This is a genomic window from Enterococcus termitis (genome assembly GCF_001730305.1).
Taxonomy (GTDB): Bacteria; Bacillota; Bacilli; order Lactobacillales; family Enterococcaceae; genus Enterococcus_L; species Enterococcus_L termitis.
In genome coordinates this window covers 173015-288357 of record NZ_MIJY01000001.1, presented here as the reverse complement: position 1 = coordinate 288357, position 115343 = coordinate 173015, and the positions used below count along the sequence as shown (strand labels likewise).

The following is a 115343-nucleotide window of genomic DNA, read 5'->3' as shown; positions in this document are numbered from 1 at the left end:
TCCAATACTGTGCTGGATCGTTTGATTTGCCAAAACAGCCATTGAGATCGCTTCTTTTGCTTCAGATGAAAATCCAATCTCTTCTTGAATCAATACAGAAACTTCCGGCAGCTCTCTTTTTATCATTGAAAGTAAGGTTGGATTGTAGCTCCCTCCCCCACCAATAATCAATTCAGTCTGACCGTGAATAAACGGTCGAATAGCAAAGGCAATAGATTTTGCGGTAAACATCGTCGCCGTTGCTAGAAAATCCTGAGGGGTTAATGTCCATTTTTCCAGCAACGAAGCCGTAAATTGCTTTCCAAAGTCTTCACGTCCTGTTGTTTTAGGATATGGCTTTTTAATATAGGGATGTGCCATCAATTCATCCAACAACGCTTGATCCACTGTCCCCTGCGCTGCGTAAAAACCATTTTCATCATATTCCTGATTAAAAAAATGAACGCACAATTCATTCATGATAACATTTCCTGGTCCAGTGTCAAAAGCAATCATATCTGCTAATTTGCCAGATTTAGGAAGTACAGTGACATTCCCGATACCGCCGATATTTTGCAGTAGTCTTGTGACGCCCTTTTTCTGATACAACACGTATTCTGAATAAGGAACAATCGGCGCTCCCTGACCACCAACTGCCATATCTCGTTCTCTAAAATTCGAAACAACTGTGGTTTTTATCCGTTCACAGATGACTGCTGGATCGCCAATTTGCAAGGTCGAAGCCACAAAGGGCTTTCTCTCAACTGGAATATGAAACAACGTTTGACCATGACTGCCAACAAACGCTACATCTTCACTATTGATTCCTGCTTTTTTACAAACGTTTAAAACGGCTTGGGCAAATAGCTCGCCTAATTCAACGTTCAATGAACAGATTTTTTCAACATCTGACTTTTCTAGTGATAAGGCTTCTCGAATTTTTTGCAAAGTTGTCTCTTTGAATGGGAGAGTCGAAAACTCCAGCAAATTGACTTTTGTCATTTCGTCCTTGCCGCTGATATCTACCAAAGCGACATCGATACCATCTAAAGATGTTCCGGACATTACGCCCACTGCATAAACCATTTTAGTCTCCTCTATTATACTGTTTTTATTTTTGACTGTCTGCATTCTCTTTTAGATGTACTTCATGAAAGCCAAACTTCTGCCACGGTCTTAAATAAGGCAACAACACTTGATCCGCTGTCGTAATTTTCCCAACAACATTTGACTTTCCAGAGTTTTCCATCGGCAATAACGCCACTTGCAGTTCCCCTGCATAATGTGCATATAAAGACGTTTCAATAATAATGTCTCCTATTTCCATGTCAACAGTGTTGAACGGAGTAAACGCATGCCCTTTATATTTTACCCGACTTTGTGTAGAGCGAACAACATAATCAGAAACATCCCCGCGATTAAAATGAAACTCTTCCAATATAATTTTTCGTTCTGTCTCAGGTGTCGCTTCTTCAATTACGCAGTCAAATGTCAAACGGTAAGGATCTAATTCACTTAGTGCCTTTAGTTCCTCCTCAGAAGCAAAAGCATTCGCTATGATCACATCATCGATCAAATTGGTCGCCCATGAATGTTTTGCTTGTGTGGTGATCGGCCAGTTTCGATGCAGTTCTAACGTACACAAGCCTTCTTCTACAGGCCACGGCCCAATTTTAGCTGTAGGAGAATTGATAAACGCTGCCGTCCTGATGCCTTGCTCTTTGTAATCCGCTGTCGTTTTTATAAAATGTTCATAGCTTAAACCGGTGTATCGATGAGGATAGAAATTATGACAGCCTAAAAGTTTATCCGCATTCGCTTGGTAACTTAAAATATTTTCTAAGTAACGTGTTCCTGAACTAATGTTTAACTCGATCGCTAAGTCCTGGGGATTGAAACTCATAATAGATTCTTCATTCCCTGTGAATCCCATGTCTAAACGAATTCCATCCGCACCTAATTCTTTAAAAAAAGATAAATCGTCATAACTGATTCCAAGTTCATTAAACACTTTCGGACTCACATCAGCAATAACTTCCATTCCTAACGATTTGCCAAAATAAATCGTTTCTCTGAATGCTGCGACAATCTCATCTTTACCTTCATCAACAGACAAGAGACAAATAAAAACTCGTTTAAAATTATATGTTGCAGCCAACGCCATATAGGCTTTGATTTCTTTGACACTACTATGATTGGGGTAAACTGAAATTCCTAGTTTTCTCATGTATTTTGCTCCATTTCATGTTTCAATTTTGTTGGCTTCTTTGTTCAGCTGCCAAACGACTGCTTTCGAAAAAGACCACAGCCAGAACACCGCTTATCCCATAGATGACTTGTCTGATCCCTTGAGGCATATTTGGAAACATTAAGCTTGGGATCAACGCAATCAAAAAGACTAGGCAACCGATCAGCCAACGATTAGGCAACCATTTTTTCTTCTTTAAATAATGTGTAAGCACGATACCAATAACAATAAAAACAAGACTAGTCACTAGAAACAAAATTTTTGTCATCTGTCTTTTCCTCCTCCAATCACCATCAAAACGAGTAACTGGAAATCTAATGAATGATAGTTTCATTTTGATCGCCAGTTACATTTCGTTCATTTATTCTCCTAAAGCATGTTCTTTCTCTAATTCGTTATTGTCATAAATTTTCACGAATGGATAATAAATCACCACTGAGATAGCGATTAGTATAATATTTAAAACAGCTGCCCGCCAGTCTCCACCCGTTGCTAAATAGGCGCCGATTGGACCAGGGCGTGTCCATGGTGCTGTAAAGATCACCCGATTAACTAAGCCTAATTGTGTGGCAAACCAAGCAATCGTTGCTGTGACCATTGGTGTTAAAATAAATGGAATGATCAAAATCGGATTTAATACGATCGGCGTTCCGAAAATCAATGGTTCATTGATATTAAAAATCGCTGGTGCTAATGTTGCTTTTCCTAATTTTGATGCAAATTGTGATTTCGTTTTAAATGCAAGTAACAGTGCCAAACCGATCGTACAACCAGAACCACCGATCCAGATAAACCATTGGTAAAATGGTTCTGCTGCAATACTTGGCAATTCTTTACCAGCGGCCATCGCAGCTGTATTTCCATCTAACAGTTGCAGCCATAGTGGACGAGCTAATGAGCCAACGATCGATACTCCATGGATCCCAAACGACCAAAAGAACGTAATCAAGAAAATCAATAACAACACGCTTGGTAAACTATCCGCAGCACTAACTAAAGGGCTTACAATTTTTGAAATCGTTGAATGCCAGTCAAAGCCTACAAAGTACGTCAATGTGGAAATTCCTAAAATAACGATCAAGGTGGGCGTCAATGTTTCAAAAGAGCGAGCCACTGCTGGTGGTACTTGCTCTGGCATCGTGATTTTAAATTTTGATTTGTCTGTCAGACGATAAATTTCTACAGCCAAAATCGATGTAATGATCCCTACAAACATTCCACCGCCGCCTAAATTGGCCATCGGTAAAACAAAGCCGGCAGTTCCTGCAGCATCTAATGCTTCAGCTGGAATGTTTACTGGAACAAATGTTAGTAAAAATGCGATTGTGGATAAAATACCACCAGAAATCACATCTAAGTTATAGGTTTTAGATAGACTTGCACCAATCCCAAATGTTGCATAAAGTGTCATGATATACATCGTCATTCGATAGGGCAACAAAATCGTTGCTGCATTTGACGTTAAAAATTGCGTCACTCCCCAACTTGCAGGTAATGGTGGAAATGCGATAATCAAGAAAAATGACCCAATGATGATCAATGGCAAGGTTGCAATGATTCCGTCTCTTATTGCCCGTAAATGCCGCTGATTTGCCAATTTAGCCATTGGTCCAGCTAAATGAACTTCAATAAACTCAGTAAATTTTTTCACTATTTTCATCTCCTATATTGCATTATAATAATTTATAAACCCCTTACATAAAGCCCTTACAAAAAAATCCAACTACATAATTGCATCAAACTTCTACATTTTCAGCATCTAATGAAGCCAAGGCTTTTCCCAAGCAGGTACAAGCCTACAAGCTTTTTTGCTCATTTCCCTCCCCATTCATTTTTCAAATTCTTGCGATTCATTTCGCCTTCAGCTGTATCGATAAAGTGCTCGTTCTTATCGACAAACCCATCATACAGCTAAAGAACTTTTTTTCAACATTTTTACATAAAAAACGAAATAAAATTTCATTTAATAAAAAATAAACGTGTGAAACAAAAACGAAAAACTGTTTTGCTCCACACGCTAAATTCCAATAAATAGTGTCTATTTTCTATACTATACATAAAAAAACTCAATGCCGTCTTCGGGTTCTCCAACTTCAAAACCAAGTACAGTTGTCGCCTTTTCTTTAAATAGATTGAACCAAGCAGCCCACTCTTCATCCGGCAATAATGCATAGAATTGAAGACCACTAGGTTCCACAGAAACCTCAATAATCTGCTCGTTTCGTTCATTAGCAAACCATGTAGGAACACCATTAAGATAACCGCTCCATTGAGGCATTTCCTCATAAAGTTTTGCCAAACGCTCCCAATACTCATCAGGCAAACTGTAGTGAATATTTAAATTGTGATTGTGATGGTTCATTTAATCAACTCCATTTACATAAATCAAGTATTGGTCTTCATTTAAAAAGTTATCATAAATAAAATCAACTGGATAAAGCGTGTCATCAGCCAAACATAGCTCGCCTATTTTGGGACCTATTTCAGGAACAATCGCCTTTGCATTATCACTATCTATAAAAACAACATAGCTGAATTCTTGCTTGTTCCGCATCAAACCTAAATAGATTCGGCGAATAGATGGTTCGTTTTGCGCATATTCTAATAGAAAATCAATGATAGCAACTGGTCGCTCTGCCGGCAATCCAATTTGGATTTCACTATTTTTCTCGACTCTATAATGCGCTGTAAAAACCGAGCGATTTAACTGAACACTGTCAGAGTTTGGGTTTAACCAAAGAAAATCTAGCCCCATGTTCTCCTCAAAAATAGACACTATGCCAGCAAAATCAAGTGTAATAAAACGATCATTTTTTTTATACGCTGGAACACGCTGGTAAACATCTGTATAAACAGACAAGAACGTTTTTCCCTCTGAGGTAGTGCTTACGTAGATATGATTCGTTTGGTCTATATCAACAATAAGTTCTGAAGCAGTTTTAAGCCAGTCAATGACCTTATTTATCCCCTCTTCATTTCTGGGAAAATCAAAAAATTGAGTAGGTTCTATCTTTTTTTCTTTTTTAAATAAACGAAACATTGTTTCTCAGCTCCTCTTTTTAGATGAACTAAATCAGTCCACTTATTATTTTTTTCTTATGACGTCCAATATCCTATTCATAAACTCAGCAGAATAGTGCTCATGATTTTTATTGACCAAATAGGCTATTTCTATCTTATCTTTCAAGCTAAACCTTAAGAAGAAACGCTGATTCCAAGCCAAACACCAACTTCTAAGCCTTTTTTCAATTTCATCTTTTACTCGGGTATCCGCAGCATCTTTGTACAACGTAAGGAAATCAAAGAAATAATCTCTCCTATTTTGTGCTTCTAAAATGTTAAGTATGAGTAATTGAAAATAAGGTTCTTTTTTTGTTTTAAATAATGGTAATAGCAGCTCTTTAATAGCTAATGAATAGTGCTGGATCAAAGGTTCTACTGCTTTATTTCTTACGTCTCTCGATGAATCAGATAAGTATTCAATATATATAGGCAACTGTTCCTCCAATGGTAAACAAGCCGCCCAATTCAGCACAGACAATCTGATTTTCTTTTGTTTCGCGTGACGGAATTCAAGCATTTGATCCTTGTCCCTAATATCTTGTAACAATGCTAATCCATGAATAGCATTAGTTGGTTGAGTACTGATATATTTTAAATAATAGGCTCGACAATCGAACTTTGGGAAATCCCTTTGGACATATTTTAGCACTAGCTGCTTGATAGCTGTTGCATTGTCTAACAATTTTTCAAGCATCCGCGGATCTTCTGAATGGTAATTATAACACCATTCACATGCTAGTTTACGAATCACCAAATGCGGATGAACTAAAAGTTCATCTAGATAACTTTCTTCCCATCTTGCCTCTGTTTGAAGCTCCCGAAATGTCCAGATTAAAATCATTCGATCGCTATTTTTAAGTCCATTTTTCAATGTTTGTTTTCTATAGGAGTCAGCCAATAAAAAGCTCCACTGAAAAGCAGATCTTGCGATAAAACGATCCAAATCTGCTTGTGCGTTTAGTAGTAATTGAGGTTGACTTAGCAACTCTTGCTGAAATAATGCATAAATTATTTGATTTTCCTTATAAAGCAACGTTTTCAAACGATCGATCAACGGAAGACAAAAAAACAATTCATCTGTCGATAGTTGTTGATGATCTTTGGTAATTCTCTCCACCGCTAGCTCTCTCAAATAATCAATATGGTCGTTCAACGTAACTAGAAAAAAACGCAAACATTGTGGTGTATCTGAGTTACGCAGTTTCTTTATAGCAAGTTCTCTAACAAATCCATTAGGGTGACAAATCAGCCAACACCAAAAGACAGCAGGTGGTTCAATTGGCAAATCATGGAGGATATCTTCATTGATGTCCAACCAGCGCCACGCACTTCGTCCATAGGAAAAAGAACGCAGCTGTTTAAATGTGTTAATAAAATGTTTAGGTGTTTCTTCTTTTAACAACTTAGAAAGACAATCCATGTATGCTTCTATAGCCTCTTGATTAAAGATGATTTTTTGATAACAATACTTAATTGCCTCTGCGTGGTTCTTTATTTCAGACTGCTCTACTTTTAATACCAACCATTGGTTCATTCCATTCCCTCTTAATTCATTTTCATAGTAGTGTCCCTTTTATTTTAACATACTTAAATAGTTAAGATTTTATTACCCATAAGCATTATATATGACTTAGATAATTCTCTTCATCTATACTAAACATAACAGTCGTCATCATTCTATGCTTTACCAGGGAGGAAAATCATGAATATTTTAGTCGTTGGAGGAGCCGGCTACATCGGTTTCCATATTGTTAAACAGCTAGCAAGTACTGAACATCAAATAGTCGTCCTCGACAACCTGCAAACAGGACACGAAATGGCTGTCACTGAGTCAGCAATCTTTATCAATGGTGATGTTCGAGATAAACCCTTACTTAAATCATTATTTTCTGATTATTCGTTTGATGTTGTATTCCATTTTGCTGCTAATTCGTCTGTAGAAGAATCAATGAAAGATCCATTACTTTATTTTAACAATAATGTTTCTGGGTTGATTACGCTTTTAGAAGTAATGAATGAATTTGCTGTCAAAACAATTATTTTTTCTTCGACCGCTGCGGTTTACGGCGATACAACCGAAAAAATCATTACAGAAGATTCTCCAAGTGTTCCTAAAAATCCTTACGGTGAGAGCAAATATATGATGGAAAAAATCATTCAATGGTGTCATACAGCCTATGGCATCAATTATGTCGTTTTGCGGTATTTCAATGTTGCTGGTGCGGATCTAACTGGAATCATTGGCGAAGATCATCGTCCTGAAACACACTTGATTCCTATTGTTTTGGAAGTTCCGATGGGAAAAAGAGAATCCATTACTATATTTGGGAATGATTACGATACATTAGACGGGACTACTGTTAGAGATTACGTCCATGTAGTCGATTTAGCTGACGCCCACATATTAGCAATGACTTATTTATTGGCAGGAAATGACAGTACTATCTTCAATGTCGGCAGCTCTTTAGGTTTTTCAACTCTAGAAATCATTCAAAAAATTGAAGAACATACGAAAATGAAAATACCCGTTACTTACGGTCAACGTAGAGACGGAGACCCGCATTCTTTGATTGCTTCAAGTGAAAAAATCAAGAATATCTTAGGCTGGACACCGCACCATACTGATTTGGATTCGATTATTGAAAGTGCTTGGTCTTGGCATACAACACATTTGAATGGCTATGAAAAATAGTATTTAGCTTATAAGTAAAGAGCTTGAAGCATAACCCTTATGTTATCCTTCAAGCTCTTTTATTCTGTAGCAATTTCTTTTACGGTTTCATTTTCTTAATATTTTTTCCATCGCTTTTCCTTTTGCCAGTTCATCAACCAGCTTATCTAAGTAGCGAATTTTTTGCATCAACGGATCGTCTATTTCTTCCACTCGATAGCCGCAAATAACCCCTTTGATCAATGAAACATTAGGATTTAATTGTGGTGCCTCATCAAAGAATTGTTCAAAGTTCACCTTTGTTTCTATTTGATGCTCTAAGGACTTCTCATCATATCCGGTCAGCCAAAAAATAATTTCATCCACTTCCGCTTTTGTTCGGTCTTTTTTTTCTACCTTTTGTATATATAACGGATATACCGAGGCAAAGGACATTCCAAAAATCTTTGGTCTTTTTTCAGTCATGCTGTTTCATCCTTTCTTTCTATTCCTTTATCTTTATCATATCCTAAGTCTATATAAATAACTTTATTGTTGCTTTTCACGCAATTCTTTCAAGCTCACCAGTATTTGATTGATCATTTTTTGTTCCAGTTGCTTTAAAGATAAAGCTACTTGCTGGAGCTTCTCTTTTTTCTCTAATTCAAGTTTTTCATCTAAAGTCATCTTTCGAACGCTCTTCTGTTCGACTTTAGTATACGGCTGTTTTTCTTTTTTACTTATGATTAAAGTTAAAGTAAATAATGTTACTAGCAGCAACACAATCAATAAACCCAACATTTTCCACTACCCATCTTTTTTTTCGCCATTTTCTATCTTCTATTGTGCCAAATTTTTTAACAAAATACTAGTTAAAAAAATGTAGAGCAGAACTAAAGATTAGTTTTGCTCTACATTTACTTAGACGCATTATTGTCCTAAAATATCTAAAATAATTTGAGTATGCATTGCTGCACCTGTTTTAAAACAGTCTTCCATTACTTTAAATTTAGGATGATGATTCATGTAGCCGCAGCCTTCAGCTGCAGTTCCTCCTCCTAAAATAAAGAATGAGCCTGGCTTTACATCTGTATAAGCAGAAAAATCCTCACCGCCCATCATTTTAGGCGCTTCAAATATTTTCTCTTTTCCAACGACTTTTTCAGCTGCCGCCAAAACTAAATCAGTGGCATGGCTATCGTTGTTTACTTCGCTATAACCTAGTAAATAATCTAAATCATACGCCGCACCATACATATCACAGACGTTATCGATGATTGCTTCGATGCGCTGTTTGACAAACTGGCGAAGCTCTTTATCGTTCGTTCGGATGGTCCCTTGAATTTGTGCAGTATCCGGAATAACATTAGCCGTTTTCCCAGCATTAAACTCTCCGATAGAAATAACTACATTTGAAAAAGGACTGATATTACGTGAAACGATATTGTTTAAATTGTTGATGATTTCTACACCGATCATAATAGGGTCAATCGAAAGTTCTGGTGTCGATCCATGCGATCCCTTCCCTTGGATTTTAAGTGTAAAGACATCAGAAGAAGCACTTGCTGCGCCCTTTCTCGTACCAATCATGCCAACTGGAATATTTGGTGCAATATGCAAACCAAACACCATATCTACATCATCCATTACACCTGCTTCAACCAACAATTTTGCTCCGCCTGGCGGCTCTTCTTCTGCCGGTTGAAAGATAAATTTCACTGTTCCTGCAATTTTATCCTGCATGCTTGACAATGTTTTAACTGCCCCTAAAAGCATGGCAGTATGTGTATCATGTCCACAAGCATGCATCACGCCAGGATTCTCCGATGGAAAATCAACATCGGCTTCTTCTGTGATCGGTAATGCATCGATATCTGCTCTCAATGCAATCGTTTTTCCAGGTTTGCTACCTTTCAAAATAGCGATAACACTATTTTCAGTCAAAGAGCTGACTTCTAAATTAGGAAAATCAGCTAAAACTTTTTGAATATATTTTGCTGTTTCTACTTCATGAAATGATAATTCTGGATGACGGTGTAAATGTCTTCTCCATTTTACCATCTCAGTTTGAGGCATTTGTTCTTGGATGTTCGTCATGATTTTTCCTCCTTTGAAAATCTGGCTCTATAGTTATTTTGCCTGAACCAGACGATAAAAGCTATTATTTTATTTTTGTTTAATAAATAAAATGGTACCAGCGGTCAACAACCCAACTACTAGGAAGAAATAGAAGGTAGAAATGTACTGTCCTCCTGAAGCTTCAACTAGTTCACCAATCAACGTGGGTGCAACAAATCCGCCAAGGATACCACCTGTTGCAAGTGTACTGTAACTAGGTGCAAATGTAGCTCCCTCAAATATTTTTAACGGGATACTCATCATAGATACAAATGAAATGATCAAAAAGAAGTTTGCCAATCCCATAACCAGCGCCAGCAACACAAGATTTCCAATAAAATAAGAAGCAAAGGTTGCTAACGTTCCTAAAATCGCCGTAATAGCTACAACACTTTTTTCTCTATTTTGGAAGAACCTGCCAACCACGTAACTACCGCCAATTGAACCAATCAGCATGAAAAAACCACCAACACTGCTGATCAAGGCAGCTCCATTTAGATCTAAGCCGCGTGCTTCAGTTAAAAAGCTTGGCAGCCAATTTGAAAGACCATACAATATACAATTAATGAAAAATGAGCTGAAGAATAAAATCCACACTCGAATATCTGACCAAATTTTCCAAATAGATAACTTATTCGTCTGTTTCTCAGCAGCTGCAGTCAATTCTTGCTGCTTCTCATTTTTGGGAATAACGACTATAAGAAAAATAGCGATCAAAACAGCGACCACTGTCAAAATCAAGTAAGCATTTTTCCAACCAGCTTTTGTAATGATCGGTGATAAAACTAATGGACCGATAAATCCTGCTACACCAGCTGATGATAACAACAGACCTTGTGCAAAGGTACGTTTTTCAGGAGCAAAATTCATGGTGATCTCTTTACTTGCTGAAGATGCATAACCTGAATGAGCTAATAATCCTGTTAAAAAACGTAAAGACATGAACATGATCAATGATGTTCCAAACCCAAATAATAAAGAAAACAATCCCATTCCCAAAATCGATAGAATCAAAACGATCCGAGAACCGACTTTGTTGATCACTAAGCCCATAGGAATCTGCATAAGTGCATAACCTAAGAAAAAGGCGCTCATAATCATCCCTTTTGCTGCCGGATCTAATCCAAATTCTTCTGAAATCGGGATCAGTGAATACCCCACTGATATTTTGTCGATGTAGACCATCGTATACCCTAGAAATAGAGCAGCTAATAACAGCCCTGTCCTTTTTGATTTTTTGTTCTCCATAGATGCCTCCTTAAACAATAAAACTCCAAGCATATTCTATATGAGTAAAAAACGTGCCTGTCTTTTTTACTAAATCACTCATCTTTTGAATCATTCAAAGTAACGTAGAACATACGAACACTTTTTTCTCTCTTAAAATAATTGCTCATTCCTATAGTATAATCTATTACTTAACGAAAAAAAAGAGTTGCATGAAGATATTATTAAAAAAAAATGAATGAAATAGTTTTCTTAGCAGACACATTAATCGATTTCAAGCTTCTATTCTACGTAAAAAAAGATGGTACAAAGCTGATCGTTTTCTTGGAAATAAGTGTGATCTGCGACTCATTTCAAGATCTAGCATTTGTCCATCATTTGTTTTTATTTGAGCATGAAGCCAAACGATTAGTTTATCTCCTTCACACTGAGTTTATTTCTTTAATAGTTCTTTTTTACGCAGGTATTCTTCTTCTGTGATCGTTCCTTTGGCAAATTCCTCATCTAACAGATCGAACGCATTCTTGTGAGAATCAGGGATTTCAGTATATTGATTTGGTACAGCTCCTTGTTCCTCTTGTTGAGACGTTCTATTTTTAAGTAGATAAATCACTGCAATAATTGCAACTACGATCAATATCCACCAAAAAAAGCCCATTCCAAACATATTTCCACGCATCATCCCATGTCCTCCACTAAAATAACTTGAACAATCGCCCATTATAAATCGCTCCTAACTTGTTTTTACTTATTATAAAAGTAAAATATGTCAAAAGTGTGTCGAAAAATAAGTGTCGAAGACCTCTCTTTATAAGTGATGTCCTCAACACTCAAAATCTCAATAATCACAGAATCAGAAGTCTTCCCTCTACTTATTTTCGTGTTACTAAATCAGTATCAATATGCTCGATCAGCTTTTCATATAAAGCAAAAGATGGATGTTGGCTTAGTTCATTATCTTTGATCATTAATGATTGTTGATCAATGATGGTTTGGGTCAATGCATCCGCAAACGTGATAAAGTCATTGCCCGTTTCTTGGTTGTAGATCAATGAAAAATACTTTGATTGACGATAATATTTTTTTAACTGCTCTGATTTGATTTGCTCCGGCTGGTCTGCAAAATATTCATCATAACGAGCCGTATCTATTTTGCCATCTGTTACCGTTAATTGAATCCTGCCGATCAATCCATCACCGAAATCTTGCGCATAGCCAATATATTTTGTAGCTGAAGGTTTACGAATTTGATCTGCCAATTCAGCTGCGATAGCCATCAGTCCTTCACGTGCACTCGTCGAAGAGCCTTTTACTGTATTAAAATTGCCGTCGATTCGATTTTCTTCTCGCATTTGCTGCTCCACAAAAGTAATTCCATTGACCACCGTTACTAATGTTGCATCAGTTCTTGGATTTTGAGCTTGAAAAAAAGCATAGTCCGACAAACGTTTATTCGCTCCTGCATATGTTGATTCATAATAATTTTCAGCACCATATTCATTGAATTCAACATTGATGATCTTACTGTTTTCATCCGTCACAATTTCCACGATGCCTTTATTCCCTACATCAAAATAGCCTTCATTTGTAAAATAATTTCCTTCTAATAAGCCAAGCGGCGGCTGATTTGACCAAAACATTTTTTTCAATTTTTCTTCGTACGTATACATCGGCTTAGGATTTGAGCCAAAGGTCGTTTGAGTCGCACCAGTTACCACATCATAGTTATAGGAAGTATCTTCGAATACGAGATCATTTGTCTGTCCAGTTATTTCCTTTTTACTTGATGAAGTTGTTTCTTTTGTCGTAGAGTTAAAAATTGCTGTCTTAGCCGTTTCAGTTGATGAATGTGTACTTTCTCTTTGATCTGGTTTACATCCGGAAAGCACAATCAGTACACCTACGATGGAACTGATAAGTAAATAAGATTGCTTCATCTTTCTTCTCCTTAAATTCTTTACGCATTAAAACGATAGCCGCTACCCCAGATTGTTTCAATAGGTATTTCTGATAAGTTACCCTTTTTTAGCTTTTCTCTGATTCGTCCTACATGTACAACCACCGTGTAAATATCTCCGTCTAAATCATCCATATCCCAAACCTGTCGAAATAACTGCTCTTTCATCCAAACACGGTTCGGGTGTTCCATAAAAAAGAGCAAGAGATCCAGTTCTTTAGTGGTAAAGAAGAGTTCTTTTCCTAAAACATACACGCGGCGAGCGCCTTTATCAATGACGATTTGGCCTCGTTCAATTGTGTCATTAGGCTGATCGGAGCCTGTCAATAATTGATAACGCTTGATATGAGCCTGAACTCTAGCAACTAATTCACTTGGGCTAAACGGTTTGGTCAGATAATCATCTGCTCCTAAGCCTAGTCCTCTGATCTTATCGATATCTTCTTTTTTTGCAGAAACAATCATTAAAGGAATATTCTTTTTTTCTCTGATCCTGCGACAAATTTCGAATCCATCCATCGATGGCAACATGATATCAACGACAATTAAATCAAACGTTTCATTCAATGCTCGATTTAGGCCAGCCAATCCATCACTTGAGATCTCGGCTTCCATTTGATTGATTTCAAGATAATCCTTTTGTAATTCTGCAATACTTGCATCATCTTCAATTAATAGTATTCGTGATTTTTCATTTGACATCTGGCTGTCCTCCTCAAGCTTTTTTCAATAAAATACGAACTGTGGTTCCTTGACTCAATTCACTTTCTATCTGAACTTCCCCTTCATGCATATCGATAATTTGTTTAACGATTGCAAGACCTAAGCCACTGCCGCCAGTCTGAGATGAACGTTCTTTTTCACCACGGTAAAAATGATCAAAAACATACGGCAGCTGTTCTTTAGCAATGCCTTGTCCATTGTCCGTCACGCGAATTTCCACAAACGGGTCTTGCTCTAATACATTGATCGTCACTGCCAGTGGTTGATCGTTTTGCTGGAATTTCAAACTATTTTCGATCAAGTTGACAAAGACACGATTTAATTGCATTCGATCTCCTTCAACGTAACTCGGCTTCGTAGATTGAGTTTCCAGCCGGAGTAAAACTTGTCGATCCTGTAATTGAAATTCTTCAATAAGATGTTTTAGAAACTCATTTATATTGATACGTTCGAAATGAAAAGGAACAGCTTCTGCATCTAATTTAGAATAGAGAAACAACTCTTCGATCAACTCGTTTAAAGCAATCGCTTTTGTGTGGATCGTTTGCAAATAACGCGCTTGTTTTTCTGGAGAGTCCGCTACCCCATCAAGCAAGCCTTCCACATAACCAATAATCGAGGTGATCGGTGTTTTTAAATCATGGGAAATACTAGCAACAAGTTCTTTTCGATTGTTTTCTAATTTTTCCTGTTCATTGGTCGAATCGATCAATGCTGCTCGCATTTTTTCAAAATCATTAGTCAGTCGTTTGACTTCCAATGCTGTTTTTTCCGGTTGACTAGTCATCGGTGCCTGCAAATGTCCGGTACTGATTTCTGACATACCAGCACCTAAATTTTCCAACGGCTGAATGACTGTTTTTTTCAATAAATGATTTAAAAAGAGAACTCCGCCAATCGATATGACCAAAATTGACACAATAATCACTATCCCCCATTTTGTCATGAACTCGAGAACCGTATTTTCTTTTTTTAAAATCATTAATGTTCCTGCACTTTGGTCTTTAAAGTGAAAATCAAATTTCATATAACGATATAAACGACCAGCATTATCGATCGTGCCTCTTGTTTCAATATTATTGGCATCAAATTGGGGAAAGTGCACGATCAGCGATTTTTCTACCAAATCTTGTGAATAATAGATAATTTCCTCATTTTGACGAACGACAACACCTAAAGATTCTCCTTCAAATTGCTTGATCATTTGCTTGACTTCAGCTTGTGGGCGTTTTAATTGCTCCGGATCTGCTTTTGCGATCCCTCTTAGTTTCACATAAGCTAACTCTTCTTCCGGGCTTAATGAGCGCTGTTGCGTAAAGGTCCGATAGAGCGTTCCAGGACTAGGAATCGTTCCAGTCGTTACATAAAGAACGATACAAATGATCGCAACTAGAGAAAGACAGGCAATAGCGATCCCGCCAATATACGAAATCAGAAATCGTTTTTTGATCGTCATATTTTGCTCCTTTTACTCTACAAATCGGACCTAGCTCACAACATTCATCCATATGATTAAAAGCTAAACTCTGGGGTGTAGTCGCCCTCATAAGGTTCATGCTCTACAAAAACGGTAATATCTTTGCCGTTTCCATCTTTTCCTGTCCGTTTATAGGTGAATTTTTTGTCGTTTAATTCTGTTAGCTCTAATGCTGCACCATATTTATTTTGGCCAATTGATACGTGGGCACGAATTTTATTATGATTTATGACATCAAAGTAACCAAAATCGCCACGACTTACGCCTGTTTCTAAATTGAAAAATTCATATTTATTCGTATCTGCTGCAAATTTTGCTAAACTAATAAAATTACTATTGTATTGAGTGACATCATTGCCAGCCTCATCAACTACTTTTGTACCATTCCATAGTGTTTGTCCTAAGAGTTCAGCACCACTCCGTTTTTTATTGATCGTACCTGTAGTCGTAGTCAGTGTTTTTTCTGGTTCTGTAAACGAGAGCTTTTCTTTATTATAAGGGATATGCTCTACAAATACATCTACTTCATTTCCAGCTTGATCTTTCCCTTTACGAGTGTACGTAAATTTTTTATTCGTTAACTCTGTAATGTCTACAACGGCTTGATAATTCATAGATTCTGAGATAAGAATTCTTTTAGTTCCATCATTCGTAATGAAAAAAGTACCTCGGTCTCCACGACTTTCTCCCGTCTTAGCATCAAAGAATTCATAGCGTCCTGTTTCTTTATCGTATTTTGCTAAACCGATAAAATTGGCATTTTCTTTCGTTAAATCATTGTGTTCCTTATCATAAACTTTCGTGCCTTGCCAATTGGTTTGGCCTAAAATCTTCGTTAGCTTATCCCCTTTGGTTTTATTATTGTTTTGATTCTTTTTCTCTACTGCAAGTTGAGTAGTTTCTTTTGCCCCTAATGATTCTTGTGCTCCTACACCACATCCTGCTAATAATACAACTAAACTTGAAACACCTACGATTAATTTTTTATTTTTCTTGTTCATGTTTTTTTGCTCCTTCCAAAATAGAATTATTTATTTATTGCTTATTCTTATTGTATCGAGTGATTCTAAACGGAAAGTAACGAAAAAATAAACAAATTATAAACAATGATAAAAATGAAAAAAAGTCCAGCACTATTCAAATGAATATGCCAGACTAACCAAAAAAAGATGAAACAAAACTTCAAAAATGTTTTGTTTCATCTCTTAAATTATTTAGCTCTTGAGCTTTACGGATTCGTAAACAGATACTTTTACCTCTGTCTCTCTCAAGTATTTTTTAAACAACTGTTTCCTTTGGTAAATTTTCATAAAAAGCAGCTTTAGTTGCAGTTATATACGGCGTTAACCATAGATAACCAATTCCAGCAGTTAAAATTGCTAAAATATGCCAACCAATAAAACTCAAGTCTAATAAGAACAACTGCCCTTTATACCCATTCATTAGCTTACGGCTGCGAGTGATACAATTTAGAAAACCAGGTCGTTCACCTGTTTCTTCATACGCATCATAATAAACAAAATACGCTTGTGAATAAGCATAGCCTTTAATAATACCAGGAATGATCAAAAGTAATGACCACAGAAAAACAAAGATAGTCATTAATAGATAAACACAAATCACGCCTAAAATCACAGGACCTGCAAAGCCACGAAATGCATCAGAAAAAGGACGAATTTCTTGTCTTCTTCCACGTAAAAGGTCAAGGTATGTCCAAGAAATTCCGGCGCTGAACAATGCACCAAGAAGTCCCCCGATCAAACCTCCGCCTCCTCCACTAGAATTCCCGTCATAATTTGCTGTCCCATTTAATGCATCCGGATTATTTTGGAAAAATAGGAACATTGGTATTACTAGTAAAAAAAATAGAATAAGTCCGATAGCGATTGAAACCAGTGTAGGTACTAATGACATCAGCACACTATCTTTCCAACGTCCACGTAGAACCGTTTTGGCTTCTGTTTTTAACTCCGCTCTTGTTTTCATAAAACCTCTCCTTTCTTAATTAGTACAATAAGTATAACAAACGAATAACATTTACAAAAAATATAAGCACTCACTATGAGATATTTCAAAGATATACATTAAAAAAACACCTTCTTTTCTCTTAAACCAGAGAAAAGAAGGTGTTTAATTTTTGCTCTCTTAAAAACAAGCTACTTCTTAATAACAGTCAAAATCTTTTTTGATCAGATTTCTTATTTATTTTTTAAGTTGTAGAAAGATTTCAAGCCTTTGTATTCAGCAACTTCGCCTAATTGGTCTTCGATACGTAATAATTGGTTGTATTTAGCAATACGGTCAGTACGTGATAGAGAACCAGTTTTGATTTGACCAGCGTTTGTTGCAACAGCGATATCAGAGATTGTAGAATCTTCTGTTTCACCTGAACGGTGAGATACAACTGCAGTGTAGCCAGCTTCTTTAGCCATTTCGATTGCTTCAAATGTTTCTGTTAAAGTACCGATTTGGTTAACTTTGATTAGGATTGAGTTAGCGATACCTTTTTCGATACCTTCAGCTAATTTAGTTGTGTTTGTTACGAATAAATCGTCACCAACTAATTGAACTTTGTCGCCTAAAGCAACAGTTAATTTTTTGAAACCATCCCAGTCATTTTCATCTAATCCATCTTCGATTGAGATGATTGGGTATTTCGCGCATAATTCTTCGTAGAATGCGATCATTTCTTCAGTTGTTTTTTCGCCTTCGCCTGAATCAGCTAAAACGTAAACACCTTTTTCTTTATCGTAGAATTCAGAAGAAGCAGCATCCATAGCAAGAACGATATCTTTACCAGGTACATAGCCAGCTTTTTCGATTGCTTCGATGATTACTTCGAAACCTTCTTCGTTAGAACCTAAGTTAGGAGCGAAACCACCTTCGTCACCTACAGAAGTTGCTAGACCACGAGCTTTTAAGATTCCAGCTAATGCGTGGAATACTTCTGCACCGTAACGTAAAGCTTCTTTGAATGTAGGAGCGCCTACAGGCATGATCATAAATTCTTGGAAGTCGATACTGTTGTCAGCATGAGATCCGCCATTGATGATGTTCATCATAGGAGTTGGCAATACTTTCGTATTGAATCCGCCTAAGTAGTGGTATAAAGGTACTTCTAGGTAGTCAGCAGCAGCACGAGCTACAGCGATAGAAACACCAAGAATAGCGTTTGCGCCTAATTTACCTTTGTTAGGAGTTCCATCTAATTCGATCATTGCTTTGTCGATAGCCATTTGGTCACGTACATCGTAGCCAATGATAGCTTCAGCAATAATGTTATTAACGTTGTCAACTGCTTTAACTACCCCTTTACCTAAGTAACGAGATTTGTCGCCATCACGTAATTCAACTGCTTCGTATTCACCAGTTGAAGCTCCAGATGGAACCATTCCACGACCAAAAGCACCGCTTTCAGTGTATACTTCTACTTCGATTGTTGGGTTACCACGTGAGTCTAAGACTTCGCGTGCATATACATCAGTAATAATTGACATGTTTTGTCTCTCCTTTGAGTTTGTTTTATACTAAGGGGATTCAAGTTCCCTTAATTATGATTGTAGTGAATAAACGCGCGCTATGCAAACATTTTTTGCATAATTCATAGATTATTCAATGAATCTTTGATTAATTGCGTATATTGTTATATGCCGTGACTATTTAACGGCGTCTAACAAAGCTAAGAATGAATCTGCTTCAAGGCTTGCTCCGCCGACTAAAGCACCGTCAACGTTTTCTTTCGCCATATATTCAGCAATGTTTTCAGGTTTTACAGAACCGCCGTATTGGATACGTACAGCTTCTGATACTTCTTTACCGTATAATTTTTCAACTGTTGAACGTACAACGCCACAGATTTCATCCGCAATGTTTGCATCCGCAGATTTACCAGTTCCGATTGCCCAGATTGGTTCATAAGCAATAACCATTGAAGATACTTGCTCATTTGTTAAACCAACTAAACCGTTTGTGATTTGTCCTTCGATCCACTCAGCAGTTTTGCCTGCTTCATATGTTTCTAAAGATTCGCCACAACAGAAGATTGGTGTCATGTTGTTTGCAAAAATTGCTTTCGCTTTTTTGTTGATGTCTTCGTCTGTTTCATGGAAGTACTCACGACGTTCAGAGTGACCGATGATCACATATTGAACACCTAAGTCCGCAATCGCAGCTGGTGAGTTTTCACCAGTGAATGCGCCTGAGTTTTCCCAATAGCAGTTTTGTGCTGATAATTGTACTTGTGAATCTTTAAGATTCCAAGCCAATGGTGCCAAGAATAATGCAGGAGATCCGATTACTGAATCAACAACATCATTTGATGGGACAGCATTTTTTACAGCTTCAGCAAAGCTTTGTGCTTCTGCTAAAGTTTTGTTCATTTTCCAGTTACCAGCGATAATTGGTTTACGCATGGAAAAGCACATCCTTTTCTTATTATGGTATGGCATAGTGTGAGTTGAGAAAATGGTGTTTAAAAGGCAAACTTTCGATAATTCTCCTCACCTACTGACCCTCAATACTTGAAGTCCAACAGGTTCAGTCCAATGACTCAAGTTTAAATGCCTTTTTCACAACCTCTTCATTTATCGTTAATTGCTTCTGCGATTACTCCTCGCAGTTTTATTACTTATCATTAATTGCCGCTAAACCAGGTAATTCTTTACCTTCTAATAATTCTAAGCTTGCGCCCCCACCAGTTGAGATGTGAGTGAATTTGTCAGCAAAGCCTAATTGGATTGCAGCTGCAGCAGAGTCTCCTCCACCGATAATTGTTGTAGCATCTGCTAAGTTAGCGATTGCTTCACAAACACCTACAGTTCCTTTAGCAAAGTTGCTCATTTCGAATACGCCCATTGGACCGTTCCATACAACCGTTTTAGCACCTGCTAATTCTTTTGTGAACAATTCAATCGATTTAGGTCCAATATCTAAGCCCATGTAACCTTCTGGAACAGCTTCGCCATCAGTTACAACAGTTTCAACATCATTGCTGAATTCTTTTGCGCATACTGAGTCAATTGGTAAAATCAATTTGTCGCCAGCTTTTTCGATCAATTCTTTTGCTAAAGCAACTTTATCTTCTTCAACAAGTGAATTACCGATTTCAATTCCTTTTGCTTTGTAGAATGTATAAGTCATCCCACCACCGATAAGGATTTTATCCGCTTTAGCGATCAAGTTTTCAATAACACCAATCTTATCAGAAACTTTTGCTCCACCTAAGATAGCAACGAATGGACGTTTTGGTGCAGTCACAGCTTCACCAACGAACTTGATTTCTTTTTCCATTAGGAAGCCAGCAACTGTTGGAATACCAGTTGAAGCAATCCCTACGTTAGAAGCATGTGCACGGTGAGCCGTACCAAACGCATCATTGACAAATACATCGCCTAAAGAAGCCCAGTATTTACCTAATTCAGCGTCATTTCCGCTTTCTTTTTTACCATCGATATCTTCAAAACGAGTGTTTTCAAATACTAAAACATCGCCATCTTTCATATTGTTGACAGCAGTTTCTAATTCAGTACCACGTGTTTCAGGAACGAAAGTTACTGGTTTGCCCAATAATTCGCCTAAACGTTCTGCGACTGGTTTTAATGATTTGCCCGCTTTATCTTCTTCTGTTTTTACACGACCTAAGTGAGAGAAAAGAATCGCTTTTCCGCCATTGTCGATGACATATTGAATTGTTGGCAATGCAGCTACAATACGGTTGTCATTAGTAATCACGCCATCTTTCAACGGTACATTGAAATCAACACGGACAAGGACTTTTTTGTCTTTTAAATCAACATCTTTGATTGTTTTTTTAGCCATTATGAAGTACTCCTGTCTATAAAGTTTTTAAACGAAATAATATAAGCGGAGAAGCGCGTTGCTTCCCCGCTTATTATTTCACAGTTCTTTAAATTTCACTAATAATAAGTATGAATCTTATAAGTTAGCGAAGTACTCTAAAGTACGAACTAATTGTGCAGTGTAAGACATTTCGTTGTCATACCAAGCAACAGTTTTCACTAATTGTTGGTCGCCAACTGTCATTACTTTTGTTTGAGTTGCATCGAATAATGAACCGAAAGTCATACCTACGATATCAGAAGATACGATTTGATCTTCGTTGTATCCGTAAGATTCGTTAGCTGCTTTAGCCATAACTTCGTTTACTTCTTCAACTGTTACGTTTTTATCAAGAACAGTAACTAATTCAGTTAATGAACCAGTTGCTACAGGAACACGTTGAGCAGCTCCGTCTAATTTACCGTTTAATTCTGGAATAACTAGACCGATTGCTTTAGCAGCACCAGTTGTGTTAGGAACGATGTTTTCTGCTGCAGCACGTGCACGACGGAAGTCTCCACCTGGGTGAGGTCCATCAAGAGTCATTTGGTCACCTGTGTAAGCGTGGATTGTAGTCATAAGACCTTCAACAACACCAAAGTTGTCTTGTAAAGCTTTAGCCATAGGAGCTAAACAGTTAGTAGTACAAGAAGCACCAGAGATAACTGTTTCTTTACCTGTTAAGATATCATGGTTAGTGTTGTAAACGATTGTTGGTACGTCATTTCCACCAGGAGCAGAGATAACAACACGTTTAGCACCAGCTTTTAAGTGTAATTCAGCTTTTTCTTTTGAAGTGAAGAATCCTGTACATTCAAGAACGATGTCTACGCCTAAATCGCCCCATGGTAATTCTTCTGGGTTACGGTTAGCAAGAACTTTAACTTCTTTTCCGTTAACGTTGAAAGATCCATCATGAACTTCAACAGTTCCGTTGAAACGTCCTTGAGTTGTGTCATATTTTAACAAGTGAGCCAACATTTTAGCATCTGTTAAGTCGTTGATTGCTACTACTTCGATTCCTGCTACATCTTGGATACGACGGAATGCTAAGCGTCCGATACGTCCAAATCCATTAATACCTACTTTAACTGTCATTAAAGATTTCCTCCTTATGAAAATCAAAAATTTTTTTATTTTAAAGGGTTGCCCCTTTTAAAATCTCATTTGCAGCAGCTTCATCTGTGATGAGCCACGTTTGTTTTGGTGCATTTTTCATATAAGCGCGAATTGCTTTGGCTTTTGTTTTACCACCAGCGATTGCTACGACATTCGGAATTTTTTGTACGTCTTTTAATTGAAGTCCGATACGTGGTATTTTATATACAACTTCTCCTTCTTCATCAAAGAAATAACCAAAAGATTCTGCCACAGCGTTATTCTGCTTCAACATGACCATTTCATCATCTGACATTTTACGTCGAGCAGCCATATGCAACGCTCGTCCAATACTGTGAACAACGCAATTGCTCTGTTCGATCAGTGTCAGTACTTCTTGAATCGATGGTTCTTGTAATAAAGACTTATATGTCTCAGGACTTAATTGTTCTGGCACATACAGCGCACGATGATGTCCGCCAGTTTTGTTCGCCATCACAGCACTTACTGAGTTGGCTTGTACGGTCATTGCTTCACCAATACCGCCTCTAGCTGGAACAAATAGATTGTGTCGCTTATCCGTCTCTAATGAGCCCATATGTTCAGCAGTCAATGCCATTGTCGTACCACCCATTACAGCGATCGTATTTTTTCCATCAGGTAAAAGTAAATCCAATGCATCGGTCAAAATATCTCCAAATTCATAGAGTACTTTTTCTTGATTATCGCTATTACCGGCAACAACGATACAACGTTGTATCCCAAAGTATTGACTGATTTCTTTTTCGACTTGATGCATGCCCAACAGCTGATTCATCACTGTCTCTAATCCTTGATACACATCCAAGCCTTTTTCAGTCAATGTCATTCCGCTTTTTGACGTTTCAATCAGCTGTAGGTTCTTCAAGAAATCTGTCTCAGTTCTTAAGACTCGTTCTGTGATTCCCATACTATCTGACAAACTTCGACGTCCAATAGGCTGCATCCAGTATATATTACGAAGAATATGAAACCTTTCCTGCATTACATCGAGCAAATCTGGAGCAACAGCTTCAATCATTTTCAATTCATCCAGCATGATGCGCTCCTTCGTTGGTCTAAAAACGTCCAAGTAAGACTTAAAACGACCTATGAACTTTAAAAAAATAGGATTGATGTTCTTCTTTCGCATTGTTAAATTCTATCTAACAGTCTTAAAAGCGCCCCTCAATCTTACATACATAGTTTAACAGTTTTCATTTATCTTTTCAAGAAAAAGCGATTATTTTTTTGAAATATTCGTTTGCTTCCATAAAACCAATTTTGAGAAACAAAATGGCTTAGACTGAAAAAGGCTCGAAAAAAGCCTAGCCTCCCAAAATGAAAGACTAGGCTCAAAATCTAAATTATATTTCTCTTTCTACAGATCCTCTTCATAAAACCGGCCAAGAATTTTCACGTTATCCGAAATACTAACAAACGCAGATGGATCCGAATCTTTCATAGCGGCTTCCAATGCCGGCAGCTCAAAGCGTGTCACAACAGTTAAAAGCAACGTTTGCTTATCATGACGATAGGCCCCTTCAGCTTCATGGATGATCGTGATTCCTCTTCTCATTTTCTGTTGGATGCCCTCGATCACTGCATCTGGATTTTTCGTAATGATCATAACCTGCATTTTCTTTTGTTTCGTGTAGACTGCATCTGTCACTTTACCACTGACAAAAATCGACAGAGCACTGTAAAACATATACTGCCAGCCAAATAAGTAACCAGCAACGAAAATGATCAATCCATTAAAATACATTGAAATCGATCCTACAGACCGACCTGTTTTTTTCCGGATCGTAATACTAAAGATATCCAGTCCACCGGAGGATAAGCCATTTTTCAAGGCAAAGCCAATTCCAGAACCCATTACAGCACCACCAAAAATCGCACAAATAATCGGATCATTCGATAAAACAGTCTGCGGGACAATCTGCATAAAAAGCGATGTCAGTGTCACCGTCAAAATAGTAAAAATCGTAAACTTTTTCCCAATTTTACGCCACGCAATAAAGAATAGCGGTATATTCAATGCATATAATGTAATCGAAACAGGAACTTTATATCCGAGAACCCGAACAGACAAGGTCGTCAATATTTGTGCTAGCCCGGTAATCCCGCTGGAATAAATATTTCCCGGCTGATAAAAGAAGTTCATCGCAACAGATGCCAGAATGGCGTAAACGATCGATACTGAAAGTTTTGTCGTATAGTCATGGACAGGTAGACTTTCAAAGAATTTTTTCATGTAGAAATAGCCTCACTTTGCTTATTCGTTAAATCTCATTATACGTGCTTTAGGGTAAGAAAAAAAGCACAATCGTTCAAATAAAAGAAAAGTATTTGAGGATCCAAAGAAAAACATTTGAGGATTGTCATCTGTTTTCTATGCTACTAGGTGCTCAGTAAGTATTCAGCACATTTAAAATATTCGTGTAGCCCAAGCTTTTTGCATAGTCTTCCGCCGTTCGACCAGTGTGATCTTTCAACGTCTTATCTGCTCCTGCTTCTAGTAACACTCGAACAATTTGTTGATAAATATCGCTTCCGTCTCTTAACGCGACAGCCTCGATCAACGCAGTGTAACCATAATTGTTTTGATGATCGATATCAGCTCTTCCGTCTTTTAATAGTAGTTTAACATTTTCAAGATGTCCTTTCTCAGCTGCTGGGATCAGAGCATTTCCGCCAAAGCGATTGACCTTTTGCTGATCGGGAATGGCTTTTTCCAGCATATATGCTAAAATTTCAGTTTTTCCTTGAGCTCCGGCATACAGGTAAGGACTGTCAGAAATTTGGTCTTGTTTATTGATATCAGCTCTTGCATCGATCAATTGTTTCGCAATTGTAATAAAATTTTGATGCGTTGCAATTAACAATGCAGTTTCTCCTTGATCATTCACTTCATCGATTGGATAACCATCTGTTTTTAAGATTTCCTGAACCAAGTTACTGTCATTATTACTTACTGCCTGAAGCAAGCTTCCTTCGGAAAAATTTTGCTCGCTTGACTCTGTTAGCTCAGTCGTGCTTGGTTCAGTCGTTTCTTGTTTAGCTGTCTCTTTGTTTGGCATCACGGTCGACTCCTTTTCTATTTTTTTTGAATAGTTAGTCTTAGTTTGACATCCAGAAATAATCAGCAATCCCAGACTAGTCATTGCGATTAAAATTATTCTTGTTTTTCTATTCATACGCTTCTCCTCCTACCAAATCGCTCTACATTCAGTATAAAGGATAAATATAAATAAATTATAAACGCCTTTTCCATATTACAAAAGAAAAAGAGTTAAATGCACTGACAACTGAATCCGTCCAGCGCGCATTTAACTCTTTTATTTTATTCGTCGATTGCTGTTACATCGATGTTTAATTCAAATAATTGTAATGGTGATACCACACTTGGTGCACTTGTCATCGGATCAGCGGCTTTTCCGTTTTTAGGGAAAGCAATCACTTCACGAATATTGTTTTCGCCAGCTAGCAACATTACTAAACGATCTAACCCTAAAGCAATTCCACCATGTGGAGGGAAGCCATAGTCTAATGCATCTAATAAGAAGCCAAATTGTTCTTGTGCTGATTCTTTTGTGAAACCTAGTGTTTCAAACATTTTTTCTTGCAGCTCACGCTTGTGGATACGTAAAGATCCACCGCCTAATTCATAACCATTTAACACAATATCGTAGGCTTCTGCGTAAACTTTTGCAGGATCCGTTGAAAGTAACTCCACGTCTGATTCTTTTGGTTGAGTAAATGGGTGGTGAGCAGACACATAGCGTCCAGCTTCTTCATCATATTCAAACAACGGCCAGTCAACGACCCACAGGAAGTTGAATTTAGACTCGTCAATCAAGCCTAATTCTTTTCCTAAACGAGAACGGATTGCCCCTAGTGCTGCCGCAACTACTTCTGGTTTATCCGCACCAAACATTAAAATGTCGCCAACTTCAGCATTTGTAGCTTTAATCAAATCATCTGATACATCCGTCAAGAATTTAGCGATTGGTCCTTTTAGCCCATCTTCTTCGACTTTCAACCAAGCTAAGCCTTTTGCACCAAATTGACTAACATATGTCCCTAAATTATCCATGTCTTTTCTTGAATATTTATCAGCTGCACCTTTGGCATTCAATGCTTTGACCTGTCCGCCGTTTTCTAATGCCATTTGGAAGACTTTAAAGTCAACATCTTTTACAACATCAGCAATATCGATCAATTCCATATCAAAACGTGTATCTGGTTTATCACTACCATAACGTGCCATTGCTTCATCGTAGCTGATACGTGGGAATGGTAAGGTCACTTCGATTCCTTTTGTTTCACGCATCACTTTAGCCAGCATTTCTTCTGTCATTGTTTGAATTTCTTCTGGTGTCAGGAATGTTGTTTCAATATCCACTTGGGTAAACTCGGGCTGGCGGTCTCCACGTAAATCTTCATCACGGAAGCAACGAACGATTTGATAATAACGATCGAAACCAGCATTCATCAATAATTGTTTAAAGATTTGTGGTGATTGCGGCAACGCATAAAAATGCCCTGCGTGGACACGAGAAGGAACAAGATAATCGCGCGCGCCTTCTGGTGTTGATTTCCCTAAATAAGGTGTTTCGATATCCATAAAGTCCGTGTCATCTAGATAATGACGGATCGCTTTAGTCACTTGATGACGTAGTTTTAAATTCGCAGTCATTTGCGGACGACGTAAGTCTAAATAACGATATTTTAAACGAAGCTCGTCTCCAACATTATTTTCATCTTCAATCAAGAACGGTGGTGTTTTCGCTGTATTCAAAATCGTGATATCTGTCGCCATGATTTCAAATTCACCAGTTTTCATTTTCGGATTGATCGCTTCTTGATCACGATAAGTCAATTCTCCAGTAATTTCAATAACATATTCACTACGGCATTTATCAGCTGTTTTCCATGCTTCTTCAGAGTGCGCAGGATTAAATACAACCTGTGCGATCCCTTCACGGTCACGTAAATCGATGAAAATAACTCCACCTAGATCGCGGCGCTTTTGTACCCAGCCTTTTAATGTAATAATTTGTCCGACTAAATCTGCAGAAACTTCTCCGCAGTATACTGTTCTTTTTGTCATTCGTTTTTGCTCCTCTTCATTTTTTACTATTTATCCTCAAACATCACTGTCATCATTTCATCATAGACTTCATCAAATCGTTCATAGATGTCTGAAAGCGGAAATGCTTTTTCATTACGGCTGGCCATTGATTTCACGTTTACAACGCCTTCTGCCAGTTCGGTCTCTCCTAAAGTCAATGCTAGTTTCGCATTTGATTTCGCTGCCGTTTTAAATTGTGCTTTTGCTTTACGATCCATAAAATCTCGATCAGCTGAAAACCCAAAGTTTCGGATAGCTTGAACTAATTTCAAGGTTTCGATGTTCGTCTGCTCGCCAATTCCGACCACGTAAGCATCGATTTCATTGATTACAGGAACGACAACCTGTTCAGCTTCCATCGTTATCAAGACACGTTCGATTCCTAAGGCAAAACCAAAGCCTGGTGTCGCTGGTCCACCCAGCTCTTCGACTAATCCATCATAACGTCCGCCAGCACAAATAGTTGATTGCGCACCCATTCCGGGAGCTTCGCTCATGATTTCAAAAATCGTATTTGTATAATAATCAAGACCACGCACCATATTACTATCGATTTCAAATGGTATGTTTAATTCTGTCAGCATTGTTTTAACTGTTTCGAAATGTTCTTTAGAACTCTCGCTTAGATACTCTAAAATCGATGGAGCCTCAGCCACGATTGCTTTATCTTTTTTGTCTTTGCTGTCCAAGACACGCAATGGATTCTCGTGTAGACGGCGTTTTGAATCTTCACTAAGGTCAGCAGATCTTGGTTCTAAATAATCGATCAGCGCTTGTCGATAAGCCGCTCTGGTTTCTTTATCGCCTAAAGAGTTGATGACTAATTTGATTTGTTGAATCCCTAATTGTTTAAAGAAATCTAGTGCCATTGCCATGCTTTCAACATCTACTGCTGGATTTTCGCTGCCGAATGCTTCTGCACCGATTTGATGGAATTGTCTTAAGCGTCCTGCCTGCGGGCGTTCATAACGAAACATCGGTCCCATATAATAGGTTTTATAAGGTTTAGAAAACTCAGGTCCGAAAAGTTTATTTTCTACAAATGAACGAACAATTGGCGCTGTACCTTCTGGGCGCAAAGTAACGTGACGATCTCCTTTATCGTAGAAGTCATACATTTCTTTTGACACGATATCTGTTGTATCGCCTACACTTCGAGAAATCACTTCATAATGTTCAAAGATAGGGGTACGAATTTCTTCATATTGATAGTCACGAAAAATCAGGCGGGCCGTTTCTTCAACGAACTGCCACTTTTCTGAAGTTCCTGGTAATAAGTCATTGGTTCCTTTTGGTTTTTGATAACTCATTGTTTCATCTCCTAATTATTGTTCATTGTTTGTATTCTATTTCGGTAATTATTGGTTAAGAGTTTGATCGCTTTTACATTGTTTGAACGAGTATTTGAGCGTTTTAATCAGTTGCTTCCGCTTTTTGCGTTGGATGATTCACTGATGTATTACGTTTGTCCAGTTTCTCTACCAAGTGTTTTTTATCATTTACTCTGGCTAAGACAACCGCAGTGATTCGGGCAAGCGGATACTTCGCTCGTTTCTCTCGCTAAGTATTGTTCAGCATCTGCTCTGGCTAAGACAGTCGCTGTGATTCGGGCAAGCGGGCACTTCGCTCGTTTCTCTCGCCAAGTATTGTTCATCATCTGCTCTGGCAGAGCCAGTCGCAGTGATTCACAACAAAAACTCGCCCTTGTATATATACAAGGGCGAGTGAATAGACACACGCGGTACCACCTAAGTTTGAAAGATTGCTCTTTCCTCTAACGATTAACGCTCGCAACGGAACGGCTTTTCTTCCGTTCATCTCTAGAATGTCTTTCAATTTCTCTGATGAAGTAGCTTTCAGCCAAGGCCACTTTCTCTTATACAGTCAGGATAAAATTTACTCGTTCTTTCACTGATTTTTTTGATATTATATATAAACTACTAAAATTTCATAGTAAAGTCAAGAGGATTCGGTTAAAAATAGCCGGTCATCTTCAAAGAATTATTTATCTTTTGTGTCAATAATAATCGTCACAGGTCCATCATTTGTGAGGGTGACTTTCATGTCTGCACCGAACTCACCTGTTTCAACTGGAATTTCAAGTTCTTTTAGTTGTGCGTTGAATAATTCATATAATGGAACAGCGGTTTCAGGGCGAGCTGCTTCTATGAAGCTTGGGCGATTGCCTTTTTTTGTGTCAGCATATAACGTGAACTGTGACACACTTAAAATACTGCCATTGATATCTTGAAGACTTAAATTCATTTTGCCTCCATCATCTTCAAATACACGTAACTTGCTGATTTTACGTACTAAATACGCAACATCTTCCGCTGTATCTGTTTCATGTATGCCTAATAAGATCATAAATCCCTGATCGATTTTACCGAAAATTTTTTCTTCGATCATTACTTCAGCGCCAGTCACTCGCTGGATAACTGCCTTCATACTTTACTCCTCCTAGCCGTTGGTTCGACGGACATTATAGACATCCGGTATATTCTTGATTTTATCTACAATGGTCTTCAAATGAGATAGGTTTTGAATCTTGATTGTGACATGAATCATCGCCATTTTATTTTTAGTTGGTTTTGCTTCTACACTGACAAGATTTTTAGTCATCGAACTAATCACTTGAAGAACATCGTTCAATAGACCACTGCGATTATAGCCGTAAATTTCTAAATCAGCATCATATTCTTTATTTAAATTATCTGTATCTTCCCACTCGACTTCAATCAAGCGTTGGGCTAATTCTTCTTGATGCTGCACATTCGGACAATCCGCACGGTGAATAGAGACACCACGGCCTTTTGTAATGTAGCCGACGATTTCATCTCCTGGAACAGGATTACAGCATCGGCTGATTCTGATCAAGAGATTTTCCACACCTTGAATCACGATGCCGCCTTCATGACGAACTTTCATTTTGTCTGATTCTTTTTTGACAGGTTGGGTCATCAGTTCTTCTGCTTCTTGTTTCTGACGCTCCATTTCCTGTTCTTTACGCTCTTTTTCTGTTAAACGATTGAAAACGACTTGCGCACTGATTTCTCCATAGCCAACAGCTGCATATAAATCATCTTCTGTTTGAAAATTAAATCGATCCAGTGCTTCTGCCAGTTTTGTTTTGCTTAATAACTCTTTAGGGGCAAAACCATGCTCTGTTAAATATTTACTGATTGCATCGTGTCCTTTGATGATGTTAACTTCACGATCTTGCACTTTGAAAAAGCGTTTAATCTTATTTCTCGCTTTGCTTGTAGCAACCATTTTTAACCAGTCACGACTTGGGCCAAATGAGTTTGGCGAGGTCAGGACTTCAATGATATCGCCATTTTTTAATGTGTAGTCAAGTTGCACCATTTTGCCGTTAACCTTGGCACCGGTGGTTTTATTTCCGATCTCCGTATGCACACTATAGGCAAAATCCAGCGGTCCCGAACCTTTAGGCAGTTCCGTCACATCTCCAGTTGGGGTAAAAACGTAAACTTTATCGCTAAAGATATCTCCTTTAACACTTTCCATAAACTCAGAAGCATCATAGCTTTCATCTTGTAGTTCAAGAATTTCGCGGAACCAGCTCAATTGTTTGGTATCTGTATCTTCTTCGACTTTTTCAGTTTTACCTTCTTTATATGCCCAGTGAGCCGCAACCCCGAATTCAGCGATTTGATGCATTTCATGGGTTCTGATTTGTACTTCCACAGGATTTCCCTTAGGTCCGATAACAGTGGTATGAATAGATTGATACATATTCGCTTTTGGCATCGCAATATAATCTTTGAAACGACCTGGCATCGGCGTCCATTTTGTATGAATTGCTCCCAAAACAGCATAACAATCCTTAATAGAATCCACGATTACACGAATCGCCAGCAAGTCATAAATTTCATTGAACTGCTTCTTTTGATCTTTCATTTTGCGATAGATCGAATAAATATGTTTTGGTCGTCCATAAATTTCAGCGTAGATATCTAAATCTTCTGTTGCTAGTCGAATATCTTCTACCGCTTCTTCTACATATGCTTCTCGTTCTTCTCGTTTACTTTGCATCAAATTAACAATTCGATAATATTGATTAGGATTGATATAACGTAGTGCTGTATCTTCTAATTCCCATTTGATTCGGCTGATCCCCAAGCGATGTGCTAACGGCGCATAGATTTCAATCGTTTCTTGTGCGATACGTCGTTGCTTGTCTTCTCTTAAATGTTTCAGCGTCCGCATATTGTGTAAACGGTCAGCCAATTTCACCATGATCACGCGTAAATCCTGAGCCATGGCTAACAGCATCTTACGATGGTTTTCAGCCAATTGTTCTTCATGAGATTTGTACTTTATTTTTCCAAGTTTTGTAACACCGTCAACCAACATTGCCACATCTGCACCAAATTCGTTCTGCAAATCTTCCAGTGTTACATCTGTATCTTCAACTACATCATGTAAAAAGCCTGTTGCTACGGTATGAGGATCCATCCTAAGCTCAGCTAAAATACCAGCAACTTGAATTGGGTGGATGAAATAAGGTTCACCAGATTGTCTAACTTGACCTTCGTGTGCCTTTTCAGCATAGTCGAGAGCCTTTTGGACAAATGCTACGTGAGTCGGCGCCATATATTTGGATACAAGTTTGATGACTCCGGGGCCTGTCATAATTTCTTCTTTGGGCATGATTATCACTCCTTTAGCTCCTACAATCATCTATTGCGAAGGAGCGCTACTGTAAAATACGTTATATCGCTGCATTTTATCTATGTAAATAGTTATTTTTAAAAAAAGAAAAGTACCACTTGAAACAGTAGCACTTCCAACACTTATTATTATACTAAAATTCTCTAGATTTTCAATTCCTCACGTTCTAATCCCACTTAGAAATCAGCGGCAAGATCTCTCGGCCATTACTTAGTCCGATCTGAGACGCACCTGCTTGAAAGAGCAATTCGATTTCTAATAACGTTGGTGCCTTTACATTCACCTGAAACGTTCGCTGATTTTTACGTCCCATTCTAAAAATGCTCATGTCATAAATAGCTTCTTCCATTGTCAGATCTAATCCCAAAGAAACATGATTCACATCCATTGCACTAAGATCCATGGTCAGCTGTTGTTTTTGCTGCTCATTCAATTGGCTGCTATCGATAAAAAAGCCCAGCCTGTTATGACCAAATGACAATGGCGCCAAATTTTGATAACTTTGTTGTCCGCAATACGTCAACTGATCCGGTGTCATTGCAACACAAACCTCAGAAGCACCTTCACGATATAGTTTTCCCGTTTCAAAAGCTTTTTTAGCTAACGTTCCTCCACCCAAAGGAAAATCAGCATAGCTTCCAATTTGAATCTTGGTACCCGCTAACAATTGTTTCGCACGTCCAACATTATATGGTAAAACAAACACTGAACGTACAGCAAAATCTTTTAGGAAAAGCAGCTCATCTGTAAGTTGTTGATCCGTAATGGTCGGATCAAGCAGCATGATCGATAATTTTTGCAGCTCTAATTCCATAAATACCCCCTCAAAATCTACACTAGTTCAAACTGATAACTGATGGCACTCAATACATATAACGGCGCAGTCTCCGCACGTAAAATCCGCGGACCTAAACCACATAAAATTCCACCATGCTTTTCAAACTCTTCAATTTCTTCTGATGCAAAACCACCTTCGGGTCCAAACACAACCAGAATCGATTCTCCTACACTAGTTTCAGCCAAAGTTTGAGCAAAACGACTTTGTTCTCCTTCTTTCGCCGATTCCTCGTAAGCAATCAAGACTTTATCATAGTTAGAAAAAGACTCTACCAGTTCAAGCTTCTTCTCTAATAATACAATATCTGGTGCAAACTGGCGATGAGATTGCTCCGCAGCCTCTGTGGCAATTTTTTTAAACCGTTCAGCTTTTTTGACTAATTTTTTATGGTCCCATTTTACGACGGATGTTTTTGCTGGATAACCAATAAACTTGTGACAGCCTAATTCTGTCGTTTTTTGAACGACCAAATCCAATTTATCTCCTTTAGGAAAACCACAGGCAATCGTTACATTCACTGGCAATTCCTTCTCACTAAGTTCTTTAGCGACTTCCTTCAAAACAACTGCCTCATCATTTACTTCTACAATTTCAGCAATAATTGCAATTCGATCACTAAAAACAAGATATACTTGCTGTTTTGGTTCCATGCGCATCACTCGAACGATATGATGATAATTTTCACCTGTGATGTCGTATTGTTTTTTTGCCTCATAAGGTTCTGTCATAAAATAGCGTTGCATGTTAATCTTCCTCTGTTTTCTTTAAAATTATCGCATACCAGTCTCCCTGTTGGAAAATCTGATCCACAAGAAAACCGACTTCTGTCATTTTCTCAATCACCATTGCTTTTTTCTCTTGAATGATCCCAGAAATGATCAATGTTCCATCATTTTTTAGTAGACGAAACGCATCTTCGACCATCAACACAATAATATCTGCTAATATATTCGCAACAATGACATCCGCTTCGATCGTCACTTCTTTTAACAAGTCATTTGCTGAAACGTGGACATCATCAGCAACAGGATTTAATGCCATATTTTCTTTGGCAGCCGTTACTGCGACATCATCTAAATCATAGGCGTATACCTCTTTAGCACCGAGATATTTACTGGCAATACTTAATACACCAGAACCTGTCCCCACATCCAATAATGTTTCACCGCCGCGTAAAACAGTTTCCAATGCTTGCAGCGTCAAACGAGTGGTTGGATGGGTTCCCGTTCCAAAAGCCATTCCCGGATCTAACGTAATAATCTTTTCCGTTTCGTCTTTCGGCTCATATTTTTCCCAGCTTGGCACTATCGTTAAAAAGCGAGTCACACGCACTGGATGGTAATATTTTTTCCATGCTGTTGCCCAGTCGCTTTCCGCAACCTCACTGATTATCATTTCATTTTTACCAATGCTCAATCCAAATTCAGGAAGACGTGCAATGCTTTCTTTGATGAAGGGTAAAATTTCAGGTAAGAAGGTGGTTTCTGGAAAATAGGCCATCACTAAAGCCCCTTCTTTGATATGAGTAAATTGTTCTTTATCCAGTAGTTCGCCGTATAAATCACTTTGAAAATTTTCGACATCTAAGGCATCCTCGATTGCTACGCCGCTTGCACCTGCTTCCATCATAATATTGGAAATCGCTTCAACGGCTTCACTCGCTGTTTCAACTTTTACTTCTGTCCATTTCATATTTGACACCTCTTTAATAGCTAGGATAAGCGATATACGCATCGCCATCCGCTTTTTGATATTTTTGTACTGCGTTTCTGAAATCTTCTTCGGACCATTTTAATTCAAATACTTCCTGTCCCTCATCTGATAGAAAATCCAGCAAATCACTTTGTCCTTCCACCAAAACGTCATTCAAATAATCAACCAACCCATCTAATAACGACTGTTTGATGCCTTTTTTTCCTTCATAAGGAATCACTGCCAAATAGTCTTCCTCATCTACGATGGTTTTTTCGGGATTATACAATAAAATTCCATCTTCAAATTCAATGATTTCCTCTTCTGATAGTGTTCCAGCAACATCATCAATTTGTTCGTGTCCACTGTTTTCAGCAAACAAGCGAAAAACTACCTCGATAGAATGATTTTTTGTATTCCAATCAAGGGCAACATCGTATTCTGTAATATTTTTTGTAAGCTGTTGATCTAGATACGTTAACATTGTGTATTTTTTCATTTTATTTCTTCCTTCCAGCCAAAATTCGTTTGATCGATATCACTTCTCTTTTGTTTAGAAATATAGGGATTTCCTGATACGACATATCTTAACGGTAAATCTGTCCAAATGCCTTTGTTAGGAATACCTATACGCGGAAGTGCAATGATTTTTTTTGGTATTTTCCTTTTTTCTGGGATGATCCTAAGGGTACTATCAAAAATTGATTGCCCATATAATTCTTTCGAAATTCCAAGAGCACTGACGAGTTTTCCAGGACCATTTGACACGTCCGCACCGATTCTTCCTTTACGGTTGGTTTCCATTTGGCTGATTCCAGCAACAGGCTCGATTGCCCGAATCATTACACCTTGGGGAGTACCTTTGTCTTGTGTCACCATGTTTAATATTAAATGCGTATGCATCGTGTATAAATAAATCGTGCCCGGCTTTTCATACATCGCCTTTAGCCTCGGTGTTTTCCGCAAACCAAAACTATGAGCTGCTTCATCATCAGGTCCGAGGTATGCTTCTGTATCCACAATATAGCCTCCAAGACTACCCGCATCTGTTTTATGCTCTAAATACATTCCCAATAAAAATTGAGCAATTTCCTCTGTCGACTTTGTATTAAAAAAATTTATCGTTTCATTCATTATTTTTCACCACTTCCTATCATACACGAATCAACAGCTATTATCCATTGAATAACCAACGTTTCGTATGATAAATTAGGAAATTTTCTCTTTAAAATAAACAAAATCTAACGAATAACAAACGTACGTTCTTTATGATATAATAAGGAATCATTAAAGGAAAAAAGGAGGTTCAACGATGCAGCAACCTTTAGCTTATAGTATGCGCCCGCGTAATTTAGATGAAGTCGTTGGGCAGGAACATCTTGTTGGTACTAGAAAAATCATTCGCAGAATGGTCGATGCACGAATGCTGTCATCGATGATTTTGTATGGTCCTCCCGGCACTGGAAAAACCAGTATTGCCAGTGCGATTGCCGGCTCTACAAATTATGCATTTCGCATGCTGAACGCCGCAACTGATACTAAAAAGGATTTACAGATCGTCGCAGAAGAAGCCAAAATGAGCGGTACCGTCATATTACTTTTAGATGAAGTTCATCGCTTAGATAAAACCAAACAAGACTTTTTACTGCCTCACTTAGAAAGCGGCAGAATCATCATGATCGGTGCTACGACTGAAAATCCGTATATCACGATCAACCCAGCGATCAGAAGCCGAACCCAAATTTTCGAGGTCAAGCCACTTACAGAAGAAAATATCCAACATGCAATCAAAGATGCTTTAGCTGATAAAGAACGTGGCTTAGGAGACTATGATGTTATTTTAGAAGACAAAGCTTTGCTGCATTTATCTCGTGCTACGAATGGCGACTTGCGCAGTGCCTTGAACGGACTCGAACTTGCCGTTAAATCTACACCTGAAACAAAGGATAAAAAAATCGACATCACTCTTTCAATTATTGAAGAATGCATACAGCGCAAAGCCTTAACTCATGATAAAAATGGTGATGCTCATTACGATGTTATCTCTGCTTTTCAAAAATCAATCCGCGGCAGTGATGTTGATGCTGCCCTTCATTATCTAGCTCGACTTGTTGAGGCTGGTGATCTACCGATCATCTGCCGACGTTTGATGGTTATTGCGTATGAAGATATCGGTTTAGGGAATCCACCTGCAGCTGCACGCGCAGTCACTGCTGTTCAAGCTGCTGAAAAGCTTGGATTTCCCGAAGCACGTATTCCTCTAGCAAGTGTTGTCATTGATTTATGCTTGTCACCCAAATCAAATTCGGGACTAAGTGCCATCGATGCTGCATTAGCAGATATTCGTGAAGGAAAAGCTGGGGAAGTCCCCGATCATCTGCGCGATAGTCATTATTCAGGAGCAAAAGATTTGAATCGCGGGATCGGTTACGAGTATCCCCATAATTTCGAAAATGCTTGGGTCGATCAACAGTACTTACCTGATAAAATAAAAAATGCTCACTATTATGAACCTATCGATACCGGCAAGTATGAGCAGGCGCTACATCAGCAATATCAACGAATACAAGACTGGAAAAAAAGTCCCAAAAAATCAAAATAATACTTTTTTGAGCCAAGCTCTCTCATTGCTGTTTGTGTGATCTTGTGCTATTATAAAGATGGTAAATCTGTGATGTACGCGTTGTCTTTTTTGTGTGTTGACCGAACATTTTATTGATATCTTGGGATCCTTCTGGTACCTAAGCTGGTAACATGCCTTATCACTTGGTAGTTCGAAGCTGTCAGTCGTGGAACCCACCTGCTTTATTTGCGGGTTCAATACTATAGGACGAATAACGGCATCAACGGATTTTACCTTTTTTATTCGCTAGTTGAACAATTTGCTACAATGCAAATTGTTTTTTATTTGATGGAGGTTTTTTTCTAATGATACGCTTGCTCATTTTTGCTTCAGTTGTCTTACTAATCATTATTAGTGTTTTCTTATTAAAAAAATCATCCGTCTTTTTACCATTGATGCATAATGAAGACCTTGATGAAAACAAACAATTTTTGCAGCAGTTTGGCGTATTTTATTTGATACTGGCTGCTATTGGTATTTTAGTCGGTATTGTCAATTGGACATTCTTTTCTCTTTTTTATATATTTGGCCTGCTTGCAATTTCAGCAGTGTTTAGCGTTATGTTTGCTAGGAAGATTCTTTAAAAGTTTCTTCTTTTTTTTGTTTTCCTTTTTAGGCATTTTGCTTTACAATTAAAGTATAAGGAAAGATAACCCGATTATTATTTTTTACTACTACTGTCTACTATGAGTGTTTTGTGGATGATCTGCAGCTCATAAAAATATTCGCTGTATTTTGCAGCAACGCTTATCTGCAAGAATAAAGGCAGAAGCGAAAGGAGTGGTCAAAATGTTACAAAATTATCGTAAGATCATGGTTGCCGTTGATGGATCAACTGAAGCCGAACTAGCTTTTCAAAAAGCAATGAACGTAGCAATGAGAAATGATGCAGAGTTACTACTTGCCCATGTGATTGATACTCGTGCATTTCAATCTGTTTCATCTTTTGATGGTGTCTTAGCTGAGCAAGCAACCGAAATGGCGAAGCAAACTCTCGAAGGTTATAAAAAACAAGCAAAGGAACATGGCTGTGAGAAGGTTTCTAGTATTATCGAATACGGCTCACCGAAACCTTGGATTGCAAAGCAAATTCCTGAAGATCAAGACGTTGACCTAATTATGTTGGGAGCTACGGGTCTTAATGCTGTGGAACGATTATTTATAGGTTCTGTTTCTGAATATGTTATCCGTCATGCTGCTTGTGATGTGTTAGTAGTAAGAACAGATTTAGAAAATAAAGTTCCTGTAGATCAGGATGATAAATAATTATCAGAATAAAAAATACCACTCGATAGCAAATCGAGTGGTATTTTTTATTATTTTCTTAAACGTTCAACATCACGTGCAATCATTAATTCTTCGTCTGTCGGAATCAATAATACTTTCACTTTAGAATCATCTGTTGAGATAACTGATTCTTTTCCACGAACATCGTTTTTAGCAGCGTCTAATTCACAACCGAACCAAGTCATGCCCTTGATTACTTCGCTACGAACGTGTGAATCATTTTCGCCAATACCAGCTGTGAAGACGATAGCATCAACACCATTTAATACTGTTACATAACTACCGATGTATTTACGGATACGGTCAGTAAAGATATCATAAGCTACTTGAACGGCTTCTTTGTCCATGTTTGCTTCTAAATCACGCATGTCACTAGAAATGCCTGTCAAACCAAGTAAACCAGATTGTTTATTTAAAATGTTGATCATATCTTTGATATCAGTTAGTTCAAGTTTTTCCATTAAATAAGCTAACAATGAAGGATCGATATCACCAGAACGAGTGCCCATAGTTACTCCGGCAAGTGGTGTGAAGCCCATTGATGTATCTACAGATTTACCACCATCGATCGCAGTGATTGATGCACCATTTCCTAAATGACAAGTAATGATTTTTAGTTCTTCGATCGGACGATCAAGCATTTCAGCTGCACGATGCGCAACATATTTATGACTTGTACCATGTGCACCGTATTTACGTGCTGCATATTTATCATAGTATTCAGTTGGAATACTGTATAAGAAATTATGTTTTGGCATTGTTGTATGGAAAGCTGTATCAAAAACTGCCACACTGATGATATCAGGTAAAATTTTCTTGAACGCTTTGATTCCCATTGCATTTGCTGGGTTGTGTAAAGGTGCAAGATCAGCTAATTTTTCAATTTTTGCTAAAACATCAGCATCAATAACAACTGAATCTTTGAAGTCTTCCCCACCAGCAACAACACGGTGACCAACACCAGTAATTTCATCGTAAGAAGATAGAATCTTTAATTCGATCAATTTGTCCAACAGCATTTTTACTGCAACATCATGGTCGTTGATATCTACGATTTCTTCATATTTTTCGTCGTTACCATATTTGATTGTAAAGATCGAATCATTTAAACCAATTCGTTCAACGATTCCCTTTGCAACTACTTCTTCGGTTGGCATTTGGTATAATTGCCATTTTAAACTTGAGCTTCCTGCATTGATTGCAATTGTTTTAGACATAATACTCTCCTCTTTATTGGTTGTTTTATTTTAAATTTGAAGACTTCCAAGTCTCAAATTGTTGAAAAAATTGTGTTACTTTCGCTGGATCCTTCAAAGAGCCCAGTTTTGCTACTAAGACCTCTTTGGCCTGTTCACTTTGCACACCTTTATTTTGAACTATTAAAATACTTTTTCTTGACTGAACAGATTTGAATAGTTCATCAGGCAGTTGAATCATTCCTTGTAAATAAACATTTTTTTGCAACCAATTCTTGAAGAAAGAACTTTGCTCTGTTTCTAAAATATTTGTAGGAATCAAAAACAAACCATAACCGTCTGGCTTAACGTATTTCATCGCTTGTTCCATCAGCAAATGATGAGCGTAGCTATGACCATCTTCTGCAGCTGAATCAAAACCTGCTGCTTTTTCATCATTTGGATAAAAACCAATTGGCAAATCACTTATTGTGACATCCACCGGATCGATCAAAAGATCTTGTAAGCCGTCTTGATGAAACAGTTGAATTGACGCCTGTGTCCACTCATTATTTGTCGCAGAAACTGCTAACAAAGTGTCATCGATATCTACACCGAAACCTTGGACATTAAAGTTAGCTAACTTTAAATTGAGTAAGACTGTCAATAAAAGATTGCCCATGCCTGTAGCAATGTCTAGTACCTTTAATGATTGCTTTGTATTGTATAATTGTTCGATCAGAAAAACGAACAAAAAACCTATACTATCTGGTGTCAATTGATGATTGGCTTGTAAAGGCTCAGCTTTATTTCCTTTTAACAGGATCAACTGAGACAAACGTCTAATTTCTTCGGAATCTAATTCGATTGCTTGTAATTGTTGATAAATGGTTTTTAGTTGTTGAACCGTCTGCTCATCCGGCACGCCATCAAGGACACGCACCTGGTAAGCATCAATAATATTTTCACCATTTTCAATATACGCATCTAAAAAAGAAGTGTCTAAGGATCGTTGAAGTAATTGGATCGATTGCTCCATTAATCCGAAAGCCTTTTCTATTTTCTCAGAGAACAAAAATAACACCTCTATTTCCATCTATAGTATAACAATTTTCATACCTGTTCTATTTTAACGAAAAAAGAAGTAATAATCAATCAATTTCCCAACAATATTTAGAAAAGCTTGTTCTGTTCCTGTTTTTTTGTTATTTGCTCTTCATCATTTTAAACAAAGTAAAATGAAGCTATACGCCTGTATCAGTTTTTTTCGCCATAGTTTGATACACATTTCACAAAAATTAAAATTAGGTCACTTATCCTTAAGCTCATCTGACTCTTGTTTAGGTTGATAAAATTCATGAAATGTATAGCTTTTCTGATTGATGAAAATCGTACAGATTATTGTTTTTTGATCATATTCATAGGTTAACCGCCCTGATGAAAAGTCTTGATATCCTTCTTTATCAATCATTTTCTTGCTTTGTTTTATTTCTGAAATAAATATACTAACCATTGTTTTTGCAATATAATATTCCTTGCTCTTTTGTGTAAACTGCTGCGTCAACTTAAATTCTTCCAGTACCAATGTAAAAAGAGAGCTAAAAAGAAAGAGAAAGAGGATAGTAGTCAGTAATATACCGCCTTTGTAGTTATTCTTCGCTTTTACGACCGATTTCCCATTTGGCAGTATATTCTTTTTCATTTTCAAAAATTGCGGTAATGACGACAAAATATCCCTCCTTTTGAAATGTCACATGGTGAACGCCGATCAATAGTGGCTGGTAGCCTCCATTTTCTACCTTGACGATTTTGCCTCGTTTATATTCTATCCAAATATCTCTATCCTTTTTTGGGTTTCTATAAATAATTTTATTGCCTTGTATTTCTTTATACTCACAATCAAGCAGTTCATTTTCCAATTGAATAACAAAAACATGCCATTCTTTTTCCTTTTCACTTTTTAATATCCTTGACACAACAGCTGTATTCTTTACCAGTGCAGAAAAAAGAAGACAGATGATCCCCAGTATAAATAAAGCTAAAATACATTCGATTAAAGTGAATCCTGTATGATTGCTATTTTTTCTCAAGTATAAATCTTTCATCACCATCCGTAATCTCCACTTTGACTATTTTGTCTTTTGTTTTATGCATATAAAGTGAGTACTCTTTATTGTTTGTCCAAATCGTTTTTTGCAGAACTCCTTCATGATGTTCATATTGCGTCATTTCTTCATACAAAATCCGATGCATTGCTAATTGATCGATCGACTTCGTCTTCTTCATCAGTACAAAGGTGTTCAAAGACATAAAGCTACCAATAAGAATACTCATAATCCCTAGAGAAATTAAGCTTTCAAACAGGATATAGCCTTTATAATTGAGTGATTTTTTTAACATAGCGACCACTTCCTAATTGAAATTGAAATTCGATCAGCTGCTTTTTTTCTGTCCAAAAATAGGCGAATTTTGCTAATCTTCCATTATTTCCAGACATGCTTTTAAAAACAATTTTGTCTGGACCACTAGCTTTTAACGTTGTCGGAATCGGTAGCTGTATGTTCTCTATATCTGAAAGAACAAACTGAAGCTGCTGCTCCTGTTCATCAAATATAATTTGTGTATCTTGCATCGTTACTATTGCCATTTGCTGAGTCAACAACAGATGTTTTTCAAATGTTGATAAGAATTGCTCCAACTCTATTCCTTGTTGCCAACGATTAATTGAAAGGGTTGGCAGCAATAGAAACGTCGTACAAGCGAACACTACGATCAATGATTCAACCAACGTAAATCCCTTCATTGTCCCTAATTTCATTTTTTGCTTGCCTGATATTTTTCGTATTGTTCTTGACTGATATATTGTTCTTTGACTAATTGTTCCACAGTTGGAGTCTGATTTTTCTCCATGACATATAATTCTGTTTGTGTTTCTATGATTTTTATAATCGCCTCATTTCCTTTTTGATCCACGCCGTCTTTATGCTTAGACAGGTTTGGTACAAATAATAAAATCAGAACAGAGATGATCAACAAGACAACCAACATTTCTAATAATGTAAATCCGCTATAATTCATTTTTTTATTTCTCATTCTCATAAATACTCCTCCATTCCTCCATAGATTGGTAATAACATCGCCGCATAGATACTAACGACTAATATTGCAACAACTAAAAAAACAACTGGCTGTATCCATTGAATCATTTTTTCTATCCGTTTAAAAAATCGTTGCCAACATAATTCACTATATAAGATCAACTCTTTGCCTAAATTCCCTTTGACTTCCCCTTGTTGGATGATTAATGCCAATTCAGACGAAAAAAATGAAAACTCTGGTAATTGAGTGTAGAAGCTATTTCCTAACAAGGTTTGCTGTTCAATTTGCTCTGCCAACTCGCTCATCAATGATTGCTGTTTAGCTGTTCGCATCAATTGAAGTACACTTTTAATTTCTAACCCTTGAGCAAATAATTTCCCCCATTCAAGCGCAAAAAAGGCCGAACAATATTCTCTGTATAACTTACCTATTATCGGAAGCTTAGAAAAAAACATGGCTTTTTCTAAGAAAGTTTGCTTCCTAAAATAAAGATAGAACAAGCTCAGCATCAAGCTTAAACAGACTAAAAAGCCAAGCAAATAATATGGACTTTGCTGAATAAATTGAATGCCTAGATTGCCACTCTGAATGGTTCCATTCATCATCAATTGTGGTAATAAAATTTGACGAATACTAATTAACACCACAAATAGAAAAAGTAGTAACAGCAACGGGTAGCTTAACACTTTATATAAATTTTGCTGCTGTTTATCTGTGAGAGTCATATGCTGATTGATTTTGGCTAAGGTTCCAGATAAATCTCCGTGAGATTGAGCAAATTCAATTTGAGTAATAATAGTTGTTTTGACTCCAAGATGAGCTAGACCTGTAAACAATTGTTCACCTTGTTCCATAATCGAAATCAAAAAATTGATTGTCGTTTCAGAAATCGAACGAGATTTCTTCATAAAAAGTAAGCTTTCTTGGATCGTAAAGCCATTTTTTAATAGATCTGCAAGTAGCTGAATAAATAGCCGTTGTTGGCTTTTGGATAACTTATTGCTCTTTTTCTTCTTCAAATGTTTGATCATCAATAAAACCATATGCCCACACCTTTCTTAATTCATTGCGCCAGTTAGAAGATTTTTCTCTAGAAAAATCATAGTCCATAAGTAAACCACTGACTCCTTGCGCTCTCATTCCTTTAGCAATCAGTAGGCGCTGATAGATTACCCCTGTAATACAGTCAGCAGCCTCTCTTTGTTGTACACCAAGTTCATTCAATCGCTCATAAACACCATTGATACTTCGTGCGTGGATCGTTGCAAACACTGTATGTCCTGTTAAAGCTGCCCGGATTGCTGCTTGAGCCGTTAGACCATCACGTATTTCACCAATGATCAAGATATCTGGTCGATGTCGTAAACAGGCTTTGATCAAAGCGTCATAGGTTAGTTCGATCTTGTCATTCGTCTGTAATTGAAGAAACTCCTTCTCTTCTATCTCCACCGGATCTTCTATAGTAATAACCTGTTGAAAACAATCCGTTTCTTTTGCCAGTTTGTACATCAAGGTTGTTTTTCCAGACCCCACTGGACCACAAAACAAATGCAAGCCTTTTTTATGGATTTGTTTGCGTATAACAGCTAATTGTTTGGGCAAAAAATAATTTTCTTCACTAGTGCCAAATTGATGCAGAAAACGAATCACTAGACTTTCTCTTTGACGAAAATCACCAACTGTTGATAAGCGTAACCGAACTTCTTTCTTATCAATCTTATAGGTAGCCGCTCCAACTTGTGCTTTACGTTTTTCACCAATATCCATACGTCCAACAAATTTAAAATGACGGATCAATTTCTCTCCTTCTGATTCAGCAAGCTCCTTAAACATGATCCTCTTATGACCCTTTCTGGCAAAAACTTGTACTGTCCGTTCTACTGGTAAAATATAAATATCTTGAACCCTTTGCGCTATCCCCCATTCAATTAAATTTAGAGAAAATAACTTGATATCCATTGGCTTCCCTCCTTATCTGTAATATACGCAAGAAAAACTAAAAATTATCAAAAAAAAAGCCAAAGAACACAATTTAATGTTTGGTCCCTGACTCAAAAAACTGATTATTTATAAAATTTACTGTGATAAAAAAGAACAAAAAAAACTGTAAATGTCTAAAAACAACATCTACAGCTTATCAAGAGTTCTGATGCACTATCTTCCCCAAAATAGTTTATCGATTTGATATACCCATTATACTAAAAAAATCGACCGAATAACTTTCAGAAATTATGAATTTTATTAAAATTTTTGAGAAAAATGAACTTCTGCTTAAAAGGGTTAAGCAGAAGTTCATGCTTTGTTATGTAACAAAGACTTAGATCTTCCTTATTATACCAAAGAATTCACGATTGTTTTATCAATTTTTTGATAATAAGAAGGAAATTATTGACAAAACAATTTTTTTTAATTCATTTATTCTTTATGCTTCTTATTAATATAATAAACTGGAACACCCAATAACGTAATTCCGATACCGATACTTGCTAAAATAGTTTGTGTCAATAAGGTGGTGATTAAAATAAACAACCCACCAATGATGGCAATGATCGGCACGACTGGATAAAAGGGAACTTTATATGGTCGTAATAATTCAGGTTCTTTTTTTCTTAGAATGAACACAGCCGCAAAAATCAAAATACTAAACAGCCACATCACAAAAACCAACATATCTGTGAGTAAATCAAACGTTCCTAAGCTCATCATGATAGCCGCAATACAAAATTGAAATAGTCCAGCTACATAAGGTACTACAAATCTATTAGACAACTTTTGAAATTGCTTACTGAAAGGAATCATCCCCTCCAGCGCTAATGCATAAGGAACACGAATTCCTGTCATTGTGTAACCGTTCAATGCGCCATAAACTGAAATCAAAATACCGATCGTTACTATTTTACCACCAACTGAACCAAAGATTTGACCGGCTGCTTCTGATGCAGCATTCAAATTCCCTGAAATTTGCTCTATCGGCAAGGTTTTAAGAAATACAAAATTGATCAGTACATAGACAACGGTAATAAAGCTCAATCCTAAAAAAATAGCTTTGGGTAAGTCTTTTTCCGGTCTTTTCATTTCGCCTGCAACTGCTCCTACACCTAACCAGCCATCGTAAGCAAACATTGTTGCTAATAAAGAACCACTCAACGCTTGTATAAACCCGCTATTTCCACCTGCTCGAACTGGAAATAATGAGACTTCACTAACCGCTGGCATAAACAAACCCACAATTACAATCAATGCAATAGGAATCATTTTAATAATCAAGGTAAACGACTGCAATCTCGAAGCCAATCTAGTTCCTAGTAAATTAACAACTGTCACACTTAATCCTGTAACAACAGCTATTGGCAAAAGAAAGCTATCAGACAAATGAAATAAATGAAGAAACTGTGTACTGAAAATAATCGACAAAGCGGCAATATTGGCTGGAAAATAAATGACACTTTGAGCCCAACCCAATAAAAATCCTGGAAGCTTTCCATATGTATATTCAATATATTTAACTGCTCCACCAGTTTTTGGAATAGCTGTTGCCAGTTCCGCGCTGGTCAAACCAGCACATAAAGTTAAGAATCCACCCAATATCCAGGCAAAAATCGTCAAGCTTGATGACTGAGCAAAACTCACCACACTTGCTGTTTTAAAGAAGACACCGGCTCCAATGACCGTTCCCATCACTGTTGAAAAAGCGCCGAATAATGAAATCTCCCGCTTTAATCGATTTTCTTCCATAATCATCCTCTTTCCTTTTTTTTACGTTATTTTCTAGTATAGCTGTTCTTCATTTAAATTCAAGTGCTTAAAGTAATACTTAGAGATAAAAAAGCGAGAGCGGGACAAAACTAAAAATCCGTTTTGTTTCGCTCTCTAAGCCCGAATATGCGGCGAGAAAAAAGCAGCTCCTTCTTATTTCTTGGAGCTAAACACTTTTGTCTCTGCCTCAATGGATAATGAGTTATCCTTGCCCATAATAGGCATTGACCCCATGTTTACGAAAGAAATGTTTATCTAATAAATATTGTGGAATTGGACAAATATCTTTGTTTACGAGTTCTGTCACTTCTGCCATTTCAGCGATTTCGTCTAAAACAATGCTATTTTCTACTGCTTTTTGCGGTGTTTCTCCCCATGTAAATGGTCCATGCCCATAGACTAATACTCCTGGCACAGCTAAGGGGTCGATCTTTTCTTTAGTAAATGTTTCAATGATCACTTTCCCAGTCTCAAATTCGTAAGCTGAAGCTACTTCTTCAAAAGTCAATTGCCTTGTACAGGGAACAACGCCATAAAAGGTGTCTGCATGTGTCGTTCCATATGCTGGAATACCTCGACCTGCTTGAGCCCACATCACTGCATTTTTTGAATGCGTATGTACGACTGCATTGATCTCTTTAAAAGCCTTATACAACGCCAAATGTGTTGCAAGATCAGATGAGGGTTTCATTTTTCCTGCTACTATTTTACCGTCCAGATCAGTAACAACCATATCATCAGCTTTCATATGGCTATATGGAACACCGCTAGGCTTGATCACGACTACCCCTGCTTCTCGATTGACCTCACTGACATTCCCCCATGTCAATTTCACTAAACCAGCTTCTGGTAATGCTAAATTCGCAGCAAAAACTCGTTCTTTCATCTCTTTAATTAATTGCTTATCCATTCTAATAACCAGCCTCCTTTAAATATGGGAGTAAAAATGCTTTTGCCTGCTTGATGGCTAATTCCGGGTTTTCACTTGTTTCACTCCACATTTCGATCAAAAAAGGACCATTGTATTCTAAACGCTTCAATACTTTTAAACAGCCAAGAAAATCAACACAGCCGCTGCCGAAAGGGACTTCTTTAAACTTTCCAGGAAACGTGTCCGTAACAGCCAAAGTATCTTTTAGGTGGATAGAAGAAATCTGATCGATCCCAAGTTCTAATTCATAACCGATATCATTTTCAGGCCAAGCAGACAAATTTCCTAAATCTGGATAAACCTGTAAATAGGGGGAATGGATTTGCTCTTTGATCTTAAGAAATTTAGAAATCGAATTGATAAAAGGATCATCCATGATTTCGATGGACAGCACAACCTCTTTAGCGGCTGCCATCGCTACTGCTTTTTTTAGATTTTCGATAAAAAATGCTCTTGAAGTGACCGTTTTTTCTTCATAATACACATCATAACCAGCCAATTGAATGGTGCGAACACCAAGATCAGAGGCCAAGTCGATTGCTTTTTCCATCAAATCAAGCGCTTGAGAACGTTTTTGCTCATCTTTTGATCCAAATGGAAAACGTCGATGACCACTTAAACAAATAGAGAGTATCTTAACGCCTGTTTCATCAATTGCTTCTCTGATTTCTCTACGCTCATCTTTTGACCAATCCAATCGCTTCAGTCGTTCATCCGTTTCGTCAATCGACATTTCTACAAAATCAAACGCTAGTTTTTTTGCAAGCACTAAACGCTCATGCCAACTGATATTTTTTGGGAGTGCTTTTTCATAAATACCTAGTGTCGTCATTCACTCTACCCCCAGATACGCTTGATTTCTGCCTGAAATTCTAGCGCTGCTTGTTTAGGGTTCTCTGCTCCAGTGATCCCGCGCCCCGTAATGAAGGTAAATACGTCTATTCCTTCGAATAACTTTAAGGTCTCAATGGTCAAACCGCCTGTGACAGAAACACGGAAACCCATTTCGATCAATTTTTTTACTTTTACTAAATCTTTTTCGCCCCATGTTTCACCAGCAAAAAGTGCATCACGACTTTGGTGATATATAGCTTGAGAAATACCAGCATCCAGCCATTTTTGTGCTTGATCGTATGTCCAGTCACCATATAATTCTACTTGAATTTCCTCCACTTCTTTTGCAGCTGCTGCCATCGTTGGAATCGTTGCACAACAAATCACAGTCATCCAGTCTGCTCCAGCCAGACGGCAATTAGCGGCTACGGTTCCACCAGCATCTGCACATTTAGTATCTGCTACTATCTTTTTATTTGGATACAATGCTCGGATACAACGAATTGCCTCTTCTCCTGCCTGTAAACATAAAATTGTTCCTACTTCCAAAATATCCACTATCTCGCCTACCGCACTGACGTCTTTCAATGCATTCGGCAAATCAGAATGATCCAAAGCTATTTGTAAATTTGGTCTACTCATCTATTTTTCTCCTTCATTTAAATCTATTGAGAGGTTGGGTCAAACGTATTTAACTCCGAGAAGCAAGTCCTTCAATTCTTGGTACTTTAGCAGTTAGAAGTTTGCTAGCTTCGCTTTGTTCTTTGAATACTAGTGAAACTTTATGCGTTAGCTGATGTGCTCGAAGCACAACATAGGTTTTGCTTTTGTTTCTATCGTTTATTCGGATTCCGCATAAGTGGAATAGGACTCACAGAATTAGGTTCCACTCACCCAACCTCATAGAAAACAAGAAACTTTTTTGTTAGTTCTTCCTCAACTCTTTATTTCATAATCATTCAGTGTGATTCTGCTACTTATATTTCGCTGCCAACTCTGTTTCTTGTACACGTTCACTGATTTCTTTAGCAGACATCACATTTTTAACTCCTATAACTGTGATTCCTTTTTTCTTGGCATCTTCAAACATGTTCAAAAAATTCATTGGACAAAAAACAACATCATATTGTCCCGCCGTACTTTTCCCTTCTGAAATAGCACAGTGATGAATGTTGGTGATCGTAAAACCTAACTCCTTCAACGCTTTTTCTACACTTTTTTTCATCATCAAACTAGTTCCAGAACCATTTGCACACGATACTAATACTCTCATTTTAATTCCCTCCTAAATTTTAACCTCTAGTGAGCCTACTTACTCTCTATAAAACAGAATTTGCTTTTCAAAAAATTTCAATCCGCATAGCTCAATTATTATTAAGCGCTTTTAGCTGTCATTTGTTTTACATATTCATCGTAATCTTCAGCAATCAAGAAATACCCTTTTGGATTTGCTCGATATTGTAACTGCGGAATTGCTAAAAGTGCAACAACGACTAACGCAATACCAAAATAGCCTAGATATTTCATTACTATTGTCATGATCGGCCATACAGTTGCCCAGTCAAACATGCCAATATATCCACCATATTGAGAAAGTCCTATGAAAGTAGCAATCAGTGCCGAACCTAATACTTGGATTATGCCTGAAATAAATGGGAACAGACATGCTGCTTTAAATCCACCACGATTATTTGCGTACACAGCAATAACTGCATTATCAAAAAACAAGGGAATAAAACCAGCAATCACGACCGTCGGTGACTTGAATAAAATCAATAAACCAATCGTAATAAATTGACCTAAAGCTCCGAATAAAAAGCCGATCGTTACCGCATTTGGTGAACCAAAACCAAAAGTCGCTGCTACATCGATACCTGGAACAGCTCCCGGAAGTAGTGTATTAGAAATTCCTTGAAAAGATTCGGTCAACTCAGATACAAACGTCCGGACCCCCAATTGTAGAATCGCTAAATATACAGCAAAATACAACGCGGTTTGTAGAATGTAGAAGAAGAAACTTTGTCTCTCAACCATAAAACCTGCTTCGATCAGATATGCCGGACCCAACACAATCAAAATAATCCCAAAGAAAAATAACATTAAAATAGAGGTAGCCACCATATTTTCATTAAAAATCGATAGAAATCCTGGAAGCTGTACATCTTCCAACTTGCGATTGTTTTTATCTTTTTTCATTTTTTCTGCAAGCCGGGCAAAAATATAAACACCAAACATCTGCTGATGTGCAATCGCAAATCCAGCACCTTCTGTTAAATCCTGTGTGATATCAACAGTTAGATTAGAACCTACAGCCCAATAACAGCCTAAAATAAGTCCCATGATCAATAGAATAGGAAGCTGTCCTAGACTCGGAAAACAGAATAATAAAATCCAAAACGCCGTAGCAGCCTGCTGAATTTGAACATTCCCTGTAGTAAAAACAGCACGCAGTTTGGTATATTTTTTAAATCGGACTAACAATATATTCATTACAAAAGCAATCAACAATAAAATCATCGTATCGCTAAACGTTCTGCCAAATGTTTCTTCGATCCCAGCCGTGACTGCATTTTGACCAAAATAAGGATCGATTACCATTGCATCTAAATCAAAACGCTCTTTTAAACCAACTAAGATCGGACGGAAATTATTGACCAAACCGCCGGAACCCACTGTCAAAATCAAATAACCTACCGTTGCTTTTAAAAAACCAGCAATGCTTTCATACAATGGTTTCTTCAACAAGATATACCCTAAAAGAACAATAAATCCAATCAAAAATGCTGGCTGCGTCAATATGTTTGCTGCAAAATAATCCCAGATCCCCAACAGAAAATCTACTACCTGTTTCATTAACATCCCTTCTTTCTATATATCAAACGTTGTCATCACTTTTTCATAATCCGCCATCGTTTCAATTGTCATCAATGCTTCAATCAAACCTTCTGTCATCAACATCTCAGATAATTTAGAAATATTCTCTACATGCTCCTCACTATTTTTAGCTGCTAATGTGAAAAATAAACGGGCATTTTTTTCCGGATTACCTTCTTCAAAAACAACATCTTGAGCCATTTTGGTAAATGAAATCGCCGTGCCTAAAACACCCTGGCTGTCCTCAGAAGAATGCGGCATTGCCACACCTGGAACGATCACGATATAAGGACCATATTTTTGAACACATGTCACGATCTCTTCCACATACTGCTGAGTGATAATCTCTTTATCCAACAATGTCTGACAACTTTGAACAACAGCTTCCTCCCAAGTTGCCGTACTTTCTTTACAAAATCGAATCAGATCGTTGTCATAAAAATATCTTAGCATTCGTTTTCTCCTCTCCAATTTATTATAAAAATGATGGGAATGGCGTATCATTATCTGTCGTAAACACATCATCAAAACCGCGGTAGAAATTAAATTCGAGATCATCTTTATCATTTGGATAAGTAAACTTACCTCCAACTTGCCAGATAAAAGGCTTAAATTGATAGTTCAGACGATCCTTCTTAAATTTCCAGATCTCAGTAATCTCTTTAGGATCCGCCATAAAATTAGCCCAAATATCATAATGGACTGGTATGACTACTTCGGCATTCAACGATTCAGCCATCCGCAGCATATCAACAGATGTCACCTTATCAGTGATACCACGAGGATTTTCGCCATACGCTCCTAGACAAACATCGATTTTGTATTCATTTCCGTGCTTAGCGAACATATTGGAATAATGAGAATCCCCTGCATGATAAATATTGCCCCCGCTTGTTTCAAATAAATAATTGACCGCAATTTGATCCATATCTTGAGGCATTTTTCCTTTTAAGGTTACTTCCGGATCCTCACAAGTCACTAATGCGGTGCGATCAAAAGCTTCTAGCGCAACGATATCTATATCTTTGACTGTGATACGATCACCTGGTTTTACGATCGTTGTTTTTGCTTCTGGAATCCCCCACTTCAACCAAGTATTCACAACTTCTTTCGGACCAATAAAACGAGCCTCTGGACAATTTTGATGTACGGCTGCTGCGGTGTTGATATCCAAATGATCAGAATGAATGTGTGTAACGACTAACGCATCAACGTCTTTCACCGCAAACGGGTCAATTACAAAAGGCTGCGTCCGCAGATTGGGCTGCATATTTTCACAACCACTCATTCGCATCATCTGGTGTCCTTTTTTCATTTTGCCATTTCCGTGCGACCGTTTACCCGTACCGCACCATAAATCACATAGTATGTTCGTTCCTTCATGTGATTTTAACCAAATACCTGTACAACCTAACCACCACATAGAAACACTACCCGCCGCTACTTGTTCTTGCTCGATTTCTTCATTTAAGTAAGTTCCCCATTCTGGAAATGTACTTAATATCCAGCTTTCTTTTGTTACATCATGAATTGTTGCCATAAGATCCCTCCAAATTTTCTCAATCTCGTTTACACTTTTCATTCTACAATATTTTAAACCGTTTTCAATCTATTTTTAAGACCGTTTCTTTATTTTAAGATCGTTTAAATAGATAAAACAAAAATAAGACCATTTTTTATGTTCATATAGTTTCTTATATGATATAGTTACGTAGAGGTGATAGAGATGAAAATGGTGATTTGGCGAAGTTTTTATTATGGAAAAAAGATATTCATTTGGTTGATTTATTTATTGTTTGCATTCTATATTTATTCATTGGTTCTTTCCTCTGAAGCACTTGGCGCTCGGTTGTTTTTTGGCTGTATAGGTGTGGCTGTTTTAGGTATCGTTTGTCTGTTTGAGTATTTAAAAATTCTATACGATCAAATGATTTATGCATTAAATGTAAGCTGTGATTTAAAAAAAGCGGTTCAGATAAAAGAGCATTTGAAGAAAAAAGATTTGTTTAATGGCTTTAAACAGTCTATTATTATTTTTGATAGCTTACTTTTGCTGGATACTGGAAATTACACAGATTGCTTAGATCATTTACATAAGCATCGAAAGTTCTTTCACGGAACGTTGGATTACCTCTTCATTTATTATCATACGCAAATGTACTGCTATTATTTTTTAAAAGATGAAAAAAATTTGACTATTACTCTAGAAAAGCTATTTCAGTTAAAAAATGGACAAAAAAAGCAGCCACAAGGATTATTTTCATGGCATGAAATTTCAGGTATGCGTTATTTTCATCAAAAAAGAAATCAAAAGTGCTTGCAGGAACTCGCACTGATCGATACTGCCCGTTTAAACAATCGGGAATTGACTTATCTTTTGCATCTGAAAGGGCAGTGTTTATTAGAGCTAAACCAACAAACGGAAGGACATCGTTTATTGAAACAAGCCCGAGCGATCGGAAATACGCTTGCAGTTGTTCAAGTGATATAGAGTGGAGGAAATAAAATGAAGAGTTCACATACAACAATCAAGGAAAGACGTGACACCTTACTTGACTTGTTACAAGGAAAAACCAGTTTACAGGTCAAAGAAATCAGTCAGTTACTTGATGTTTCGGAGATTACAGTTCGCCGCGATCTTACAGCATTAGAAAAAATGGGCCTGGTTAAACGAGCCCATGGAAAAGCGCAGATCGTTCAAAAAATTGGTACTGAAGATTATAACGAAGAGATTGAAATTTTAAAAAATGCTATTGCCAAAAAAGCCGCAGAATTTGTGAACGACGGCAATACGCTGTTTATCAATACAGGTTCAACAGCTCTATCTTCTTTAAAAAATTTAGAGAATAAACGCGTCACGATCGTCACAAACAACGTAAAAGTTGCTAATCTTGATCATAATCCAAACTCAACAGTCATTTTATCTGGTGGCGAAATCCGTTTTCCTAAGGAAGCTCTGGTTGGAGATATCGCGATCGATTCATTTTCAAAAATGTCATCGGACATTTCGATCATTGGCTGCTCTGGTCTCAGTGTAGAAAATGGCATTACCACTCCTGTTTTACATGAAGCAAAAATCAATTCTTTGATCATTGAACGGACGAACGGTTTAGTCATTGTAGTTGCGGACTATCGAAAAATCGGCTTTTCATCTAACTTTACTAGCGGGCATATTAAGGACATCAATTATTTGATCACAGATACCTTCGCTCCTCCGGAAGTTATTCGAGAAATCGAAAAACAAGGTGTACAAGTTATTCAAGTAGAAGTCTAACTTTCGCATTCTCCTAAACATCACTAATGATCCATGGTATAATCGAGTGAGAAATACATGACTGTTATAAAGCATCTGAAATCGTTTTGGGAGGTAATTTATGCGCATCAAACAATTAGATTACATCATAAAAATCGTCGAGCTAGGGTCAGTCAATGAAGCGGCGAAACATCTCTTCATCACACAGCCTAGTTTATCGAATGCTGTTAAGGAACTAGAGCAGGAAATGGGCATTCAAATTTTTCAGCGAACACAAAAAGGCATGATTTTAACCACAGCTGGCACAGAATTTTTGGCTTATGCTAGACAAATTTTAGAACAAGTGGATCTGCTAGAGGAAAAATACAAAGGAACAGATAAACGACGTCGACTTTTTTCAGTTTCTGCTCAACACTATGCCTTTGCAGTCCATGCATTTGTCCAGTTGATCCGCTCCTATGAAGAAAACGAATATGAATTTACGTTTCGCGAAACACAGACCAACAATATTATTGAAGATGTGAGCACCTTTCATAGTGAATTGGGAATTTTGTATTTAAATGCCTTCAATGAAAAGGTGATTCGTAAGCTGTTGAAGGAAAAGCAATTAACCTTTCATCCGTTGTTTATTGCTAAACCGCATGTTTTTGTGAGTAAAAAAAATCCTTTAGTTGGGAAAAGTTCTGTAACCTTAGCTGATCTAGAAGATTTCCCTTATCTTTCCTTTGAACAAGGACGCGTCAATTCGTTTCATTTTTCTGAAGAAATTTTAAGTACTCTATACCATAAAAAAAGCATTCGCGTCAGTGATCGAGCAACCTTATTCAATTTTTTGATTGGTCTTGATGGTTACACGATCAGTTCTGGTGTATTAAGTCGAGAATTAAACGATGAAAACATTGTTGCGTTACCTTTGGAAGTAGATGAAACGATGGAACTCGGTTGGATTCATCCGATACAAAAACCGCTCTCTCCCATGGCTGAAGAATATTTACATTATTTAAAAGAACATATTATTGATTATGGTTTTACAATTATCGAAGAAGCATAAAAACCCCATAGTAAAATCTGACTGATTTTACTATGGGGTTTATTAACATGTTTTTGGAGAGCTAAACGCTTTTCTCAGCTTTTCTTTCGGGCTAGCTTAGTAAAGCAGCTCCTGGCAAAGTAGACAATTTTTTCTTGGAACATAAACCGTTCCATTTCAAAATTCCTAACTTTCTGCAGAGCTAAACGCTTTTCTCAGCTTTTCTTATTTGTTTACTTCTTAATTGTCCACACGCTGCGTCAATATCCGTGCCGTGTTCTTTTCGGATGACACAGTTGATGCCGTTTTTCTTGAGGATATCGTAGAATTTTAGGACGTCAGCTTTGTCACTTCTGCTGTATTGATCGTGTTCGCTAACTGGATTATAAGGAATCAAGTTTACATAGGTCAGTTTCTTTTTATCTTTTAATAAATCAGCTAACTGCTGTGCATGTTCAGGGCGATCATTTACATGATTCAGCATAATATATTCAAAAGTGATGCGACGATTGGTTTTTTCAATATATTCATCAACAGCGCCCATTAATTTTTCAATAGGGAAACTGCGGTTGATCCTCATGATCGATGTCCGAACATCATTGTTTGGCGCATGTAAGGAAATAGCTAAGTTCACTTGTAACCCATTATCTGCAAATTCTTTGATTTTCGGCACTAACCCACTTGTAGAAACTGTGATATGACGTGCACCGATTGCTAATCCTTTGGCATCATTGATCGTATGTAAGAAGTTCATTAAATTATTGTAATTATCAAATGGCTCACCAATTCCCATAACGACTACATGACTTACACGTTCATCTTGTCCGCGTTGATCAAAGTAATGCTGTACCAGCATGATTTGGGCTACGATTTCTCCTGCTGTTAAATCACGTTGTTTCTTTAATAGGCCGCTTGCGCAAAACGTACAACCAATATTACAGCCGACTTGTGTTGTCACACAGACAGATAGACCATATTCTTGGCGCATCAGCACTGTTTCAATCATATTTTTATCAGGCAATTCAAATAAATATTTCACTGTGCCATCTTTTGCTTCTTGGATAATCACCTGGCGTAAAGGATTGATGATAAAACTTTCTTCTAATAAGCTGATCATATCTTTTGATAAATTCGTCATTTCTTTAAACGTCGTCACTCGTTTGATATATAGCCATTCCCATACTTGGGTTGCTCGGAACTTTTTCTCGCCATGTTCAATGAACCATGCAATCAGTTCCTCTTTTGTTAAACCGTAAATGGATGCTTTTTCCATTGATTTTCTGCCTCATTTCTTCTAAACATTCGCTTCATACTATAACTTATTGTCCGAGATTTGTCTATAAGCGACTGAAAGGAAGAGCGGATAAATAAAAGAGAATGAGCCAAAAGTCGATTTTTCTCCAATTGCCGAAGAACCTGCCTTTTGGCCAGCGTTTTTTACGTTTTAGAGAGCAAAACAAAACGAAGAATCAGTTTTGTTTTGCTCTCTATGTTTTTTATGCTTGAACTAAATGATACACTTTTTTAAAATAGAAGATTCGTGCAATCAAATAATAAATCATTTGAATCAAGATAAACACACCTAAAACCTGCCAACCTGCTATCTGCATGCCTTGATCAAACATATGATACATCGCTGTTAATGCAACGGCACCATGTATCACAGAAATAATGATCGGAGTAAAAAAGAGAATACCGACTTGCTGATAAATCATTTTCTTCAGTTCTTTTTTTGCCAAGCCCATCTTATAGATCATTTTGAATTTTTCTACGTCGACATCCATATCACTATATAATCTGAAATAAAGGAAGCTTCCAGCTGAAACAAAGAAAACAATTCCGATAAAGATTCCAACGAATAAAACAGGTGCATATTCATCAGTCATCATTTGTTTAGAGTAACTTTTAGCCATGAAAGGCATGTTCTTCTCTTGAAATTTTCCAAGTGAAACTAATTCATCATAGCTCATTCCTTTGGGCTGCCAAACAGTCGTAATTACATTCTCCATCGTCTGTAGATTTGTGTCATCTGGTACTACGACCTTTGTTCCAAAAACAGGAACGACCGCTGTTTTTTCTTGATCCACTACAGCCAACGTTGAGCCGTCTGATAAATGTACGTCGTCAACTGTGACATTTTCTGCGCCCATTGTACTTATCGGCAATAATTGAACTGCTTTTCCTGCTGTTTTGATTGCGGGCTTATTTATTATTTTTGCCAAGCGATTATAATCAGCTTCTTTGATCAAATTAACATTGTCAGCATTTGTAAACTCAGTTAATTCACCTTCGTCTACATTGATTCCTTTCTCTGATAAAAGCTGTGAAAAACGTTGACTTATTGGAGCAGTCTCTTCTGCTGTCCCTGTTATTTGAAATTCATAGGGCTGCTGATTCATAGCGTTTAAAAGCATATTTTGAAAACCATATAAAGTGCCGATTGCCGCAAATGCTACGGTCGAAATAATGGATACTAAGAAAAACGAGCGCGCATTATCTTTCATTCGGAACGCTAAATCAGAAAAAACAACCATATTCGTTTTCTTCCAAAAAATCGACTGTTTCTTTTTCAATCTTTCAATGATCGACACACTTAACTGATTGAATAAAAAACGCGTTCCCACAACAACTAAGAAAATAACCGGTATCATCACTACTGGTACGAGCATCCCTTTGACGATCAGCGCAACTGCATAGCCAATCCCAATCAATAAAATTGCTAAAAATGCTTTCCAGCGAGAATTTTTGATTGTTCCTTTCCCCAGATCGCCAGCTTTTAATAATTCCTGTAACCTTAATTTAGGTAAACGAAATTGAATGAAAAATGAGATGGCTAAAAACAAAATACTAAAGGAAATCAGCGTCAATCCTAATGCTTGAATAGGAAAATAAAAACCAAAATTAACATGCATCAGTTGTTTACTCAACCATAATATCACTTGTGAAAAACCGATTCCTGCAATACTTCCAATAATCGTGGCAAAAAAGCCGATGACTAGATTTTCAATAAAAATCATCTTTTTCAATTGCTTGGGACTCATTCCCTGAATCATCAATAAACCAAATTCTTTTTTTCTAGATTGAATGAAAACATCCATCGAATATAAGACAAAAAAGAAGGCAAAGCCATAAATGATGATCGCAGCAGCTAACATTCCTGTTCTCGTCTGCCTATTTAAACCATCAGATAGTGAAGGATGAAAAGCAAACACTGTAAAGGTAAAGAAAACCATGACTGAAAAAAGAGTACTTAAGAAATAAGCCATATATAAGTGCTTATTTCTAACCGTATTACGAATAACAAATTGATTAAAATTCACTATTGGCACCTTCAATCTCAGCTAATTTCATCATGACCTCATCATAAAATATCTTTTGATTACCGTTATTTCGGATTTCATCGACTAATTGTCCGTCCTTGATAAATACGATACGTTTACAATAACTAGCCGCTAAAGGATCATGTGTAACCATTAAAATGGTCGCTTTTTCGTTTTCATTCAGCTGCTGCAATAGTCTCATCACATCTTTTGAAGATTTCGTATCTAAGTTTCCAGTTGGTTCATCCGCCAATAAAAGCTGGGGTTGATGGATCATCGCCCGTGCTACTGCAACACGCTGCGCTTGTCCACCTGAAATTTCAGCTATTCTTTTCTTTAATAAGTCTGTGATCCCTAAACGTTCTGATAAACGATTCAATTGGTGCTTCATCACAGAAATTTTTTCTCCATCTAAAGTTAACGGCAATACGATATTTTCCTCAACCGTTAATGTCGGCATCAAATTAAAACTTTGGAAGACAAAGCCTAACTCTCTACGTCTAAATTTGGCAATTTCTTCTTGATTCAGTTGGTTTGGATCTCGACCATTTAATAAAATATGCCCATCTGTCGGCTGATCGATCGTTGCAAGCAAATTCAAAAAAGTACTTTTCCCGCTACCAGAAGGTCCCATGATCCCAATAAATTCACTATCATTCACAGTTAAATTCAATTTTTTTAAGGCTTCATATTTAATTTCGTCTCCATATGTCTTTGATAAATTTTCTACTTGTAACATGTTTATCGCTCCTTTTCTATACTTTGCTAGTTTATGCCATTTATGACTAACGCACCATAGAAAAAAATAACAGATCACTTACACTTTTGTAAGCAATCTGTTATTTACTTAAGCTTCATATTCAATCACATAAGGATGAAGCGCTGTGTTATAAACCGCTTCTGAAAATTCAACGACTTTTCCCGCTGGGTTCACGGATTTTCTAACCCGTTTTAAGCCATTTTTTTCAGTTGTTGCTAGAATCTGTTGCTCTTCTGGAGTCAACGCTACCGTTTGAAAGCTATCTTCAAACTTTAAAATCTCGATGCCATGTTGATCCATTAAGCGATATAAGGATTCATTTTCAAAATCTTCCATTGGAACATCTACCAAACTACTTGGTAAATAGTAATTGAAATAGATATAAGGCTGTTCATCTAAGGTGTATAAACGAGAAAACTTCATGACATGTTCGCCCATGTGTTCATATACAGGCGAATCTGTTGAGAGAGTTACTTTTTCTAAATTCAAAATCTTCTTTGCTACTTTTTGACCAGAATCATTTAGATATTCGGTAAATGTACCCGCTTTCGATAATTTGTTGTAAGGACGGTTGCTTAGTACAGTTGTTCCTTTACCACTCTTTTTTTCTACTAGTTCTTCAGAAGAAAGAAGTTCAATCGCACGTCGCACAGTGATCTTACTTACATCGAATAACTGTTCAAGTTCTGTTTCTGTTGGTAAGAATGATCCCACTGGATAAGTGCCATTCATAATATTCGCTTTGATTTTTTCTGCGACTTCTAAATATAGTACGCTTTTTCTTCTCATATCATCCATCCTTATTTTCTTATTAAGTTTATTGTCACGATTGATTGTTGTCCTCTAATTAAGATTATCCTCATTTTAATCTTATTCACTATTTTATTCAACTTTTGACGAATAAATAATCATTATTTCTTACATTATACCAAAGACCGTTGCTACATGAAACTCATTTAATTGAAAATAGACAGATAAATAAGAAAAATACTCTGGAACAACGCTAAACTCCGTTTTGTTTTGAGATCTGAATCCGTAGAAACAACAAAAAATGCACGAAAATTTGAACAACAATTTCCATGCATTTCTTGCTATTTTTCGGAGCGAAACGCTTTTGTCTCGATCCACTTTTTAAACTAAACAAACAGCGTTGTTATTCTAACTCATGATCTGTCGGTCCATCTTCGGGGATTGGTTCAAGAAATACTTTTCTTGGTTTACTACCTTCCGAAGGACCGATCACCCCATGCTCTTCTAATTCATCTACTAAACGTGCTGCGCGGTTATAACCGATTCTGAAACGTCTTTGTAGAAGTGAAATACTTGCTGTCTGCATCTCTACAACTAATGCTTTTGCTTCTTCATATAATTCATCTTGCGATGCTTCGCTGCTGCCGCTCGTTGTCTCTTCTGTAGGCATCATGCTCTCCTGATATTCAGCTTCTTGCTGTTCAGTAACAAAAGCGACGATCCGCTCCACTTCCTGATCAGATATGAAAGCGCCCTGTACCCGGATCGGTTTATTCTCACCCATCGGTAGAAACAGCATGTCTCCCCGTCCCAACAGCTTTTCAGCTCCGTTACTATCAATGATTGTACGTGAGTCTGTTCCGCTGGAAACAGCAAATGCCATTCTTGAAGGAACGTTTGCTTTAATGATCCCAGTGATAACGTCCACACTTGGACGTTGTGTGGCTAAAATCATATGAATCCCAGCAGCCCGAGCCATCTGAGCTAAACGAATGATCGCATCTTCTACCTCATTACTAGCAACCATCATCAAATCCGCCAACTCATCAACAATCACTACAATAAATGGTAGGATAGGACGATTTTCACCATCTTCTAAATTCTTTTGAATTACTAAATCATTATAGCCAGAAATATTTCGCACGCCTGTTGCAGCAAACTTTTCATACCGGAACTCCATCTCCTGCACAACCTTTTGAAGTGCCTGAGCTGCTTTTCTTGGGTTAGTCACAACTGGTGTCAATAAATGTGGGATTCCGTTATAAACATTCAACTCAACCATCTTTGGATCGATCATCATCAATTTGACTTCGTGCGGTTTCGCCCGCATCAAAATACTCGAAATGATTCCATTGATCGCAACCGATTTACCGCTCCCAGTCGATCCGGCAATCAGTAAATGCGGCATTTTCGCTAAATCAGCAGATTGAACCATTCCCGAAATGTCTCTTCCAAGCGGAACTTCTAAAAGCTTATCTGGATGACTTGGCTGTGCTTCAATAATATCTCTAAATGACACTGTACTAACTGTGCTATTCGGCACTTCGATCCCAATCAATGACTTGCCGGGAATCGGCGCTTCCATCCGCACATCTTTAGCGGCTAAAGCCAAAGCGATATCGTCTGTCAAACTAACGACCTTACTAACCTTCACACCTACGGCAGGCTGAATCTCAAATTTTGTTACAGCCGGTCCTAAGCTAGCTTTGACTACTTTAGCGTCTACTCCAAAGCTTTTGAATGTTTGTTCCAGCACGCCAATATTCTTTTCTATTTTTTGGTATTCGCCGCTTTGATCAGCAGAAGGAATCGAATCCAGTAAGGTTGACGGCGGCAGCTCGTAATCTCGATCTTCCGCTTCTTCTGAAATCTCAAAATCCAAGTCGCCCCCTTCATCTGCTTCTGGTTCAGCTTGGGCAGCAGGCTGCATTTTTACTGGCTGTATTTCAGCCTGACTTTGAAAGCTGTCGATTGGAACTAATGTTAGTTGTTCTGGTTCTTGTGCATCCTTTTCTTCTTGCTCCCATGCCTCTTGAGCAAGCTTTTCGCCAGGTGTCAGTTCACGAACATCATTTTTTAATCGTTCCTGCGCCATTTTTTCAATTTTTGCTTGTTTAGCTGCTTGTTTTTCAGCACGCTTCGCTTCTTTTTCTGACTGACGTTCTTCACTTTTAGCAGTTAAATGACCTAATTTTTCCCGAACCGTCTGCAAGCCATTCATGACTTGTTGAAGCTCCAGCATACTCACCAGAAACACACCAAACACTATCAACAGTGTAGCAACTAGATAGCTGCCAAACTGAGCAATCAAGAAATACGTCATACTGTATAAAGCCGCACCGATCATACCGCCGCCAACATTTTGGGCAACTGTACTTGCTTTTAAATCGATTCTCAAAAAGTCCCAGGTTGTCCCCAAAATATCTGGTGTTTGCGTACCAACGTTACGAAACAGATAGGCATGTAAAAATAATAGAATGCCCAAATAGATAACTACACCGCCAATAATTGGCCGCGTTTTTTTAATAGGGAACTCTTTCCCGAAAATTACCAAAGATAACCCATAAAGCATCAATAAAATGGCTGCTGCAGGAAACGTATTCCCAATAGCAACGCGTAGTCCATTAGCAATCAAGGTGCCTAAAAAACCTAGCTTCAATAGGCCGAATAATCCAAAAAAGATAAAAAAGATACCAAGGAAAATGAAATTCAGATGTTCTTGCTGCTGTTGCTGTTTTTTTGTCTTTTTCTTTTTTGCACGTTTTCTTTTTTGTGCCATGTAACATCCCTCTTTTCAATCAGTATCCATTATACCTAAAAAGTGAGCCGAACAAAAGTACCCCCATTGTTTCTCTTACAATTTTAATGTTTTTTTCCTTCATTTTCCTGTGGCAACTGTTTTTGAATCCCGATTCCAGTCATTCCCGAAAGAATTGAAAGTAACGGACATAATAAGATAAAAAAGCTGAACGGTGCATACTGTAATGTAGATACTTGCAACGTGGAAGCCATAAATACACCACTGACGCCCCATGGAATCAAAGAATTTAAAACCGTACCTGAATCTTCTAAAGCTCTAGATAGAACTTCCGGCTTTAGATGAGCAGTATCATAACTATCCTTAAAGGCACGCCCAGGAAGAATGATCGATAAATATTGCTCACCGATCATCAAATTCGCTAACGCTCCACTTAAAACTGTTGCGGCAACTAAACTGCCAGTCGATTTTAATTTATGTGCAAGAGGCGTCATCAAGACGGTGATCACCTCCATCTTCATCAATAAACCACCTAACGACAATGTTAATAAAATTAGGGAAACTGACCACATCATGCTTTGAATTCCGCCTCTCGTCAACAATGCATCGATTTGTTCCATGCCTGTTTCAGAGACAAAACCATTTTCTATGATCCCGCTCAACTGCTTCAAGTTGAGCGTTTGCTGCTGGACAAGATACATCACACTCGACACTAAAATAGTCAATAACAACGAAGCTACTGCTGGAATACGTTTGATCGAACAAAAAACAAGCAGTAAAATCGGGAGAAGCGCCCACCAGCTAATAGAAAAATTTGCCTTTAATACGCTTAAAAACTGTTCAGTTTCTAAAGTCGTTTGACTGATTTGTGTTTGAAGACCGATAACTGCATAAAGGATAAAAGAAATGACAAAAGCGGGAACTGTAGTCCACATCATATTTCGAATATGCTTGAACAGATCCGCCCCAGCAACAGCCGAAGCTAAATTTGTCGTATCTGACAGAGGAGACATCTTGTCACCAAAAACAGCTCCTGAAATAATCGCTCCTGCTAGTATTGCAGCGTTAAATCCCATAGAAATCCCCATGCCCATCAAGGCTAAACCAATCGTTGAAACGGTAGTAAATGCACTACCGATAGAGATTCCTACAAGAGCACAGCTGACAAAAGCAGAAGGTAAAAAGATACTTGTATTAATAACTGAAAAGCCTGCATACATCATTGTTGGAATCACGCCACTTGCGATCCAGACTGCAATCAAGGCACCGATTAAAATAAAAATAACCATCGGAATGATCCCTGTTTTCACACCGTCTATGATCCCTTCATGAATCTCATCCCAAGAGGCTTTACGCCATTTGCTCCAACCAATCAATAAACCTAACGCACACAATACAGGGAAAATTGGACTCATTCCCATACCGATTACACAAATACTGATAATCAATAATAATGATAAAAATACCGTTACTGCTTCTTTTACACTTAATTCTTTTTTCATCGTTTTCCTCAATCTTCTTTTCTATTGAATTACACTAAAAAATATGGCTGAAGCATCACTCATTGAGTTCTACTCCAGCCACCTGAAATCAATTAGGAGCGTGACTGGGACATAACTCCATGAGTTACAACCCAAGCACCTAAAATTCGAATAAACAGTGGAAGCAGAAAAGTCCTCTTGAAAAATAACCTTCTGCTTCAACCTTTTTATCATGCACTTAAAACCGTATAAATCTATTCGACGATTTAACGATAAAAATCAAAACGACCTTTTGCCAACATTTCTTTGATACCGCCTGTTTCAAATAATGAACGGTCCATGATCGTTTTTTTGATTACAGATGCTGGGTATCCTTTGACTTCCATTTTGCCAACCTCACCAAAAGCATGGCTATTTCCGATCGACGCTACTGAGCCTAATGATTTGAAGGTAAATTCTTTTGTTGGTTCACCTTTTAACTGTGCTTTGATATTTTTACCCGCATGTTCACCCATTTTAAGGGAGATTTGTGCAGTTGTAGGATATGGACGATTTGATTCTTTATCCATCACAGCAGAACAGTCACCAATGATATAAACGTTGTTATGATCTGGATCTGTTAAATCTGGTTGAACCATCACACGTCCACGTTTTGCTGCAAAACCAGAATCTCCAACTACATGGCTACCGCTTACTCCAGTGGTCCAAATAATTGTTTTTGCTGCTAATTCTTTTAATTCATTTGTTTCTTGATCATTTAAATAAACGACTGTATCTTGCTTGATTTCTTTGATCGGTTTACCAACTAAGAAGTTGACACCCCATTTTTTCAAATGATCGATCCCATATCCACCTAATTTTTCGCTGAACATCGGTAATAGACGAGTCACAGCTTCTACACAGTATAATTGTATTTTATCCGGCTCAACACCTGCGATCTCTGCTAATTTCTTTTTGCCTTCAACTAATGAGCCAAGTAATTCGATCCCTGTAAATCCAGCACCACAGACAACGATTTTCAAACAATTCTCATCTTTGGTTTCTTTATATGCCTTCATTTGTTCTGTTAAATGTTGATAAACTTTTTCTGAAGTGGGAATATCTACCATCTTCAATGAAAATTCTTCCACGCCTGGAATACCAAATGATTCAGATTCATAGCCCAAAGCCACGATCAGATAATCGTATGAAAGTGGGGCTTGATCTTTTAAATGCACTTCTTGATTGTCACTGTCGATTTTTTCAACTGTTCCTTGTACAAAAGTCGTACAAGTACTTTTGACTACATCTTTGATCGGATAAGTAATCCGTTCAGAGGTTTGGATCCCTGCTGCAACTTCGTGAATATCTGTTGCTTCAAAGTGATAATCATTTTGATCCACTAACGTAATTTTTATTTCATTATTTCCTTTTTGTAATTCATGCAGCGCTCTTAATCCGGCATAGCCAGCGCCTAAAATAACGACATGCTTGCTCATTCTAAAAATCTCCTTCTAATTTGTTTAATTTATTATTTAAACCACAATCCTATGGCAAAAAAAACAACTTGTGAAAAAGCACCTACAGCTAAAATCTTAACTGCACAAATAAATGTTTTTGTTTTGATCTGCTCGTTTAAAAACAGCTTCGTTTGTTTCCAGATGAACGGCAGAGTCAATATTGTCAATAACATTGTGATCGGTGTTAAGCCTAAAATGACACTTAAAATAATGGAAATAAAAGCAACAACAATCAAACCTACAAATAAGTTGATCGCCGCTTTTTTCCCTAAATAATGAACGAGAGTAAAGCGATGATTTTTTTCATCTTCTTCTAAATCGCAAATATTGTTTGCCAACATCAAATTAGCAATCAAACATGTATTTGGCAACGAAACTAAAAAGATGCTGCCCAAATTTTCAAACGTCCATTGAAAAGAGTCAAAGGTATTGATGTACACACAAATCAACATAATCATAAAGCCCATCGTAAATCCAGAAAACAGTTCCCCTAAAGGCAGACTGGATAAGGGTCGAGGACCTGAAGAATAAAAAATCCCAATCAAATAGCAATAAAGCCCCATCCACAGCAACGGCCAGCCGACAATCATCGATAAGCCAATGCCCATGAATGCAGAAATCACGATCATCCAGATGATCCAGTTGCGAATCATCGACAAGGATAGATTTTCCCGGCCAATGATATTCGTTTTCTCTTTGTAATCATGCCCTTCTTTTGCATGGTGATAGTCGTTATAATTATCTAAAATATCGACAGCCATATTAAAAATAAACATAGCGATAAAATAGATCAGTACGTAAAATAAATGCAAGCTGTGATAATGGTACCAACTAAAGCAGATGCCTAAAAGAAAGGGTAAAACACTGGCAGTTTTGGCTTTAAGTTCTACGAGTTCAAAAAATATATCTTTATTCAAATTATACTCCTCTCTTCTTTTAATATTTAGTTTTATGCTCATGAAATAATTTACTGTATTTCTTTACCAAATTCGTATACAATCAATAGTATTGAACAACCGAAAGGATTATTAAGTTATGAATGAGTTTTGGAAGGATTTTCCAATTATCCAAGAACAATTGAATGAAACATGTGAATTAATCAAACAACAAGTAAAAGTCCGTAATAAAGAAATAGAACAGGCATTGATCGATCTAACTTTTTCTGGAGGCAAATTGTTGCGCCCAGCTTTCTTTTTCTTGTTTGCCCAAATGGGTGATAGCCAAAAGCAAGACCACCAACAGTTGATCAAGATTGCTGCTTCTATAGAAATTTTGCATATGGCCACACTTGTCCATGATGATATCATCGATGATTCTCCTTTACGAAGAGGCGCAGAGACGATCCAGGCTCGTTATGGCAAAGATATTGCTGTTTATACTGGAGATCTGTTATTCACCGAATTTTTTGAATTACTGGCAGAAACGATGAATGGTTCTGACTTCTTACATACCAATGCATCTGCTATGAAGCGTTTATTACTTGGCGAGTTAGATCAAATGCACACACGCTATAAAAAAGACATCACTGTCTTTGATTATTTGCGTAGTGTCAACGGCAAAACAGCGGAATTATTTTCTTTAAGTTGCTTAGAAGGCGCTCATTTTGGCTATGCTTCTAAAGAAATTCAGCGACTAGCTGCCCGAATTGGTCGAAATATCGGTATTGCTTTTCAAGTCTACGATGACATTTTAGACTATTCAGCCAATTCAAAGACCTTGAAAAAACCAGTACTAGAAGATTTATCACAAGGCGTGTATACCTTGCCGCTGATCTTTGCTTTACAGAAATCACCGGAAACGTTCTATCCCTATTTAGAGAAAGAAGCTGCAATCACAGCTGAGCAGGCAATGGAACTCGGTCAACTTGTTCATACATTTGACGGGGTGAATGATGCCAAAGACTTTGCAAAAAAAGTCACCCAAAAAGCATTGATTGATATTCAAAAGCTTCCTGACTGTTTAGGTAAGGAGCAATTAGAACAGCTGACGCACTTATTACTACAACGTTCATTTTGATCAATGACTGTCATTTGATAGCAAAGCAATGAGGCTGAGACAAAAGCGTTTAGCTCCAAGAAATAAGAAGGAGCTGCTTTTTTCTCGCCGTTTATTCGGGTTTAGAGAGCGAAACAAAACGGATTTTCAGTTTTGTCTCGCTCTCATTTTTGTATTCTAACTAATTTTTTTACACTTGCCAAAATCAGATAAACAGTGAGAAAAAAGCAACGCCTGTTGAAATAAACGAACAGTATTGTAAAAACATAATGCATCTAACAAACGGATCGTATATCGTTTTCCTCAGGTCTTGAAGCTGATTACTTTTGCCTCAGTCTCACCAATCAGTTTTTATTCTGCCCGCGATCGATCGCATACAGTTGTTGGTAATGTTGGTTTTCTGCCAATAATTCCTGTGGCGTACCGCTCATTTCCAATTTTCCATCTTCAATGAAGATCACTCGATCCATCATATGAACTCCCTGTAAATGATGCGTGATCCAAATGATCGTTTTGTCTGCTAACGTATCAAAAAATGTATCCAACAATTGTTGCTCTGTAATTGGATCAAGGCCTGTCGTTGGTTCATCCAGCAAAACGATTGGTGTATCTTGTAGTAAAATTCGTGCTAACGCCAAACGATGACGCTCTCCGCCTGAAAAACGTAACCCCGCCTCATCGACCATTGTTTGTAGCCCATCTGGTAAGCCTTGAATCATTTCTTTTAACCCAACACTAGCCAACACCTGCCAAACTTCCTCTTCCGTTGCTTCTTCTCGTCCAAGACGAACATTATTTATGATCGTTGTTCTAAACAGATAAGGCGCTTGATGGATCACTCCGATTGCTTTCGTGATTTGATCATCAAAATCAGCTGTCGGAATGCCTCCTAACGTGATTGAACCTTCTTTTGGTCTTAAATCCCCACGAATCAAGCTAGCCAAGGTACTTTTTCCAGAGCCACTACGACCTAGAATTGCTAACTTTTCTTTCGGCTGAATATTTAAGGTCAGATTTTCCAACACATTTTTTGCTGTTTGATCATACGAAAAGGATAACTCACGAATCCTAATTTCTGTATTTGCAGGAATCAAGACTGCTTCTTGATTCTTTTGCGTAACCTCTGGAAGATCGTTCAAGCGTTTGATCGAATCTTTATAAATATTTGCCTCTTGTGCTGCATCTGGTAATGGAGCGAATGCATCGATCAATGGAAACACTGTTAATGCAAATGCGGCAATCCAATTGGCTGCACCGCCATGATTTCCAGGAAAACGCACACTAGACCACGCTAAGACAGCTACAGTGATGACACCAAAAGCCGTTTGAAGGATAAAATCACGAAAACGATTAAAACGTTTGATTTGTTCATCTAATTCCCGCAGCTTCGCCTCGTCTTTTTCATAGGCATGAACGAATTCTTCTCCTCGTTGACTAAACACCCAATCAGAAACGCCTAAAATATTATCTGTCAACGTTTTGTATAACTCATTTTTCGATACTTTTTGCTTTTCTTGTCTTGCCCCATTCACTAATACAGAAATCAATGGTAGTAAAAAGACAACCACACCCAGCATCAATAACATGCATAAGCCAAACCACCAAGAAAAGAAGCCTAAACCGATAATAATAAAAATATACAACAGCCATGCAATGATAGTTGGAAAAATCGTCCGCAAATACAAGTTTTGTAGATGGTTGATATCTTCAGATAATAGACCTAAAATATCGCCCGTCTGATATTTTGATTTAAAGAAAATCGCATCTTTCTCCAATACCAGATATAATTTCAAACGCAAATCGGATGTCATTTTCAATACCCAATTATGACTGACCAACCGTTCAATATAGCGAAATACCGGACGACTGATCCCAAAAGCCCGAGTCAATACGATTGGAATATAAATCATCAAAATATTTTCTGGAAGTGATGCAGCCCGACTGATTAAGTAGCCTGAGTTAAACATCAATGCTCCTGCACTGAAAAAAGTTAAAAAGCCTAAAAATAATGCTAAATACAACAACCCTTTATATTTTTTCAAAAAAGGTCTGACCCATTGATCTGTTGCATATAACTCTTTATTTGTTGGGGTATTTTCCATTATTCTATCCCCCTCATTTGATTCATTAATCTAACGTAGTAGCCATTTTTCTCTGTCAATTCAGTCAATGTCCCTGCTTCAACTAGCTGTCCTTTATCCATCACTAAAATATAGTCCATTTCAGCCATCCAGTGTAATCTATGGGTGGCAAAGAAAACCAAATGATCTTCCATCAAGGGCAGCATTCTCTCCTTAAGTTCAACCTCTGTCTCAATATCAAGATGTGCTGTCGGTTCATCAAATAAAAGAATATGACGCTCTTGATCTAAAAACGCTCTAGCTAACGCGATCCTCTGTGCCTGACCACCGCTCAATGTTCTGCCGCTTTCACCAATCAACGTGTGTATCCCTTGATCTAAACTTGAAACCAACGTCTGCAAACCAACTAACTCAATGGCTGACTGCACTTGTTCATCCGTTGCTTTCGGCGTATAAAAACGCACATTATTCGCTAACGTATCTTGAAATATATAAGGAGATTGCGGAATATAAACAACTTGTTTTTGCCATTCCTTCTGTAAGAAATGTGGAATTTTCTGCCCATCAACCTGAATAATTGTCTTCTCTGGATCAGGCTCTAAAAAGCCACTCAACACATTGATCAGCGTTGATTTACCCGAACCGCTGGCGCCGATGATTCCAATTTTTTGATAGCCTTTTGCGGCAAAGTTCAACTGCTTCAACGCCGCTTGCGGTGCTTCCTCATACTGATACGTCAACTGCTCAACAGAAAGCTCACTTAATGCTGTCCAATCTCCTAAAACAAGACTATCTGTCTCTTCAACCTCTGGCAAATCCAATACTGCCTGGATTGCCTGGAATGAATTTTTCCCATCTAGCGTTGCATGATAGTCACCCGCAAAATCACGAACCGGTAAAAAGAACTCAGGTGCCAAGATCAAGGTTGTAAGCGCAGGAAAAAGTAAAATTCCACCTTTTAATAAACTCAACCCTAAAAAGACTGCCACAACAGCAACGGATAATGTTGTAAAAAAGTCTAAAGCAAACGTCGATAAAATAGCAATTTTCAGTGTACTCATCGTCGCACGTCTAAAACGCTCGCTCGTATTATAAATACTACCCGCATATTTTTCGCTTAAGCCGAATAATTTCAGCGTATCGATCCCTCTTAAAGAATCAATAAAATGATTCGATAATAATTGAAATGCTTTGTACTGCTTGTCCGCTTTGCTTTGTGCTGCATAGCCCAAGACGATCATAAAAATAATGATCATTGGGAAAACAACGAGTAAAACAATCCCTGACCGAACATCTAAAGTAAAAATAAAAATCAGGATCAGCCACGGAATGATCATCATATTCATGATTTTCATCAAAATCAGGTGAAGATAATTTTCTGCTTGGCTGATTCCTTCAAGTGCCATAGTGACCATGTTCCCTGTACCATTTTTTTGGACAACAGTCGGACCTAAACGAAAAATCTTTTGTAACAGCTGCTCTCTCAATTCACGCGCTCGATCATAACTGAAACGATCCAGCATTTTTTCCCGAATATAAGTGACAACATGTCTGCCTGTATAAAATAAAAAAAACATCACAATAGCTGTTAGCTGATCTTTAAGTCGACCACCTTCCCATAAACCGACAATCGCTTTCGATAAATAAAAGGCTTGTCCGATTATAAAGACAGCTTGCAGGAAAGAAAAACCTGCAAGCAAGACCATGATATTTTTTATTTTAGGCATTTTTAAAATAGCCTTATCGATCATCCTTCATACCCCAATGCAGCGATCGCCGGATGTTTGATCCGTTTTCTAAAGATATAATACGACCATGCTGTATAAGCTAAAACAAACGGTAAAATCGTTAATGACAACCAAGTCATTGTTTTTAGTGTGTATGGACTACTTGATGCATCTTTGATCAAGATATCGTAATATCCTTCACTGCCGATCATTACACGTGGGAAAAGACCGCTAAACAATAACACTACAAGAAGAACCAACGTCAATCCGCTAGCGATAAATGCCAACATTTCTTTTTTCTTAAAGACGCCCACATTTGCAACAACCGTTAAAACAACGATTCCTAGAACAAGCAGTAAAGTTACTAAGAAATGATTATCAAAGAAATCCGTTTTAAAATACAATAATGCCGCAAACACAACTAAACCGACATATAAGACCCAATAGAAAAATGATGCATAGTTACGTGCACGTTCTCTAACAGGACCTTCTGTTTTCAACGTAATATAGTTTAATCCATGTAAGTAGCATAATAACGTCAACGCAACGCCGCCAACGACAGAAAATACATTAATATAGTCAGTAAACGACGCCATCATATTCCCATCTTTATCAAGCGGCATTCCTTGGACCATACTAATGAATAAAATACCAAAGAAGAACGGTACTATAAAACTGCCAATCGACAATGTCCAGTTCCACATTCTACGTTTTTTACCATCCGGCATCCGATGACGGAATTCAAATGATACCCCACGAATGATCAACCCAACTAAGATAATAAATAAAATCAAGTAAAAACCGCTAAATAATGAAGCATACCAGTAAGGAAATGACGCAAACATCGCGCCTCCTGCTGTTAATAACCAAACTTCATTCCCATCCCAGACCGGTCCAATTGTTTGGATGATCTGTTCTTTTTCTTCTTCATCATGAGCCAATGTTTGAACAGACATGCCCACACCAAAGTCAAAGCCTTCAAGGAAGAAGAAACCGGAAAATAATATACCGATCAATACAAACCAAAGTAATTGTAACGTACTCATCCGCCAAAGACCTCCTTATCGAATGGATCTACTTCAGTAGCATTCGCTTGTGCTAATTTCTTTTCTTCATAATCTGGTCCTTTTTTCAACTCAACCGTGATCAAGTAAACCATGACTGAACCAAGACCTGCGAAGAGAATAAAGTAAATAATATTTGATGTTAACAACGATGCAACTGAAACATTTGGAGATACACTATCTTCGATCGTAAATAGACCATATACTGTCCATGGATAACGACCGAGCTCTGTAATCAACCAACCTGTTGTATTTGCTAAGAATGGTGCAAATGTGCATAATGCAACGATCCAAACCATCCAGCGTTTTTCATAAAGTGATGGTTTTTTCTTACGAGTAAAGAATAGTCCTAATGCTGAAACTAACAACATCAACGCACCAAATCCTGCCATTACTCTAAAGCTCCAGAATAACGTATTCACTGGCGGATAATAATTTTTATCATCGCCATATTCGGCTTTCAAACGTTCATTGACGGTTTCCATTCCATCAACAGAACCAGACAAACTATTATAAGATAAAATACTTAACATATAAGGAATTTGTATACCAAATACTTGTTTATGCTGTGCCTCATCTGCCCAGGCAATCAAGGTCCAAGCTGCTGGATCACCGGAGTCTTCGTAATCTCCTTCCATTGCAGCAAATTTCATCGGTTGATCTTCAATCAACGCTTTCATTTGTAAATCACCGGCCAATAATACGCCGATAGAACCAAACAAAGCAATCCACATACCAATACGCATAGAAACTTTGTGGAAGTCGACATCACGTTTTTTCAAGATTTGGAACGCAGCCAAACCTGCAACGATCATACCACCCATCACGACAGCTCCAGCTAAAACGTGAGTGAATTCATACCAAACTTTTGGATTGGCAATTACCGCACCAAAATCGATCAATTCCGCACGACCATTGTTCAGCGTATAGCCTACTGGATGCTGCATAAAACTATTTGCTGCTAAAATCCAGAAAGCAGACATCATGGAGCCAAATACAACCAACCAAATAAATGTTAAATGCAATTTTGGATTTACTTTATCCCAAGTAAAAATCCATAATCCTAAAAATGTTGATTCTAAAAAGAATGCAAGTAAGGCTTCGATTGCTAACGGAGCACCAAAAATATCTCCTACGAAACGTGAATAATCAGACCAGTTCATTCCGAACTGAAATTCTTGAATAATACCTGTGACCACACCTACTGCAAAACTTAATAGAAAAATGTTGCCCCAAAATTTTGCCATTTTACGATAACGTTCATCTTTTTTTACTACATACATCGTTTCCATCACTGCAACAACAAGTGCTAATCCTATAGAAAACGGCACGAAGAAAAAGTGAAAGACTGTGGTCATCGCAAATTGGAATCTTGCTAATGATACAATATCAAACATCAATAATCCCCCTTGTTTTTTCCCGTTTCCACAAAAAGAAAGAAGCTAATTCTACTCGAAAAAGCCGATTCATCAGTACAGTTGGTTGGATCTGTAAAAATGACGTCCTGCCACGAATAAAATAAACTTACTTATAACCAATTTGTGGAAACTCTTTTTATTAAATTTAGAATGATTCCAATTTAGAGTATACTCCTTTATTTAGAAAATACAAATGTTTCCGTCTATTTTTCATCAATTTATTCATTACTTCTATAGGAAAAATAAGAATCTGAATGAATTTCCAACTTGTTCATAAAAAAACACAGAAACGATTCTTTTTATTCAGGTTCCTCTCGTTCAGATTCTCTGATAATCTCTTTAATCACTTTGGAATCTGTTGGAACTAAAAAGAATCTGCTTACATACGAAATTCATAGGTTTATAGAGAAACTTATCATTTCTGTCTAAAACTAGTCATATTCTTTTCAGTCGTCTTAGAGTCAGATACCTGACATGTATCAATCCAGCCGTCCCTGTTGCTTTGAATCGTTCATATAATGATACACCTTGTCGATTTTATCTTGTTTGATTTGAGTGATCTTATCTTTATTGAAGCCTTCGATGATTCCTTGTTTTTGCAGTTCTTCGATCATTGCCGTCAGTTGATAAAATTCTGTCAGCATCTGTTCTTCATTCGTCTCGTCTGCTCTTAAAGGATGATGATCTTCAAAGCCAAATCGAATAGCTTTTGATAAGGCTTGCTGAATTTCAGCACATTCTTCCATTGCAACCACTGCTAAATACTCCTCTTTTTTCATTCCCTACATCCTTTCTAACTCTTTATGTGGCATTCTACTTAACCAAAAAAGTACTACAAAAAATGCTTACTTTTGTAGCACTCTTTAACAAATAGATAATGAAAACTTCTTTAGTACCAGACTACTGGCACCTCACAGCTAAAGCTAGCAAAAAAGGCTGAGTTTGGCTCTTTCGAGGAAGCTTCAAAAGTAAGATAGACCGTTGCAACCTCTTCCTTTAAATTATCTATCACGACTGCTTGACCTTCGATTACTGGACGGATAGTAACATCTGATTTATCTGTATATCCTTCCACCGTTCTTTCTCCATTGAATTGTTTTGAATACTTCACAGGGTGCTCCATAATAAATTTACCTGTAGCTTTATCCACATAAACAGTTGGTAGTTTTACATTATAACCACCATACGCTTCTATAGATTTAAGATGTGACAGCTCTGATAATCTACTAAAATCTTGAATATTAGCATAACCAAAGTACAATGTTTCGAGATTCCTTAATTCCCCAAATGGAGAAATATCCAAGACCTTCTCTTCAGAACCTTGGATCAACGATGAATAGGCATAATAATTTTTTAGACTTTTCATTCCAGCAATAGCGCGAAAGTCGATGATACCGTTCCCACTTACCTGCATCGAAGTTGCATTGACCGCATATTGAGCCCCTTCAATAGAACCGTTCCAAGCTCCGCTTAGTGATGTTAGCTCAGCCATTTGCTGAATCGTTGGTAATTGATTTTCTACAGGTGTTTCAAGTTGTTCGATTATGCTGTTTCGTAAACCTTCATCAGATAAATAAACAACATCCTCGCGAGCAAAGCCCTTTTGACCAGCACCACCGATTCCCACTAGCAACATTAAAATCCCAAGTCCCACACTCAGCTTTTTCAAAATTAAAACCTCCCTCTTTAATATAATTAAAGTATACAGCAAAAAAGATAACGTTTACAACTCGTCCTTTATTTTTATGTACGGTTTGTCGATTATAAAAAGCTATTTAACCAATAAAAATACAAAAAAACAGAGGCAACTGCCATCAACAAATGACATTTACCTCTGTTTTCTTTTTTAGATAAAGAGTGGCTAAAATAAACCTCTACGAGTGATCCTTCAGCTGCCTCAAGCTTAACTAAATGACTGAAACAGCTCTTATGAAGATAAATCAATGAACAATGTCTACCTGAGCCTCGACCACTAAACACTTGGCTTCAGCCTATTTAGCTGACCCTTTAAGCAAATTTAGCAGCAAATTGACTAAATTGAGCGCCGACACTTGCTAAGAAATCTTTAGTGCCTTCATTATTTGGTTCAAGATTTTCATCAAATAGTTTATCTGATTGACCAATATATACTTCTGGTTGTTGCATTGTTGGCATATCCAAGAATACTAATGATTGACGTAACACATGGTTAGCCAAAACTCCTGAAATACCTGAGATAGATTGAGAAGCAACTAATGCTGGTTTACCACCCCAAACACTTTGTCCCCAAGGTCTAGAAGCAACATCTAACGCATTTTTTAACGCCGCTGTGATACTTCTGTTGTGTTCTGGTGTTACAAAAATAAATGCATCCTGAGCCGCAACTTCGTTTCTAAACGTTGTATACGCTTCTGGTGAATTTTCATCATAATCTTGATTGTATAATGGTAAATCCTTGATGTTTAAAAATGTCACTTCTGCATCTGCTGGAAGTCCTTTTACGATAGCTTTTGCTACTGCTTCTGAGTATGAATTCTTTCTAGTAGAGCCTACGATTACACCATATTTTGTCATAATTTTATTCCTCCAAACACTTACTAAAAGTAAGTTTATTTTATATACTGAGTATACGCCTTGATTCAAGATATTTCAAGCCTAAATTGACAAATAACACAAACTATTTTTTACTTTTATCATAAAACGATATTTAGCAATATACTCAAAACATAACATTTGTTATAAAATAACAATACGAACAAGGAAAACATCAGATAAAGAACGATAGCATAAAAAATACATCTATAAAAAACCGTTCTTCCATCACTAGTATGGTGTCTTAAAGTTATTCATAAATTGCTGGAAATCTGTCTTTGACTCACTCGCTAATCGATTATATTCAACAAGATCTATCGCTCCTTGTGAACAATAGAGGCAAACCAAACAAACATTTGAATAGTTTTGCTTCAATTCTAACTATTGTTCACAAGTACAAAAAGTATTTTTATCCCTTTTTTCTTATTTATATCCTATTTCCATATAATCACTAGTTTAAAGAAGCGAAATATTCTATAATATAATTAAAAAAAAGGACGATTAATAAAATGAAAAAAATAATTTTTTTAGCACTCACATGTCTTGTTTTTCTTATCGCGCCCTCTTCGGTAAACGCTATCAACATTGAGGAATCAGACACGTTAGAAAGTAGTCAGCAAGAAAATCCGCAAGAGACTAACTTTACAGATACTGAAGAAAAACATGTTAATCTTGATTTTTCCATGCTTGTAGGAACAGAGTGGACTTCTTCACTTAACGAAGAAGATATAATCGCTGGAATGAAAGCAAGTCTCTTTGATAACGCACTGGAAAAGAGTTCAAAGGGAATTACTTACACCCTGACAACCATTGACGGCACAATACTTAAAGCAAGTGATGGAGAAGAGATACTCTTTCCAAAACAATCCCTAAAAAACATCACCTTCTCACTATCGGAAGAGTACTCAAATGATTATTCAATCAATTATCGGGTATACTCGGATGACAATGTGTGGTCTGAATGGACTAAAGATGGGCTAACCGCTGAAAAATCAAAAAACGCTACTTATATAAAAAAGATAGAAGTATCACTAGAAGAAAAAACAGCGACTTATTCCCAAACAACACCTACAACAACAGAGACAGAGGTGCCTTCTGAGCCAGCCAAAGCTCCTTCTATTAGCTATGAAAGCCATGTTAAAGATATTGGCTGGCAATCGCCTGTCAAAGATGGTGAGCTGTCAGGAACGACTGGCAAAAAATTGAGAATGGAAGCATTGAAGATTCGATTAGAACATACTGAACTAACAGGAGGGATCTCTTACAGAGCACATGTAAAAGATATTGGGTGGCAAAGTTATGTCAGTGACGGTGCTTTAGCTGGAACAACTGGAAAAAAACTACAGATCGAAGCCATTCAGATTAAACTAACTGGTGAATTATCAGATCAATATGATGTATACTATCAAGTCCATTCAGCGCAGTTTGGTTGGCTAGATTGGGCAAAAAACGATAAAATTGCTGGTACAACAGGCTTCTCATTGGATATGCAGGCACTGCGCATCAAACTAGTTGGTAAAAACGAACCTGCTCCTGGAGCCACAACTACTCCAATGATAACCGCTCCAAAACTAAACTATCAAACACATATCCAAACTATTGGCTGGCAGAATCCTGTAACAAGCGGAACAATTTCTGGAACAACTGGAAAAAAACTACAGATTGAAGGTCTAAAAATCAATCTTACACATCCAGATCTCACTGGGGGAATCTCTTATAGAAGTCATATTAAAGATATTGGCTGGCAACAATATGTCAGCGACGGACTTCTCTCCGGGACAACTGGCAAAAAATTACAGGTAGAAGCACTTCAGATTAAGTTGACAGGTCAGCTTGCAGAAAAATTTGATGTGTATTATCAAGTTCACTCGGCAAATTTTGGTTGGCTTGACTGGGCTAAAAATGATCAACTTGCCGGGACAACTGGTTTTACTTTCAGCATTCAGGCTGTCCGAATCAAACTAGTCGTCAAAGGAAGTACTGCTCCTGGAACTACTAAAAAACCGGCAATAAAAGCACCTAAGCTAAGTACCCAAGCGCATATTAGCAATATTGGCTGGCAAGCAGCAGATACTAGCGGTAAGATCATTGGTACAACAGGAAAACGTCTGCCAATTGAAGGACTTAAGTTTAATGTCCCTAACTCTGACTTAAACGGGTCTATCCAATATAATTCTCATATCAAAAATATTGGCTGGCAAGGGTTCGTTGCCAATGGTGCACTTTCTGGAACAACTGGAAGAAGTCTTCAGATTGAAGCGATTCAAATACGACTTACAGGAGAGCTACAGAAATATTACGATATTTATTATCGTACACATGTGCAATCATTTGGTTGGCTAGGGTGGACTAAAAATGGTGAAAAAGCAGGAACTTCAGCTTTTGGTTATCGTATGGAAGCTATTGAAGTTAGACTTGTCCAAAAAGGAAAGTACGCACCAAGTCTTTCGAAAAGTTATCAGCAAAATGATTACTCTGAAAAATTAAAGAAAGTTCAGGATTTACTAAATAGAAAATATAATAGCCGTGATTTGGGAATTTATGTCATGCCCACAAATGGTCTTGGTTCTGCCTCTATAAATCCTAATACTGAATTTGTTGCGGCAAGCACTGGGAAACTTCCTGGAATCTACTATACTCAGAAAAAAATAAATTCTGGGGCAATGAAATTGAATCAGCCGTTACTTTATACCCCTCAAGTAAATAACTTTCGAGGCGCTTATTCACCTGAAGGTGCTGGAATTATGCCAAAATATGCAAATTATCAGTTTTATTCAGTTCAGACCGCTTTAAAAAATACAATACAATATTCTGATAATGTCGGAGCAAACTTTTTAGGATATTACTCGGCGAATCAATACGATAGAACCTTTTTAAATGAGATAAATTCTATTACAGGAAGAAACTGGAGTAGCTGGACATTGCGGGCAAGTGCTAAGCAAAATGCCTTACTCATTCAAGCAATCTATAAACTTGGTGGAGTTGCTAATCAATATTTACAGAACACAGTCTACGATGACCAACGAATTCCTAAATATCTTCCAGTTAAGGTTGGACATAAAATTGGTGATGTGGATTCTTATCGTCATGATGTTGCAATTGTTTATGCTAAAAAACCATACATCCTTAGTATAATGACTAAAAATTATGTTTCGTATGAAACGATCTCAGTTATTTCAAGAGATATTTATGCTATTATGAAATAATCTAGTTTATATGTGGGATAGCTGAAACCATTACGAACTAAATTATTTAACGTACTATTTTCATGATGTTAAAAGAAATACTTGTTGAACCTATTAAAAGGATTTCAACAAGTATTTCTTTTTTAGTATTGCCTAATTTAACTCTTTTTCCAAAACAAATGTATTCAAGAATAGAAACATTCACAAGTTCATCGTTCACTTTAACTATGCCACTATTCTAAAATCATACTCTTCCCACTTTTCGCTCAACAATCTGATAATAAACTTTCGATGTTTGCCAATACATCAGCAAATAAATAAAGAAGAAACTAATAACTGTTACACAACAAACGACCATGAAAAACTGCCAGTCTGTCAATCCAAATAAAACCAACAACTTCTGAATAAGTGGAAAAGCAAAAGCTAAATGCAGTGCTGCTAAGCTGATTGGGAAAAAGAAAACCATAAGAATCTGACTGCGAATCGTTTTTTGTACCTCTTGATGACTCATACCTACACGCTGCATAATGTCATATCGTGCTTGATCTTCTGTTCCTTCTGAAACCTGTTTATAGTAAATGATGATCCCAGCTGCAAGGGTAAATGTCAGTCCAAAGATAATGCCCATGAATAGAAAACCGCCGATAAAAGAAATTGAATCTTCTCGATCTAAATCTATTGAAGAAAAACTTAGGTCAGGAGAACGTTGAATTAAATACTCTCGTGCTGCATAACCAAAGGCTAAACGGTTTTCTGTTGTTCCTTTTAGATTTGCATAAAGAGAATACACCCTACCTTTCCCACTTTTTTCCGGTAAGGAATCCATGAGTATCTTTATTTGTTGCTCATCTTTGAAAATCATAAAGAACGTATCGATCAGACCATAATCGCTTTGTTGTAGAAAATCGATTTTGTCGATTTGCTTTTTGATCGTATAAGAATGATCGGCCATTTTAATCATTGATTTTTTGTACGTGCCTGTCAGCATGTATAACGCAATTTCACTATCTGACAACGTCAGCTGTTCACCAGTCAAGCGATTGTATTCTTCAGCGGTGATAAAATTAAACATCCCAGAATTGTCAAATGTAGTATCATCAGCACCTATATATTCACCATCCGCTTTTCTTGATAACAGTACATTATTACTTATTTGCATTAGCTTATTGTCAAGAAACTCAATATCGTTGTCTTTTGCTAAATGATTTAGCTCAGTGTTTATGTCTTCCATCTGCTCCTTGGTAAACTGATCTCCTTGTGCACCTACAGTCACATCAAATGGATTACGATTTTGCATAACATTTTCCATCCCAAAATAAAGACTAGCTGTCGTTGAAATAGTGACTAAAACCATTGTGCACAGAATACAAATACTCGCTAAACCTGCCGCATTTTGCTTCATTCGATAAATCATACTTGAAACAGAGATAAAGTGATTCGGTTGATAATAATAGTGCTTGTTCTTTTTTAACAGCTTCAATATTGCGATACTGCTGGCGGTAAATAACTCATACGTCCCGATGATCACCAATACAACAGCAATGAAAAAAAGAGAAAGAGCACTAAGCGGGGATTTGATCGTAATGGAGATATAATATCCAATGCCGATACAAGCAATTCCAGTAATCGCTGTCAGCCATTTCGTTTTCGGTTCCTTTTCACCATGTTGAGAGCCTCTTAGCAACTCGATCGGATTCGCTAAACGTAACTGTACGATATTCCATAGAAATAGCAAGCCGTATACTAATAAAAATAAGAGCGTAACAAAAATAATGCTTTCTATAGAAAAACTGTAAATAAATTGATCACCTAGCTGTGTTAATTTTTTCAAAGATAAAAAGCATAATTTAGCAAAAATAGAGCCGATGATCGTCCCGCAAACGATCGTGATTGCATAAGATAACAAGGTTTCCCAAAGCAGCATACGAGTCAGCTCTTTTTTACCCATTCCTAAAATATTATACAGTCCTAATTCTTTTTTCCGCTGTTTCAACAAAAAACTATTCGTGTATACAGAAAAAATAATTGTAAAAATCAAAATCACATACTGTCCAAAGCCAAAAAGTTGCTTCGCTGATGCAGCCGAAGGTAAGGTATCCATGCCTTTATTTTTCAATAAAATCTGTAAAATCACATTTATTACGACTAGAAAAATCATGGATAAGAGAAATGGCAGATAGACTTTTCGATTTTTTTTCAGATTGGTTGTGGCTAATTTAAAATAAAACATCGTTATGCCTCCTTTGTCAGCAAGGCTGTCGTAGTCTCTGAAATCAATGTCAAAAACTGCTCATTCGTTTGATTGCCTCGATGAAGTTGATTGAATACTTGTCCATCTTTAATAAACAAAACACGATTCGCATGACTAGCCGCAACTGCGCTGTGAGTAACCATCAATAGCGTCTGTCCATCATTATTCAACTGCTGAAACATATCTAATAACTGAGCAGAAGTCTTTGAATCCAACGCCCCCGTTGGTTCATCTGCTAAAATGATATCTGGTTTCGTAATAATTGCCCTAGCAGCAGCCACACGCTGCTTTTGTCCGCCAGATAATTCATAGGGATACTTGTCCAACAAATCGATAAGTCCCAGTTTAGATGCTAGTGGTGCCATGCGCTGTTCCATTTTGGCAACCGAAGCCTTTGCTAATACTAATGGCAAAAAGATATTGTCTCTTGCTGTAAACGTGTCCAGCAAATTGAAATCTTGAAATACAAAACCTAAATGATCGCGACGAAAAGCAGCAGAATCTTTTTCTTTGATACTGGAAAGGTTATTGCCCTTTAACAGTATTTCTCCAGTGGTAGGCTGATCTAGCGTCGCTAAAAGGTTCAATAACGTACTTTTCCCAGAACCTGATTCTCCCATAATTGCTACATATTCTCCTTCTTCCACAGAGAAGTTGATCTGCTTCAATGCTTCAACTTGATTACCACTAAATCGAGTCTGATAGATTTTCTTTACATTTTTGACTTCTAATAATTTCATTGTGCGTTCCTCCTGTTTATTTCCTTACCATTATCATAATTTAGGAGCGATCAAGATACTACTTACAGATAAAAAAACAAACTTACAATGCTGTAAGTTTGACTTCTTTATTCGGTTTGAAAGTGTTCCTGTGGAAAGTGAATAAAAAGTTTCGTACCAACTGCAACCTCAGATTCTACCGATAGAACCAGACCTATTTTTTGAGCAATTTTATCACTCATATATAGACCTAAGCCAGTAGCCTTTTGATGTTCACGTCCATTAAATCCTGTATAGCCTTGCTCAAAAATACGCGGCAAGTCTTCTGGAAGAATCCCAATGCCGGAATCTTTGACCACTAATGAATCTCCTTCATAATAGATCGTGATCTTTCCTTGATCCGGAGTATATTTAATCGCATTGAATAGGATCTGTTCAAGAATAAACGTTAGCCACTTTTCATCACTGACTATCCCTTCTCTGACTGGTTCAATAGACACGGTTAGATTTTTTTGAATGAAAAATGCCGCATACTTTTTGACCGTCAGCCGAATCAACTGATTCAAATCAACAGTCTTTAATACTAAATCATTATTGACATGATTCATTCTTAAATACTGCAGCATCATATGCAAATATTCTTCAATTTTAAACAACTCCGCTTTCATCGCAGGTGCTGGATCTGCCTGTGCCTGTACTAAAAGATCTAAAGCAGCAAGCGGCGTTTTGATTTGATGACTCCATAAGCTGTAATAATCGATCAATTGATTATTGCGCTCGTCATTCGTCAATTCGAGTTGTTCTTTTTGTTTTACGGCTGCTAAAAATAGCTCAGAATAATCTTTTTCCAACAACGAATAGGTCTTTTTAGGAAGCAGACCGAATTGACTACTGTGAAAGTTAGTTATTTTTTTGATTCGCTCCAATTCGTTATGGATCCGGCGATAACGTAAAAAGTAGTAGACCGACACAATAAATAGAAAAAGAAACGTAAATGCGACTGCGTCAATAAAAGGTTCCAATGGGAGCTCCCACAAATAAAATGTAAAGAAAAAAAGAAAGCAAAGCAGCATATATGAACCATACACTAAAAAGCGTTCTCGTATAAAAAAGAGGACTAGTTTTATTTCAGCATAATATTTATTCATCGGCTGTCTCCAGAAGATAGCCTTTATTTTTCACTGTTTGAATACTATCATCTAAAGTAATCACTGAAAGTTTTTTTCGCAGCCGAGTCATATTGACTGCTAATGTATTGCTGTCAACGAATTCATCGCCTTCCCACAACTTTTCCATGATTTCTTCTCGAGATACGATTTTACCCGCTTTTTGAAATAGCAACAATAATATTTTACTTTCATTCGGAGTTAGCAGAACTGTCTCATTGCCAAATTTCACTATATTTTCTTGAGGATTCAACTCATACGATTGATAGGTATATTTAAGCGGACTATTGCCAAATTGGTAACTACGACGCAGCAACGCTTGAATTTTAGCAACCAATACAGATAAATCAAACGGCTTGGCCATAAAATCATCTGCTCCTAAATTCATCGCCATGACCATATTCATATTATCACTAGCAGAAGATAAAAAAATAATCGGCAGTTCTGAATAGTTACGAATTTCTTGGCACCAATAAAAGCCATTGTAAAAGGGAAGAGAAATATCTAGTAAAACTAGATCGGCTTCAAATGCTTGAATCTCCTGACTTACATGTTGAAAATTCGCTACTTTACTGCAGATAAAGCCCCATTTTGTCAAATGTTGCTCAATGACTTCCGTTATTACTGGATCGTCTTCAACAATGAATATTCTTTGATTCATAGATAGTTAACCTCCACAATCTATACAGCTATTTCTTGTTCTTATTTTATCATTAATTTCCATCTAAGAATCGCTCTCTTTAAAAAAAATAAATTTTACTCGCTTTTGAGAATAGATCTAAATCGAAAATCAGTCTAAAATGGAGGGGTTATACCTAAAAAATAGAATAGACAGCGAGAAGAAGCTGCTCTTAATGAGCTAAATGCTTTTTTCTCGTCTGTCTATTTTGTATTTAATTGACTATTTTATTTTTACTAAACGGCTTTTTAATATGCTTCAACTATCGATTTGTTAGCACTTAATAAATATCCGTTATTCGTAATCAATCTCGGAATTCCTGTAGAACTTTGTGTCATGCCAATAATTATAAATGACGTCCCTACATCATAGGTTTTGTTATCCATACAACCATTTTTAAAATCAACATCTTCTCGTGCATAGACACCATCTGCCACCTTCAATCTTACTCGTCCCGGATTCGTTGGATAGTAATTATTGAACAACATACCTGAATACACTTTGACAACAGCTTTGTTGGAAGAAAGTAGATGTCCCGATGAAGTAATCAATCGTGGATGACCACTGCTACTTTGTGTCATACCAACAATATAAAAAGGCGTTCCTACGTTATACGTTTTATTGTTGATCAAACCATTTTTAAAATCGACATCATCTCGTGAATATAAGCCATCTGTTGTCTTCAATTCAACCTTAACTGGATTAGTCGCAAAATAATTGGTAAACATAGCACCAGAATACACTTTGACAACAGCTTTGTTGGAAGAAAGTAGATGTCCCGATGAAGTAATCAATCGTGGATGACCACTACTACTTTGTGTCATACCAACGATATAAAAAGGTGTTCCTACGTTATACGTCTTATTATTGACTAAACCATTTTTAAAATCGACATCATTTCGTGAATATAAGCCATCTGTTGTCTTCAATTCAACCTTAACCGGATTAGTCGCAAAATAATTAGTAAACATCGAACCAGAATACACTTTGACAACAGCTTTGTTGGAAGAAAGCAAATGTCCTGACGAGGTAATCAGTCGTGGATAGCCCGTACTATTGTATGTCAATCCTGTAATGTAAAATGGTGTTCCTTTCTTATATTTTACGTTTCCAACCAATCCATTTTTGAAATCTCTATCAGTTGCTGCATATAAACCATCTTCTGTTTGTAGCTCTACTTGTACAGGATTTACATTGAAATAATTAGGAAATGCAAGATCGCATTGTTCAACCAAAGATTTATTTGCTGTTAACAAGTGCCCTGAACCCGTTACTAATCTTGGAATACCAGCTGACGATTTTTTGATTCCTTGAATAAAGAATTTCGTTCCTGCAGCAAAGGTTCCCAATACAGCACCGTTTTTAAAATCGACATCATTCGCTCCATACAAACCATCAGCTTTCTTCAACATGACGCTGCCAGGATTAACCTCATAATAATTTGAATTACCAGTGGTTGGTAAATCTTTAAAATGAATATATCCATCCACATTATTACTATTGATCCATCGATTATTATAACGCCCTGAACCAGCTGGATTGTTATATTCTTCGATCAATACCTGACCATTTTTTACTTCTGCCACCCAAGCAACATGGAAACCCGCATTCCACCATGCCACTGAACCAACACTAGGGTTCTTATCGACTTTATAGCCCATGCTTTGCGCATTTTGCCCCCATACATTAGCGTTCCAATTACTTGGCGGTCTTGAGATATTAAATTTATTTACTACACTTAATCGATTTGCCACAAAAGATGTACATTGTCGTGTATACATCCCCCATGAATCCACTGCTCCATTAATGGGCAGATTTTTCCATTTACTTGGATAGTCGTCACCAATCAATACCATATTAAAAACCTCTTTTCTTTTTTTCCTAATACATCAAAGTGAGATCTCATTTCTCTATCAGGTACCAATAGTATAAAATAAAAACCTAAATAAAAACTTTTTAATTCCTTTCGTTTTTCTCCTTTATTAAGTTAACATCCATTTCTTAAAAATCAGTCGGAGGTCGGGTGTCATTGTCTGACGACTCTGTCATACTTAGGATAACAAATAACTTTTCGGAGGTTCAAATGAAAATAAATATGGTTGCGTTAGTTGGGTTGCTGTTCTTAGATTTGATTTTAGTGGGAATTGGTATTGCGTTGATTGCGCTCGTTTTTTCTTTGTGGGTGGTGGTTGTTTCTTTTATTGCCTCACCATTTTTAGTAGTGGTTGCCCACTTTTTAGATTTTCAAGAATTCACGATTTGGCGAATTGTTTTAGGTTCCGTTTTTGCTGCGCTTAGTTTTACAGTCATACTTCCTTTTGCGAAAACTGCTACGAGCAAAGTAAAACAGTTGTTTATCAATTATTTTGTATTTCATCAGCAAAGTTTATATAAATAATCACCTGCTTTTACAAATAAAAATATGGCTTAGAAACAACTATACAGTTGTTTCTAAGCCATATTTTTTATATTGTTCTATCCATTATCTTTCATTGCTGCTTTTAAAGCTTGGGCTAATGCACTTTCTTCTGGCTCTTCTTTTTGAGCGTATTTTTTCATCAATTTGCGTTCTTCATGTTTTGACAGCTTCTTGCTTCGTTCTTTTTTATCTTGCATTTTTTCAGTGATCGAGCAATATTTACATTTGAAATAAGCGCCATTTTTGCCATCGATGATTTCCATTTTCCGATGACATTGAGAACAACGATGATTTGATAGCTTCGGATCTTTTCTTCTACGATAGCTACACTCTTGGTTTGTGCATACGTAGATCTTTCCATCTTTGGTATTTTTCTCGCGTAAATTTGACCCGCAGTCTGGACATTTTTTCTGTGTAATTGAAAAGTCTTGATATTTGCTTTCACTTTGCTTGATTTCACTAACTAATTTTTTAGTATCCTGTTCGATTTCCTTTAAGAAAACCGTACTGCTTTGTTTTCCTTTAGCAATCGCTTCAAGTGTTTTTTCCCATTTTTCTGTTAGCTCAGGTGTAACGAGAGAAGGATTGACCAATTCAAGCAGTTGTTTTCCTTTTGAAGAGACCATTAACCCGCTGTTGGTTCGTTCCATCAATTCTGATTTGATCAGCTTTTCAATAATTTCGGCACGAGTCGCTGGCGTTCCTAAACTGTGTTTTTCCATTAACCCTAATAAGGTGCCTTCAGTCAATGGTTTAGGCGGTGTAGTTAATTCTTTATTGATCGTAAAGTTCGGTGCAATGACCATCCCTACTTTCCAATCAACAGAGGGAACACTCTCCTCTTTTTCCTGTTTCCAGCCGGCAACTTCGACCTTACTTTGACGGAAAATAAATTGCTCTTTACCAAAACTGACCGTTACTTTGGTTTGTTTTGTACGATGAGGCTCAGCAAACATTCCTAAAAAACGTGTGACGATCATATTATAGATCTTTTGTTCATCACCACTCAATTTTTCGTAACGCGCACGTTGTTCTGTTGGGATCAACGCATGGTGATCAGTGACCTTTTCATTTTGAAAGACTTTAGTCAATTTCACTTGGGCACCGTTTTTGATATAGGTTTTTACTTCTGGGGCGAAGTCACTGACTGCCTGTAATCGTTCTTTCATTGTTGCTTTCATATCTGTTGTTAAATATTTACTATCTGTTCTTGGATAGGTCACGATTTTATGAAATTCATATAAGCTTTGAACTAAGGATAGAGTTTTCTTAGCTGAAAATTGGTAGCGCTGATTCGCTTCTCTTTGAATTTCAGTTAAGTCATAAGGCAACGGTGCTTGTTCGGTTTTGCTTTTTTCCTGAATATCCGTTACTTTGCCTTTCCCTTCGCTTAGTTTTTTTACAAAAGCTTCTACATCATTTCTTTCTTTAAAGCTATACGGGTTACTTTGAACGAGTTTCGCCTTTTCTTTTTGAACATGTAAATCTACAGAAAAATACGTTTGCGGTCTAAAGCTTTCGATTTTCTTTTCTTGTTGGCGAACCAATGACAAGGTCGGCGTTTGAACACGGCCAGCTGAAAGACTATCTTGATATTTAACAGTTAATGCTCTGGTCACATTTAGACCAACTAGCCAATCAGCTTTAGCTCGCGCAAGAGCTGAATCATATAAATTGTCGTATTCTTTCGCTGGTCTTAATTTTTTAAAGCCATCTTTGATCGCTTTATCTGTTTGAGAGGAAATCCATAATCGTTTGACAGGCTTATTAAAATGCACATACTCCAAAATCCAGCGAGCAACCAATTCCCCTTCACGACCTGCATCTGTTGCGATTACTGCCTCTGAAACATCTTTACGATTCGCCAATTGTTTGATAGCTTTTAATTGATGTCCTGTTTTAGGTAGCGGCTTAATGCCTAAATTTTTGGGAAGCATCGGCAAGGTTTCCATTTGCCACGATTGCCACTCTTTATTAATATCCTCCGGCATTTTTAATCCTAATAGATGTCCTAAGGCCCATGTTACGATGACTGTTGGCCCTTCATAATAACTTTTATTTTTTTGATTTGCTCCTAGCACCTTGCTTAAGTCTTTGGCAACACTAGGTTTTTCAGCAATAATCAGTTGTTTGTTTGCCATTTTCGTCACTCACTTCTCTATGATTTTATATGTAGTTTGATCCATTTCAAAAATTCAATGCCTTTATTTTAACACATTCTACAGCTCCATTGCGGTCTACTAAAATCTTTTTATTGAAATGTAACGTTTAAAAGGATATACTTACTATTAGTAAGTATATAAACTAAAGGAGAACTTATGATCACAATTGAATTTTTTCACGATGTTATTTGCAGTTTTTGCTTTCCAATGTCTTATCGCATGAGACAAGTCCAAAAAGAAATGAGCGATATCAACATTGTTCATTGTTCGTTTGCTCTAGCTTGGGAACCAGAACACCTTGCTCAAATGTTTGGTTCCAGAGAACAAGCGAAAAAGGAGATCCTGTCTCACTGGACACAGGCAAACCAAAATGATGATTTACACCGTTTCAATATTTCAGGCATGGAACAGGCAGATTTTCCCTTCCCCACTTCTAAAAACGGTTTGATTGCCGCTAAAGCAGCAAGGATCATTGCTGGAGAAGAAGGCTATTGGCAGATTTTTGATGCATTACAGGAAGCACTTTTTGTTCACAATCAAAATATTGAGGATCTTAATGTCATTTCTTCTATTGTTCAAAAAAGTACACTTGATTTTGAACAATGGCAACAAGCCTTTCACGATCCTAAAACGCTCGCTCTTGTCGAATCCGATTTTCAATTAGCTGATAAATACCAATTATCAGGGGTGCCAGCCTTGATCGTCAATGGAAAGTATTTGATCAATGGCGCTCAGCCTCTGGAGCAAATCATTCAAGCACTTAAAACTATTCAGGAAAAGGAAGCGCCAATCATCGAAGTTATTGATACAAACCAGCCCTCTGATGCTTCATGTACTATGGAAAATGGCAAATGGATATGTAAAGATTAATAAAAAGTTGAGCTGAAAACGTTGCACCTTGAAAAATAAGTCATCAGACAAAATTCTCTCCCAGCTGAGAGTTGAGACTAAAATCAACACTATATTTTAATATATAGATAGAAGCTATGTTCAATCAAAACAGGAAGAATCACTGGCTTCCTTATAACTCAATTTTTCAAGTTACATTTCGCATAAAGCGATTGTTGGAAATGATCCTATGCATTTTGAAGCTATCACTTTTGATTGCCGTATGTTTTCAGTGATTTACTTTTTCAAAAAAAAAAGAAAATATAGAGCATAAGATACACGTTTGATATCTTATGCTCTATATTTTTAAGCGAAGCTGGATTTACAACATTTCGGTTTTCCACAATCATTGTTGCGCTCATGAAAATCATCTCCACTTTCAAAAGTCACTGACTGATTGTCCTTTAATAAGGCTAACCCTTTGTATTGCTGCAAATCTTCATCGCACTCTTCACACCAGCGTTCGTCTCCATCATTCCAAAAAGCAGCTAAATAGTTTACTTTAGTATTTATGTATTCATAGGTGGACGAGAGTTCCTGCCATTTTTTTATGTAGTAACGTTCAGCTTCTTCTAGGCAATCAAACGTTTTATCTTCTTCGACATCTTCTTGCCAGTCTTCAAAAAACCACCACGGCTCATTATCGCCATACATGGTAATCACTTGATACATCCATGAATCACTCCAATTCTTTCTACAAGTGCTATTCTAGTTACTTAAACAAAAACTTTCAACTTAAGTGCTTGTGAAATACTTTTGTTTAAACCTTCATTATTTTTATTTTACCATAAGTACCGACTGCTAAAAGAATAAATTTTTACTTTTGTATCTGATTGCGAATAGAAAAGGCTTTTGCTAAAATATGAATAGTATAGAAAGGACATTTTTAGTATGAAAAAACCTGTATTTTGGAATTCCATCGGTATTTATTTACTTCTTTATAATAACATCCTGCTCATTGTTTCTTTGATCATGGCTTTAAAAGCTGTCGTTGAAGGGAATGGGACCTTCGGCGGAGATGTTTGGTATCAAATGTTAATTTTTCTTGTGTATATCATTGTCATTGCCGGACTGCTGACAGGTGGAAAAAAGGGCTATATTTTATCCTGTCTGTTTATTCCCTTTATTATTCTTCAATATTTTTACCCACCGATCATGGTGAGTCTATTGCCTAAAATGGTGATGCTGGCTTTTCGCGTAATAGAACTCGTATCATTTATCTATTTGATTTTGTCCCCAGATTCTCAAGCATATATTCGCACAGTTGATCAAAAAAACGAGTAGAATATCTACTCGTTTTTTTCTATACATATTGCAGTACTTTTTCTTCTTGGTATGCTTGGTCGATCAATCCACCGCCAAGACATTCCATTCCATCATAAAAAACTACGGCTTGTCCAGGAGTAATTGCTCGGACTGGTTCAGCAAAAATAACTTTTGCTGTCGTACCGTCGCCAGTTAAAACAACTTTAACGGGTACGTCTTGTTGACGATAACGGAACTTCGCTGTACATTCAAATTCTTTCGGCATGTCAGTATCCACTGTAAAATGAATCTCACTTGCATCTAAATGAGTTGCATACAAACGTTCATGATGGAAGCCTTGTCCAACATACAACGTATTGGTTTCTAAATCCTTACCGATAACAAACCACGGTTCTTGCGAGCCTTTGCCACCACCGATACCTAGACCTTGACGTTGACCGATCGTATAATACATCAAACCGTCATGTTGTCCTTTGATTTCTCCATCTAAGGTAACCATATTCCCCTTTTTAGCGGGTAGATAGTTGCTTAGAAATTGTTTAAAATTCTTTTCTCCAATGAAACAAACACCGGTAGAATCTTTTTTCTTCGCAGTTGCCAAATTGGCTCTTTCAGCAATTGCACGTACTTCTGACTTTTCCATGCCGCCTAAAGGAAACATGGTTTTCGCTAATTGAGCTTGTGAAAGTTGGCTCAAAAAATACGTTTGATCTTTATTGTTATCAACACCGCGCAACATACGCACCGTGCCATCTTCTTTTCGTTCTATTTGAGCATAATGTCCTGTTGCCACATAATCTGCCCCTAATTGCATCGCATAATCCAAAAAGGCTTTGAATTTGATTTCCTTGTTGCACATTACATCTGGGTTCGGCGTGCGTCCGCGGCGATATTCCGCTAAAAAGTATTCAAATACTCGATCCCAATATTCTTTTTCAAAGTTGACTGAATAATAAGGAATACCAATTTGGTCTGCTACTTTTGCGACATCTTTATAGTCTTCTGTAGCTGTACATACACCATTTTCGTCAGTATCATCCCAGTTTTTCATGAAGATACCCACGACATCATAGCCTTGCTCTTTTAAAAGCAGTGCTGTAACAGATGAATCCACACCGCCACTCATGCCTACAACAACACGAGTTTTGCTGTTATCTGTCATTTGATCACCATCATTTCAATTTAGATTCTGAAATCATCCACGATTTGAAGGTCGTAACTTTTCAGTGATACTTATTATACTAGGATTTTAGAAGATGTAAAGGTATTGAGTGAGAACTCCTTGTTTTCTTAGGAAACTTTTCTTCATTCTAACAAAAAATAAGACACAATCATAAAAGATTGTGTCTTATTTTTTTGTTAGAAACTATGCTTTTTCCAGCACACCACGGCTGATCATACCGTCCATCAAGAAATAGAATTTTTCTTGACTCATTGCATGAGCATCACTTTTAAAAATATTCATCGCTTTTAAGCCATTCGCTGTTGTTACGGACATTTTTAGTGTCTTTAAATCATTAGCGATCGTGATTTTTAGTTTGAAGCCGTCTTTACTTTGTGGTGTTGCGTTCAGTGGACGAATCAACTGAAAGTTGCCAGAGTTTGTTTCGACAAAACCGTTATCTTTTAATGTATATTTCTTTGCTTGTTCATTTACTTTGTAATAGACTTCAGAGCCTTCTACTGTTGCTTTATTTTCAAATGCCATTTTTCCACCTCATTCATTCGTTGTCACTTCTATTATAATTGTTACAATAATTTTTTTCTACCATTAATCAGTTTTTCTTTTGTTACTGCCGGATTTTCTGAATCGTTTGGATCAAAATTTGGGTAAAACGCTCGATTTGTTCATCGGTATTGTTTAAACCAAAGCTAACCCTTACAGATTCTTTGATTGCGGGATGATTTTTTCCATACATAGCTTCAAGAACATGAGAAGGTTCGACTGTTCCTGCTGTACACGCTGATCCTGTTGAAATTGCTACACCTTGCAAATCCAGATGCATCAATAATAAGTCACTCGAAACGTTAGGAAAATACAGATTTACGATATGCGCCAACTTATTTTCAGGATTCCCGTTGATCTGATACTCGATGCCCGCTTGATCCAACTTTTCTAAAATCAAGGCTTGATAACGAGTATACGCATGATGACGCTGCTCTTTTTCAGTATCTGTTAAACACTCTACGGCTTTGCCTAAACCAACAATACCAGCAACGTTTTCTGTTCCAGCTCTGCGTTTTTCCTCTTGCTCTCCGCCATGTAAAAAAGCAGGAAGTGAGATTTCATCACTTTTATAAAGAAAACCGACGCCTTTCGGTCCATTGATTTTATGAGCTGAAATACTAAGTAGATCGATGCCAAGTTCATGTGGATAGATGCGCTCAGAACCATACGCTTGAACAGCATCTGTGTGAAAAACTGCTGAATGATTCTTCAATAATGAGCCAATTTCTTTGATCGGCATAAGATTCCCTATCTCATTATTGCCATACATAATCGAAACTAGAATCGTATCAGGACGTAATGTCTGTTCGAGATCTGAAACAGTCAGTTCGCCTTTTTCATTCACTGGAAGATAGGTAACATCAAACCCGATCGATTCTAAATACTTCATTGTTTCTAAAACAGCAGGGTGCTCGATTGCTGTCGTGATCAGGTGCATTCCCTGATTTTTTTTGGACAAGGCTGTTTCAATAATGGCAGTGTTGTCGCCTTCAGTGCCACCGCTATTAAAAATGATTTCATGTGGTCTGACTTGAAGACTTTGAGCAATCACTTGGCGAACATTTTCAATTTTACGATGCGCTTGTCGTCCAAACGTATGGATACTAGAGGGATTTCCAAATGTGTGTGCCATTTCGTCTGCCATCACTTCAATGACGTTTGGATGCATCGGTGTAGTTGCTGCATGATCTAAATATATCGGTGTCATTGCACTCGTCCTTTCTGAACCACGTTTAATGAGGTTATTTTAACATAAGTGAATCTGTTCCTCAAAGCTGTTAATCATTTGGTAAATTGTTTTTCTTTTCGATAGGTATAGATATTGCCATAGGTAAAGACTGCGATCGCTAACCAAATAAAACCAAACGCGATAAATTGTTCCGCTGAATAAGGTTCGTGGTATAAAAAAAGTGCCGACAGCAGCATTAAGGTCGGTCCTACATACTGAATAAAGCCTAAAATAATGTAAGAAATCCGTTTGGCAGCCTCTGCAAAAAGTAATAAAGGAATGGCTGTAACTATCCCGGCACCGACTAATAACATATTGGTGGATAGCTCATAGTTCATGAAACCTTGTTTTGAAAAAAATAGTACATAAATCAACGCAAGCGGCAAAATAACAAATGTTTCAATGGTCAAACCTGTATATGAGCTGACAGATACACCCTTTTTGATCAATCCGTAAAAGCTAAACGTTACTGCCATAATCAAAGGAGCAAGAGGCAATTCCCCTGTTTGAATCGTCAATAACAAGACCCCTGTGAATGCCAACGCGCAGGCGATCATGCCAGAACGGCTTAATTTTTCTTTTAAAATCAACGTCGCCAGTAAAACATTGACCAACGGATTCATATAATAACCTAAACTTGCTTGGGTCACATGACCTTGACTAACCGTATAGATGAACGTAAACCAATTCAATGAAATCAAAATAGCCGCACAAATAATCGCAAGTAGTTTCTTCTTCTCTTTCAGTACACTTTTCACTTCTGCTAAAAACAACGTCCATTTTTTTGTGAGGAAAATATAAAGCAACATAAATACAAACGACCAAATGATTCGATAGCACAAAATATCAAGTGGATCGACCATCGGCATCAGCTTCCAATATATTGGAATAATCCCCCAAAATATATATGCAATGAACCCTAACAAAACTCCCTTTCTTTGCTCTTTCAATAAAACAACTCCCCTTCGTATTCAATAAAAAGAAGTTCAGTGTAAACGCACTGCTGAACTTCTTTCTTTCGTAAAACAATTAATAACTATTTTTCTTCTAAACGAAACAGCGGGCTCATCGGTGTATTCTCATGAATCCGTTTCACTGCTTCTCCCATCAATTCTGCACAAGAAACAATATTCAGCGCTTTAGGCTGACGTTCTTCAGAGATGAACACTGAATCTGTTACACAAATTTGTTCGATCGGCGAATCATCAAGTGTTTGTTTGGCTCCTTTTGAAAGTAAGCCATGAGAAGCACAAGCATAAATGCATTTAGCTCCATTTTTCTTCAAGATTTTGGCAGCGGTAGTCAGCGTTTCTCCTGTATTTAAGATATCATCGACTAAAATACAGGTTTTTCCTTTGACTTCACCAATCACATAACCGGAACGCACACCATCGACTTCGTCTTGATCAATGATCGCCAAGGTGGCATCAAGATACTCAGACAAGCTTCTAGCCCGTTGAACACCACTATTCTTTGGCGAAACCACCACAACATCTTCACCGGTTGTTCCTTGTTTGCGATAATTATGAGCGAATAAAGGCATCGTAAATAAATTATCTACAGGAATATCAAAGAATCCCTGTACCTGAACAGTATGTAAATCAAGCGTCAATACTCGGGTGGCGCCTGCTTCTTCTAATAAATTAGCGACTAGCTTGGCGGTGATTGGTTCTCTTGGTTTTGCTGTGCGGTCTTGTCGTGCATAGCCATAATAAGGTAAGACAACATTAATCGTTTTCGCACTGGCCCGTTTTAACGCATCGATCATGATCAATAACTCCATCAGATGATCATTTACAGGCAAATTAGTTGATTGAATAAGAAAGACATGGTCCCCACGAATACTCTCTTCGATATTGATTTGAATCTCTCCATCACTAAATTGCCGAACCGTACTCTTTCCTAATTCAGTCCCGACAACCTCAGCTATTTTTTCCGCTAAAGGACGATTGGCATTCAAACTAAAGATACGTAATGTTTTATCTTGGTATTTTTGGGTCATGATTTCCTCCGTGTTCCTGGTATTTTTGCTCTAATATGATTAAAAGCTTCAATAGTTATTTTACCATTGATTGAAAAAAAAATCATTGATCTTTTTCTTTCACCTACGAATTCCTGTTTTTTCGAGAGTGATCTATGCTTACAAAATTGTTCGTTAAATCACATAACATCACATTGCACATGACTGTCACTCATCAGTAAAATAAGAATATATTGGAGGTGATTCGCGTATGCACCATAAAAAACATCACAAAAAAATGAATCCGTGGATACCTGTACTCGTTATTTTACTGTTGATTATTGTTGTAGGTCTAGAAATATATTTGCTCTTTTTTCAACAGCCAACGACTTCTATCACCACACAGGAGACAAGTGAGTCGACGATTCAAACCACGCAGTCTTCGGAAACTCTTACGGACAGTGCTAAAAATGCTGAAAACTTCAATCAAACCGTCGAGCCGCACTCTACACTTGCTAAGGAATTACAGCAGAAGCTGATCGATAAAAAATTTACAGGCACAGCCCTAGTGGTTCATCAAGGAAACATTGTTCTACAAAAAGGATTTGGGCATGCCAATGTTGCTGAAAGTAGACCAAATACAGAGCAATCTACCTTCCAAATCGGTTCAATCCAAAAAGCACTGACTGCTGTTTTAGTTTTGCAGCAAGTCCAAAAGAACCAGCTTGCTTTAGATCAAACCTTAAATAACTTTTATCCTTCTGTCCCAGGCAGTGAAAAAATAACGATTCGGCAATTGCTTTCTATGCGTTCTGGTTTGTATCAAAAGGACTATCCAACTGAAATGATGTCCGATGATGACTTTCTTCATTTTTCGATCACTCATGCGCAAATGGGCAACTATGGAAAATATAAATACGATGGCGTCAATTATCGAATACTAGCAGGGGTTTTAGAGCGAGTAACAAATCAAACGTATCGTGAATTGTTCAATCAAACTTTTGTTCAGAATGCTAAATTGATGCACACAACTTTTTATGACGACTTTTTGACCTCTTTCAATCGAACATATGCCTATGAAAATGTTTCTGGTAAAGACTTCGGGGATGAAATCATGGATAATCATTTAACCTTCGATCAAGAAGTTGGTACTGGGAACGTCGCTATGACGGTGGGTGACCTTTACCTATTTTATGCACACCTATTTGAAGGAGACTTTATAAGTAAGCAGCTCATGAGCGAACTATGGACTCCCGATACAGAGACCAAGTATATGGGCGGACTATACAACTTTCCCAGCTACATCAAAGGACACGGATCTGAAGCTGGTTTTGAATCCAATGCACTATTCTCAAAAGATCAACAAGATGCGGTGATTCTCTTGTCAAACCAACATCCTAAGGACAAAACTAATTCGGACCTAGCGAATGCACTGTTTAATTTACCGGGACCTTATCAAGCATAACTTGTCCAACAGACAACACAAAAGTCTCGTCTTTACTTCTGCTGCTGATCTACAATAAACAAATCTGGAGCGTAACTCATAACGTTGCGTTCCATATTTTTAGGTTCACCTAAAAAAACTTGCTTTCGTTTTAGCTTTGTCTTATACTTATTTTAAGGCAAACCTAAAAAGGAGGTTTTTTTATGTCTATAACTAATAATAACATTACAGTCCAAAATTTGACTGTTAGCTATCAAGGACAAAAAGCATTATTGGACATTTCGTTACAGCTAGCTGCTGGAAAGATCACTGGGATTATCGGGCCTAATGGTGCTGGTAAATCCACTTTTCTAAAAGGCCTATTAGGGTTAATCAAAGCTGATTCTCGAACGGTTCTTTTAGGAGAGGCGCCCATCGATACTCAAAAGAAACGCATCGCCTATGTTGAACAGCGCAGTGCTTTAGATCTTTCTTTTCCTATCAACGTATTGGAAGTTGTTCTTTTAGGAACGTATCCCAAATTAGGCGTGTTTCATCGCCCCAAAAAACAGGAAAAAGAAAAAGCATTATCTGCACTTAAAACTGTTCAGCTGGAAGCTTTCGCTAAAAGACAGATTGGTGAATTATCAGGAGGACAGCTGCAGCGTGTCTTCATTGCGCGTGTTTTAGCTCAAGAGGCAGATATCATTGTTTTAGATGAACCTTTTGTCGGGATCGACATGACCAGTGAAAAAGTCATTATGGATATTCTTAAACAGCTGAAAAACGCTGGTAAAACGATTGTGATCGTCCATCATGATCTTCATAAAGTAGCTCATTACTTTGACGATGTGGTTATTTTAAAGAAAGAGCTGATTGCTTTTGGTCCAGTAGCGACAACCTTTACCAATAAAAATATTCAGCTTGCCTACGGAGAAACTATGGGCGACATTATCATTAAAGGAGTGGCGGATGCATGATTACAAATTTTATTGACGGACTGGTTCGGTACCAATTTTTACAAAACGCGTTGATCACTTCGGTCATTGTCGGTTTAGTTTCAGGAGTGATCGGTTCATTTATTGTTTTAAGAGGGATGTCTTTAATGGGTGATGCCATTTCCCATGCGGTTCTTCCCGGAGTAGCCGCTTCTTATATGTTTGGTGTGAATTACATCTTTGGCGCTTCTATTTTCGGAATCCTTGCTGCTTTGTTAATTGGATTTATCACACAAAAAAGTCAGTTAAAAAATGATACTGCTATCGGTGTTGTGTTCAGTTCGTTTTTTGCACTTGGGATCATTATGATTTCTTTTGCTAAAAGCTCTACCGATCTTTATCATATCCTTTTTGGAAATGTATTGGCTGTGCGAGATTCAGATATCTTGATTACAGTGATCGTAGGTATCGTTGTACTTATTTTTGTTGGATTGTTTTATAAAGAATTGCAAATTACCTCTTTTGATCCAACAATGGCACAGGCTTATGGCTTAAATGTGCAGTTTTTCCATTATGCTTTGATGTTTTTATTAACCCTTGTTGCTGTGTCTTCATTGCAAACAGTCGGCACGATTTTAGTTATTGCGATGTTAATTACACCAGCAGCCACTGCGTATCTTTTGACCACTCATTTACCAACAATGATCAGTTTGGCCTCATTATTCGGTATCTTAAGTTCAATTATTGGGCTATTTTTCAGCTACTCTTATAATTTAGCCTCTGGAGCTACGATCGTATTAACTGCTGCAGCATTTTTCATTCTTGCCTTTTTATTCTCACCGAAAAAAGGACTACTATTTGCCAATAAATCAAAGGAAGAGGTGTCTGTATGAAAAAACTACTTTTAACTATCGTTGCTTGTGCAAGTCTATTTTCACTTGCAGCTTGTCAAACAAATACTGGGGATAAAGCAGAATCAAACAAGCTAAACATCGTTGCAACAAATTCGATTCTTGCTGACATGACAAAAAATGTTGGTAAAGATCTAGTCAATATTCATAGCATCGTCCCTGTTGGAACAGATCCTCATGAATACGAGCCTTTACCAGAAGATATCGCTAAAGCGTCTGAAGCGGACATCTTATTCTTTAATGGACTAAACTTGGAAACTGGCGGCAATGGCTGGTTCAACAAATTAATGGAAACAGCAAAGAAAAAAGAAAATGAAGACTATTTTTCTGTCAGCACCAATGTTCAACCCATGTATTTAACCAGTGCTGGCCAGGAGAACGAGCAAGACCCCCACGCTTGGTTGGATATTCAAAATGGAATTTTATATGTGGAAAAAATTAGAGATACATTGATTGACAAGGATCCTGAAAATAAAGTAACGTACGAGCAAAATGCTGAAGCTTATATTAAAAAGTTAACAGCACTAGATCAAGAAGGAAAAGAAAAATTTGCTGATATTCCTGAAAGTAAGAAGTTGTTAGTAACTAGTGAAGGAGCATTCAAATATTTTTCAAAAGCGTACGGATTGACCGCTGGTTATATTTGGGAGATCAACACGGAAAGTCAAGGAACACCTGATCAAATGAAACAGATTATCGATAAGATCCATCAAACGAAAGTTCCCGCTCTTTTTGTTGAAACAAGTGTAGATAAGCGTAGTATGGAACGTGTTTCCAAAGAAACTGACCTGCCGATCTACAGCACGATTTTTACTGATTCTCTTGCTAAACAAGGAGAAGAAGGCGACAGTTATTATTCAATGATGAAATGGAATTTAGAAAAGATTCATGAAGGTCTGACACAGTAAAAGGGTGAGCCAAATGTCACTTAGGTTCGAGCAATACAAAAATCGAACAATACGATTTTTGTATTGCTCGATTTTTTGTGAAATTGGCGAAGAAGCTAACTTTTAGCCTCCGTTTATTATGTTTTAGAGTCCGAAACAACACTGATTTTTCGTTTTGTTTCGGACTCAATTTTATTTACGAACGCATCATCTCTTCAATATTAATAACACGATCAACAATATCTGTATAAAATTCCTCTTCATGGGAAACAATCACAATCGTTCCTTGGTATTGCTGAATTGCTTGGCGTAAACTATCTTTAGCGGCAGTATCGATATGATTCGTCGGCTCATCTAAAAAGATAAGATTACTGGTAGTCATTGTTAGTTCACACAATTTCACTTTTGTTTGCTCGCCTCCACTTAACAAGCGAATTTGTTGATTGACTAGTTTGTCAGGAAGTCCACTTTTAGCTAAAAAAGTACGAATTTCTTTGACATTCTTCTTTGGATAACAGTCACTTAAATAAGTAATCGGCGTTAAATACTCATTTTCCCACACCAAATCTTGGGAAAAATAAGCAATTTTTGTATTCGCTGGATATTGAAATTCACCGCTGATCGACTTTATTTTACCAGTCAGCGTTTTGATCAAGGTCGACTTACCGATTCCATTAAATCCTTTGATAGCAACTTTTTCTCCACTATGGACAGATAAATTGATCGGTGCCAGTAATGGTTCAGCATAGCCGATCACTAATTCATCTGTGATCAATGCTAGACTGGCAACAATCGGCTGATAAGGAAAATGAAGATTTGGTTTCATCAAACTTCCCGGTGGTGCCATTCGTTCTAAGCGATCCAATTGTTTTTGACGACTTTTCGCCATTGTTGCGCGATTTCCTGCTTTGTATTTGCGGATATAGGCTTCAGCTTTTTCGATTTTTGCTTGTTGCGCGTGGTATTGTTTTAAATAGCTTTCTTTGTTTTGTTCTTTTTGAGCGAATGATTTTTCGACATTTCCGGTATATTTTGTCAATTTACCAAACTCAATATCACAGATGCAATTCGTTACTGCGTTTAAAAAATGATAATCATGAGAAACCAAAATAAACGTCCCATTAAAATTATTCAGATAATTGATGAGCCACTGAATATGCGTGTCATCCAAATAGTTTGTCGGCTCATCTAAAAGCAACACATCTGGTTCCTCTAAAAGCAACTTCGCTAAAATAACTTTCGATCTTTGACCTCCACTCAGTTCATTCATCGGACGCTCTAATCCAATCGCCTCAATCCCTAAACCATTTGCAAGATCGTTGATGATCGTATCGCTTTGATAAAAATCACTTTCATCTAGCTGTGTTTGTAAATTCCCTGCTCGTTCTAATAATTTAGCTTCACCAGTCTCACCAAATGTTGCGTATAGATCATTGATTTGTTTTTCGATTTCATATAGCGGTTTGTATGCTTGATGTAAAAACTGATTAATCGTGTGTTCACCGATTACTTCCACATATTGATCTAAATAGCCTATTTTAGTATTGTTTTGCCAAATGATACTCCCATCATCTGCCAAAATTTCACCAGTTAAGATTTTGACTAAAGTAGATTTCCCTACACCATTTTGTCCTGTTAATCCCATATGATCCCCTTTATTGACTCGCAGAGAAGCATCTTCATATAAAATTTTTTCCCCAAAACGTTGGGTTAGATGTTCGATTGTTAATATACTCATTTTTTCTTCCTCTTTTCGATTTTTGCAAAGCTTCCTTTGAAACGCTTTGCTCTTCATTCGTTGTAAATTATAGTAAACATCAGTTTTTATCTACTCAAAAATTAAAGTTGTTTTGCACAACGCTTTCGTACGTTTAACGTAAAGGTCATTTGTTGTTTATTCAGACAAAAAAACAAGCGATCAAATAGGCTCTCCTATCTTATCCCTTGCCACTATCAACAAAGGACAACGTACGAAACACGTTGTCCTTTGATCTGCGTTATAAAAATCAAGTTCATCGCCAAAAGCAACACCAAATAAGACTACTGCTTAGTCTTAAAAATCCAGTCTTTATTTTGACGATGAAGCGTTCATTTTATTAGGCTCCACAACAATGCTTCATCACATTCATATGTTGGGAGCTACTTCTTTTCACAAATTTATCTGAAAGAAAAAACATTCTTAATCACCTTTCTTTACAAAACACATTTTATCATATCTTGTGTGAAAAGCAATAAAACTGATATGACTTATTTTTTTTCTTCATTTGATCCAGAATACCCCAGATGATCAGGGAGAACCACAGAAAAAAATCGACAAGCTTTTTTTCTTGTCGATCTGTTTAAACTATTATTTTGCATCAGAACCTAAATATGTCAACGCATATTTCACATGAAATTCAGTTGCTAGGGCTAAGCCAGCTTCATCAATGTCAAATTTTTCATGATGATGACCATATTGTGTTTCTGGATTATCTAGATTTCTAGTTCCTACTCGTCCATAAACGCCTGGCGCTTTCAATAAGAAATCAGCAAAATCATCTGCACCTAAACTCTTCGTATGATCAGTGACAACATTTTCACTTCCAACAATTTCAGATGCTACTTTTTGTGCTAATTCAGTTGCGGTATCATCATTGATCAAAGGTCCTGCTGCATCATGGATATGAAAAGATGAGATTTTTGTTCGGTGAGCTTCAGCAATTTGATTGGCAATTTCTTTTACACGCTTTAAAACGAATGCTCTTGTTTCATGGCTAAATGCTCGAACAGTTCCTTCTATTTTGGCATGATTTGCTACAATATTATATCGAGTTCCAGCATCTAGTACGCCAATACCAACGACTACAGGATCTAGCGGACTTACCTCTCTTGAAGCAATTTTCTGCAGCTCAACAACAATACTTGCAGCTGCCAAAACAGCATCACGACCGACATTTGGTTGAGCGACATGACTGCTCAATCCTTCTACCTCAATTTTAAAGATATCACATGATGCATTCGTAGCACCCTTTGTAGCCACTAGTTTACCTACTGGAACACTTGAATCTAAATGAATACCAAAAACTTGATCAATATTTTCAACAAATCCGCCTTCAACGAACTGACGAGCGCCTGCACCAATTTCTTCTGCTGGTTGAAAGGCTAATTTGATCGTTCCGGCAAAATCATCTTCATGACTTTTTAACACTTTGGCAGCACCAAGCAGTGCAGCTGCATGTCCATCGTGTCCACAGGCATGATTTAAGCCGGGATTTTTGGATTGATAGTCTTTCTCTGTAGCATCCTCTAACTCTAAAGCATCGATATCTGCTCTTAAGATAATTGTTTTTCCTGCTCCTTTTTTTCCTGTAATTGTGCCTAAAACGCCTGTTTCTCCTACCTCTTCAAAAGGAATAGCTAATTTTGTTAGTTCTTCTTTGATTCGTTTGATTGTTTCAAATTCTTTTAAACTTGCTTCTGGGTATTGATGAAAGTGACGTCTAAGTGCGATCACTTCATCTGCATTTTGTTGGATTTCTGCTTGAATTGATTGTTTTGTCAATGTAGTCATCTAATTGTCCTCCTTTTATTTTCTGCCAAATGTTTCCCAAGCCGGAACACTAGAACCTTTTGATGTTTCTTCAATCACTTTTTTAGTTTCTTCTTGCTGATAGGTGTCCACTACTTTATTGTATGTTTTATTGTTTTCATCTTCTTTGCGTGCAACGATAATATTGACGTAAGGCTTTGATGTTTCATCAACCGGCTCTAGGAAAATTGCATCTTTTGCTGGTACAAAACCAGCGTCTACAGCCATTCCGCTGTTGATTACAGACGCATCGATATCTTGAAGTGCTCTTGCTGTTTGTGATGCATCCAGCTCAGTGATTTTTAAATTCAGCTTATTTTCAGTAATATCACTGACAGTAGGTGTCTGTTTTTTAGCAGGATCCACTTTGATCAAATCAGCACTTTGCAACAGCAATAGTGCGCGACCACCGTTAGTTGCATCATTAGGGATAGCAATTTCAGCCCCTTCTTTTAGCTCCTTGACCTCTTTGATTTTTGATGAATAGATGCCTAATGGTGCGCTGACAGTATTTCCGATAGAAACTAAATCTGTTTTATGCTCTTCGTTGTAATTGTCTAGAAAAATTTGATGCTGAAACGAATTCAAATCGATTTCTTTTTCTGCTAAAGCTGCATTTGGCTGCGTATAATCAGAGAATTCGACCAATTGAAGATCAATTCCATCTTTTTTCAAACGTTCTTTGACTGATTCTAAGACTTCATTATTTGCACCAACTACACCTAATTTTACGACTTCATTCTTTTCACTTTTGGCACTTCCCGCCGAGCATCCTGCTAGTACAACGCCAATTGTTAATGCTAATCCGATAAGTTTAATTGCTTTTTTCATGTTGATTTCCTCTTTTCGTTTAATGTGATGTTTTTTTAATCAATGTATTGCTTATAAACTGACTGGCAAAAACCAAGATCAAGATGATCAAGGTTGCAACGATTGTGACATCTGTTTGAAATCGATTATAGCCTCTGGTGATTGCAAGATTGCCTAAGCCACCTGCACCGATGGCTCCAGCCATTGCCGTCAATCCGATTAAATTAATGATCGTAACAGATGATACACGAATAATACTTGGTAGACCTTCCACTAAATACACTCTAAAAATAATTCCCATAGGGCTTGTTCCCATTGACTCTGCTGCTTCGACTACGCCTGGATCAACTTCCAATAAGGCATTCTCGATTTGACGAGCAAAAAATGGAATCACTCCTATCACCAGCGGCACCAATGCAGCCGTTGTTCCAATCGTTGTTCCTGTTAAAAAACGAGTGATCGGCTGAATCAATGCCAGCATGATGATAAAAGGAATGGATCGGCAAATGTTGATGATTTTTTCTAAAATATTATAAAGTATTCGGTTCGTTAAAATTCCGTCTGGTCCTGTCGCTACTAGAATCACACCAAGTAATGTCCCTAAAATTCCAGCGATGATTGCTGTCCAAAAGACCATATATACTGTTTCGATCGTGCTATCAATAAATTCTTGTTTTAATAGTAAAACGTTTGGAAAATATTGCTGTAAAATGGCTTGCATTTTCTTCACTCCTTGTCTTGATTTTATTTAGATAACATGTAAAGGCACGATGTTTTTTTCTGATTTGCCTTCTTTTAAGCGTTTAATTTTTACACCTTCTTTTTGCAAAAACGTCAAGGCTTTTTCTCGTTGTGTTTCTTCTCCCGAAAGAATCACGATCAAATTACCGATTGGCACTTGTTGCAGGATTTCTACATTTCCATATAAAATATTTGTCACCACATGATATTTACTGTAAAGCTGAGCAATCAATGGTTCACTTGTCTGCTCTCCTACATAAGAAAATTCTACCAACACTTCATTTCCACTCAAATCAGTCAAACTAGGATGTTGAACAATGGTTTCTAACGCTTGATCGATATGTGTTGCCGTTCGGATAAAGTCCTTCGTCAAGGCTTTTTGAGGTTGACTGAAAATCGACACAATATCATTTTGTTCAATCACTCGTCCATTTTCCATTACGGCAACTTTATTGCAAATTTCTTTCACGACCTGCATTTCATGGGTGATTAATACGATCGTGAGACCTAATTCTTTGTTTAATTTTTTCAATAAATCTAAGATTTGAATCGTTGTTTTAGGATCTAATGCACTAGTTGCTTCATCACATAACAGTATTTCCGGATCATTCGCTAAAGCTCTAGCAATTGCTACACGTTGTTTCTGTCCTCCAGATAATTGACTTGGATAAGCATCTTTTTTATCTGAAAGACCCACTAGCTCTAATAATCGTCCTATTTTTTCTTTACGCTGGTCTTTTGATAAGCCAGCATATTTGAGTGAAAAATCAATATTTGCGAAAATCGTTCGCTCTTTCATCAAATTAAAATGCTGAAAAATCATCCCGATTTTTTTTCGTTGTGCCCTTAACTCTTTGGCTGAAAATCCAAGAATATTTCTATTGTTTATAAGGACTTCACCTGATGTTGGTCGTTGTAGTAGGTTGATTACTCGAACAAGTGTACTTTTCCCAGCCCCGGAATAGCCCACAATTCCGAATACATCTTCTTTTTCAACCGTAAGTGAAACATCTTTAACTGCATCGATCTGTTGCTTTTTTTGATAAAAGGTAACGCCTATGTTTTTTAATTCAATCATTTTTATTCCTCCTGTCGTTCTTTTGAGATAAATCAGTTATTTTTTCTCGTATCCTCTTCCCTTCATTTCATTTATTATCAAAAGAAAAAAGCGTCCTCAAATGCATAAAATTATACATTTGAGGACGCTTTTGCGTGCTACCACCTCTATTTAGTATCTATTCACATAGATACCCTCATCAAGTACGTCAAAAAATTGATTATACTCTAGCACGATAACGGGTGCTCCCGTCGCTGTCTTATGAACAAAGTCACTCGAAGCGCTGCTCAATGGCCATTTTCCAGATTTCTATTATCGCTTGTTTTCAGCTGCCCAAGCTCTCTGTTAGATAACATTCCATCTGTACTTTCCATCTCAATGCGTTGATTCTCTATTTAATTGTGTTTCAGTTTGCCCAAAAAGGTACAAAAAAGCCCTCTACCAGCCTATGCTAGTAAAGGGCGAATAATCGCGGTACCACCTTTGTTTTAAAGTAACCTACATTACTTTTCTTAAATCAAGTCTAATAACTTGTTGCTAGGGTAACGGGTGCTTCCCGAAGCTGCTTACGTATCAACAGCTTATCCTCGTGAGGCCATCTTCAATCCTTTTGTGCTTGTCTCTTTTCACCAACCGAGACTCTCTAGTGAAGCACGTCCAAATCTACTCTTCTCTTCAACGGATTATCTATTTTCTTTTTGATATATCGTATTCTACTGGAAACGTTAATCTATGTCAACTACTTTTTTTTATTTGTTCATTAATAATTGATTTATCAAAATGTTAAAAAAATTCTAGTTTTCCACTTTCACCTTTGTTATACTTTATAAAGGAGGTTAAAGGGTTGAAAGTGTTATTTATTTTGCAATTATTTTATTAATGTTCAGCCAGGAAAAAAATAGTTTAAACTTTGGAGGTTATATTTAAATGAATTATTCGTATCAAGCAAACAAAAAATCAGTTCCTATGGTTATTTTATTATCCTTTGTCACTTGTGGTATTTATCCGTTATTCTGGATGTATGATGTTACTCGTCAATTAGCTGAGGTCAATGATGATCATACGACGAATCCTGGTTTAGTCGTACTATTTTCTATCATTACTTGTGGTATTTATACACTTTATTGGTGGTACAAAATTGGCAGTATGTTTGTAGAAAGCCAGTCTAGAGAAAATGTCCGGCCCATCGTTGATAATAAAATAGTATTATTACTTCTTTCAATATTTGGTTTTTCAATTATTTCTACTGGTATCTTACAAGCTGACTTAAACCGTTTCTGGGATAAACTTGAAACAGGTGACCGTGATGGCTACAGTACTGGCGTGGATGAATAATCTAGAACTATGCGTTTTCAAAAATATATTCGGGATTCCTTGTCCAGGGTGTGGTATGACTCGAGCATTTATTCATGTTTTTCAACTTGATCTAAAAGGTGCTTTTTACTATCATCCCTTGTTTTGGCTGGTACCTATTATTTTCGGTATTTTTTTATTTCGTAATAAAGTCCCTGTTTTTAAACGAATCTGCCAAAATAATACCGTCATTTTCAGCCTTCTTGGTCTATTCATAACCGTTTATGTTGTGCGCCTGATTACTTTATTTCCAACCACAGCTCCCATGGATTTTAACACTCATTCATTAGGTGCAGCTGCTATTCGTTGGATCACAACGAGTTTGAATTAAACGATTGACGATTGAAACGAAGTTGGAATAAAATCGCTCCGCTTGTTTCTACATCGTTTACACGTTTTTAGAGGGCACATATGTGACTGAAAAGAGTTAAGTCTTAGACTCTTTTCAGTTATCTTTTCTGTTGAAAAAAAGCCTTTATCTATTGCATAAATTTCGACTGAAAAACGTTGACAAACATTGAAATCTAGGTTAATCTGTTATCTGTATTCTATTAATTTTGCCGCCTTAGCTCAGCTGGTAGAGCACCACCATGGTAAGGTGGGGGTCGCCGGTTCAAGCCCGGCAGGTGGCTTACTTATAACGTTGTATCCTTTATCAAGGTTGCAGCGTTTTTTATTGGTTTTACGTCAAAAATTATACTCAAATTACTTACTTTCTTAAAATTTAGCTCTTCACACCAAGAATAAACATTTCTCATAAAAGTAGCTGTAACGATAAACAAGCTTAAAAAATAAACAGTCAGCATTTCGAATAAGCCATATATTTAAATAATGTATTGATATGCAGGCAATTTTTAAAAGGATTAACACTCATACAAAGCGGTACCTATTGATAAATGACAATGAATTCCTAAGGATTGTCACTTGGCAACACTTTTGTTATCTTTCTGCAATTTCATTTTGATTTTGTTGCCAAATGGCTATATCATAGGATTAAAGAAAGGAGCTTGACCGATGGACTTTGGCGAAAGATTAAAACATTTACGCGAATCAAAAGAGCTAGGTGTTAACCAGCTTGCATTAAAATCTGGTGTAAATGCTTCGAATATTTCAAGGTTAGAGAACGGTGAGCGAAAAGACCCTACTTTCAAAACTGTAAAAAAATTAGCAAAAGCTTTGGGCGTATCGGTATCTTATTTTGCTGACGAACCAAGTGAACTGTTAGCGATTACAGCTAAGCTGGATAAAGATGTTCCAATTGAAGAACTGGGCGATATCATTGATTATATAAAAAAATAAAACGTAAGCATGCTAACAAAAATAATAGAGGATGTTTTGTATATGTTACCGAAAAGCTTATCCCATATTTTCAGGGGCTTATAGAATTTCTAAGCCACTAGGAGAATACTACTCCTATAGTAAATTTTTCAGATTACAGTCTACTTTTCAAAGATTATCGAATAGTTTAAGAACTTCTTGGGGGCTTGTGATAATAGCAATACATAAAAAAAGCGTTACACTAAAAAAAATACATCTTATATTTCAAGTATAGCAACTACATTTTTGTAAACTAATGACTTGGATTATAAGCGTATAATATAATTTGTTTGTAGGGGAGAATTAAATATGGGAAGAAGAAGTTCTAATGTTACACAGAAATCACTTTATAAAAAATGGTGGTTTTGGATTATTGCTGTTTTAATTATTGGGGTTTTTGGAAATTTTGCCAGTAGCGATGAAGATAATGCCGATACTAAAAAGTCCGATGACCAAAAAACAGAGGTTAGCACAAAAACAACGGAAACAAAAAAAGAAGATAAAGCAGATCTAGTTGTCGAAATTGCTGATAGTTTCGAAACTGATAGCTCTGGGAATGTGATAATCACGGGGAAAACAGAACCTAAAGCAAAAGTTCAGATAGGTTTTGGTGTTTTAAACGATCCAGCGGAAGCTGATGATAGCGGAAATTTTTCACTTACCTACACCTTACCAAGTGCCAAAGATAAAAAAATTAATATTTTTGCTTCTTTAGATGGTAGTACTGGATCAAAAGATATTATTATCAAGCCGTCTGCTGAATTTACAGCATCTATAGAAAATAGCAAAAATGATACTAATACAGATAATGCAAATAATGATAGTAGTGTTCCCACTGAATACAAGTCAGCACTAAGAAAAGCTGAAAACTATTCAAATAGAATGAAAATGTCTAAAGCAGGAATATATGATCAACTTACCTCTGAGTATGGCGAGAAATTCCCACCAGAAGCTGCTCAATATGCTATTGATAACATGAAAGCTGATTGGAATGCAAATGCTTTAGCAAAAGCTAAAAGCTATCAAGAATCTATGGACATGTCTATAGAATCAATAAGAGATCAATTAACTTCTGAATATGGTGAAAGATTTACACCAGAAGAGGCAGAGTATGCAATACAAAATTTAGGACAATAGATTAAAGAGAGAGCCTTTGGGCTTTTCTTTTTTTATAGAAAATTAATTCATAATATGCACAAAAATGTGTAATAAATCCATTGATCTCATAGTTTCCATCTAATAATAGTATAGTAGCTTAATATATGTAAAAAAGACGAAAACTAAAAGACTCTTAAAGATACCAATATTGATTTTCTAAAAAATATGGCTGGCAAACTTAAACTGTTAAACTATTAGATTTTTATGATACACGGATAAAAATTTTTCAAAGAGTTGAAGTGTCCGCTCAATGAATGCAAAAATGGCAATCACCAGACATGACTTAAAAAATTTTTTCAGGACTTTTAAACGCTTTTTACAGTTACTATGATTTATTACCAATAATAGATAAATTGATTAACGTCTGCCTGACAAAGGGAATAATCGTTAGTTAAAACTGTTAATAATAGTCATAGTAAAATTTTTTTATAGAGACTATTGACATACAATGTTTCAACTAATTAATTTTCTTATTTGACTACACAGTAAGAAAATCTCATGGTCTTAAGGATAAGCTTCAACTACGAAAGCAAACAATCAAAGAGGAATACACAACTCGAATTTAAATATATGTTATGCGTACTCATAGATACTACAAAAAACACTAATCTAAGCAGAACTATATTTTTAAGCGATTAGTTGCTTGTTCTCCTTTCTCACTCAAAATCTGAAATGATTAATTATAGGAGGTATTCCACAATGCAAAAAGGTATCACACTTCGTTTTTACGAAAAAGATGATCTGATGCTTTATTCTCAACTCACTCAAGACATTCGGGTCATGCGTTATATCACTGAAAAAGCAGAAACAGATAATGAAACTATAGAAAAATTCCAGAAAATTCTTGACTATAATGCTGACCACACTGATCAAACAGGCTACTACAAAGTCTATGATCAAGAAACGTATCTTGGTTTTGCCAAACTTTCATGGGATACAGAAGAAAAAATCGAAATCGGTTATATGTTAGTACCTGAAGTTTGGGGTAATGGCTATGGGAATCAAATCATTCGTACACTTCTTCAAAAAATCACGCAATCAGATACACTTTGTCAGGCGACTGTTTACGCGATTATCGATCCAAATAATGGTGCTTCGAAGCATCTGCTGCAAAAATATCAATTCGAATCAATTTGGCAAGGAATTGAAGAAGGACTACCATCAGAACATTTAGTTTGGAATCCGTAAATTTCAATACGATATTTGTTATCACTTCTATATTCTAAACATTGATACTGGAAAAAATAGCTTACATTCTAATGATCTTTTTCTATTGTTAAAAGGTGAAACAAAACTATCTTCCCTCTCGTTTTGTTTCACCTTTATTTTTTTATTTGTCATATCTTTTACGTTTTGATGATGCGGGAATCCCTAATGCCTCACGATACTTAGTCACTGTTCTACGAGATATTTCGATTTCTTGCTCTTTTAATAAATCTACAATTTTTTGATCAGACAAAGGTTTTGCCTTATCTTCATCGTCTACTAGCTTTTGTAATTGCTTTTTGATGCTGCTTGTAGAGGTTTCTTCACCTGTACTCTCATTTGATAGTCCATGAGAGAAAAATGATTTCAATTCGAAAACACCAAATTCAGTTTCCAAGTATTTTCCGTTAACAGCACGACTGACTGTAGATTCATGAACGTCCAATGTTTCTGCGATTTCTTTGAGATTCATCGGTACTAATGGTCGTTCTTCATTGAAAAAGAATGCTCGTTGTCGCTTAACAATTTCCCTACCGACTCTTAAAATCGTGTCTCCACGCTGCAAAATTGTTTTTTCCAACCACTCAAATTCGCTTTTCTTTTCTTGGATATACGCTTGAACCTCTTTGTCCTCCACTGCCTGCATTCGTTCAAAATACGCTTGTTGGAATGACAGTTTAGGCACACCTTTCTTATTAGAAAGAACAATCAACTGTTCACCTTTGATCCGTAGAGTTAAATCAGGACGAATATAAAGTCCAGAAGTAGATTCGAAAATACTGCCAGGCGACGGGGTCAAGGTTTGAATATAATCAAAAATCGTCTGAATATCAGAAAGATCTACATTAAATTTTTTGGCAATCAGTGACCACTTACGATTAGCTAACTGATCAAACTCCTCTTCAATCACGATGTAAGCTAAAGGCGGAGCGGTATCATCTCGTTCAACCTGCAACATCAAGCATTCGCGTAAATCTCTTGCACCAACACCTGCTGGATCTAATTGCTGAATCAGTGTCAACGCATCCAGCATTTCAATTGAATTCGCTCCTGTTTTTTCGGCTGCTTCGTCTAAATCGATCGTCAAGTATCCGTTCAAATCAATGAACTCAACAAGAAAAAGAACGAGTGTCCTCAAATGTGTATCTCGATAATTTAAGTGGATCTGGTCGATCAAAAATTCGAAAAGCGAGGTATGGCTATCTGGAATTTGATTTAAATAGTTATTCTCTTCGTTTGAATACGTTCGGCTGCCTGAACTCGAAAAGTCTTGATGGCTGATATTGGCTTGGATATCGATCAATGGGTTTTCCAATGATTTAGTCTCTATGTATGCATGAAGTTCTTCGGAGTTGTATTGCAGGATTTGGATCGACTGTTGAAGTTGTTGGGTCATCGCAAGCTTTTGAACTTGTTTTTGTTGCTGGGACAAATGCTGCTCAAATTTCATTATTTTCGTCCTTCCCCTTGTAATTTATGTAAATATCAGCTAAACTAGTAATCGTGCTTGCGCCCTTAGTGTAGTGGATATCACGTAAGATTCCGGTTCTTGAGACGGGGGTTCGATTCCCTCAGGGCGCATCAAGTTGGATGACTATTTTTTCTGCTATAAGTAGCATTATAGCATAGTTTATCTTTGGATGTGGCTCCATTTTTACCTCTTTTACAGATCACTAGTTTCTAAGAGGTTGGAACCTAAAAATCAACAGAATTGTCTAACATCAGCTCGTACCTCGCTGTGTTCACAGTAAATTCGGTCTATTTCCAAAGTAGCTGCTTTTTTACCACCGTTTATGCGGATTCCAAGCGACTGGGATGTAACTCATAGAGTTAGCTATCCCCCTTTTTGTATAATAGAATATTGGAAGAAACGAAAAAAGTTCCTATCTCTTGTGAGGTAGGAACCTTTTTTGCGTTTATTGACAAATATAATTATTTTAAGTATTATTATTTTACACCTAAAGACAAAGGAAGTGTTTTTTATGAAAAAAGTTTTGATTACTGTTTTGAGTTGTGGCTTTTTAATAGGATCAGTGGCAACTCCTGTTGTAAGCATAGTATTCGCTGACGAAGCAGTAGCGCAAGAGATACATCCAGATTCCGATGCGCCAATCTCGTCCGATGAAGGAGCTAGCTATTTAGATATTCCTGAAATAAATTTAGATGAAGACATTAAAGAATATGAGGTAGAAGTTCCGTCTCCTAAGGCTAGGGCGGCTTTTGTCATAATTTGGAAGATAGAATCGAAAACAGCTTCAGGAACATCATATGGTCCCTGGAGAAATGGTCCATCAGGAAAAGGAAAAGCGACGCTGTCTGCTAATAATTCAAATACAAGTAGTCGGTCAGTCTCATCAAGCATATCGGGAGACTATCCTATAGGAAAAGGGAAAATTGGCGCATCGTTAGGTATAACGATAGGACAATCGAAGACATACGGTGTATCATACTCTAGAGCAATACCTGCCGGGAAAAGAGAGCAAATTATTTTTAGACCAGTATATAAGCTAACCAAAGTTAAACAAAGAAAATATTTAGCGGGGACTAAAACAAACACGACTCAAACCGCTACAGTGAAATCGTTCAGTCATTGGGATTATTCATTCAAATCTATTTAAGGAGCATGATAAGTGATTAAAATAAAGTATTTAGTAAGTCTTGCTATAGGATTAATTATGGTGTTTGTCTTACAGACTATAAGTTATTTAAACTGGCTATTAGTTGATCAAGATGTGATTAATGGAATACGCGATCAATATTTATTTTTGAAAACACCGTTAATGATTATTCCAGTTTTATTTATCTCTTACTTTATTTATGGATTGAGAAGCAAGAAAACAAAAGACTGATAACTATACTGTCTTTAATTATTAGCAAAAAAATAGTTCTGTCCCTTATCTCTTATGAAGTAAGGGCTTTTTGTTTGGTTAGAAAAATCATTTAATGATTGTTAAATAGTTGCAATACGTAAATTGGTTTGAAAAAATTACGCCTGAATTGCTTCAAGAAATAATTGAAAAATTGTGGTTCATGCAGTGGATAAGACGGACAGTATTCGAACGGAAAAGATAGAGATTCATTATACCTTTAATATCGGGGAAATTTCACCCCCTGCTAGTTAATGGAGAAAAGCGGGTTGAACCAGCCATTCTCATTTAATTACAAATAGTTCTTCAAACAGAGTGAGCCTTATCTCCCAGTCGCTTTTTTTATGCAGACACAGATAATTCTTAACTACCAATACAATGTTTTTCTCATTTTTCTATAAAATATAAATA

At 37.1% G+C, this 115343-nt stretch carries 107 protein-coding genes, 2 tRNA genes, 1 other RNA gene and 3 other annotated features (1 of these 113 cut by a window edge); of the genes, 26 read left to right on the top strand and 84 right to left on the bottom strand.

Annotated elements, in window-relative coordinates:
* The 7 genes from anmK to BCR25_RS01340 all read right to left on the bottom strand — a co-directional run.
* Positions 1 to 1065, bottom strand: partial view of an anhydro-N-acetylmuramic acid kinase AnmK gene (gene anmK, locus BCR25_RS01370; protein ID WP_069661807.1) — the 5' portion only. 63 nt of this gene lie to the left of the window's left edge; the window shows 1065 of its 1128 coding nt (coding positions 1-1065); its start codon is at positions 1063 to 1065; its stop codon lies beyond the left edge, outside the window.
* 25 nt (positions 1066 to 1090) lie between these two features.
* On the bottom strand, positions 1091 to 2206 hold the full coding sequence (locus BCR25_RS01365) for a DUF871 domain-containing protein (protein WP_069661806.1): 1116 nt from the start codon (positions 2204 to 2206) through the stop codon (positions 1091 to 1093).
* A 22-nt stretch (positions 2207 to 2228) separates the two neighbouring features.
* Positions 2229 to 2495, bottom strand: coding sequence for a hypothetical protein (locus BCR25_RS01360; protein WP_069661805.1), 267 nt, complete (start codon positions 2493 to 2495; stop codon positions 2229 to 2231).
* A 93-nt stretch (positions 2496 to 2588) separates the two neighbouring features.
* Positions 2589 to 3887 carry a PTS sugar transporter subunit IIC gene (locus BCR25_RS01355; protein ID WP_379974915.1) on the bottom strand — a complete coding sequence of 433 codons (1299 nt, stop codon included), beginning with the start codon at positions 3885 to 3887 and terminating at the stop codon, positions 2589 to 2591.
* Positions 3888 to 4277: 390 nt separating this feature from the next.
* Positions 4278 to 4589, bottom strand: coding sequence for a hypothetical protein (locus BCR25_RS01350; RefSeq protein WP_069661804.1), 312 nt, complete (start codon positions 4587 to 4589; stop codon positions 4278 to 4280).
* On the bottom strand, positions 4590 to 5267 hold the full coding sequence (locus BCR25_RS01345; RefSeq protein WP_069661803.1) for an enhanced serine sensitivity protein SseB C-terminal domain-containing protein: 678 nt from the start codon (positions 5265 to 5267) through the stop codon (positions 4590 to 4592). It abuts the gene before it with no gap.
* A gap of 45 nt (positions 5268 to 5312) precedes the next feature.
* The gene (locus BCR25_RS01340) at positions 5313 to 6824 is read right to left on the bottom strand and encodes a hypothetical protein (protein ID WP_069661802.1); all 1512 of its coding nucleotides are present in this window, start codon (positions 6822 to 6824) and stop codon (positions 5313 to 5315) included.
* A gap of 168 nt (positions 6825 to 6992) precedes the next feature.
* Between BCR25_RS01340 and galE the strand changes: the two genes are divergently transcribed.
* Entirely contained in the window at positions 6993 to 7982 is a 990-nt protein-coding gene (galE, locus tag BCR25_RS01335) for a UDP-glucose 4-epimerase GalE (protein WP_069661801.1), read from the top strand.
* Positions 7983 to 8069: 87 nt separating this feature from the next.
* Here galE and BCR25_RS01330 read toward each other — a convergent pair whose 3' ends face one another.
* The 27 genes from BCR25_RS01330 to BCR25_RS01205 all read right to left on the bottom strand — a co-directional run bounded on the left by BCR25_RS01330 (position 8070) and on the right by BCR25_RS01205 (position 35892).
* Positions 8070 to 8426, bottom strand: a complete 357-nt coding sequence (locus BCR25_RS01330; RefSeq protein ID WP_069661800.1) for a DUF2200 domain-containing protein — start codon at positions 8424 to 8426, stop codon at positions 8070 to 8072.
* Positions 8427 to 8489: 63 nt separating this feature from the next.
* Positions 8490 to 8741 carry a hypothetical protein gene (locus tag BCR25_RS01325; RefSeq protein ID WP_069661799.1) on the bottom strand — a complete coding sequence of 84 codons (252 nt, stop codon included), beginning with the start codon at positions 8739 to 8741 and terminating at the stop codon, positions 8490 to 8492.
* 129 nt (positions 8742 to 8870) lie between these two features.
* Positions 8871 to 10037 carry a M20 metallopeptidase family protein gene (locus BCR25_RS01320; protein WP_069661798.1) on the bottom strand — a complete coding sequence of 389 codons (1167 nt, stop codon included), beginning with the start codon at positions 10035 to 10037 and terminating at the stop codon, positions 8871 to 8873.
* Positions 10038 to 10106: 69 nt separating this feature from the next.
* Positions 10107 to 11306, bottom strand: a complete 1200-nt coding sequence (locus tag BCR25_RS01315) for an MFS transporter (RefSeq protein WP_069661797.1) — start codon at positions 11304 to 11306, stop codon at positions 10107 to 10109.
* Positions 11307 to 11718: 412 nt separating this feature from the next.
* Positions 11719 to 12006, bottom strand: coding sequence for an SHOCT domain-containing protein (locus BCR25_RS01310; RefSeq protein WP_069661796.1), 288 nt, complete (start codon positions 12004 to 12006; stop codon positions 11719 to 11721).
* Between the two features lie 151 nt (positions 12007 to 12157).
* Positions 12158 to 13222 carry a hypothetical protein gene (locus tag BCR25_RS01305; RefSeq protein WP_069661795.1) on the bottom strand — a complete coding sequence of 355 codons (1065 nt, stop codon included), beginning with the start codon at positions 13220 to 13222 and terminating at the stop codon, positions 12158 to 12160.
* A gap of 20 nt (positions 13223 to 13242) precedes the next feature.
* Positions 13243 to 13944, bottom strand: a complete 702-nt coding sequence (locus BCR25_RS01300; protein WP_069661794.1) for a response regulator transcription factor — start codon at positions 13942 to 13944, stop codon at positions 13243 to 13245.
* A 13-nt stretch (positions 13945 to 13957) separates the two neighbouring features.
* The gene (locus BCR25_RS01295) at positions 13958 to 15421 is read right to left on the bottom strand and encodes a HAMP domain-containing sensor histidine kinase (protein ID WP_069661793.1); all 1464 of its coding nucleotides are present in this window, start codon (positions 15419 to 15421) and stop codon (positions 13958 to 13960) included.
* Between the two features lie 56 nt (positions 15422 to 15477).
* Positions 15478 to 16443, bottom strand: a complete 966-nt coding sequence (locus tag BCR25_RS01290) for a DUF4822 domain-containing protein (protein ID WP_069661792.1) — start codon at positions 16441 to 16443, stop codon at positions 15478 to 15480.
* Positions 16444 to 16720: 277 nt separating this feature from the next.
* A complete protein-coding gene (locus BCR25_RS01285; RefSeq protein WP_069661791.1) occupies positions 16721 to 17428 on the bottom strand; it encodes a DUF975 family protein in 708 nt (235 codons plus the stop codon).
* A 212-nt stretch (positions 17429 to 17640) separates the two neighbouring features.
* On the bottom strand, positions 17641 to 18939 hold the full coding sequence (eno, locus tag BCR25_RS01280) for a phosphopyruvate hydratase (RefSeq protein WP_069661790.1): 1299 nt from the start codon (positions 18937 to 18939) through the stop codon (positions 17641 to 17643).
* Positions 18940 to 19098: 159 nt separating this feature from the next.
* On the bottom strand, positions 19099 to 19854 hold the full coding sequence (gene tpiA / locus BCR25_RS01275) for a triose-phosphate isomerase (protein ID WP_069661789.1): 756 nt from the start codon (positions 19852 to 19854) through the stop codon (positions 19099 to 19101).
* 211 nt (positions 19855 to 20065) lie between these two features.
* Positions 20066 to 21259, bottom strand: coding sequence for a phosphoglycerate kinase (locus BCR25_RS01270; RefSeq protein WP_069661788.1), 1194 nt, complete (start codon positions 21257 to 21259; stop codon positions 20066 to 20068).
* A 117-nt stretch (positions 21260 to 21376) separates the two neighbouring features.
* On the bottom strand, positions 21377 to 22378 hold the full coding sequence (gene gap / locus BCR25_RS01265; protein ID WP_069661787.1) for a type I glyceraldehyde-3-phosphate dehydrogenase: 1002 nt from the start codon (positions 22376 to 22378) through the stop codon (positions 21377 to 21379).
* A gap of 40 nt (positions 22379 to 22418) precedes the next feature.
* Positions 22419 to 23456 (bottom strand): sugar-binding transcriptional regulator, encoded by a 1038-nt coding sequence (locus BCR25_RS01260; protein ID WP_069661786.1) that lies wholly within the window; start codon positions 23454 to 23456, stop codon positions 22419 to 22421.
* Positions 23457 to 23777: 321 nt separating this feature from the next.
* Positions 23778 to 24653, bottom strand: a complete 876-nt coding sequence (locus BCR25_RS01255) for a YitT family protein (protein WP_069661785.1) — start codon at positions 24651 to 24653, stop codon at positions 23778 to 23780.
* 154 nt (positions 24654 to 24807) lie between these two features.
* A complete protein-coding gene (locus BCR25_RS01250) occupies positions 24808 to 25596 on the bottom strand; it encodes an ankyrin repeat domain-containing protein (protein ID WP_069661784.1) in 789 nt (262 codons plus the stop codon).
* Positions 25597 to 25742: 146 nt separating this feature from the next.
* The gene (gene aspS / locus BCR25_RS01245; protein ID WP_069661783.1) at positions 25743 to 27512 is read right to left on the bottom strand and encodes an aspartate--tRNA ligase; all 1770 of its coding nucleotides are present in this window, start codon (positions 27510 to 27512) and stop codon (positions 25743 to 25745) included.
* A gap of 26 nt (positions 27513 to 27538) precedes the next feature.
* Positions 27539 to 28843 carry a histidine--tRNA ligase gene (gene hisS / locus BCR25_RS01240; RefSeq protein WP_069661782.1) on the bottom strand — a complete coding sequence of 435 codons (1305 nt, stop codon included), beginning with the start codon at positions 28841 to 28843 and terminating at the stop codon, positions 27539 to 27541.
* A gap of 185 nt (positions 28844 to 29028) precedes the next feature.
* Positions 29029 to 29187 carry a hypothetical protein gene (locus tag BCR25_RS20265; protein WP_169818971.1) on the bottom strand — a complete coding sequence of 53 codons (159 nt, stop codon included), beginning with the start codon at positions 29185 to 29187 and terminating at the stop codon, positions 29029 to 29031.
* Positions 29188 to 29246: 59 nt separating this feature from the next.
* Positions 29247 to 29454, bottom strand: a binding site (T-box leader).
* A gap of 80 nt (positions 29455 to 29534) precedes the next feature.
* Complete coding sequence (dtd, locus tag BCR25_RS01235; protein ID WP_069661781.1) at positions 29535 to 29981, bottom strand: D-aminoacyl-tRNA deacylase; 447 nt, start codon at positions 29979 to 29981, stop codon at positions 29535 to 29537.
* A gap of 12 nt (positions 29982 to 29993) precedes the next feature.
* On the bottom strand, positions 29994 to 32207 hold the full coding sequence (locus BCR25_RS01230) for a RelA/SpoT family protein (protein WP_069661780.1): 2214 nt from the start codon (positions 32205 to 32207) through the stop codon (positions 29994 to 29996).
* A gap of 187 nt (positions 32208 to 32394) precedes the next feature.
* A complete protein-coding gene (locus tag BCR25_RS01225; protein ID WP_069661779.1) occupies positions 32395 to 33042 on the bottom strand; it encodes a deoxyribose-phosphate aldolase in 648 nt (215 codons plus the stop codon).
* A 17-nt stretch (positions 33043 to 33059) separates the two neighbouring features.
* Positions 33060 to 33809: a 16S rRNA (uracil(1498)-N(3))-methyltransferase gene (locus tag BCR25_RS01220; protein WP_069661778.1), complete on the bottom strand. Its 750-nt coding sequence runs from the start codon at positions 33807 to 33809 to the stop codon at positions 33060 to 33062.
* 1 nt (position 33810) lies between these two features.
* Positions 33811 to 34758: a 50S ribosomal protein L11 methyltransferase gene (gene prmA, locus BCR25_RS01215; protein ID WP_069661777.1), complete on the bottom strand. Its 948-nt coding sequence runs from the start codon at positions 34756 to 34758 to the stop codon at positions 33811 to 33813.
* Positions 34759 to 34771: 13 nt separating this feature from the next.
* A complete protein-coding gene (locus BCR25_RS01210) occupies positions 34772 to 35257 on the bottom strand; it encodes a DUF3013 family protein (RefSeq protein WP_069661776.1) in 486 nt (161 codons plus the stop codon).
* Entirely contained in the window at positions 35254 to 35892 is a 639-nt protein-coding gene (locus BCR25_RS01205) for a DNA-3-methyladenine glycosylase (RefSeq protein ID WP_139124498.1), read from the bottom strand. Before BCR25_RS01205 ends, BCR25_RS01210 begins: the two co-directional genes overlap by 4 nt.
* Before the next feature lie 178 nt (positions 35893 to 36070).
* Between BCR25_RS01205 and BCR25_RS01200 the strand changes: the two genes are divergently transcribed.
* The 4 genes from BCR25_RS01200 (at position 36071) to BCR25_RS01185 (ending at position 38647) form a co-directional block, all read left to right on the top strand.
* Entirely contained in the window at positions 36071 to 37360 is a 1290-nt protein-coding gene (locus BCR25_RS01200; protein WP_069661775.1) for a replication-associated recombination protein A, read from the top strand.
* Between the two features lie 61 nt (positions 37361 to 37421).
* A non-coding RNA gene (ssrS, locus tag BCR25_RS01195) (6S RNA) lies at positions 37422 to 37615 on the top strand.
* A gap of 71 nt (positions 37616 to 37686) precedes the next feature.
* Positions 37687 to 37965, top strand: coding sequence for a hypothetical protein (locus tag BCR25_RS01190; RefSeq protein ID WP_069661774.1), 279 nt, complete (start codon positions 37687 to 37689; stop codon positions 37963 to 37965).
* A 205-nt stretch (positions 37966 to 38170) separates the two neighbouring features.
* Complete coding sequence (locus BCR25_RS01185) at positions 38171 to 38647, top strand: universal stress protein (protein WP_069661773.1); 477 nt, start codon at positions 38171 to 38173, stop codon at positions 38645 to 38647.
* A gap of 50 nt (positions 38648 to 38697) precedes the next feature.
* Here the strand turns inward: BCR25_RS01185 and BCR25_RS01180 are convergent, their stop codons facing one another.
* The 17 genes from BCR25_RS01180 to ulaG all read right to left on the bottom strand — a co-directional run bounded on the left by BCR25_RS01180 (position 38698) and on the right by ulaG (position 52877).
* Entirely contained in the window at positions 38698 to 39885 is a 1188-nt protein-coding gene (locus tag BCR25_RS01180) for an acetate kinase (protein WP_069661772.1), read from the bottom strand.
* 25 nt (positions 39886 to 39910) lie between these two features.
* Complete coding sequence (locus BCR25_RS01175) at positions 39911 to 40918, bottom strand: class I SAM-dependent methyltransferase (RefSeq protein ID WP_083242554.1); 1008 nt, start codon at positions 40916 to 40918, stop codon at positions 39911 to 39913.
* Positions 40919 to 41152: 234 nt separating this feature from the next.
* Complete coding sequence (gene comGG, locus BCR25_RS20775) at positions 41153 to 41545, bottom strand: competence type IV pilus minor pilin ComGG (RefSeq protein WP_069661770.1); 393 nt, start codon at positions 41543 to 41545, stop codon at positions 41153 to 41155.
* The gene (gene comGF, locus BCR25_RS01165; RefSeq protein ID WP_069661769.1) at positions 41493 to 41954 is read right to left on the bottom strand and encodes a competence type IV pilus minor pilin ComGF; all 462 of its coding nucleotides are present in this window, start codon (positions 41952 to 41954) and stop codon (positions 41493 to 41495) included. Before comGF ends, comGG begins: the two co-directional genes overlap by 53 nt.
* Entirely contained in the window at positions 41920 to 42243 is a 324-nt protein-coding gene (comGE, locus tag BCR25_RS01160) for a competence type IV pilus minor pilin ComGE (RefSeq protein WP_069661768.1), read from the bottom strand. Before comGE ends, comGF begins: the two co-directional genes overlap by 35 nt.
* A complete protein-coding gene (comGD, locus tag BCR25_RS01155) occupies positions 42218 to 42661 on the bottom strand; it encodes a competence type IV pilus minor pilin ComGD (RefSeq protein ID WP_083242552.1) in 444 nt (147 codons plus the stop codon). Before comGD ends, comGE begins: the two co-directional genes overlap by 26 nt.
* Positions 42658 to 42942: a competence type IV pilus major pilin ComGC gene (comGC, locus tag BCR25_RS01150; protein WP_069661767.1), complete on the bottom strand. Its 285-nt coding sequence runs from the start codon at positions 42940 to 42942 to the stop codon at positions 42658 to 42660. The genes comGD and comGC overlap by 4 nt, the downstream gene beginning before the upstream one ends.
* On the bottom strand, positions 42939 to 43985 hold the full coding sequence (comGB, locus tag BCR25_RS01145; RefSeq protein WP_069661766.1) for a competence type IV pilus assembly protein ComGB: 1047 nt from the start codon (positions 43983 to 43985) through the stop codon (positions 42939 to 42941). Before comGB ends, comGC begins: the two co-directional genes overlap by 4 nt.
* Positions 43939 to 44901 carry a competence type IV pilus ATPase ComGA gene (gene comGA / locus BCR25_RS01140; RefSeq protein WP_069661765.1) on the bottom strand — a complete coding sequence of 321 codons (963 nt, stop codon included), beginning with the start codon at positions 44899 to 44901 and terminating at the stop codon, positions 43939 to 43941. The genes comGB and comGA overlap by 47 nt, the downstream gene beginning before the upstream one ends.
* A gap of 456 nt (positions 44902 to 45357) precedes the next feature.
* A complete protein-coding gene (locus BCR25_RS01135) occupies positions 45358 to 46677 on the bottom strand; it encodes an APC family permease (protein ID WP_069661764.1) in 1320 nt (439 codons plus the stop codon).
* 223 nt (positions 46678 to 46900) lie between these two features.
* Positions 46901 to 47608: an L-ribulose-5-phosphate 4-epimerase gene (locus BCR25_RS01130; RefSeq protein WP_069661763.1), complete on the bottom strand. Its 708-nt coding sequence runs from the start codon at positions 47606 to 47608 to the stop codon at positions 46901 to 46903.
* Position 47609: 1 nt separating this feature from the next.
* Positions 47610 to 48461 (bottom strand): L-ribulose-5-phosphate 3-epimerase, encoded by an 852-nt coding sequence (locus BCR25_RS01125; RefSeq protein WP_069661762.1) that lies wholly within the window; start codon positions 48459 to 48461, stop codon positions 47610 to 47612.
* A gap of 5 nt (positions 48462 to 48466) precedes the next feature.
* Positions 48467 to 49105 (bottom strand): 3-keto-L-gulonate-6-phosphate decarboxylase UlaD, encoded by a 639-nt coding sequence (locus tag BCR25_RS01120; RefSeq protein WP_069661761.1) that lies wholly within the window; start codon positions 49103 to 49105, stop codon positions 48467 to 48469.
* A gap of 331 nt (positions 49106 to 49436) precedes the next feature.
* Positions 49437 to 49736 carry a PTS sugar transporter subunit IIB gene (locus tag BCR25_RS01115; protein ID WP_069661760.1) on the bottom strand — a complete coding sequence of 100 codons (300 nt, stop codon included), beginning with the start codon at positions 49734 to 49736 and terminating at the stop codon, positions 49437 to 49439.
* A 101-nt stretch (positions 49737 to 49837) separates the two neighbouring features.
* Positions 49838 to 51316 (bottom strand): PTS ascorbate transporter subunit IIC, encoded by a 1479-nt coding sequence (ulaA, locus tag BCR25_RS01110; RefSeq protein ID WP_069661759.1) that lies wholly within the window; start codon positions 51314 to 51316, stop codon positions 49838 to 49840.
* A 15-nt stretch (positions 51317 to 51331) separates the two neighbouring features.
* Positions 51332 to 51790, bottom strand: coding sequence for a PTS sugar transporter subunit IIA (locus tag BCR25_RS01105; protein ID WP_069661758.1), 459 nt, complete (start codon positions 51788 to 51790; stop codon positions 51332 to 51334).
* A 22-nt stretch (positions 51791 to 51812) separates the two neighbouring features.
* The gene (gene ulaG / locus BCR25_RS01100) at positions 51813 to 52877 is read right to left on the bottom strand and encodes an L-ascorbate 6-phosphate lactonase (RefSeq protein WP_069661757.1); all 1065 of its coding nucleotides are present in this window, start codon (positions 52875 to 52877) and stop codon (positions 51813 to 51815) included.
* A gap of 186 nt (positions 52878 to 53063) precedes the next feature.
* On the opposite strand from ulaG, the gene BCR25_RS01095 reads away from it, so the two are divergent.
* From BCR25_RS01095 to BCR25_RS01085, 3 genes are all read left to right on the top strand, one after another.
* Entirely contained in the window at positions 53064 to 53828 is a 765-nt protein-coding gene (locus BCR25_RS01095) for a hypothetical protein (RefSeq protein WP_069661756.1), read from the top strand.
* Positions 53829 to 53843: 15 nt separating this feature from the next.
* Entirely contained in the window at positions 53844 to 54611 is a 768-nt protein-coding gene (locus tag BCR25_RS01090; RefSeq protein WP_069661755.1) for a DeoR/GlpR family DNA-binding transcription regulator, read from the top strand.
* Positions 54612 to 54711: 100 nt separating this feature from the next.
* Positions 54712 to 55641, top strand: coding sequence for a LysR family transcriptional regulator (locus tag BCR25_RS01085; protein ID WP_069661754.1), 930 nt, complete (start codon positions 54712 to 54714; stop codon positions 55639 to 55641).
* A gap of 181 nt (positions 55642 to 55822) precedes the next feature.
* Here BCR25_RS01085 and rlmN read toward each other — a convergent pair whose 3' ends face one another.
* The 8 genes from rlmN to BCR25_RS01045 all read right to left on the bottom strand — a co-directional run bounded on the left by rlmN (position 55823) and on the right by BCR25_RS01045 (position 67105).
* The gene (gene rlmN / locus BCR25_RS01080; protein WP_069661753.1) at positions 55823 to 56893 is read right to left on the bottom strand and encodes a dual-specificity RNA methyltransferase RlmN; all 1071 of its coding nucleotides are present in this window, start codon (positions 56891 to 56893) and stop codon (positions 55823 to 55825) included.
* A gap of 223 nt (positions 56894 to 57116) precedes the next feature.
* A complete protein-coding gene (locus tag BCR25_RS01075) occupies positions 57117 to 58940 on the bottom strand; it encodes an ABC transporter permease (protein ID WP_069661752.1) in 1824 nt (607 codons plus the stop codon).
* The gene (locus BCR25_RS01070; protein WP_069661751.1) at positions 58930 to 59679 is read right to left on the bottom strand and encodes an ABC transporter ATP-binding protein; all 750 of its coding nucleotides are present in this window, start codon (positions 59677 to 59679) and stop codon (positions 58930 to 58932) included. Before BCR25_RS01070 ends, BCR25_RS01075 begins: the two co-directional genes overlap by 11 nt.
* Before the next feature lie 108 nt (positions 59680 to 59787).
* Complete coding sequence (locus BCR25_RS01065; protein ID WP_069661750.1) at positions 59788 to 60489, bottom strand: GntR family transcriptional regulator; 702 nt, start codon at positions 60487 to 60489, stop codon at positions 59788 to 59790.
* A 364-nt stretch (positions 60490 to 60853) separates the two neighbouring features.
* A complete protein-coding gene (locus BCR25_RS01060; RefSeq protein WP_069661749.1) occupies positions 60854 to 63229 on the bottom strand; it encodes a DNA translocase FtsK in 2376 nt (791 codons plus the stop codon).
* A gap of 83 nt (positions 63230 to 63312) precedes the next feature.
* Entirely contained in the window at positions 63313 to 64710 is a 1398-nt protein-coding gene (gene nhaC / locus BCR25_RS01055; RefSeq protein WP_069661748.1) for a Na+/H+ antiporter NhaC, read from the bottom strand.
* Between the two features lie 245 nt (positions 64711 to 64955).
* On the bottom strand, positions 64956 to 66167 hold the full coding sequence (locus BCR25_RS01050) for an NAD(P)/FAD-dependent oxidoreductase (RefSeq protein WP_069661747.1): 1212 nt from the start codon (positions 66165 to 66167) through the stop codon (positions 64956 to 64958).
* Between the two features lie 32 nt (positions 66168 to 66199).
* Positions 66200 to 67105 (bottom strand): prenyltransferase, encoded by a 906-nt coding sequence (locus BCR25_RS01045; RefSeq protein WP_069661746.1) that lies wholly within the window; start codon positions 67103 to 67105, stop codon positions 66200 to 66202.
* A gap of 118 nt (positions 67106 to 67223) precedes the next feature.
* Here BCR25_RS01045 and BCR25_RS01040 point away from each other — a divergent pair, with 118 nt between their 5' ends.
* Complete coding sequence (locus BCR25_RS01040; RefSeq protein WP_069661745.1) at positions 67224 to 68204, top strand: polyprenyl synthetase family protein; 981 nt, start codon at positions 67224 to 67226, stop codon at positions 68202 to 68204.
* Between the two features lie 323 nt (positions 68205 to 68527).
* Here the strand turns inward: BCR25_RS01040 and cydC are convergent, their stop codons facing one another.
* From cydC to BCR25_RS01005, 7 genes are all read right to left on the bottom strand, one after another.
* A complete protein-coding gene (gene cydC / locus BCR25_RS01035; RefSeq protein ID WP_069661744.1) occupies positions 68528 to 70285 on the bottom strand; it encodes a thiol reductant ABC exporter subunit CydC in 1758 nt (585 codons plus the stop codon).
* Positions 70285 to 72015 (bottom strand): thiol reductant ABC exporter subunit CydD, encoded by a 1731-nt coding sequence (gene cydD / locus BCR25_RS01030; RefSeq protein WP_069661743.1) that lies wholly within the window; start codon positions 72013 to 72015, stop codon positions 70285 to 70287. The genes cydC and cydD overlap by 1 nt, the downstream gene beginning before the upstream one ends.
* Positions 72012 to 73037, bottom strand: a complete 1026-nt coding sequence (gene cydB, locus BCR25_RS01025; RefSeq protein WP_069661742.1) for a cytochrome d ubiquinol oxidase subunit II — start codon at positions 73035 to 73037, stop codon at positions 72012 to 72014. Before cydB ends, cydD begins: the two co-directional genes overlap by 4 nt.
* On the bottom strand, positions 73034 to 74452 hold the full coding sequence (locus tag BCR25_RS01020; protein WP_069661741.1) for a cytochrome ubiquinol oxidase subunit I: 1419 nt from the start codon (positions 74450 to 74452) through the stop codon (positions 73034 to 73036). The genes cydB and BCR25_RS01020 overlap by 4 nt, the downstream gene beginning before the upstream one ends.
* A 500-nt stretch (positions 74453 to 74952) precedes the next feature.
* Positions 74953 to 75252, bottom strand: a complete 300-nt coding sequence (locus BCR25_RS01015; protein WP_069661740.1) for a nucleoside triphosphate pyrophosphohydrolase family protein — start codon at positions 75250 to 75252, stop codon at positions 74953 to 74955.
* A gap of 110 nt (positions 75253 to 75362) precedes the next feature.
* On the bottom strand, positions 75363 to 76142 hold the full coding sequence (locus BCR25_RS01010) for a leucine-rich repeat domain-containing protein (protein ID WP_069661739.1): 780 nt from the start codon (positions 76140 to 76142) through the stop codon (positions 75363 to 75365).
* A gap of 338 nt (positions 76143 to 76480) precedes the next feature.
* Positions 76481 to 77026 (bottom strand): NADPH-dependent FMN reductase, encoded by a 546-nt coding sequence (locus BCR25_RS01005; RefSeq protein ID WP_069661738.1) that lies wholly within the window; start codon positions 77024 to 77026, stop codon positions 76481 to 76483.
* A 527-nt stretch (positions 77027 to 77553) separates the two neighbouring features.
* On the opposite strand from BCR25_RS01005, the gene BCR25_RS01000 reads away from it, so the two are divergent.
* A complete protein-coding gene (locus tag BCR25_RS01000; protein WP_069661737.1) occupies positions 77554 to 80250 on the top strand; it encodes a serine hydrolase in 2697 nt (898 codons plus the stop codon).
* A gap of 223 nt (positions 80251 to 80473) precedes the next feature.
* On the opposite strand, the gene BCR25_RS00995 is transcribed toward BCR25_RS01000, so the two are convergent.
* From BCR25_RS00995 to BCR25_RS00975, 5 genes are all read right to left on the bottom strand, one after another.
* A complete protein-coding gene (locus BCR25_RS00995; protein WP_069661736.1) occupies positions 80474 to 82459 on the bottom strand; it encodes an FtsX-like permease family protein in 1986 nt (661 codons plus the stop codon).
* Between the two features lie 2 nt (positions 82460 to 82461).
* Complete coding sequence (locus BCR25_RS00990) at positions 82462 to 83220, bottom strand: ABC transporter ATP-binding protein (RefSeq protein ID WP_069661735.1); 759 nt, start codon at positions 83218 to 83220, stop codon at positions 82462 to 82464.
* Positions 83221 to 83327: 107 nt separating this feature from the next.
* A complete protein-coding gene (locus BCR25_RS00985; protein ID WP_069661734.1) occupies positions 83328 to 84347 on the bottom strand; it encodes a sensor histidine kinase in 1020 nt (339 codons plus the stop codon).
* Complete coding sequence (locus BCR25_RS00980; protein WP_069661733.1) at positions 84340 to 85026, bottom strand: response regulator transcription factor; 687 nt, start codon at positions 85024 to 85026, stop codon at positions 84340 to 84342. The genes BCR25_RS00985 and BCR25_RS00980 overlap by 8 nt, the downstream gene beginning before the upstream one ends.
* 266 nt (positions 85027 to 85292) lie before the next feature.
* A complete protein-coding gene (locus tag BCR25_RS00975) occupies positions 85293 to 86900 on the bottom strand; it encodes a DUF5776 domain-containing protein (protein WP_069661732.1) in 1608 nt (535 codons plus the stop codon).
* Positions 86901 to 87127: 227 nt separating this feature from the next.
* Between BCR25_RS00975 and BCR25_RS00970 the strand changes: the two genes are divergently transcribed.
* Positions 87128 to 87442: a DUF1700 domain-containing protein gene (locus BCR25_RS00970; RefSeq protein ID WP_069661731.1), complete on the top strand. Its 315-nt coding sequence runs from the start codon at positions 87128 to 87130 to the stop codon at positions 87440 to 87442.
* Between the two features lie 77 nt (positions 87443 to 87519).
* Here the strand turns inward: BCR25_RS00970 and BCR25_RS00965 are convergent, their stop codons facing one another.
* Complete coding sequence (locus BCR25_RS00965; RefSeq protein ID WP_069661730.1) at positions 87520 to 89604, bottom strand: DNA topoisomerase III; 2085 nt, start codon at positions 89602 to 89604, stop codon at positions 87520 to 87522.
* A gap of 177 nt (positions 89605 to 89781) precedes the next feature.
* Here BCR25_RS00965 and BCR25_RS00960 point away from each other — a divergent pair, with 177 nt between their 5' ends.
* A complete protein-coding gene (locus tag BCR25_RS00960; protein WP_139124496.1) occupies positions 89782 to 90495 on the top strand; it encodes a DsbA family oxidoreductase in 714 nt (237 codons plus the stop codon).
* Between the two features lie 324 nt (positions 90496 to 90819).
* On the opposite strand, the gene BCR25_RS00955 is transcribed toward BCR25_RS00960, so the two are convergent.
* Positions 90820 to 91185 carry a DUF1033 family protein gene (locus tag BCR25_RS00955; protein ID WP_069661729.1) on the bottom strand — a complete coding sequence of 122 codons (366 nt, stop codon included), beginning with the start codon at positions 91183 to 91185 and terminating at the stop codon, positions 90820 to 90822.
* A 219-nt stretch (positions 91186 to 91404) separates the two neighbouring features.
* Between BCR25_RS00955 and BCR25_RS00950 the strand changes: the two genes are divergently transcribed.
* Complete coding sequence (locus BCR25_RS00950) at positions 91405 to 91797, top strand: hypothetical protein (RefSeq protein WP_069661728.1); 393 nt, start codon at positions 91405 to 91407, stop codon at positions 91795 to 91797.
* Positions 91798 to 91816: 19 nt separating this feature from the next.
* Here the strand turns inward: BCR25_RS00950 and mnmA are convergent, their stop codons facing one another.
* The 5 genes from mnmA to BCR25_RS00925 form a co-directional block, all read right to left on the bottom strand.
* Entirely contained in the window at positions 91817 to 92941 is a 1125-nt protein-coding gene (gene mnmA, locus BCR25_RS00945) for a tRNA 2-thiouridine(34) synthase MnmA (RefSeq protein WP_069661727.1), read from the bottom strand.
* Positions 92942 to 93145: 204 nt separating this feature from the next.
* Positions 93146 to 93487: a DUF1831 domain-containing protein gene (locus BCR25_RS00940; RefSeq protein WP_069661726.1), complete on the bottom strand. Its 342-nt coding sequence runs from the start codon at positions 93485 to 93487 to the stop codon at positions 93146 to 93148.
* 82 nt (positions 93488 to 93569) lie between these two features.
* Complete coding sequence (locus BCR25_RS00935) at positions 93570 to 94715, bottom strand: cysteine desulfurase family protein (RefSeq protein ID WP_069661725.1); 1146 nt, start codon at positions 94713 to 94715, stop codon at positions 93570 to 93572.
* Positions 94716 to 94789: 74 nt separating this feature from the next.
* Positions 94790 to 95686, bottom strand: coding sequence for an EamA family transporter RarD (rarD, locus tag BCR25_RS00930; RefSeq protein WP_069661724.1), 897 nt, complete (start codon positions 95684 to 95686; stop codon positions 94790 to 94792).
* Positions 95687 to 95772: 86 nt separating this feature from the next.
* A complete protein-coding gene (locus tag BCR25_RS00925) occupies positions 95773 to 96738 on the bottom strand; it encodes a ribose-phosphate diphosphokinase (protein WP_069661723.1) in 966 nt (321 codons plus the stop codon).
* 229 nt (positions 96739 to 96967) lie between these two features.
* On the opposite strand from BCR25_RS00925, the gene BCR25_RS00920 reads away from it, so the two are divergent.
* The 4 genes from BCR25_RS00920 to efaA all read left to right on the top strand — a co-directional run bounded on the left by BCR25_RS00920 (position 96968) and on the right by efaA (position 100876).
* Positions 96968 to 98161, top strand: coding sequence for a serine hydrolase domain-containing protein (locus BCR25_RS00920; protein ID WP_069661722.1), 1194 nt, complete (start codon positions 96968 to 96970; stop codon positions 98159 to 98161).
* A gap of 182 nt (positions 98162 to 98343) precedes the next feature.
* Positions 98344 to 99099: a metal ABC transporter ATP-binding protein gene (locus BCR25_RS00915; protein WP_069661721.1), complete on the top strand. Its 756-nt coding sequence runs from the start codon at positions 98344 to 98346 to the stop codon at positions 99097 to 99099.
* A complete protein-coding gene (locus tag BCR25_RS00910) occupies positions 99096 to 99950 on the top strand; it encodes a metal ABC transporter permease (protein WP_069661720.1) in 855 nt (284 codons plus the stop codon). The genes BCR25_RS00915 and BCR25_RS00910 overlap by 4 nt, the downstream gene beginning before the upstream one ends.
* Positions 99947 to 100876 carry an Mn/Fe ABC transporter substrate-binding lipoprotein EfaA gene (gene efaA / locus BCR25_RS00905; protein ID WP_069661719.1) on the top strand — a complete coding sequence of 310 codons (930 nt, stop codon included), beginning with the start codon at positions 99947 to 99949 and terminating at the stop codon, positions 100874 to 100876. The genes BCR25_RS00910 and efaA overlap by 4 nt, the downstream gene beginning before the upstream one ends.
* A 175-nt stretch (positions 100877 to 101051) precedes the next feature.
* On the opposite strand, the gene BCR25_RS00900 is transcribed toward efaA, so the two are convergent.
* The 5 genes from BCR25_RS00900 to BCR25_RS00880 all read right to left on the bottom strand — a co-directional run bounded on the left by BCR25_RS00900 (position 101052) and on the right by BCR25_RS00880 (position 107052).
* On the bottom strand, positions 101052 to 102593 hold the full coding sequence (locus tag BCR25_RS00900) for an ABC-F family ATP-binding cassette domain-containing protein (RefSeq protein ID WP_069661718.1): 1542 nt from the start codon (positions 102591 to 102593) through the stop codon (positions 101052 to 101054).
* Between the two features lie 609 nt (positions 102594 to 103202).
* The gene (locus BCR25_RS00895) at positions 103203 to 104405 is read right to left on the bottom strand and encodes an amidohydrolase (protein WP_069661717.1); all 1203 of its coding nucleotides are present in this window, start codon (positions 104403 to 104405) and stop codon (positions 103203 to 103205) included.
* 15 nt (positions 104406 to 104420) lie between these two features.
* A complete protein-coding gene (locus BCR25_RS00890; RefSeq protein WP_069661716.1) occupies positions 104421 to 105254 on the bottom strand; it encodes a MetQ/NlpA family ABC transporter substrate-binding protein in 834 nt (277 codons plus the stop codon).
* A 19-nt stretch (positions 105255 to 105273) separates the two neighbouring features.
* The gene (locus tag BCR25_RS00885) at positions 105274 to 105954 is read right to left on the bottom strand and encodes a methionine ABC transporter permease (RefSeq protein WP_069661715.1); all 681 of its coding nucleotides are present in this window, start codon (positions 105952 to 105954) and stop codon (positions 105274 to 105276) included.
* Positions 105955 to 105981: 27 nt separating this feature from the next.
* Positions 105982 to 107052, bottom strand: coding sequence for a methionine ABC transporter ATP-binding protein (locus tag BCR25_RS00880; RefSeq protein WP_069661714.1), 1071 nt, complete (start codon positions 107050 to 107052; stop codon positions 105982 to 105984).
* Between the two features lie 117 nt (positions 107053 to 107169).
* Positions 107170 to 107419, bottom strand: a binding site (T-box leader).
* Positions 107420 to 107485: 66 nt separating this feature from the next.
* Positions 107486 to 107719: a binding site (T-box leader), on the bottom strand.
* 239 nt (positions 107720 to 107958) lie between these two features.
* Here BCR25_RS00880 and BCR25_RS00875 point away from each other — a divergent pair.
* The 6 genes from BCR25_RS00875 (at position 107959) to BCR25_RS00850 (ending at position 112047) form a co-directional block, all read left to right on the top strand.
* Positions 107959 to 108366 carry a DUF4234 domain-containing protein gene (locus BCR25_RS00875; protein ID WP_069661713.1) on the top strand — a complete coding sequence of 136 codons (408 nt, stop codon included), beginning with the start codon at positions 107959 to 107961 and terminating at the stop codon, positions 108364 to 108366.
* Positions 108338 to 108715: a DUF2752 domain-containing protein gene (locus tag BCR25_RS00870; protein WP_245792081.1), complete on the top strand. Its 378-nt coding sequence runs from the start codon at positions 108338 to 108340 to the stop codon at positions 108713 to 108715. Before BCR25_RS00875 ends, BCR25_RS00870 begins: the two co-directional genes overlap by 29 nt.
* 228 nt (positions 108716 to 108943) lie before the next feature.
* A tRNA-Thr gene (locus tag BCR25_RS00865) sits at positions 108944 to 109016 on the top strand.
* Positions 109017 to 109398: 382 nt separating this feature from the next.
* Positions 109399 to 109683 (top strand): helix-turn-helix domain-containing protein, encoded by a 285-nt coding sequence (locus BCR25_RS00860; protein ID WP_069661712.1) that lies wholly within the window; start codon positions 109399 to 109401, stop codon positions 109681 to 109683.
* Between the two features lie 327 nt (positions 109684 to 110010).
* Positions 110011 to 110838, top strand: a complete 828-nt coding sequence (locus BCR25_RS20625; protein WP_069661711.1) for an Ltp family lipoprotein — start codon at positions 110011 to 110013, stop codon at positions 110836 to 110838.
* A gap of 720 nt (positions 110839 to 111558) precedes the next feature.
* Entirely contained in the window at positions 111559 to 112047 is a 489-nt protein-coding gene (locus tag BCR25_RS00850; RefSeq protein WP_245792084.1) for a GNAT family N-acetyltransferase, read from the top strand.
* Positions 112048 to 112189: 142 nt separating this feature from the next.
* Here the strand turns inward: BCR25_RS00850 and rpoN are convergent, their stop codons facing one another.
* Positions 112190 to 113515 carry an RNA polymerase factor sigma-54 gene (gene rpoN, locus BCR25_RS00845; RefSeq protein WP_069661709.1) on the bottom strand — a complete coding sequence of 442 codons (1326 nt, stop codon included), beginning with the start codon at positions 113513 to 113515 and terminating at the stop codon, positions 112190 to 112192.
* Positions 113516 to 113574: 59 nt separating this feature from the next.
* Between rpoN and BCR25_RS00840 the strand changes: the two genes are divergently transcribed.
* From BCR25_RS00840 to BCR25_RS00830, 3 genes are all read left to right on the top strand, one after another.
* Positions 113575 to 113646: transfer RNA gene (locus tag BCR25_RS00840), tRNA-Arg, on the top strand.
* Positions 113647 to 113975: 329 nt separating this feature from the next.
* Positions 113976 to 114683, top strand: a complete 708-nt coding sequence (locus tag BCR25_RS00835) for a hypothetical protein (protein ID WP_139243103.1) — start codon at positions 113976 to 113978, stop codon at positions 114681 to 114683.
* Positions 114684 to 114695: 12 nt separating this feature from the next.
* Positions 114696 to 114914 carry a hypothetical protein gene (locus tag BCR25_RS00830; protein WP_245792085.1) on the top strand — a complete coding sequence of 73 codons (219 nt, stop codon included), beginning with the start codon at positions 114696 to 114698 and terminating at the stop codon, positions 114912 to 114914.
* Positions 114915 to 115343: the final 429 nt, after the last annotated feature.

Bases quoted from the DNA above. Each gene is read 5' to 3' on its own strand.
- BCR25_RS01345 (WP_069661803.1), bottom strand. From the start codon at position 5,267: ATGTTTCGTTTATTTAAAAAAGAAAAAAAGATAGAACCTACTCAATTT.
- BCR25_RS00925 (WP_069661723.1), bottom strand. From the start codon at position 96,738: ATGACCCAAAAATACCAAGATAAAACATTACGTATCTTTAGTTTGAAT.
- prmA (WP_069661777.1), bottom strand. From the start codon at position 34,758: ATGAAATGGACAGAAGTAAAAGTTGAAACAGCGAGTGAAGCCGTTGAA.
- BCR25_RS01270 (WP_069661788.1), bottom strand. From the start codon at position 21,259: ATGGCTAAAAAAACAATCAAAGATGTTGATTTAAAAGACAAAAAAGTC.
- BCR25_RS01255 (WP_069661785.1), bottom strand. From the start codon at position 24,653: ATGAAAAAATTCTTTGAAAGTCTACCTGTCCATGACTATACGACAAAA.
- hisS (WP_069661782.1), bottom strand. From the start codon at position 28,843: ATGAGTTATCAAAAACCAAAAGGAACCAATGACTTATTACCAGGAACT.
- BCR25_RS01330 (WP_069661800.1), bottom strand. From the start codon at position 8,426: ATGACTGAAAAAAGACCAAAGATTTTTGGAATGTCCTTTGCCTCGGTA.
- BCR25_RS01020 (WP_069661741.1), bottom strand. From the start codon at position 74,452: ATGTTTGATATTGTATCATTAGCAAGATTCCAATTTGCGATGACCACA.
- BCR25_RS01355 (WP_379974915.1), bottom strand. From the start codon at position 3,887: ATGAAAATAGTGAAAAAATTTACTGAGTTTATTGAAGTTCATTTAGCT.
- tpiA (WP_069661789.1), bottom strand. From the start codon at position 19,854: ATGCGTAAACCAATTATCGCTGGTAACTGGAAAATGAACAAAACTTTA.
- BCR25_RS00960 (WP_139124496.1), top strand. From the start codon at position 89,782: ATGATCACAATTGAATTTTTTCACGATGTTATTTGCAGTTTTTGCTTT.
- ulaG (WP_069661757.1), bottom strand. From the start codon at position 52,877: ATGGCAACAATTCATGATGTAACAAAAGAAAGCTGGATATTAAGTACA.
- BCR25_RS00920 (WP_069661722.1), top strand. From the start codon at position 96,968: ATGCACCATAAAAAACATCACAAAAAAATGAATCCGTGGATACCTGTA.
- BCR25_RS00990 (WP_069661735.1), bottom strand. From the start codon at position 83,220: ATGAAATTATTAGAAGTCAAAAATGTAAAGAAAATCTATCAGACTCGA.
- eno (WP_069661790.1), bottom strand. From the start codon at position 18,939: ATGTCAATTATTACTGATGTATATGCACGCGAAGTCTTAGACTCACGT.
- BCR25_RS01050 (WP_069661747.1), bottom strand. From the start codon at position 66,167: ATGAGCAAGCATGTCGTTATTTTAGGCGCTGGCTATGCCGGATTAAGA.
- BCR25_RS00950 (WP_069661728.1), top strand. From the start codon at position 91,405: ATGAAAAAACCTGTATTTTGGAATTCCATCGGTATTTATTTACTTCTT.
- BCR25_RS01120 (WP_069661761.1), bottom strand. From the start codon at position 49,105: ATGAGTAGACCAAATTTACAAATAGCTTTGGATCATTCTGATTTGCCG.
- BCR25_RS01115 (WP_069661760.1), bottom strand. From the start codon at position 49,736: ATGAGAGTATTAGTATCGTGTGCAAATGGTTCTGGAACTAGTTTGATG.
- BCR25_RS00890 (WP_069661716.1), bottom strand. From the start codon at position 105,254: ATGAAAAAAGCAATTAAACTTATCGGATTAGCATTAACAATTGGCGTT.
- BCR25_RS00910 (WP_069661720.1), top strand. From the start codon at position 99,096: ATGATTACAAATTTTATTGACGGACTGGTTCGGTACCAATTTTTACAA.
- BCR25_RS00975 (WP_069661732.1), bottom strand. From the start codon at position 86,900: ATGGTATTGATTGGTGACGACTATCCAAGTAAATGGAAAAATCTGCCC.
- ulaA (WP_069661759.1), bottom strand. From the start codon at position 51,316: ATGAAACAGGTAGTAGATTTTCTGTTGGGGATCTGGGATTATTTTGCA.
- BCR25_RS00985 (WP_069661734.1), bottom strand. From the start codon at position 84,347: ATGAATAAATATTATGCTGAAATAAAACTAGTCCTCTTTTTTATACGA.
- BCR25_RS01325 (WP_069661799.1), bottom strand. From the start codon at position 8,741: ATGTTGGGTTTATTGATTGTGTTGCTGCTAGTAACATTATTTACTTTA.
- BCR25_RS01005 (WP_069661738.1), bottom strand. From the start codon at position 77,026: ATGACAAAATATGGTGTAATCGTAGGCTCTACTAGAAAGAATTCATAC.
- BCR25_RS01290 (WP_069661792.1), bottom strand. From the start codon at position 16,443: ATGAACAAGAAAAATAAAAAATTAATCGTAGGTGTTTCAAGTTTAGTT.
- BCR25_RS20625 (WP_069661711.1), top strand. From the start codon at position 110,011: ATGGGAAGAAGAAGTTCTAATGTTACACAGAAATCACTTTATAAAAAA.
- BCR25_RS01060 (WP_069661749.1), bottom strand. From the start codon at position 63,229: ATGGCACAAAAAAGAAAACGTGCAAAAAAGAAAAAGACAAAAAAACAG.
- BCR25_RS01130 (WP_069661763.1), bottom strand. From the start codon at position 47,608: ATGGATAAGCAATTAATTAAAGAGATGAAAGAACGAGTTTTTGCTGCG.
- BCR25_RS01200 (WP_069661775.1), top strand. From the start codon at position 36,071: ATGCAGCAACCTTTAGCTTATAGTATGCGCCCGCGTAATTTAGATGAA.
- BCR25_RS01360 (WP_069661805.1), bottom strand. From the start codon at position 2,495: ATGACAAAAATTTTGTTTCTAGTGACTAGTCTTGTTTTTATTGTTATT.
- rlmN (WP_069661753.1), bottom strand. From the start codon at position 56,893: ATGGAAAAAGCATCCATTTACGGTTTAACAAAAGAGGAACTGATTGCA.
- BCR25_RS01225 (WP_069661779.1), bottom strand. From the start codon at position 33,042: ATGGAATTAGAGCTGCAAAAATTATCGATCATGCTGCTTGATCCGACC.
- BCR25_RS00965 (WP_069661730.1), bottom strand. From the start codon at position 89,604: ATGGCAAACAAACAACTGATTATTGCTGAAAAACCTAGTGTTGCCAAA.
- BCR25_RS00875 (WP_069661713.1), top strand. From the start codon at position 107,959: ATGAATTATTCGTATCAAGCAAACAAAAAATCAGTTCCTATGGTTATT.
- BCR25_RS01285 (WP_069661791.1), bottom strand. From the start codon at position 17,428: ATGAAAACAAGAGCGGAGTTAAAAACAGAAGCCAAAACGGTTCTACGT.
- comGE (WP_069661768.1), bottom strand. From the start codon at position 42,243: ATGTTAAAAAAATCACTCAATTATAAAGGCTATATCCTGTTTGAAAGC.
- BCR25_RS01065 (WP_069661750.1), bottom strand. From the start codon at position 60,489: ATGAGAAGAAAAAGCGTACTATATTTAGAAGTCGCAGAAAAAATCAAA.
- cydB (WP_069661742.1), bottom strand. From the start codon at position 73,037: ATGAGTACGTTACAATTACTTTGGTTTGTATTGATCGGTATATTATTT.
- BCR25_RS01300 (WP_069661794.1), bottom strand. From the start codon at position 13,944: ATGTCAAATGAAAAATCACGAATACTATTAATTGAAGATGATGCAAGT.
- BCR25_RS01220 (WP_069661778.1), bottom strand. From the start codon at position 33,809: ATGCAACGCTATTTTATGACAGAACCTTATGAGGCAAAAAAACAATAC.
- BCR25_RS01365 (WP_069661806.1), bottom strand. From the start codon at position 2,206: ATGAGAAAACTAGGAATTTCAGTTTACCCCAATCATAGTAGTGTCAAA.
- BCR25_RS01125 (WP_069661762.1), bottom strand. From the start codon at position 48,461: ATGACGACACTAGGTATTTATGAAAAAGCACTCCCAAAAAATATCAGT.
- BCR25_RS01295 (WP_069661793.1), bottom strand. From the start codon at position 15,421: ATGACGATCAAAAAACGATTTCTGATTTCGTATATTGGCGGGATCGCT.
- galE (WP_069661801.1), top strand. From the start codon at position 6,993: ATGAATATTTTAGTCGTTGGAGGAGCCGGCTACATCGGTTTCCATATT.
- BCR25_RS00895 (WP_069661717.1), bottom strand. From the start codon at position 104,405: ATGACTACATTGACAAAACAATCAATTCAAGCAGAAATCCAACAAAAT.
- BCR25_RS01320 (WP_069661798.1), bottom strand. From the start codon at position 10,037: ATGACGAACATCCAAGAACAAATGCCTCAAACTGAGATGGTAAAATGG.
- BCR25_RS00885 (WP_069661715.1), bottom strand. From the start codon at position 105,954: ATGCAAGCCATTTTACAGCAATATTTTCCAAACGTTTTACTATTAAAA.
- BCR25_RS01310 (WP_069661796.1), bottom strand. From the start codon at position 12,006: ATGGGCGATTGTTCAAGTTATTTTAGTGGAGGACATGGGATGATGCGT.
- BCR25_RS01105 (WP_069661758.1), bottom strand. From the start codon at position 51,790: ATGCTAAGATATTTTTATGACAACGATCTGATTCGATTTTGTAAAGAA.
- BCR25_RS01190 (WP_069661774.1), top strand. From the start codon at position 37,687: ATGATACGCTTGCTCATTTTTGCTTCAGTTGTCTTACTAATCATTATT.
- BCR25_RS01135 (WP_069661764.1), bottom strand. From the start codon at position 46,677: ATGGAAGAAAATCGATTAAAGCGGGAGATTTCATTATTCGGCGCTTTT.
- mnmA (WP_069661727.1), bottom strand. From the start codon at position 92,941: ATGACAGATAACAGCAAAACTCGTGTTGTTGTAGGCATGAGTGGCGGT.
- gap (WP_069661787.1), bottom strand. From the start codon at position 22,378: ATGACAGTTAAAGTAGGTATTAATGGATTTGGACGTATCGGACGCTTA.
- BCR25_RS01260 (WP_069661786.1), bottom strand. From the start codon at position 23,456: ATGCTGGATGAATTGAAAATGATTGAAGCTGTTGCTCCAGATTTGCTC.
- BCR25_RS00980 (WP_069661733.1), bottom strand. From the start codon at position 85,026: ATGAATCAAAGAATATTCATTGTTGAAGACGATCCAGTAATAACGGAA.
- comGF (WP_069661769.1), bottom strand. From the start codon at position 41,954: ATGGTGATGAAAGATTTATACTTGAGAAAAAATAGCAATCATACAGGA.
- comGB (WP_069661766.1), bottom strand. From the start codon at position 43,985: ATGGTTTTATTGATGATCAAACATTTGAAGAAGAAAAAGAGCAATAAG.
- BCR25_RS00880 (WP_069661714.1), bottom strand. From the start codon at position 107,052: ATGATTGAATTAAAAAACATAGGCGTTACCTTTTATCAAAAAAAGCAA.
- BCR25_RS01095 (WP_069661756.1), top strand. From the start codon at position 53,064: ATGAAAATGGTGATTTGGCGAAGTTTTTATTATGGAAAAAAGATATTC.
- BCR25_RS01085 (WP_069661754.1), top strand. From the start codon at position 54,712: ATGCGCATCAAACAATTAGATTACATCATAAAAATCGTCGAGCTAGGG.
- dtd (WP_069661781.1), bottom strand. From the start codon at position 29,981: ATGAAGGCAGTTATCCAGCGAGTGACTGGCGCTGAAGTAATGATCGAA.
- BCR25_RS00850 (WP_245792084.1), top strand. From the start codon at position 111,559: ATGCAAAAAGGTATCACACTTCGTTTTTACGAAAAAGATGATCTGATG.
- BCR25_RS01040 (WP_069661745.1), top strand. From the start codon at position 67,224: ATGAATGAGTTTTGGAAGGATTTTCCAATTATCCAAGAACAATTGAAT.
- aspS (WP_069661783.1), bottom strand. From the start codon at position 27,512: ATGACAAAAAGAACAGTATACTGCGGAGAAGTTTCTGCAGATTTAGTC.
- BCR25_RS00970 (WP_069661731.1), top strand. From the start codon at position 87,128: ATGAAAATAAATATGGTTGCGTTAGTTGGGTTGCTGTTCTTAGATTTG.
- BCR25_RS00915 (WP_069661721.1), top strand. From the start codon at position 98,344: ATGTCTATAACTAATAATAACATTACAGTCCAAAATTTGACTGTTAGC.
- BCR25_RS01015 (WP_069661740.1), bottom strand. From the start codon at position 75,252: ATGAAAAAAGAGGAGTATTTAGCAGTGGTTGCAATGGAAGAATGTGCT.
- BCR25_RS01090 (WP_069661755.1), top strand. From the start codon at position 53,844: ATGAAGAGTTCACATACAACAATCAAGGAAAGACGTGACACCTTACTT.
- rpoN (WP_069661709.1), bottom strand. From the start codon at position 113,515: ATGAAATTTGAGCAGCATTTGTCCCAGCAACAAAAACAAGTTCAAAAG.
- BCR25_RS20265 (WP_169818971.1), bottom strand. From the start codon at position 29,187: ATGAACAATACTTGGCGAGAGAAACGAGCGAAGTGCCCGCTTGCCCGA.
- comGG (WP_069661770.1), bottom strand. From the start codon at position 41,545: ATGAAAAAGAATATACTGCCAAATGGGAAATCGGTCGTAAAAGCGAAG.
- comGA (WP_069661765.1), bottom strand. From the start codon at position 44,901: ATGGATATCAAGTTATTTTCTCTAAATTTAATTGAATGGGGGATAGCG.
- BCR25_RS00940 (WP_069661726.1), bottom strand. From the start codon at position 93,487: ATGGCATTTGAAAATAAAGCAACAGTAGAAGGCTCTGAAGTCTATTAC.
- cydC (WP_069661744.1), bottom strand. From the start codon at position 70,285: ATGGAAAATACCCCAACAAATAAAGAGTTATATGCAACAGATCAATGG.
- BCR25_RS01340 (WP_069661802.1), bottom strand. From the start codon at position 6,824: ATGAACCAATGGTTGGTATTAAAAGTAGAGCAGTCTGAAATAAAGAAC.
- BCR25_RS01305 (WP_069661795.1), bottom strand. From the start codon at position 13,222: ATGAAGCAATCTTATTTACTTATCAGTTCCATCGTAGGTGTACTGATT.
- BCR25_RS00900 (WP_069661718.1), bottom strand. From the start codon at position 102,593: ATGAGTATATTAACAATCGAACATCTAACCCAACGTTTTGGGGAAAAA.
- nhaC (WP_069661748.1), bottom strand. From the start codon at position 64,710: ATGAAAAAAGAATTAAGTGTAAAAGAAGCAGTAACGGTATTTTTATCA.
- cydD (WP_069661743.1), bottom strand. From the start codon at position 72,015: ATGATCGATAAGGCTATTTTAAAAATGCCTAAAATAAAAAATATCATG.
- BCR25_RS01070 (WP_069661751.1), bottom strand. From the start codon at position 59,679: ATGTTACAAGTAGAAAATTTATCAAAGACATATGGAGACGAAATTAAA.
- BCR25_RS01205 (WP_139124498.1), bottom strand. From the start codon at position 35,892: ATGAATGAAACGATAAATTTTTTTAATACAAAGTCGACAGAGGAAATT.
- BCR25_RS00955 (WP_069661729.1), bottom strand. From the start codon at position 91,185: ATGTATCAAGTGATTACCATGTATGGCGATAATGAGCCGTGGTGGTTT.
- BCR25_RS01250 (WP_069661784.1), bottom strand. From the start codon at position 25,596: ATGAATAGAAAAACAAGAATAATTTTAATCGCAATGACTAGTCTGGGA.
- BCR25_RS00860 (WP_069661712.1), top strand. From the start codon at position 109,399: ATGGACTTTGGCGAAAGATTAAAACATTTACGCGAATCAAAAGAGCTA.
- BCR25_RS00995 (WP_069661736.1), bottom strand. From the start codon at position 82,459: ATGTTTTATTTTAAATTAGCCACAACCAATCTGAAAAAAAATCGAAAA.
- BCR25_RS01230 (WP_069661780.1), bottom strand. From the start codon at position 32,207: ATGCCCAAAGAAGAAATTATGACAGGCCCCGGAGTCATCAAACTTGTA.
- BCR25_RS01315 (WP_069661797.1), bottom strand. From the start codon at position 11,306: ATGGAGAACAAAAAATCAAAAAGGACAGGGCTGTTATTAGCTGCTCTA.
- BCR25_RS01210 (WP_069661776.1), bottom strand. From the start codon at position 35,257: ATGAAAAAATACACAATGTTAACGTATCTAGATCAACAGCTTACAAAA.
- comGD (WP_083242552.1), bottom strand. From the start codon at position 42,661: ATGAAATTAGGGACAATGAAGGGATTTACGTTGGTTGAATCATTGATC.
- BCR25_RS01350 (WP_069661804.1), bottom strand. From the start codon at position 4,589: ATGAACCATCACAATCACAATTTAAATATTCACTACAGTTTGCCTGAT.
- efaA (WP_069661719.1), top strand. From the start codon at position 99,947: ATGAAAAAACTACTTTTAACTATCGTTGCTTGTGCAAGTCTATTTTCA.
- BCR25_RS00870 (WP_245792081.1), top strand. From the start codon at position 108,338: ATGGCTACAGTACTGGCGTGGATGAATAATCTAGAACTATGCGTTTTC.
- BCR25_RS00935 (WP_069661725.1), bottom strand. From the start codon at position 94,715: ATGACACCGATATATTTAGATCATGCAGCAACTACACCGATGCATCCA.
- BCR25_RS01185 (WP_069661773.1), top strand. From the start codon at position 38,171: ATGTTACAAAATTATCGTAAGATCATGGTTGCCGTTGATGGATCAACT.
- BCR25_RS01000 (WP_069661737.1), top strand. From the start codon at position 77,554: ATGAAAAAAATAATTTTTTTAGCACTCACATGTCTTGTTTTTCTTATC.
- BCR25_RS01180 (WP_069661772.1), bottom strand. From the start codon at position 39,885: ATGTCTAAAACAATTGCAATCAATGCAGGAAGCTCAAGTTTAAAATGG.
- comGC (WP_069661767.1), bottom strand. From the start codon at position 42,942: ATGAGAATGAGAAATAAAAAAATGAATTATAGCGGATTTACATTATTA.